Source organism: Roseateles hydrophilus (assembly GCF_026712245.1).
Lineage (GTDB): Bacteria > Pseudomonadota > Gammaproteobacteria > Burkholderiales > Burkholderiaceae_C > Pelomonas > Pelomonas hydrophilus.
In genome coordinates this window covers 169,120-282,390 of the sequence record NZ_JAPPUY010000001.1, presented here as the reverse complement: position 1 = coordinate 282,390, position 113,271 = coordinate 169,120, and the positions used below count along the sequence as shown (strand labels likewise).

Annotated in this window: 103 protein-coding genes (2 of these 103 cut by a window edge); 35 read left to right on the top strand and 68 right to left on the bottom strand. The window is 67.6% G+C overall.

What is annotated here, in order from left to right; genetic code table 11:
• The 7 genes from NYO99_RS01240 to NYO99_RS01210 all read right to left on the bottom strand — a co-directional run.
• Positions 1–725 carry the 5' portion of a cytochrome c oxidase subunit 3 gene (locus NYO99_RS01240; protein ID WP_268165284.1) on the bottom strand. 160 nt of this gene lie to the left of the window's left edge, so only the first 725 of its 885 coding nucleotides appear in the window; it begins with the start codon at positions 723–725; its stop codon lies off the left edge, out of view.
• Between the two features lie 46 nt (positions 726–771).
• Positions 772–1,014 carry a DUF2970 domain-containing protein gene (locus tag NYO99_RS01235; RefSeq protein ID WP_268165283.1) on the bottom strand — a complete coding sequence of 81 codons (243 nt, stop codon included), beginning with the start codon at positions 1,012–1,014 and terminating at the stop codon, positions 772–774.
• Positions 1,011–1,604 carry a cytochrome c oxidase assembly protein gene (locus NYO99_RS01230; RefSeq protein ID WP_268165282.1) on the bottom strand — a complete coding sequence of 198 codons (594 nt, stop codon included), beginning with the start codon at positions 1,602–1,604 and terminating at the stop codon, positions 1,011–1,013. Before NYO99_RS01230 ends, NYO99_RS01235 begins: the two co-directional genes overlap by 4 nt.
• A gap of 6 nt (positions 1,605–1,610) precedes the next feature.
• Positions 1,611–1,715, bottom strand: coding sequence for a cytochrome oxidase small assembly protein (locus tag NYO99_RS01225; RefSeq protein ID WP_268165280.1), 105 nt, complete (start codon positions 1,713–1,715; stop codon positions 1,611–1,613).
• Between the two features lie 5 nt (positions 1,716–1,720).
• Entirely contained in the window at positions 1,721–3,373 is a 1,653-nt protein-coding gene (ctaD, locus tag NYO99_RS01220; RefSeq protein ID WP_268165279.1) for a cytochrome c oxidase subunit I, read from the bottom strand.
• A gap of 30 nt (positions 3,374–3,403) precedes the next feature.
• The gene (coxB, locus tag NYO99_RS01215; protein ID WP_268166438.1) at positions 3,404–4,525 is read right to left on the bottom strand and encodes a cytochrome c oxidase subunit II; all 1,122 of its coding nucleotides are present in this window, start codon (positions 4,523–4,525) and stop codon (positions 3,404–3,406) included.
• Positions 4,526–4,777: 252 nt separating this feature from the next.
• Positions 4,778–5,692, bottom strand: coding sequence for a methyltransferase domain-containing protein (locus NYO99_RS01210; RefSeq protein WP_268165278.1), 915 nt, complete (start codon positions 5,690–5,692; stop codon positions 4,778–4,780).
• Between the two features lie 23 nt (positions 5,693–5,715).
• Between NYO99_RS01210 and NYO99_RS01205 the strand changes: the two genes are divergently transcribed.
• Entirely contained in the window at positions 5,716–6,471 is a 756-nt protein-coding gene (locus NYO99_RS01205; protein WP_268165277.1) for a ComF family protein, read from the top strand.
• A gap of 18 nt (positions 6,472–6,489) precedes the next feature.
• Entirely contained in the window at positions 6,490–6,960 is a 471-nt protein-coding gene (gene trmL, locus NYO99_RS01200) for a tRNA (uridine(34)/cytosine(34)/5-carboxymethylaminomethyluridine(34)-2'-O)-methyltransferase TrmL (protein WP_268165276.1), read from the top strand.
• Between the two features lies 1 nt (position 6,961).
• Here the strand turns inward: trmL and NYO99_RS01195 are convergent, their stop codons facing one another.
• The 7 genes from NYO99_RS01195 to NYO99_RS01165 form a co-directional block, all read right to left on the bottom strand.
• A complete protein-coding gene (locus tag NYO99_RS01195) occupies positions 6,962–7,960 on the bottom strand; it encodes an NAD(P)H-dependent glycerol-3-phosphate dehydrogenase (protein ID WP_268166437.1) in 999 nt (332 codons plus the stop codon).
• An 81-nt stretch (positions 7,961–8,041) separates the two neighbouring features.
• A complete protein-coding gene (gene secB / locus NYO99_RS01190; protein ID WP_268165275.1) occupies positions 8,042–8,515 on the bottom strand; it encodes a protein-export chaperone SecB in 474 nt (157 codons plus the stop codon).
• Positions 8,516–8,632: 117 nt separating this feature from the next.
• Positions 8,633–8,893 carry a glutaredoxin 3 gene (grxC, locus tag NYO99_RS01185; RefSeq protein WP_268165274.1) on the bottom strand — a complete coding sequence of 87 codons (261 nt, stop codon included), beginning with the start codon at positions 8,891–8,893 and terminating at the stop codon, positions 8,633–8,635.
• Positions 8,894–8,904: 11 nt separating this feature from the next.
• On the bottom strand, positions 8,905–9,315 hold the full coding sequence (locus tag NYO99_RS01180) for a rhodanese-like domain-containing protein (protein WP_268165273.1): 411 nt from the start codon (positions 9,313–9,315) through the stop codon (positions 8,905–8,907).
• 82 nt (positions 9,316–9,397) lie between these two features.
• A complete protein-coding gene (locus NYO99_RS21330) occupies positions 9,398–10,912 on the bottom strand; it encodes a methyl-accepting chemotaxis protein (RefSeq protein WP_326494812.1) in 1,515 nt (504 codons plus the stop codon).
• Between the two features lie 76 nt (positions 10,913–10,988).
• Positions 10,989–11,411, bottom strand: coding sequence for a type 2 periplasmic-binding domain-containing protein (locus NYO99_RS01170; RefSeq protein WP_268165272.1), 423 nt, complete (start codon positions 11,409–11,411; stop codon positions 10,989–10,991).
• A 19-nt stretch (positions 11,412–11,430) separates the two neighbouring features.
• Positions 11,431–12,639, bottom strand: coding sequence for a porin (locus NYO99_RS01165; RefSeq protein ID WP_268165271.1), 1,209 nt, complete (start codon positions 12,637–12,639; stop codon positions 11,431–11,433).
• Between the two features lie 188 nt (positions 12,640–12,827).
• On the opposite strand from NYO99_RS01165, the gene gpmA reads away from it, so the two are divergent.
• Positions 12,828–13,571, top strand: a complete 744-nt coding sequence (gene gpmA / locus NYO99_RS01160) for a 2,3-diphosphoglycerate-dependent phosphoglycerate mutase (protein ID WP_268165270.1) — start codon at positions 12,828–12,830, stop codon at positions 13,569–13,571.
• Here gpmA and NYO99_RS01155 read toward each other — a convergent pair.
• Positions 13,556–14,518, bottom strand: a complete 963-nt coding sequence (locus NYO99_RS01155) for a glycosyltransferase family 9 protein (protein ID WP_268165269.1) — start codon at positions 14,516–14,518, stop codon at positions 13,556–13,558. The two genes, gpmA and NYO99_RS01155, sit on opposite strands and share 16 nt — an antisense overlap.
• Positions 14,519–14,563: 45 nt before the next feature.
• On the opposite strand from NYO99_RS01155, the gene NYO99_RS01150 reads away from it, so the two are divergent.
• Positions 14,564–15,187 (top strand): DUF4254 domain-containing protein, encoded by a 624-nt coding sequence (locus tag NYO99_RS01150; protein WP_268165268.1) that lies wholly within the window; start codon positions 14,564–14,566, stop codon positions 15,185–15,187.
• Positions 15,184–15,942: a hydroxypyruvate isomerase family protein gene (locus NYO99_RS01145; RefSeq protein WP_268165267.1), complete on the top strand. Its 759-nt coding sequence runs from the start codon at positions 15,184–15,186 to the stop codon at positions 15,940–15,942. Before NYO99_RS01150 ends, NYO99_RS01145 begins: the two co-directional genes overlap by 4 nt.
• On the opposite strand, the gene NYO99_RS01140 is transcribed toward NYO99_RS01145, so the two are convergent.
• The 6 genes from NYO99_RS01140 to NYO99_RS01115 form a co-directional block, all read right to left on the bottom strand.
• Positions 15,926–16,654 carry a lysophospholipid acyltransferase family protein gene (locus NYO99_RS01140; RefSeq protein ID WP_268165266.1) on the bottom strand — a complete coding sequence of 243 codons (729 nt, stop codon included), beginning with the start codon at positions 16,652–16,654 and terminating at the stop codon, positions 15,926–15,928. The genes NYO99_RS01145 and NYO99_RS01140 overlap by 17 nt on opposite strands.
• Positions 16,651–17,955 carry a dihydroorotase gene (locus tag NYO99_RS01135; protein ID WP_268165265.1) on the bottom strand — a complete coding sequence of 435 codons (1,305 nt, stop codon included), beginning with the start codon at positions 17,953–17,955 and terminating at the stop codon, positions 16,651–16,653. The genes NYO99_RS01140 and NYO99_RS01135 overlap by 4 nt, the downstream gene beginning before the upstream one ends.
• Before the next feature lie 2 nt (positions 17,956–17,957).
• Positions 17,958–18,920 (bottom strand): aspartate carbamoyltransferase catalytic subunit, encoded by a 963-nt coding sequence (locus NYO99_RS01130; RefSeq protein WP_268165264.1) that lies wholly within the window; start codon positions 18,918–18,920, stop codon positions 17,958–17,960.
• Positions 18,921–19,026: 106 nt separating this feature from the next.
• The gene (gene pyrR / locus NYO99_RS01125) at positions 19,027–19,512 is read right to left on the bottom strand and encodes a bifunctional pyr operon transcriptional regulator/uracil phosphoribosyltransferase PyrR (RefSeq protein ID WP_268165263.1); all 486 of its coding nucleotides are present in this window, start codon (positions 19,510–19,512) and stop codon (positions 19,027–19,029) included.
• On the bottom strand, positions 19,509–19,907 hold the full coding sequence (ruvX, locus tag NYO99_RS01120; protein ID WP_268165262.1) for a Holliday junction resolvase RuvX: 399 nt from the start codon (positions 19,905–19,907) through the stop codon (positions 19,509–19,511). Before ruvX ends, pyrR begins: the two co-directional genes overlap by 4 nt.
• On the bottom strand, positions 19,907–20,485 hold the full coding sequence (locus NYO99_RS01115) for a YqgE/AlgH family protein (RefSeq protein WP_268165261.1): 579 nt from the start codon (positions 20,483–20,485) through the stop codon (positions 19,907–19,909). Before NYO99_RS01115 ends, ruvX begins: the two co-directional genes overlap by 1 nt.
• A gap of 23 nt (positions 20,486–20,508) precedes the next feature.
• Between NYO99_RS01115 and NYO99_RS01110 the strand changes: the two genes are divergently transcribed.
• The gene (locus NYO99_RS01110; protein WP_268165260.1) at positions 20,509–21,942 is read left to right on the top strand and encodes a cryptochrome/photolyase family protein; all 1,434 of its coding nucleotides are present in this window, start codon (positions 20,509–20,511) and stop codon (positions 21,940–21,942) included.
• Positions 21,943–21,980: 38 nt separating this feature from the next.
• On the opposite strand, the gene NYO99_RS01105 is transcribed toward NYO99_RS01110, so the two are convergent.
• The 7 genes from NYO99_RS01105 to NYO99_RS01075 form a co-directional block, all read right to left on the bottom strand.
• Complete coding sequence (locus NYO99_RS01105) at positions 21,981–23,021, bottom strand: GGDEF domain-containing protein (RefSeq protein WP_268165259.1); 1,041 nt, start codon at positions 23,019–23,021, stop codon at positions 21,981–21,983.
• Positions 23,022–23,025: 4 nt separating this feature from the next.
• Positions 23,026–28,971, bottom strand: a complete 5,946-nt coding sequence (locus NYO99_RS01100) for a hybrid sensor histidine kinase/response regulator (RefSeq protein ID WP_268165258.1) — start codon at positions 28,969–28,971, stop codon at positions 23,026–23,028.
• Positions 28,972–28,982: 11 nt separating this feature from the next.
• Positions 28,983–31,355: a methyl-accepting chemotaxis protein gene (locus NYO99_RS01095; protein WP_268165257.1), complete on the bottom strand. Its 2,373-nt coding sequence runs from the start codon at positions 31,353–31,355 to the stop codon at positions 28,983–28,985.
• A gap of 68 nt (positions 31,356–31,423) precedes the next feature.
• The gene (locus NYO99_RS01090; protein WP_268165256.1) at positions 31,424–31,954 is read right to left on the bottom strand and encodes a chemotaxis protein CheW; all 531 of its coding nucleotides are present in this window, start codon (positions 31,952–31,954) and stop codon (positions 31,424–31,426) included.
• A 2-nt stretch (positions 31,955–31,956) separates the two neighbouring features.
• Entirely contained in the window at positions 31,957–32,322 is a 366-nt protein-coding gene (locus NYO99_RS01085) for a response regulator transcription factor (RefSeq protein ID WP_268165255.1), read from the bottom strand.
• A gap of 27 nt (positions 32,323–32,349) precedes the next feature.
• Positions 32,350–32,739 carry a response regulator gene (locus NYO99_RS01080; RefSeq protein ID WP_268165254.1) on the bottom strand — a complete coding sequence of 130 codons (390 nt, stop codon included), beginning with the start codon at positions 32,737–32,739 and terminating at the stop codon, positions 32,350–32,352.
• 39 nt (positions 32,740–32,778) lie between these two features.
• On the bottom strand, positions 32,779–32,931 hold the full coding sequence (locus tag NYO99_RS01075) for a rubredoxin (protein ID WP_268166436.1): 153 nt from the start codon (positions 32,929–32,931) through the stop codon (positions 32,779–32,781).
• A 182-nt stretch (positions 32,932–33,113) separates the two neighbouring features.
• On the opposite strand from NYO99_RS01075, the gene thiD reads away from it, so the two are divergent.
• The 3 genes from thiD to mpl are packed head-to-tail and all read left to right on the top strand — an operon-like array spanning position 33,114 to position 36,840.
• On the top strand, positions 33,114–34,052 hold the full coding sequence (gene thiD / locus NYO99_RS01070; protein WP_268165253.1) for a bifunctional hydroxymethylpyrimidine kinase/phosphomethylpyrimidine kinase: 939 nt from the start codon (positions 33,114–33,116) through the stop codon (positions 34,050–34,052).
• A gap of 18 nt (positions 34,053–34,070) precedes the next feature.
• Positions 34,071–35,357: a glutamate-1-semialdehyde 2,1-aminomutase gene (hemL, locus tag NYO99_RS01065; RefSeq protein WP_268165252.1), complete on the top strand. Its 1,287-nt coding sequence runs from the start codon at positions 34,071–34,073 to the stop codon at positions 35,355–35,357.
• Between the two features lie 31 nt (positions 35,358–35,388).
• A complete protein-coding gene (gene mpl, locus NYO99_RS01060) occupies positions 35,389–36,840 on the top strand; it encodes a UDP-N-acetylmuramate:L-alanyl-gamma-D-glutamyl-meso-diaminopimelate ligase (RefSeq protein WP_268165251.1) in 1,452 nt (483 codons plus the stop codon).
• Between the two features lie 215 nt (positions 36,841–37,055).
• Here the strand turns inward: mpl and aspS are convergent, their stop codons facing one another.
• The 6 genes from aspS to NYO99_RS01030 all read right to left on the bottom strand — a co-directional run bounded on the left by aspS (position 37,056) and on the right by NYO99_RS01030 (position 43,655).
• Complete coding sequence (gene aspS / locus NYO99_RS01055; protein WP_268165250.1) at positions 37,056–38,846, bottom strand: aspartate--tRNA ligase; 1,791 nt, start codon at positions 38,844–38,846, stop codon at positions 37,056–37,058.
• A gap of 101 nt (positions 38,847–38,947) precedes the next feature.
• Positions 38,948–39,631 (bottom strand): DUF502 domain-containing protein, encoded by a 684-nt coding sequence (locus tag NYO99_RS01050; protein WP_268165249.1) that lies wholly within the window; start codon positions 39,629–39,631, stop codon positions 38,948–38,950.
• A gap of 10 nt (positions 39,632–39,641) precedes the next feature.
• Complete coding sequence (locus NYO99_RS01045) at positions 39,642–39,971, bottom strand: FmdB family zinc ribbon protein (RefSeq protein WP_268165248.1); 330 nt, start codon at positions 39,969–39,971, stop codon at positions 39,642–39,644.
• Positions 39,972–40,027: 56 nt separating this feature from the next.
• Complete coding sequence (locus NYO99_RS01040; RefSeq protein WP_268165247.1) at positions 40,028–41,491, bottom strand: high affinity choline transporter 1; 1,464 nt, start codon at positions 41,489–41,491, stop codon at positions 40,028–40,030.
• Positions 41,492–41,559: 68 nt separating this feature from the next.
• On the bottom strand, positions 41,560–43,122 hold the full coding sequence (gene ubiB, locus NYO99_RS01035; RefSeq protein WP_268165246.1) for a ubiquinone biosynthesis regulatory protein kinase UbiB: 1,563 nt from the start codon (positions 43,120–43,122) through the stop codon (positions 41,560–41,562).
• Complete coding sequence (locus NYO99_RS01030; protein WP_268165245.1) at positions 43,119–43,655, bottom strand: hypothetical protein; 537 nt, start codon at positions 43,653–43,655, stop codon at positions 43,119–43,121. Before NYO99_RS01030 ends, ubiB begins: the two co-directional genes overlap by 4 nt.
• A gap of 127 nt (positions 43,656–43,782) precedes the next feature.
• Here NYO99_RS01030 and NYO99_RS01025 point away from each other — a divergent pair, with 127 nt between their 5' ends.
• From NYO99_RS01025 to rfbC, 8 genes are all read left to right on the top strand, one after another.
• Positions 43,783–45,171, top strand: a complete 1,389-nt coding sequence (locus tag NYO99_RS01025; RefSeq protein ID WP_268165244.1) for an undecaprenyl-phosphate glucose phosphotransferase — start codon at positions 43,783–43,785, stop codon at positions 45,169–45,171.
• Positions 45,161–46,417, top strand: coding sequence for an outer membrane beta-barrel protein (locus NYO99_RS01020; RefSeq protein WP_268165243.1), 1,257 nt, complete (start codon positions 45,161–45,163; stop codon positions 46,415–46,417). Before NYO99_RS01025 ends, NYO99_RS01020 begins: the two co-directional genes overlap by 11 nt.
• Positions 46,418–46,426: 9 nt before the next feature.
• Complete coding sequence (gene galE, locus NYO99_RS01015; protein WP_268165242.1) at positions 46,427–47,440, top strand: UDP-glucose 4-epimerase GalE; 1,014 nt, start codon at positions 46,427–46,429, stop codon at positions 47,438–47,440.
• Positions 47,441–47,452: 12 nt separating this feature from the next.
• Complete coding sequence (locus NYO99_RS01010; RefSeq protein WP_268165241.1) at positions 47,453–48,898, top strand: mannose-1-phosphate guanylyltransferase/mannose-6-phosphate isomerase; 1,446 nt, start codon at positions 47,453–47,455, stop codon at positions 48,896–48,898.
• A gap of 105 nt (positions 48,899–49,003) precedes the next feature.
• On the top strand, positions 49,004–50,059 hold the full coding sequence (rfbB, locus tag NYO99_RS01005; protein WP_268165240.1) for a dTDP-glucose 4,6-dehydratase: 1,056 nt from the start codon (positions 49,004–49,006) through the stop codon (positions 50,057–50,059).
• A gap of 12 nt (positions 50,060–50,071) precedes the next feature.
• On the top strand, positions 50,072–50,953 hold the full coding sequence (gene rfbD, locus NYO99_RS01000) for a dTDP-4-dehydrorhamnose reductase (protein ID WP_268165239.1): 882 nt from the start codon (positions 50,072–50,074) through the stop codon (positions 50,951–50,953).
• Between the two features lie 24 nt (positions 50,954–50,977).
• Complete coding sequence (gene rfbA, locus NYO99_RS00995) at positions 50,978–51,862, top strand: glucose-1-phosphate thymidylyltransferase RfbA (protein ID WP_268165238.1); 885 nt, start codon at positions 50,978–50,980, stop codon at positions 51,860–51,862.
• 8 nt (positions 51,863–51,870) lie between these two features.
• Complete coding sequence (rfbC, locus tag NYO99_RS00990) at positions 51,871–52,422, top strand: dTDP-4-dehydrorhamnose 3,5-epimerase (protein ID WP_268166435.1); 552 nt, start codon at positions 51,871–51,873, stop codon at positions 52,420–52,422.
• A gap of 33 nt (positions 52,423–52,455) precedes the next feature.
• On the opposite strand, the gene NYO99_RS00985 is transcribed toward rfbC, so the two are convergent.
• The 5 genes from NYO99_RS00985 to NYO99_RS00965 all read right to left on the bottom strand — a co-directional run bounded on the left by NYO99_RS00985 (position 52,456) and on the right by NYO99_RS00965 (position 57,910).
• Positions 52,456–53,787, bottom strand: coding sequence for a type II toxin-antitoxin system HipA family toxin (locus NYO99_RS00985; protein WP_268165237.1), 1,332 nt, complete (start codon positions 53,785–53,787; stop codon positions 52,456–52,458).
• Between the two features lie 2 nt (positions 53,788–53,789).
• The gene (locus tag NYO99_RS00980) at positions 53,790–54,074 is read right to left on the bottom strand and encodes a helix-turn-helix domain-containing protein (RefSeq protein WP_268165236.1); all 285 of its coding nucleotides are present in this window, start codon (positions 54,072–54,074) and stop codon (positions 53,790–53,792) included.
• Between the two features lie 256 nt (positions 54,075–54,330).
• The gene (locus NYO99_RS00975; protein WP_268165235.1) at positions 54,331–55,434 is read right to left on the bottom strand and encodes a nucleotidyltransferase family protein; all 1,104 of its coding nucleotides are present in this window, start codon (positions 55,432–55,434) and stop codon (positions 54,331–54,333) included.
• A 63-nt stretch (positions 55,435–55,497) separates the two neighbouring features.
• Positions 55,498–56,832 carry a UDP-glucose dehydrogenase family protein gene (locus NYO99_RS00970; protein ID WP_268165234.1) on the bottom strand — a complete coding sequence of 445 codons (1,335 nt, stop codon included), beginning with the start codon at positions 56,830–56,832 and terminating at the stop codon, positions 55,498–55,500.
• 70 nt (positions 56,833–56,902) lie between these two features.
• Positions 56,903–57,910 (bottom strand): NAD-dependent epimerase, encoded by a 1,008-nt coding sequence (locus tag NYO99_RS00965; RefSeq protein WP_268165233.1) that lies wholly within the window; start codon positions 57,908–57,910, stop codon positions 56,903–56,905.
• A 497-nt stretch (positions 57,911–58,407) separates the two neighbouring features.
• Between NYO99_RS00965 and NYO99_RS00960 the strand changes: the two genes are divergently transcribed.
• Positions 58,408–63,984 carry a DUF1800 family protein gene (locus NYO99_RS00960; protein WP_268165232.1) on the top strand — a complete coding sequence of 1,859 codons (5,577 nt, stop codon included), beginning with the start codon at positions 58,408–58,410 and terminating at the stop codon, positions 63,982–63,984.
• On the top strand, positions 63,981–65,420 hold the full coding sequence (locus NYO99_RS00955) for a DUF1501 domain-containing protein (protein WP_268165231.1): 1,440 nt from the start codon (positions 63,981–63,983) through the stop codon (positions 65,418–65,420). Before NYO99_RS00960 ends, NYO99_RS00955 begins: the two co-directional genes overlap by 4 nt.
• A 15-nt stretch (positions 65,421–65,435) precedes the next feature.
• Here the strand turns inward: NYO99_RS00955 and NYO99_RS00950 are convergent, their stop codons facing one another.
• From NYO99_RS00950 to pstS, 21 genes are all read right to left on the bottom strand, one after another.
• Positions 65,436–66,188 (bottom strand): WecB/TagA/CpsF family glycosyltransferase, encoded by a 753-nt coding sequence (locus tag NYO99_RS00950; protein ID WP_268165230.1) that lies wholly within the window; start codon positions 66,186–66,188, stop codon positions 65,436–65,438.
• Between the two features lie 296 nt (positions 66,189–66,484).
• Positions 66,485–67,675, bottom strand: coding sequence for a glycosyltransferase family 4 protein (locus NYO99_RS00945; RefSeq protein ID WP_268165229.1), 1,191 nt, complete (start codon positions 67,673–67,675; stop codon positions 66,485–66,487).
• The gene (locus NYO99_RS00940) at positions 67,624–68,259 is read right to left on the bottom strand and encodes a CatB-related O-acetyltransferase (RefSeq protein ID WP_268165227.1); all 636 of its coding nucleotides are present in this window, start codon (positions 68,257–68,259) and stop codon (positions 67,624–67,626) included. Before NYO99_RS00940 ends, NYO99_RS00945 begins: the two co-directional genes overlap by 52 nt.
• Positions 68,249–69,460: a glycosyltransferase family 4 protein gene (locus NYO99_RS00935; RefSeq protein ID WP_268165226.1), complete on the bottom strand. Its 1,212-nt coding sequence runs from the start codon at positions 69,458–69,460 to the stop codon at positions 68,249–68,251. The genes NYO99_RS00940 and NYO99_RS00935 overlap by 11 nt, the downstream gene beginning before the upstream one ends.
• A 79-nt stretch (positions 69,461–69,539) precedes the next feature.
• Entirely contained in the window at positions 69,540–70,652 is a 1,113-nt protein-coding gene (locus NYO99_RS00930) for a glycosyltransferase (RefSeq protein ID WP_268165225.1), read from the bottom strand.
• Entirely contained in the window at positions 70,652–71,401 is a 750-nt protein-coding gene (locus NYO99_RS00925) for a glycosyltransferase family 2 protein (protein WP_268165224.1), read from the bottom strand. The genes NYO99_RS00930 and NYO99_RS00925 overlap by 1 nt, the downstream gene beginning before the upstream one ends.
• Before the next feature lie 72 nt (positions 71,402–71,473).
• Positions 71,474–73,195, bottom strand: a complete 1,722-nt coding sequence (locus tag NYO99_RS00920; protein WP_268165223.1) for a heparinase II/III domain-containing protein — start codon at positions 73,193–73,195, stop codon at positions 71,474–71,476.
• A 298-nt stretch (positions 73,196–73,493) separates the two neighbouring features.
• Positions 73,494–74,867: an O-antigen ligase family protein gene (locus NYO99_RS00915; protein ID WP_268165222.1), complete on the bottom strand. Its 1,374-nt coding sequence runs from the start codon at positions 74,865–74,867 to the stop codon at positions 73,494–73,496.
• A complete protein-coding gene (locus NYO99_RS00910; RefSeq protein WP_268165221.1) occupies positions 74,864–75,121 on the bottom strand; it encodes a hypothetical protein in 258 nt (85 codons plus the stop codon). The genes NYO99_RS00915 and NYO99_RS00910 overlap by 4 nt, the downstream gene beginning before the upstream one ends.
• A 5-nt stretch (positions 75,122–75,126) precedes the next feature.
• Entirely contained in the window at positions 75,127–76,632 is a 1,506-nt protein-coding gene (locus tag NYO99_RS00905; RefSeq protein ID WP_268165220.1) for a lipopolysaccharide biosynthesis protein, read from the bottom strand.
• Positions 76,629–77,618 carry a GDP-L-fucose synthase family protein gene (locus NYO99_RS00900; protein WP_268165219.1) on the bottom strand — a complete coding sequence of 330 codons (990 nt, stop codon included), beginning with the start codon at positions 77,616–77,618 and terminating at the stop codon, positions 76,629–76,631. The genes NYO99_RS00905 and NYO99_RS00900 overlap by 4 nt, the downstream gene beginning before the upstream one ends.
• A gap of 8 nt (positions 77,619–77,626) precedes the next feature.
• Positions 77,627–78,748: a GDP-mannose 4,6-dehydratase gene (gene gmd / locus NYO99_RS00895; RefSeq protein WP_268165218.1), complete on the bottom strand. Its 1,122-nt coding sequence runs from the start codon at positions 78,746–78,748 to the stop codon at positions 77,627–77,629.
• 5 nt (positions 78,749–78,753) lie between these two features.
• On the bottom strand, positions 78,754–79,452 hold the full coding sequence (epsI, locus tag NYO99_RS00890) for an exosortase-associated protein EpsI, B-type (RefSeq protein ID WP_268165217.1): 699 nt from the start codon (positions 79,450–79,452) through the stop codon (positions 78,754–78,756).
• Entirely contained in the window at positions 79,449–80,369 is a 921-nt protein-coding gene (gene xrtB / locus NYO99_RS00885) for an exosortase B (RefSeq protein WP_268165216.1), read from the bottom strand. Before xrtB ends, epsI begins: the two co-directional genes overlap by 4 nt.
• A 23-nt stretch (positions 80,370–80,392) precedes the next feature.
• Positions 80,393–81,247, bottom strand: a complete 855-nt coding sequence (locus NYO99_RS00880; RefSeq protein ID WP_268165215.1) for a polysaccharide biosynthesis tyrosine autokinase — start codon at positions 81,245–81,247, stop codon at positions 80,393–80,395.
• A 32-nt stretch (positions 81,248–81,279) separates the two neighbouring features.
• Entirely contained in the window at positions 81,280–82,710 is a 1,431-nt protein-coding gene (gene epsF / locus NYO99_RS00875; protein ID WP_268165214.1) for a chain length determinant protein EpsF, read from the bottom strand.
• A 20-nt stretch (positions 82,711–82,730) separates the two neighbouring features.
• Positions 82,731–83,555, bottom strand: a complete 825-nt coding sequence (epsE, locus tag NYO99_RS00870; protein WP_268165213.1) for a polysaccharide export protein EpsE — start codon at positions 83,553–83,555, stop codon at positions 82,731–82,733.
• Positions 83,556–83,570: 15 nt separating this feature from the next.
• Positions 83,571–84,533 (bottom strand): EpsD family peptidyl-prolyl cis-trans isomerase, encoded by a 963-nt coding sequence (locus NYO99_RS00865; RefSeq protein ID WP_268165212.1) that lies wholly within the window; start codon positions 84,531–84,533, stop codon positions 83,571–83,573.
• A 223-nt stretch (positions 84,534–84,756) separates the two neighbouring features.
• Entirely contained in the window at positions 84,757–85,488 is a 732-nt protein-coding gene (gene ubiE / locus NYO99_RS00860; RefSeq protein ID WP_268165211.1) for a bifunctional demethylmenaquinone methyltransferase/2-methoxy-6-polyprenyl-1,4-benzoquinol methylase UbiE, read from the bottom strand.
• Between the two features lie 10 nt (positions 85,489–85,498).
• Positions 85,499–85,891 (bottom strand): gamma-butyrobetaine hydroxylase family protein, encoded by a 393-nt coding sequence (locus NYO99_RS00855; protein WP_268165210.1) that lies wholly within the window; start codon positions 85,889–85,891, stop codon positions 85,499–85,501.
• 51 nt (positions 85,892–85,942) lie between these two features.
• The gene (gene pstS / locus NYO99_RS00850) at positions 85,943–86,989 is read right to left on the bottom strand and encodes a phosphate ABC transporter substrate-binding protein PstS (RefSeq protein ID WP_268165209.1); all 1,047 of its coding nucleotides are present in this window, start codon (positions 86,987–86,989) and stop codon (positions 85,943–85,945) included.
• A gap of 110 nt (positions 86,990–87,099) precedes the next feature.
• Between pstS and NYO99_RS00845 the strand changes: the two genes are divergently transcribed.
• Positions 87,100–89,133, top strand: a complete 2,034-nt coding sequence (locus tag NYO99_RS00845; protein WP_268165208.1) for a M13 family metallopeptidase — start codon at positions 87,100–87,102, stop codon at positions 89,131–89,133.
• A gap of 88 nt (positions 89,134–89,221) precedes the next feature.
• Here the strand turns inward: NYO99_RS00845 and NYO99_RS00840 are convergent, their stop codons facing one another.
• The gene (locus tag NYO99_RS00840) at positions 89,222–91,051 is read right to left on the bottom strand and encodes a S8 family peptidase (RefSeq protein WP_268165207.1); all 1,830 of its coding nucleotides are present in this window, start codon (positions 91,049–91,051) and stop codon (positions 89,222–89,224) included.
• Between the two features lie 439 nt (positions 91,052–91,490).
• Between NYO99_RS00840 and NYO99_RS00835 the strand changes: the two genes are divergently transcribed.
• On the top strand, positions 91,491–91,976 hold the full coding sequence (locus NYO99_RS00835; protein ID WP_268165206.1) for a hypothetical protein: 486 nt from the start codon (positions 91,491–91,493) through the stop codon (positions 91,974–91,976).
• Here NYO99_RS00835 and NYO99_RS00830 read toward each other — a convergent pair.
• From NYO99_RS00830 to NYO99_RS00820, 3 genes are read right to left on the bottom strand one after another with little or no spacing between them, the layout of a single operon-like run.
• Complete coding sequence (locus NYO99_RS00830; RefSeq protein ID WP_268165205.1) at positions 91,960–92,400, bottom strand: HIT family protein; 441 nt, start codon at positions 92,398–92,400, stop codon at positions 91,960–91,962. The two genes, NYO99_RS00835 and NYO99_RS00830, sit on opposite strands and share 17 nt — an antisense overlap.
• A 4-nt stretch (positions 92,401–92,404) precedes the next feature.
• On the bottom strand, positions 92,405–92,767 hold the full coding sequence (locus NYO99_RS00825) for a 2OG-Fe(II) oxygenase family protein (RefSeq protein WP_268165204.1): 363 nt from the start codon (positions 92,765–92,767) through the stop codon (positions 92,405–92,407).
• A complete protein-coding gene (locus NYO99_RS00820) occupies positions 92,764–96,621 on the bottom strand; it encodes an FAD/FMN-binding oxidoreductase (protein WP_268165203.1) in 3,858 nt (1,285 codons plus the stop codon). Before NYO99_RS00820 ends, NYO99_RS00825 begins: the two co-directional genes overlap by 4 nt.
• 70 nt (positions 96,622–96,691) lie before the next feature.
• Between NYO99_RS00820 and ugpQ the strand changes: the two genes are divergently transcribed.
• Positions 96,692–97,447, top strand: coding sequence for a glycerophosphodiester phosphodiesterase (ugpQ, locus tag NYO99_RS00815; protein WP_268165202.1), 756 nt, complete (start codon positions 96,692–96,694; stop codon positions 97,445–97,447).
• Here the strand turns inward: ugpQ and NYO99_RS00810 are convergent.
• The gene (locus NYO99_RS00810; RefSeq protein WP_268165201.1) at positions 97,434–97,874 is read right to left on the bottom strand and encodes a group I truncated hemoglobin; all 441 of its coding nucleotides are present in this window, start codon (positions 97,872–97,874) and stop codon (positions 97,434–97,436) included. The two genes, ugpQ and NYO99_RS00810, sit on opposite strands and share 14 nt — an antisense overlap.
• Positions 97,875–97,902: 28 nt before the next feature.
• Positions 97,903–98,802: a DUF3034 family protein gene (locus NYO99_RS00805; protein WP_268165200.1), complete on the bottom strand. Its 900-nt coding sequence runs from the start codon at positions 98,800–98,802 to the stop codon at positions 97,903–97,905.
• A 193-nt stretch (positions 98,803–98,995) separates the two neighbouring features.
• On the opposite strand from NYO99_RS00805, the gene NYO99_RS00800 reads away from it, so the two are divergent.
• From NYO99_RS00800 to NYO99_RS00750, 11 genes are all read left to right on the top strand, one after another.
• Complete coding sequence (locus NYO99_RS00800; protein ID WP_268165199.1) at positions 98,996–99,640, top strand: sigma-70 family RNA polymerase sigma factor; 645 nt, start codon at positions 98,996–98,998, stop codon at positions 99,638–99,640.
• 1 nt (position 99,641) lies between these two features.
• Positions 99,642–100,313, top strand: a complete 672-nt coding sequence (locus NYO99_RS00795) for an anti-sigma factor (RefSeq protein ID WP_268165198.1) — start codon at positions 99,642–99,644, stop codon at positions 100,311–100,313.
• 99 nt (positions 100,314–100,412) lie between these two features.
• The gene (locus tag NYO99_RS00790) at positions 100,413–101,099 is read left to right on the top strand and encodes a cupredoxin domain-containing protein (protein ID WP_268165197.1); all 687 of its coding nucleotides are present in this window, start codon (positions 100,413–100,415) and stop codon (positions 101,097–101,099) included.
• Between the two features lie 31 nt (positions 101,100–101,130).
• The gene (locus NYO99_RS00785; RefSeq protein WP_268165196.1) at positions 101,131–101,886 is read left to right on the top strand and encodes a HesA/MoeB/ThiF family protein; all 756 of its coding nucleotides are present in this window, start codon (positions 101,131–101,133) and stop codon (positions 101,884–101,886) included.
• Positions 101,883–102,845 carry a diguanylate cyclase domain-containing protein gene (locus NYO99_RS00780; protein ID WP_268165194.1) on the top strand — a complete coding sequence of 321 codons (963 nt, stop codon included), beginning with the start codon at positions 101,883–101,885 and terminating at the stop codon, positions 102,843–102,845. Before NYO99_RS00785 ends, NYO99_RS00780 begins: the two co-directional genes overlap by 4 nt.
• A 90-nt stretch (positions 102,846–102,935) precedes the next feature.
• Complete coding sequence (locus NYO99_RS00775; RefSeq protein ID WP_268165192.1) at positions 102,936–103,811, top strand: LOG family protein; 876 nt, start codon at positions 102,936–102,938, stop codon at positions 103,809–103,811.
• A complete protein-coding gene (rocF, locus tag NYO99_RS00770) occupies positions 103,808–104,728 on the top strand; it encodes an arginase (protein ID WP_268165191.1) in 921 nt (306 codons plus the stop codon). Before NYO99_RS00775 ends, rocF begins: the two co-directional genes overlap by 4 nt.
• Before the next feature lie 45 nt (positions 104,729–104,773).
• On the top strand, positions 104,774–105,607 hold the full coding sequence (locus tag NYO99_RS00765; protein ID WP_268165190.1) for a phosphodiesterase: 834 nt from the start codon (positions 104,774–104,776) through the stop codon (positions 105,605–105,607).
• A gap of 77 nt (positions 105,608–105,684) precedes the next feature.
• Positions 105,685–106,728, top strand: coding sequence for an extracellular solute-binding protein (locus NYO99_RS00760; protein ID WP_268165189.1), 1,044 nt, complete (start codon positions 105,685–105,687; stop codon positions 106,726–106,728).
• 77 nt (positions 106,729–106,805) lie between these two features.
• On the top strand, positions 106,806–108,452 hold the full coding sequence (locus NYO99_RS00755; RefSeq protein WP_268165188.1) for an ABC transporter permease: 1,647 nt from the start codon (positions 106,806–106,808) through the stop codon (positions 108,450–108,452).
• The gene (locus NYO99_RS00750; RefSeq protein WP_268165187.1) at positions 108,449–109,189 is read left to right on the top strand and encodes an ABC transporter ATP-binding protein; all 741 of its coding nucleotides are present in this window, start codon (positions 108,449–108,451) and stop codon (positions 109,187–109,189) included. The genes NYO99_RS00755 and NYO99_RS00750 overlap by 4 nt, the downstream gene beginning before the upstream one ends.
• On the opposite strand, the gene NYO99_RS00745 is transcribed toward NYO99_RS00750, so the two are convergent.
• Positions 109,135–109,956, bottom strand: coding sequence for a DUF429 domain-containing protein (locus NYO99_RS00745; RefSeq protein ID WP_422395463.1), 822 nt, complete (start codon positions 109,954–109,956; stop codon positions 109,135–109,137). The genes NYO99_RS00750 and NYO99_RS00745 overlap by 55 nt on opposite strands.
• A gap of 29 nt (positions 109,957–109,985) precedes the next feature.
• On the opposite strand from NYO99_RS00745, the gene NYO99_RS00740 reads away from it, so the two are divergent.
• Positions 109,986–111,692 (top strand): diguanylate cyclase, encoded by a 1,707-nt coding sequence (locus NYO99_RS00740; RefSeq protein WP_268165184.1) that lies wholly within the window; start codon positions 109,986–109,988, stop codon positions 111,690–111,692.
• Positions 111,693–111,732: 40 nt separating this feature from the next.
• On the opposite strand, the gene NYO99_RS00735 is transcribed toward NYO99_RS00740, so the two are convergent.
• A complete protein-coding gene (locus NYO99_RS00735; protein WP_268165183.1) occupies positions 111,733–112,404 on the bottom strand; it encodes a VPLPA-CTERM sorting domain-containing protein in 672 nt (223 codons plus the stop codon).
• A gap of 262 nt (positions 112,405–112,666) precedes the next feature.
• On the opposite strand from NYO99_RS00735, the gene NYO99_RS00730 reads away from it, so the two are divergent.
• On the top strand, positions 112,667–113,271 hold the start of the coding sequence (locus tag NYO99_RS00730; protein ID WP_268165182.1) for a carbohydrate-binding protein. It continues 1,996 nt past the right edge of the window; 605 of the gene's 2,601 nt are visible here — the first part of the coding sequence; the start codon lies at positions 112,667–112,669; its stop codon lies beyond the right edge, outside the window.

Sequence of the window (113,271 nt, the reverse complement as noted above, 5' to 3'; positions counted from 1 at the left end):
TGGAAGCCGTGGAAGCCGGTCAGCATGAAGAAGGTCGAGCCGAAGATGCCGGAGCTGAGCTTGAGGTTCAGATCCTTGTAGGCATGTGCGTACTCAAAGCCCTGCACGAACAGGAACACCACGCCCAGCAACACCGTGGCCCACATGAAGGCGATGGTCTTGGCGCGGTTGCCGGCAATCAGCGCGTGGTGGGCGATGGTCAGCGTGACGCCGGACGTCAGCAGCAGTGCCGTGTTGATGGTGGGCAGCGGCCAGGGACCGATGGTCGTGAATGGTTCCACCGTGCCAGCGGGCGATGCCGTGGCGCCTGCCACGACGCTGGGCCACACCGCCTTGAAGTCAGGCCACAGCAGGCTGTTCTCCAGGCTGCCGAGCGCAGGCACCGAGAACACACGAGCCCAATACAGCGCACCGAAGAAGGCGGCGAAGAACATCACCTCCGAGAAGATGAACCAGCCCATGCTCCAGCGGAAGGACACGTCGATGCGGTCGCTGTAGAGGCCGCCCTCGCTTTCGCGGATGGCATCGCCGAACCACTGCTTCAGCACGAAGGCCCACCACAGCAGACCGAAGGCCAGCGAGTAGGCGCCCCACTGGTGGCCGTTGATCCACTGGCCTGCGCCGAGGATGACGAAGAACAGACCGATCGCGGCCATCACCGGGTGCCGCGATGGGCCCGGAACGAAGTAGTACGGGGCGCTGCCCGAAGTTGTCGCTGCCGACATGTCGTTCTCCTAGTTCTCGCTTGTTCTGAACCTGGCGGGCCCGGCCTCAGGCCGCCGCCACGCCGCTGCTGATGACCCAGCGGACCACCAGCACCAGCACCAACACAAACAGGGCTGCGCCGAGCACGCCCGCAATGATCACGTGCACCGGGTTGAGCTTGGCCATGTCGTTCTCATGGTCACGCCCCCGGCGCACGCCGAAAAAACTCCAGGCCACCGCCGAGATCGTCTGGCCGATGGACGCCTTGCGACCCACCGCGTCCTTCAGATCCTGGCCGGGCGCACTCACAGCGCTGGCCCCTTGGCCGCCTGGCCCACCTTGACGCCCTTGCCCGCCACCTCGAAGAAGGTGTAGGACAGGGTGACGGTCTTCACATCCTTGGGCAGCTTGGGGTCGATGACGAACACGACCGGCCACTGCTTGGTCTCGCCCGGCTGCAACGTGTACTCGTTGAAGCAGAAGCACTCCAGCTTGTTGAAATGCGCGCTGGCCTGCATGGGCGCGTAGCTCGGGATGGCCTGGGCGGCCATGGTGCGGTCTTGCTTGTTGCGGAACTCGTACATGACCTGCTTCAACTCACCCGGGTGCACCGTCATGTGGCGCACCTCGGGCTTGAAGTCCCAGGGGCCGCGCGCGTTGGTGTCGAACTCCACCGTGATGGTGCGGCTGTAATCGATCTGGCCGTTGCCCTTCGCATCGCTCTTGGCCGTCACACCCTGACGCTCGGAGAGCGACAGCACGTTGATGCCCAGCGCCTCGCAGATGTGCTTGTACAGCGGCACCAGCGCGTACCCGAACCCGAGCATCAGCACGACCACCACCACCAGCTTCAGCAGCAGCTGGCGGTTGTCGCGATGCAGGGTGTCGAGCAGGCGCATGTCGGTTTACAGCAGGGCCATCTTGGCCATGAAGCCCACCCCGAAGGCGAGCGCCACACTCAGCAGGATCAAACCCAGCCGGCGGTTGCTCTTGCGCTGTTCGGGCGTCATCACGATCAGCCGATGATCTTGGTGGCCGAGGCGTCCAGCTTGGGCGGCGTCTCGAAGGTGTGGAACGGCGCCGGCGACGGCACTTCCCACTCCAGGCCTTCGGCGGCTTCCCACGGCTTCTGCGGAGCCTTCGCACCCTTGCCACGCATCATGGGCACGACGACAAACAGGAAGAAATAGACCTGCATCAGCCCGAAGCCGAATGCGCCCACCGAAGCAATCATGTTGAAGTCGGTGAACTGCATCGGGTAGTCGGCATAGCGACGCGGCATGCCGGCCAGCCCCAGGAAGTGCATCGGGAAGAAGGTGATGTTGAAGAAGATCAGCGAGCCCCAGAAGTGGACCTTGCCGCGGAACTCCGAATACATCACGCCCGACCACTTCGGGCCCCAGTAGTAGACACCGGCGAACAGCGCGTACAGAGAGCCAGCCACCAGCACGTAGTGGAAGTGGGCGACGACGTAGTAGGTGTCCTGGATCTGGATGTCGATCGGCGCCATCGCGCAGATCAGGCCGGTGAAGCCGCCCATCGTGAACACGAAGATGAAGCCGACAGCCCACAGCATGGGCACTTCGAACGTCATCGAGCCGCGCCACATCGTGGCCAGCCAGTTGAAGATCTTCACGCCGGTAGGCACGGCGATCAGCATGGTCGCGTACATGAAGAACAACTGGCCCGTCACCGGCATGCCGGTGGCGAACATGTGGTGGGCCCACACGATGAAGGACAGGATGGCAATCGACGCCGTGGCGTACACCATGGAGGCGTAGCCAAACAGCTTCTTGCGGGCGAAGGCCGGCACGATCTGGCTGACGATGCCGAAGGCCGGCAAGATCATGATGTAGACCTCGGGGTGACCGAAGAACCAGAAGATGTGCTGGTACATGACCGGGTCGCCGCCGCCTGCCGGGTTGAAGAAGGCGGTGCCGAAATGGCGGTCGGTCAGCGTCATCGTGATCGCACCGGCCAGCACGGGCATGACGGCGATCAGCAGATAGGCCGTGATCAGCCAGGTCCACGCGAACATCGGCATCTTCATCAGCGTCATGCCCGGGGCGCGCATGTTGAGGATGGTCACGATGATGTTGATCGAGCCCATGATGGACGAGGCGCCCAGGATGTGCATCGCAAAGATGCCGGCATCCATGGACGGGCCCATCTGCAGCGTCAGCGGCGCGTAGAGCGTCCAGCCGGCGGCGGGCGCGCCGCCTGGCATGAAGAAGCTCGCGACCAGCATGATGGCGGCCGGGATCATCAGCCAGAAGCTGAAGTTGTTCATGCGCGCGAACGCCATGTCGCTGGCGCCGATCTGCAGCGGCAGCATCCAGTTCGCGAAGCCGACGAAGGCCGGCATGATCGCCCCGAACACCATGATCAGACCGTGCATGGTCGTGAACTGGTTGAACAGCTCAGGGTTGAAGAACTGCAGGCCGGGCTGGAACAACTCGGCGCGGATGCACAGCGCCAGGATGCCGCCGATCATCAGCATCGTGAAGCTGAACAGCAGATACAGCGTGCCGATGTCTTTGTGGTTGGTGGCGAACACCCAGCGGCGCCAGCCGGTGGGTGCGTGGTGATCGTGATGGTCGTCGTGGGCGTGACCGTCATGGCCGGCATGACCACCGACCGCGCCGTGGGGGGGGAGCACTGCACTCATGGGATTACCTCTGATTCGGCGTTCTGACGGTTACTTGCGCGCGGCCACGATCTCGGCCGGCTGCACGATCTGCTCGGTCTTGTTGGACCAGGCATTCTTGGTGTACGAGATGACGGCGGCGATGTCGGTGTCGCTCAGCTGCTTCCAGGCCGGCATGCCCTTGTCCATCACGCCGTTGAGCAGGATGTTGATCTGCTTGCTCTTGTCAGCGTCCAGCACGATGGCCGACTTGTCCAGCGCCTTGATGGGGCCAGCGCCCGTGCCGTCGGCCTTGTGGCAGGCCGCGCAGTTGGCGGCGTAGACCTTCTCGCCGCGGGCCACCAGCGCTGCCAGTTCCCAGACCTTGCTCGGGTCGTCGGCCTTGGCTGCCAGCTTCTTCTTCTCGCCCTCCACCCACTTGGTGTAGTCCTCGGCGGACACCACCTTCACGTGGATGGGCATGTAGGCGTGCTCCTTGCCGCACAGTTCGGCGCACTGACCGTAGTAGTCACCGATCTTCTCGGCCTTGAACCAGGTGTCGCGCACGAAGCCGGGGATGGCGTCCTGCTTGACGCCGAAGGCCGGCACCATCCAGGCGTGGATGACGTCGTTGGCCGTCGTGATGATGCGGACCTTCTTGTCCACCGGCACCACCAGCGGGTTGTCCACCTTCAGCAGGTAGTTGTCGACCGGCTCTGGCTTGCCCGAGTTCGACGCCTCGCGCTGCTCGGTGTCCAGCGTGGCCAGGAAGCCGATGCCCTCGCCCTCGCCCTTCAGGTAGTCGTAGCCCCACTTCCATTGGTAGCCGGTGGCCTTGATGGTCAGGTCGGCGTTGGTCGTGTCCTTCATCGCGACGACCACCTTGGTGGCCGGCAGCGCCATGCCGATGACGATCAGCAGCGGCACCACGGTCCAGGCAATCTCGACCGCCACGCTCTCATGGAAGTTGGCCGACACGGCGCCCTTCGACTTGCGGTGCTTGAAGATGGAATAGAACATCACGCCGAACACCGCCACGAAGATGGCGAGGCAAATGACCAGCATGAAGTTGTGCAACCACATCTGGTCGGCCGCGATGCGGGTGACCGGCTCGTGCAGGTTGATCTGATTGACGCCGGGGCCGCCCTTGAGATCGTTCACCGCGAGGGCGGAACCCGTCGCCAGGGCCGTCATCGCCGCAGCGGCAGCCCGCAGGGCCCATCCGCGTGAGGCGCTCTGCACTCGTGCGTTCATCATCGTCATGGTTGTCACTTGGTTCTTTGAAGTGCGGGACTTGGCCATCCGCCCGGCGAGCCGGACCTGGTGCCGCAAGACCCGCAGACGAACGGGCCGGGTTTTGCCCTAAACCCACTTGGCGGCGCGAAATTTTAGCCCAGGCACCCCCGTCACCCTGGGGGGCTTGACCCCTCGCAACTACCTAGCAAATCAGCTGCCGCCGCGGTGTTGGCGCAGATTGGCACGCAAGGCGTCGACCGTCACGTGGGTCTCGGGCGCCACCGTGAGCCGCGGCGCGGCCTTGAAGGCGTGGCCGAAGACCAGCTCCAGCGTCAGGGCCAAGCGCCCCTGGGCATCGCGCAAGTGCTCCAGCTCGGCTTGCAACTGACGACGCCAAGCGCGCCCGCGCAGACCGGCAAAGCGCATGGGCGCCAGGTTGCCGCCAAGCGCCCGCAGGTCGGCCAACAAGCTGTCCGCGTCGCCCCAGGTCAGGCGCACACGCTCCTGGTCCATGACGGGATCGGCAAATCCCGCCTTCAGCACCAAATCGCCGATGTCATGCATGTCCCACCAGTCGGGCGCCGGCCGCCCCCAGCCGGCGCGGGCAAAGAGCGGACGCAGCTCGACAAAACTGTCCGGCCCCAGGCACGAGAACATCACAAAACCGCCGACGGCAACACTCGCCTGCCAGCGCTGCAAGACCGCGGGCAGATCGGGCACGGCGTGCAGCGCCATGTTGGACCACAGCATGTCCACCTCCGGGCGCGCCGGCAGTGCGTCGAGCCGCCCGCCGCCCGTGCCCAGCAGCCGGCGCCACCAGCTCGCTGGCGGCACGCGCGCAGCCAGCACCGGGTCGTCCTCGTGCCACAGCATCTCGGCGCCGGGGTAGGCCTGCCGCAGCGCGGCCGCCCCCGCCCCGAGCGCCGGCGACACGTCGAGCACACGCGCGGGCTTCAGCTTGATCAGGGGCAGGCGCTCCGCCATGCGCGCCGCCACCTCGACATGCAGCCAGGGCGGCTGCTGCGCGCGCGCCAGGCGCCGGGCCTGATGGCGCAGCGCGGCGGGATCGAGGTCCTGGGGCCGCGGCCCCTTGTTTGAAGTAGGGGGCGCAGCCTGCTCACTCATGGGCTGGTCAGTATATTGACCCGATGCCGCCGCGCCTCCTGGCCACCCAGAAGCCCGCACCCATGGAGCGGGTGCTGCTGCGTTGTGCAGGCCAGTGCTCGGTCTGCCGCGCCTGGAGCCACCAGACCATCTGCGCATCCTGCATAGCGCTGTATGCCCGCCCGCAGCCGCGCTGCTGGACTTGCGCGACACGGCTGCCCCCGGCCATGACCGGCCACCCGCGCCCTCAATGCGGACGCTGCCTGCTGCAGGCGCCACCGCTGGACCGCACGGTGGCCGCACTGGAGTACGGCTTTCCCTGGGACGGCCTGCTGCAGCACTTCAAGTACCACCAGGCCCTGGAATTGCGCGAGAGCCTGCTGGAGCGGCTCAACTGTGCCCTCAACGCCTCGGAGGTCAATGCCCCCGACTGGCTGCTGCCCGTGCCGCTGTCCGCCGAACGACTGCGCGAGCGCGGCTACAACCAATCGCACGAACTGGCCCGCGCGCTGGCCCGGCGGCGCGGCCTGCGCTGCGAGCCGGACCTGCTGCTGCGCGTGCGCCACAACGCAGCCCAGGCCAGCCTGAAGCTGGATGCGCGTGCGGCAAACGTGCGCGGCATCTTCGCCGTCGACCCATTGAAAGCCGACCAGCTGCGCGGCACCACCGTCGCATTGCTGGACGACGTGATGACCACCGGTGCCACGCTGTACGAACTGGCCCGCGTGCTGCTGCAGGCTGGCGTCATGAGCGTGCAGGCCTGGGTCATCGCGCGCACACCCGAGCCCGGAGACGGCTAGGGGCGGGACAATCCGCCCATGTTCCGAATCGTCCTCGTCAACCCTGAGATCCCGCCCAACACGGGCAACGTGATCCGGCTCGCCGCCAACACCGGCTGCGCGCTGCACCTCATCGAGCCGCTGGGTTTCTCGATGGAAGACCGCTTGCTGCAGCGCGCCGGGCTGGACTATCACGAGTACGCCCGCGTGCAGCGCCATGCCGACTGGGCCGCCTTCCTGGCCGCCGAGTCACCTGACCCGACGCGCCTGTTTGCGTTCACGACGCGCGGCAGCCGGCCTTTCGGCGAGGTCGCCTGGCAGCCGGGCGACTGGCTGGTGTTCGGCAGCGAGACGGCGGGCCTGCCGCCCGCACTGCGCGACGGCTTTGCGCCTGAACAGCGCGTCAGGCTGCCCATGCGCCCCGAGCAGCGCAGCCTGAACCTCAGCAACAGCGTGGCGGTCGCCGTGTTCGAAGCCTGGCGGCAGAACGGCTACGCGGGGGGCGCGTGACTCACTCGGCCTTGGCGTCTCGGCTCATCAGCCGTTCGACGGCCTCACCCACCTTGAGCCGCCCGTCCAGCAGCGCCACCATGCCCTCGGTGATGGGCATCTCGACGCCGGCGGCGCGCGCACGCGCCAGCACGGTCGGCGCGCTGTAGACGCCCTCCGCCACGTGGCCCAGCTGCTGCAGGATCTGCGGCAGCGCCAGCCCCTGGGCCAGCAGCAGGCCCACGCGGCGGTTGCGGGACAGGTCGCCGGTCGCCGTCAGCACGAGGTCGCCCAGGCCCGACAGGCCCATGAAGGTCTCGACCTTGGCGCCCAGTGCGACGCCCAGGCGCAGCATCTCGGCCAGGCCGCGCGTGATGAGCGCGGCGCGCGCATTCAGGCCCGGCGCGTCCGGCGCGGCGCCCGACAGGCCGTCGCAAATGCCCACGGCAATCGCCATCACGTTCTTGACCGCACCGCCCACCTCCACACCCACCGGGTCGGCCGACGTGTAGACCCGCAGCCGCTCACCATGGAAGGCGTCGACGGCCGCCTGGGCCAGCGCGGCGTCCTCGCTGGCGGCCACCAGCGCCGTCGGCCGGCCGGCGGCCACCTCCTGCGCAAAGCTGGGGCCGGACAGCACGCCCACGCGCATGGCCGGCTGCAGCTCCCGCGCGATCTCGTGGCCCAGCTTGCCGGTGCCGGCCTCGAAGCCCTTGCACAGCCACAGCACGCGTTGCCTGGCGGGCAGCGCTGCCAGCGTCTCGCGCAAACCGGACATGGGCGTGGCGATGATGGTCAGGCCGGCCGCAGCGTGCGCCACGGCGGCGGCACGGTCGGCCGTCAACCCCAGCGCCGCCGGCAGCTCGCTGTCGGGCAGATAGGCCGCATTGCGGCGCGTCGCGCGCATCTGCGCGACGGCCTCGGCGTCGCGCGCCCACAGTTGCACGTCATGGCCGGCCCGTGCGGCCTGGATGGCCAGCGCCGTGCCCCAGGCACCGGCACCGAGAACGCTGATCTTCATCGTCGTCATGCGCGGAAGTGTCCCTCAAGCAAAACGCCCCGCACGGGGCGGGGCGTCATCAACAGGCCAGGGCCTGGATGATCAGTTGACCGCCTGGCCGCCCTGGGCGGCGCGCTGGGCCTGCTGGGCCTCGAACATGGCCTGGAAGTTCACTTCGGTCAGCAGCACGGGCGGGAAGCCGGCGCGCGTGCAGACGTCGGACACGATGGCGCGCAGGTAGGGGTAGACCATCTGCGGGCACACGATGCCCAGGATGCCTTCGAGCTGCTCTTGCGGCACATGGCGGATCTCGAAGATGCCGGCCTGCTTGGCCTCCACCAGGAACAGCGTCTTGTCGCCGACCTTGGTGTTGACGGTGGCCGTCACGCAGACTTCGAAGATGCCGTCGGTGACGCTCTCGGCCGACAGCGTCAGGTTGATGTCGACCTGGGGCTGCTGCTGCTCCAGCAGGATGTGCGGCGCATTGGGCTGCTCCAGCGACAGATCCTTCAGGTACATGCGCTGGATCTGGAACACGGGGGTGCCTTCGGCGGCAGCTTGGATCTCGTCGGCCATGAAACTCTCTCTAGCGAAGCGTCAAACAAAAGCCCGCAGGCGGCGCGCTGCGGGCGGTGGCTGGATTATGGGCGAGGCCTTGTGACAGGCCTGATCGGGCTTGCCCGGGGCTTGAAATCAGGCCGCCTGGAGCAATGGCAGCAGCCCGCCGCGCTGGTCCAGCGCGATCAGGTCATCACACCCCCCGACATGGGTGTCGCCGATGAAGATCTGCGGCACGGTGCGGCGGCCGGTCTTGTCCATCATGACCTGGCGCTCCTCGGGGTTCAGGTCAATGCGGACTTCGTCGATCTGCTCCACGCCGCGCTGCTTGAGCAGCATCTTGGCGCGCACGCAGAACGGGCAGACCTGGGTGGTGTACATCTTCACGGTGGCCATGGCCGGGCTCCTCAGGCGCTCTTCTCGACAGGCAGGTTGGCGTCGCGCCATGCCTTCAGGCCGCCTCCCAGCACCTGGGCCTTCTCGTAGCCCAGCTTGCGCAGCATGCCTGCCGCGCGGCCGGCGCGTGCGCCGGTCGGGCACAGCAACACCAGCGGCAGGGACTTGTTGGACGGCAACTGCTTGTGCCCCTCGATCTGACCGAAGGGGATGTTGCGCGCGCCAACCGCGTGGCCCTTGGCATATTCCTCGGGCTCGCTGACGTCGATGAGCACGCCCTTCTCGCGGTTGACGAGTTGCACGGCCTGCGCCGGGGTGAGCGCCGCGCCTTGCGAGCCCGACACGATCAGGGGCCACACCAGCATGCCGCCGGACACCAGGGCAGCAACGATCAGAAACCAGTTTTCGATCAGGAAGTTCAAGCGATCACCGTCTAGGGCTTGGAGAAAAGCCCGCGATTATCGGCGAGCCCGCCACGCCCCGTCGGGGTGCGGGCTCGGCGGCTCAGGACAGCTTGAACGTCGCCACGGCCTGCTGCAGCGTGACGGCCTGCTGCTCCAGGCTGCTGGCGGCCGCGGCGGCCTCCTCGACCAGCGCAGCGTTCTGCTGGGTCATCTGGTCCAACTGCACCACCGACGCGTTGACCTGGCCGATGCCCTGGCTCTGCTCGGAAGCCGCCGCCGTGATCTCACCGATGATGTCCGAGACCCGCTGGACGCTGGCGACGATCTCTTCCATCGTGCTGCCAGCATCCTGCACGAGGCGGGCGCCGGACTCGACCTTGTCAACGCTCGCGCCGATCAGGCCCTTGATCTCCCGCGCGGCCTCGGCACTGCGCTGAGCCAGCAAACGCACCTCACCCGCCACCACGGCGAACCCACGGCCTTGCTCGCCAGCGCGGGCCGCCTCCACGGCCGCATTCAAGGCCAGGATGTTGGTCTGGAACGCGATGCCGTCGATCGTGCCGATGATGTCGGCAATTCGCTTTGAGCTGGTGTTGATCTCATCCATCGTTGAGACCACCTGGTTCACCACCTCGCCGCCCCGCTGGGCGACCGCTGCGGCAGATCCAGCCAGCTGGTTGGCCTGGGCAGCCGCTTCAGCGCTCTGGCGCACCGTGTCGGTCAAGGCCTGCATGTTGCCGGCCGTCTGCTCCAGCGAGCCCGCCTGCTTTTCGGTCCGCTCAGACAGGTCCTGGTTGCCAGCCGCAATCTCGCGCGAAGCCACCGTCATCGAATCGGTGCCGGTACGAACGTTGGCGACGATGGCCGCCAGGCCCCGCGACATGTCTCGCACTGCAGCCAGCATGCTTTGCTCGGCGCCCGGCGCGACGACGATGTCTTGCGACAAATCGCCATCGGCCATCTGACGCATCACGTCGCGGGCGTACTCGGGCTCTCCGCCCAGCTGCCGCCAGACACCGCCAATGATCAGGAAGGACCCGCCACCCAGGCACAGTACAACAACGACGCCGCTGATGACCGCCGCCCACAAGCTGGAGGTCACACCCCCCTGCGCCCGTTCCAGACCCGCATCAAAGCCCTCACTTGCCTGCACCCGGGCGCTGGCGAGCTCAGCCTCCAGCTTTTTCAGGGCCGCCTGCATCTTGGGAATGGCTCCCGCCTGATCCCCTTGACGGATGCCCAGGAACAGCTCCGCCGTCTCGACCGACGCCGAGAAATAGGCCTCGAAGCTCTTGGTCAACTGGCCGCCAACTTCAGCCTTGCCCTCGATACGGGCGATGGCTGCCAGCAGCTTGCGCAGGCCCGCGGCGCGCTCATTGGCCTCGTCAAGCCGCTTCTTCTCGCCTTCGGCAACTGCACTCTGAATGGTGGCGCCCAGCGCCTCGAGCTGCGCGGCGAACTGCGTGGTCGCGTCCAGAAAGGGGTAGTCGACATCACCGACCGACTTGATGGCGTCAGATGTGCGCGACGAAAACAGCAGCACCACGGCAATGCCGATGGCAAAGATGGCGGCCGCCAGCGCGGGCAGCAACCAGATCCGGGTCTTCACATTCATTCGCAGTCTCCTCGGGCATCAAGCAACAAGGGCGCGCCCCAAGCGGCCGCGCCCATCTTCCGACGTTCGGCAGCCTTCAATCGACGGTCAACACCGCCTTGACACTGCCATCCAGGGCCGATTTCTCGATGTAGCCGATCGCGTCGGCATTGCCCGCTACGAACTTCTTCACGTCGGCCGAGTTGCCCACTTCCTTGGGCGGCGTGCCCTTGCCCGAGAACACCAGGCGCGACCAGGCAGCCTTCACCTGCGCCGACTGCTTGCCGGTGACCTTGCTGTAGAACTGTTCACGCACGGCGGCAGATTCAGCCTGGTCCACCGGCGCAGCGGTGGCGCCGCTGGGCAGCGTGGTGGTCTTGCCCAGGAAGATGCCCGACACCTGATCGGCGGTCATGGTGGCCAGAGCGCTCTTGGGATTCACGACGACGACCACCTGGGCCTGGGCAGACAAGCCCGTGGCCAGCAGAGCGGCGACGACGACGGTATGGCGAAAATTCATTTGCGACTGCTCCCTGGGCTCAGAACACGGTGTCGACAGCGATGCTGAGGACGTTGACCTTGCGGCTGTTGAAACCCGGCTGGATCTGGACGAAGAACGCATCTCCCTGCGGGCGGACATGGTCCAGCTGGACCTTCATCGCGAAGTTGCTTGCGAAGTCCCAGCGCGCGCCGATCGCCAGCGTCTTCTGGTTGAGCTGCTGGCTGGCCAGCGTCGCGTCGACGATGCCGCGCAGCTGGGCGAGCTGCGGCGTCGCGGCGACCACGGTGTTGTTCACGTTGGTGCTGACCGACTTGATCTGCGAGGCGCTGGCATAGGGCGTCCAGCTGCCGAAGCGGCGGCCCACCGTCACGTACCAGCCAGCGGTGTCGGGCAGGTAGGTGGCCACGCGGCGCTGCGTGTACTCCGCATTGACCAGCCACTGGCCCTCGTCCCAGGTCAGGCCCACGCCGGTGAAGCTGGCCTTCTTGTCATTGGCGTCCAGCTCGTTGCCCACGCTCGCAAACGGCGTCGCACGCAGCGTGCTCACCAGGCCGGCCAGCGAGGTCGACTTCACGGTCAGCTTGCCGCTGGCGTGGCCGAAGCGCAGCGTCAGGCCGGCATCCGTCTCCAGCGTCGCGTTGATGCCGTACAGACGATCCAGCTCGACATCGACGCGCTCGAACTTCTCCGACGACTTGCCGCCAAACCCCTGCAGCGTCAGCGTGCCGACGCCGAGGTTGGCCTGGTAGCTGGCATCGGCGCCATCAAAGTGGCTGACGGGCACCTGGCCGTAGACGTCCTGCGGCGGGCGCAGCGTCGTGTTGGCGAAGCCCACGGCGCGGAAGTCTGAGATCGCGAAGAACGGTGCACCCATGCGACCCAGCCGCACGGCCACCGACGGCGCCAGCTGCGCCTTGACGAAGGCCCATTCCACGCCCGGCTTGACGTTACCGTCGCCGCCGCTCTTGGCCAGCAGCTGCACGGTACCGGAGAACATGTTGTTGAGCTTGGCGCCGAACTGCAGGCCCAGCTTGCTGTCGACCTCGGCGCTGATGTCCTTGTCGGCACCGCGCGTCTGGCCGGCGATGGCGTACTGCGCCAGATCGGTGTCCGTCTTCACCAGGCCCAACGTCGCAAAGCCCGAGACCGTGAAACTGCCGGTCGGATCCGCCGCATGGGCCGCGCCGGTGCACAGCAGGCAGGCGATCAGCGCGGGCAGTACGCGTTGCCGGGGGGTCAGCTTCATGAGATCTCCTTGGTAACTCACCAGAAACCGCAGAAATTGCGGCAATGCAAAAATCTTAGAAGCGCCAGCCCCTGGCTAGGTGATTACCCTAGACGCGAACGCGCACTCATTCACGGTCGAACCCAATTCGGGTGCCCGCCCACCGTGCGTCCCTACAATTTCGAACCGTTTTCGCAACACTCAAGGCCATGTACAAGCTCGTCCTCATCCGCCACGGCGAATCGACCTGGAATCTCGAAAACCGCTTCACCGGCTGGACCGATGTGGACCTGACACCCACGGGCGTGGAACAGGCCAAGAGCGCGGGCCGACTGCTCAAGGAAGCCGGCTACGACTTCGACATTGCCTACACCTCGGTGCTCAAGCGCGCCGTGTGGACGCTGTGGCACGCGCTGGACCAGATGGACCGCACCTGGCTGCCGGTGCAGCACGCCTGGCGCCTGAACGAGCGCCACTACGGCGGCCTGCAGGGCCTGAACAAGGCCGACATGGCCAAACAGTACGGCGATGAGCAGGTGCTTGTCTGGCGTCGCAGCTACGACACGCCGCCGCCGGCCCTGGAAGCCACCGACCCGCGCAGCGAGCGCAGCGATGTGCGCTACGCCAAGCTCAACCCGAGCGACATCCCGCTGACGGAATGCCTGAAGGACACGGTCGCCCGCGTGCTGCCGTTCTGGAACGAGACCGTCGCGCCCGCCATCCAGGGTGGCCAGCGCGTGCTGATCGCCGCGCACGGCAACAGCATCCGCGCACTGGTGAAGTACCTGGACGGCATCGCCGACGACGCCATCGTGGGCGTGAACATCCCCAACGGCATCCCGCTGGTCTACGAGCTGGACGCCAACCTGAAACCCATCAAGAGCTACTACCTGGGCGACGCCGAAGCGGCCGCCAAGGCAGCCGCCGCCGTCGCGAATCAGGGCAAGGCCTGATCCACGGCTGACAGCACCTCATCGACGCTGACCCACTCGGGCCAGCGTCGCATGACGGTGACGCTCGATCCCCACGGCGCCCAGCGCGCCGGATCGGTCGGCCCCAGCACGCTGAGCAGCCGTGCGCCGACGCCGGCGGCCATGTGGGCCGGCCCGGTGTCGTTGGAGACCACCACGCCGGCCAGCTGCAGCAGCGCGTTGTAGACGCCCAGCGCCACACCATCCAGGCGGATGGCGTCCGGATACAAGTCCTTCGCCCCCTGCACCTCGGCCGGCCCCGGCACGATGACGATCCGGCGGCCGTCGGCATGCAGACGACGCACGAACGCCGGGAAGTCCGGCCAGCTGCGGTCCAGGAACTCGACCTTGCCGTTCGCGAACGGGCAGATCAGCACGTAGCGCCCGGCCTCCAGGCCCTGCTCGGCCAGCAAGGCCAGCGCCTGCCCGCGCTGCGCCTCGGTGACCTTCACGTGGATGTCGGCCGGCGGCTCCGCCTGGATGCCCAGGAAGTCGCAGGCCAGCTCCCAGTACTCCACCAGTGTGTGCCGCCCGTCGCGGCGCGGGTGGCCGCGCTGCATCAGCCACGTGCGGCCGTCGCCGGCATGGCCCTCGGCCTTGAGCCCGGCCAGCCGCGCATCCAGCGCGGCCGAAAAGGCATAGGGCAGCAGCAGCGTGTTGGAGCGGCGGTCGAACCCGCCATCCTCGGCTCGAAAACGCTGGCGCAGCTCGCGCAGCTGCGCGATGCGGTCGCCCACCTTCGCGGGCCGCACATGCACCGCCCAACCCTCGGCCTCCAGCAGCCCGCGCGCCCAACCCTTGCCCACCAGCTCCAGCCGGTAGCCGTGCTGCTCCAGCAGCCTCAGCGCCGGCAGGCTCAGCACCGTGTCGCCCACGAAGTTGCGCAGGCGCACGATCAGCGGCTTGGGTGGGGTGCTGGCTTCTATCATCCGGGGCTCTTGCAAAGTGGCGCGGGATTCTGCCAGCGCATCCTCATGAACAGCCTGCCTTCCTCTGCCGATGTGATCGCCGCCCACGACGCGGCGCTGGCCTCGGCCCCTGTGTCCGCCGAGGCGAACGACGTCACCGGCTGGATCGCCGTCAACCATTTCCACAACCGCAGCCTGTGGGCCCAGGAAGACCTGGCCCGCCGCACGCTGGCCGCCGATGCGGAGATCGTCGCCAACAAGCGCGCCATCGACCGCCACAACCAGGCCCGCAACGACGCCATCGAGCGCATCGACGAGTTCCTGCTGTCGGCGCTGGGCCTGGTGGACCCGGCCACCATCGGCAGCGCGCTGCCGGTGTCCACCGTCGCGGCCGGCGCGCGGCTGAACAGCGAGACGGCCGGCTCCATGCTGGACCGCATCTCCATCCTGGGCCTGAAGATCGCCGCGATGCGCGAGCAGACGCAGCGCAGCGACGTCGACGACGCGCACCGCCAGGCCTGCGGCGAGCGTCTGCAGCGCCTCATCCAGCAGCGCGCCGACCTGGGCGCCTGCTACGACGAGCTGCTGGCCGACGCCCGCGCCGGCCGGGCCTACTTCAAGGTCTACCGCCAATTCAAGATGTACAACGACCCGCGGCTGAACCCGGCGCTGGTGGCGGAGCGCAAGTGATATCGCCGCGTTTCGCGGCCAACCTCGACTGGCTGTACGCGGAGCATGCCTACCTGGACCGGCCCGCAGCCGCCCGCGCCGACGGCTTCAGCACCGTCGAGCTGCAGCAGCCGCACCTGCACGACACCACAGCGCTGAAGGCGGCACTCGAAGGCCTGCACGTCGTGCTCATCAACGCGCCGGCCGGCGACTGGGCCGCTGGTGACCGCGGGTTTGCCGCCCTGCCCGGCCGCGAAGCCGCGTTCCGCGACACGACGCTGCGCGGGCTGGACCTCGCCACGCGGCTGGGTGCCGCGCGCCTGCATCTGCTGTCAGGCCTCGCCGACGACGGCGCCGACACGCGCGCCACCTGGCTGGCCAACCTGCGCTGGGCTGCGGAGCAGTCGACGCTGCCGCTGGTCGTAGAGCCCATCAACCGGCGCGACATGCCGGGCTACTTCCTGCACCGCCAGGCGCAGGCGCTGGCGCTGCTGGCCGAATTGGGCTCTCCGCGCGTGCAACTGCAGCTGGACCTCTACCACTGCCGCATCGCTGAGGGCGAGTCGGCAAGCCACCTGGCCCGCGCGCTGGACCTGGGCGTGCTGGGCCATGTGCAGGTGGCCGGCGTGGCCGGCCGTCACGAGCCGGCTGCCGGCGAGTACGCAGCCGATCTGGAGTTGCTGGAGACGCGCGGCTGGCCCGGCGCCGTCGGACTGGAATACCGGCCACGTGCCAGCACATCGGCCGGCCTGGGCTGGCTTAGAGCCGCTCGCTGATCACGCCGCGCAGCGCCTCGGCCAGCGCGCGGCGATCCTGACCGGCGACTTCCACGCTGGGCAGGATCTGCACCTCGATGCCCAGGCCACGCGCCGAGGCGATGGCCCACAGGCTCTGCGCCAGCGTCGTTTCGCCGATGAAGCGCGCCGACACGGCAAAGCGCTCACCCGGCGCATGCCAGCGCAGCACCACCGGCAGCACCGGCGCCTGCGCCGACACCGCCGCCTGCAGCAGGTTGGCATGGAAAGGCAGCAACTCGGGGCCGGGGCCGGTCGTGCCTTCCGGGAAGAAGGCCACGCAATCGCCCGCCTGCAAGGCCGCCGCGGCCTGGTGCACGACCCGCAACGCGTCGCGCTTGCTCTCGCGCTCGATGAACAGCGTGCCCGCGCCCTCCACCAGCGCGCCGACCAGCGGCCAGTGCCGCACGTCGGCCTTGGACACGAAACGCGCCTGTGGCAGCACCGCATGCACGGCGGCGATGTCCAGCCACGACACATGGTTGGCCACGAGCAGATGGCCCGTCGGCAAGGCCTGACCCTCGACCTTCAGCGCGATGCCCAGGATGCGCAGTGTTTTCAGCGACCACCACTGGATGAGCTGATGCCGCTCGACGGCGGACAGCAGCTCGAAGCGGCGCTTGACCAGCCACAGCCCATGCAGCACATGCGGCACCAACCGCGCGAGGCGCGCGGCGGCGACGAGCGAACTCATGCGGCTTCGAAGGCCACGTGCCCGGCCACCAGCGTGCAACGCACGCGCGCCGGCAGCTCGAAACCGGTGCGCTCGAACGCGAACGGCGTGTGCTTGCCCTGGCTGGCGAGCTGCTCCGGCGTGACGGCCCAGCTGGCAGCGGCGTCAAACACGCAGACGTCGGCCACGCCGCCTTCCACCAGACGGCCGGCGCTGGCCGCCAGCGAGCCCAAGGCGCCACCCATCACACGCACCGGCTCGGCGGTCACGACGGCCAGCGCACGCTGCAGTGGCAGGTCGGCGTCGCGAGCCCAGCGCAGCGCCAGGCTCAGCAGCAGCTCCAGACCCGTGGCGCCCGGCGTGGCCTCGGCGAAGGGCACGGCCTTCTCGTCGGTGGTCACGGGCATGTGGTCGGACACGAGCGCATCGATGGTGCCGTCGGCGAGGCCGGCGCGCAGCGCATCGCGGTCGCGGCCCTGGCGCAGCGGCGGCGTCAGGCGCATGGCGGAGTCGAAAAAGCCGATGTCCACGTCGCTGAGGTGCAACGAATTGATGGACACGTCGGCCGTGACGGGCAGGCCTTCCTTCTTGGCGGCACGCACCAGTTCAACACCGGCGGCGCTGCTGAGGCGGCAGATGTGCACGCGGGCACCGGTCGCGCGCACCAGCTCGAACATCGTGTGCAGCGCAATCGTCTCGGCGCTGACCGGCACGCCGGACAGGCCCAGCCGCGTGGCCACCGAGCCGCTGGCAGCCACGCCGCCGCCGAGGTAGGCGTCCTGCGGACGCAGCCAGACGGTGTAGCCGTAGGTGGCCGCGTACTGCAGCGCACGGCTGAGCACGACGGTGTCTTTGATGGGCACCTCGGCCTGCGAGAAGCCGATGCAGCCGGCCTCGGTCAGCTCGGCCATCTCGGTGAGCGCCTTGCCCTCCAGCGCGCGCGTCAGAGCGCCCAGCGGGAACAGCCGGCAGCGGCTCAGCTTGCGGGCACGGAACTTCAGCATCTCCACCAGGCCGGGCTCGTCCAGCACGGGGTCGGTGTCGGGCGGGCAGACCAGGCTGGTCACGCCGCCGGCCGCTGCCGCCGCCAGTTCGCTTTCCAGCAGGCCCTCGTGCTCGTGACCGGGCTCGCGCAGGCGGGCGCACAGATCCACGAGGCCAGGCGCCACGATGAGGCCGGTGGCGTCGATGGTCCGGTCAGCAGCGAACTCGCCCACGTCGCCCAGCTTGACGATGCGGCCGTTGGCGATGGCGACGTCGCCGATGCGGTCGAGGTTGGAGGCCGGATCGACCAGGCGACCGTTCTTGATCAGGATCTTCATGCTCATGCCTCGTTGCCAGCCAGGATGGCCATGACGGCCATGCGCACCGCGATGCCGAAGGTGACCTGCGGCAGGATGACGCTGCTCTTGCCGTCCGCCACCTCGGACGCGATTTCCACGCCGCGGTTGATGGGCCCCGGGTGCATGACGATGGCGTCAGGCTTGGCCAGCGCCAGCTTGTCCGGCGTCAGGCCGAAGTGCTTGAAGAACTCGCCGCTGCTGGGCAGCATGCCGCCGTTCATGCGCTCGTTCTGCAGGCGCAGCATGATGATGACGTCGGCGTCCTTCACGCCCTCGGCCATGTCGTGGCAGACGCGCACGCCCATGTCGCGCAGGTCGCCCGGCACCAGCGTCTTGGGGCCCACCGCGCGGATCTCGGGCACGCCCAGGATGTTCAGCGCATGGATGTCGGAGCGAGCCACGCGCGAGTGCACGATGTCGCCGACGATCGCCACCGTCAGGTTGCGGAAGTCCTTCTTGAAGTGCCGGATCGTGTACATGTCCAGCAGGCCCTGCGTCGGGTGCGCATGGCGGCCGTCGCCGGCATTCACGACGTGCACGTGCGGCGCGCAGTGCTGGGCGATCAGGTGCGGCGCGCCGCTCTCGCTGTGGCGCACGACGAACATGTCGGCGTGCATCGCGCTGAGGTTGGCCACCGTGTCCAGCAGCGTCTCGCCCTTGGCGGTGGAGCTGCGCGCGATGTCCAGGTTGATCACGTCGGCGGACAGGCGCTTGGCCGCGATCTCGAAGGTGGTGCGGGTGCGCGTGCTGTTCTCGAAGAACAGGTTGAACACCGACTTGCCGCGCAGCAGCGGCACCTTCTTGACCTCGCGGTCGTTGACGGACAGGAAGCTGCCGGCGGTGTCCAGGATCTGCTCGACGACCGCGCGCGGCAGGCCTTCGATGGACAGCAGGTGGATGAGCTCGCCGTGCTTGTTGAGTTGAGGGTTGCGTTTGCTGAGCATCACCGGACTCCCGCAGGGCCGCCAAGGGACTCGAAGAGGCTCCCTGGGGAACCTTGGAGGCCGACGCCCCCTTGGGGGGCAATGAACGAAGTGAACATCGGGGCCATCACTTCACCTCGAAGCTGAAGCGGCCATCTTCGCCGCGGGCCAGGCGCAGTTGTTGCGCCCGGTCAAGCGTCACGCGCGCGGCCGAGAACGCTGGCTCGATGGGCAACTCGCGGCCACCACGATCCACCAGCACCGCAAGCTGCACATTCGCCGGGCGGCCGAAGTCGAACAGCTCGTTGATGACGGCGCGCGTCGTGCGACCGGTGTAGAGCACATCGTCGATGAGCACGATGTGCCGGCCGTTGACGTCGAAGGGCAGCTTGGTGTGGTCGGCCTTGGCCAGGCCGCGCGAGCCGAAGTCGTCGCGGTGCATGGCGCTGGAGATGGTGCCGGCCGCCACGTCGAGCTCGGCCGCCAGCCGTTCGGCCAGCCAGGCGCCGCCGCTCCAGATGCCCACCAGGGCGGTGTCGGCGGTCAGCAGTCGCTGCACACCCTTCTTGAGCTCGAGGTACAGGGCCTCGGCATCCAGCTTGAGGTCGCTCATGGATGTTCTCTGAAAAATTGTTCGAGGATCAGGGCGGCGGCGGCGGCGTCCACGTCGTGTGCGCCTTCGGCTTCAGCCTCGACGCTGGTGTAGCGCTCGTCCACCTCGAAGACCGGCAGGTGGTAGCGCCCCGACAGGCGGCGGCCGAAGTTCTGCGCCTTGGTCGTCATCTCGTGCGGTGCTCCGTCGGGGTGGCGCGGCACGCCGATGACGAGGGCGTCGGGCTGCCAGCTCTTGATGAGGGCGGCAATGGCGTCGAAGTCGCCGCTCTTGAGCGTGCCACGCGGCTCCGCCGCGCCAAGCAGGCGCGTGCCACTGGCCACGCCGATGCGGCGGGTGCCGAAATCAAAAGCCAGGAAGGACTGAAGCGTCGCCGCGGCAGCGTCGCGCTTCATCAGGCGTGGCCCGCGTCCGCGCTGAGCATGCGCGGATCCACGCCCAGCAGTGCCAGCGCGCGCTCGTAGCGCTGCTCCACCGGCGTGTCGAAGATGACCTCCGGCGCGGCGTCCACCGTGAGCCAGCCGTTGCGGCCGATCTCCTCCTCCAGCTGGCCGGCGGCCCAGCCGCTGTAGCCCAGCGTGACGAGCAGCTTCTTGGGGCCGGCGCCGTTGGACAGCGCCTCCAGCACATCGCGGCTGGTGGTCATCTCCAGGCCGCCGGGCACGGCCAGCGTGGCGTTGTAGTGGCCGCCCTGCTCGTCCAGCGGCTCGTGCAGCACGAAGCCACGGTCCGTCTGCACCGGGCCGCCGTAGTAGACCGGCGTCTCGGCCAGCGGCTCGGCGGGCGGGCTGAGCTCCACCTTCTCGAACAGCGAGCCCAGCGTCAGCTCGGTGGGCTTGTTGACCACCAGGCCGAGCGCGCCGTTGTCGTTGTGCTCGCACAGGTAGATCACCGTGCCGGCAAAAGCCTCGTCGGCCATGCCAGGCATGGCGATGAGGAACTGGTTGGTCAGGACGATCCGTTCGGCAGGCATGGGAGTCATTTTATTCTGCGGGTATGCATGCCCCTCTTGAAAGCGCCCTGGTCTGGTTCCGGCGCGACCTGCGCGTCGACGACAACGCCGCGCTCTACCGAGCCCTGACGCAGGCCCGCCGCGTGTACGGCGTCTTCGTGCTGGACCGGGACATCCTCGACGCCCTGCCCCGCGCGGACCGGCGCGTGGAGTTCATCCTAGGCGCGCTGCGCGTGCTGGACGAGGACCTGCGCCGGCTGGGCGGCGCGCTCATCGTGCGTCACGGCTGGGCCGCGCAGGAGATTCCGCAGCTGGCGGCAGCACTGGGCGTGCAGGCTGTCTTCACCAACCACGACGACGAGCCCCAGGCCCTGCTGCGCGATGCTCAGGTCGCCGAGCTGCTGCAGGCCGGCGGCACGGCGTTGCACACCTTCAAGGACCACGTCATCTTCGAGCGCCGCGAGGTGCTGACGGCCACGGGCGGCGCCTACGGCGTGTTCACGCCCTACAAGAATGCCTGGCTGAAGAAGGTCAACGAGTTCTACCTGCGCAGCTACCCGGTCGAGCGGCATGCGCACGCGCTGGCGCCAACACCGCTGGCCACCGGCGTGCCGGCGCTCGCGGACATCGGCTTCCAGCCGGCCGGGCTGATCGCCCATGTCGGCGAAGGCAGCCGTGGCGCCGAGGCGCTGCTGGACGACTTCCTGGACCGCATCACCGATTACGGCGACCGGCGCGACTTCCCCGCCGTCAAGGGCCCCAGCTACCTCAGCGTGCACCTGCGCTTCGGCACGGTGTCCATCCGGCGGCTCGCACGCACCGCCCACCAGCGCATGCAGGGCGGTGACCGGGGCGCCGAGGTCTGGCTGTCCGAGCTGATCTGGCGCGACTTCTATCACCAGGTCATGCACCACCACCCGCACGCCATGCGCGCGGCCTTCCGCCCCGAATACGACGCGATCGCGTGGGACGCCGGCCCCGAGGCTGACTCGCTCTTCCAGGCCTGGTGCGAGGGCCGCACCGGCTACCCCATCGTGGACGCCGCGATGCGCCAGCTGCGCCAGACCGGCTACATGCACAACCGGCTGCGCATGGTGACGGCCAGCTTCCTGACCAAGGACCTGGGGCTGGACTGGCGACGCGGCGAGGCCTGGTTTGCGCAGCAGCTGCTGGACTTCGACCTCGCCGCCAACAACGGCGGCTGGCAGTGGGCCAGCAGCAGCGGCTGCGACGCACAGCCCTACTTCCGCATCTTCAACCCGACCTCGCAGAGCGAGAGGTTCGATGCCGAGGGCCGCTTCATCCGCCGCTACTGCCCGGAGCTGGCCGGGCTGGACAACAAGGCCATCCACGCGCCCTGGGAGCGCGCGCCGCTGGCCATGCAGGACGTGGACTACCCGCGTCCGGTGGTGGACCACGCCGCAGCGCGCGAACGCACGCTGGCCCGCTACAGCGTGGTGAAGAGCCGCAAGATCTGACGCCCGTCGCCGCGGGCTCCCGCGTGCGACCGGGCCGCTCAGAACAGCTCGACGTCGCTGCTCTGCTGCGCGGCTTCGACGATGACGCCGCTGGCCACCAGTGCCGCGTAGTTGTGCACCTGGTTACGGCCGTGGCCCTTGGCGTGGTAGACCGCCTTGTCGGCCCGCTCGAAGGCCGCGGCCGGGGCATCCCCCGCGCGCACCTCCGTGAAGCCGATGCTGACCGTAATGCGCCCGACCTGCGGGAACACATAGCGCTCGGTGTTGACACGCAGGCGCTCGAACGCCTCGCCCGCGTGGATTTCCTCGTCACAGCGCATCAGCACGACGAACTCCTCGCCGCCGAAGCGGTAGAGCAGGTCGTGGAAGCGGAACGAGCCGCGCATCAGCCGCGACAGCAGCAGCAGCACCTCATCACCGATGAGGTGGCCGAAGCGGTCGTTGACAGACTTGAAGTGGTCGATGTCGATGACACCCAGCACATAGTGCGGCGTCGCCGGATCGTGGCGACGGTCCTCCGCTTCATGCTCGGCCGACGGCCGGGCCGGAATCTCGGACAGGACCTTCAGGAAGCTCTCGTCAAAGGTCTTGCGGTTGAGCAGGCCCGTGAGCGTGTCACGCTCGGAGTAGTCCAGCAGCCCCTGGAAGTTGTGATAGATCCGCAGCACGCTGCTGACCATGCGCTGCGAACCTGTGCCCAGGCGGCGCGTGGACAGGATCTCGATGACCCCGACCACATCACGGTCGGTGGCGATGGGGAAGAGGTATAGCCACTGCCCGCCCTGCACCACCTGCGTGACGCTGCGCGTGCGCATCGCCTCCAGCCGCAGCGGATGGGTGGCCACCAGCGGCAGCGCCTCCGGCTTGGCCCACAGCGGGTCGGCCGAGGCCACGGCATCACCCGCCCGGAGGTGGGCGCGGGTCAGCCAGCGCTCCTGGCCGGGTTCGCCCACCGTGCGGTAGATGGCAACCGACTCGGGCTCCAGCAGATCACGCAAGGCCATGACCAGCGTGACGTCCATGACGTCGCGGTCACGGAAGCCCGTCAGTTCGGCAAGATGGTCAACAACCTGGGACATGGCGTCAGGCTACCACTGCCGCATGGGTGTACTGGCGAATCAGCCCCAGCAGCTGTTCCTCGTCATAGGGCTTGCCGAGGTAATGGTCCACGCCCAGCTGCGCCGCGTAGTCGCGGTGCTTCTGCGCGATGCGCGACGTGATCATGATGACCGGCAGGCCGGACAGCCGCGAATCGGCGCGCATGTTGCGCACCAGGTCGAAACCGTCCATGCGCGGCATCTCGATGTCCGACAGCACCACCGACGGCAGTTCGTCGCCGGCCAGCTTCTCCATCGCATCCAGGCCATCCTTGGCCAGCAGCACACGCAGGCCCACGCGCTCCAGCAGGCGCTGGGTCACGCGACGCACGGTCAGCGAGTCGTCCACCACCATCACCAACGGTGCTTGGCTGCCCTCCTCCGCAGCCGGCGCGGCCGGCATGGACGTGCCGACCTCGGCCTGCGCCTCGGCCAGCCGTGCCTGGGCCGCAGCGCCGTACCAATCGGCCAGCGCGACGACGTTGTAGATCAGCGCCACATCGCCGGACGCCAGCAGGCTGATGCCGGCCAGACCCGGAACACGGTTCAGCTGCGCGCCGAGGTTCTTGACCACCACTTCCTGGTTGCCCACCACCTCGTCCACGTGCAGGGCCAGCGAGGCCTGCGCGGTGCGCACCAGCACCACCGGCGCATGCCGGCCGTGCGTGAGCCCGCGGCCGGTTTGGCCCAGCAGGCCGCCCAGCCAGTAGAACGGCATCTCGACGCCGGCCAGTTGCAGCTTGCCGCTGGCATAAGCCGACTCGACGGCCTCCACCGGCACACGCTGCACCGAGGCCATCAGGGCCGCAGGCACGGCCACGGTCTGGTCGCCGCTCTTGAGCAGCACGATCTGGGTGAGCGCCGTCGTCAGCGGCAGGCGCAGCAGGAAGCTGGTGCCCTTGCCGGTGGTCGACTGCGTCTCGATGCTGCCACCCAGCGTGCCCACCTCGGCCCGCACCACGTCCATGCCGATCCCGCGCCCGCTGAGCTCGGTGATCTGGCTGGCCGTGGAGAAGCCGGGCGCGAAGATCAGCCGGCGCAGCTGGGCCTCGTCGGGCTCGGCGCCCGGCGCGATCAGGCCCAGCTGCTGGCCGCGCTCGCGGATGCGGGCCAGGTCCAGACCGGCACCGTCATCGCTGAAGTTCAGCAGCACTTCATTGCCCTGCTGGCCAACCTCGATGCGCAGCGTGCCCGTGGCGTCCTTGCCCTGGGCCGTGCGCACCTCTGGCGTTTCCACACCGTGAGCCACGCTGTTGCGCAGCAGGTGTTCGAAGGCGCCCGCCGTGCGTTCCAGCACCGAGCGGTCCAGCTCGGTCTGGCCGCCGGCAATCTCCAGCTTCACTTGCTTGCCGGCATCGCGTGCGGCTTGGCGCACCACGCGGTGCATGCGCTCGCCGATGCTGTCGAAATCCACCAGGCGGGTACGCAGCAGGTCGTCCTGCAGTTCGCGGGTCAGTCGCGACTGCGCGGCCAGCTCGTCTTCGCCGGTCTGCACGTTGCGACTGAGCGTGCGCTGCAGTGTGGCCACGTCGCCGACCGATTCGGCCAGCATCCGGGTCAGTTCCTGGAAGCGGGTGTAGCGGTCGAACTCCAGCGGGTCGAACTCACGGCCGCCCTGCTGCGCCAGCTCCTGCTGGGTGTGCATCTGGGCCTCGGCCTGCAGTTCCAGCTCGCGCAACTGGGTGCGCAGGCGCTCCAGGTTGTCGTCCAGGTCCAGCAGCGCGCCCTTCATCTGGGCGAGTTCGGACTCCAGGCGTGCGCGGCGGATGCTGACCTCGCCGGCCTGCGTGGCCATGCGCTCCAGCAGGCTGCCGCGCACGCGCACCAGCGCCTGGCCGATGGCAAGGTTGTCGGCGGACTGCGTCACCTCCGCCTCGTCGGCGAAGCGGCTCCAGTCGATCTCGCGCGCCGGCTCGGCCGACACTTCCTCCGCCACCGGCGCTGGCTGTGCGAAACGCGCCAGCGGCTCGGGGCGCGGCTCGGGCCGAACCTCGACAACCGGTTCGGGCTCGGGCGGCGCCTCTGCGGCGGCCAGGCTCAGGCCCAGCGCCTCGAAGGCCTGTTCCAGCGCATCGGCGTCCAACTGCAGGGCCTGCACCTGGCCCGCATCGGCCGCGCCGGCATGCAGCAAGGCCTCGATGCCGGACTCCAGGCGGTGCGCCTGTTCGCCCAGCCGCATCGCACCAGCCAGGCGGGCGCCACCCTTGAAGGTGTGCAGCGCCCGCATGCTGGCGTCGGACCGCGCCAGGTCGGCCGGTTCGGCCAGCCAGTCGCGCAGTGCCGCATGCAGATCGCGCAGCAGGTCGCGGCCTTCCTCGGCAAAGATGGGGAACAGCTCCGGCTCGATGGCGTCAGGCAAGCCCGGCTCGGGCTCGGGTTCGACAGCGACCGCTGGCGCCGCAGCGGCAACGACCTCCACCACGGCAGGCGCTGCGGGCTCAGGCTCAGGCTCGGGCTCAGCTGCAGGTTCGGGGGCCACGGCCGGTTCGGCATCGAGCAGCGGGGCCACCACGGTCAATTCGGCATCGTCCGCCAGCTCGGCCTCATCCAGCGACGCGGCCACCGTCAGGGGCTCCTCCTGCGGCTGGTAGGCATGCAGACGCGCAACAACATCGGGGTCGTTGGGCTTCAGGAAGCCGGCAGCGAACTGGTGCAACAGCACGCGCACGTCGTCCGCAGCGCGCAGGAACAGCTCGACGTCCTCGGCCCCGTAGGCCACGGCGCGCTGCGCCCGGCCGAGCGCGTGCTCGAGCTCGCGGGCCAGGCTGGACAGCGCGTCATAGCCCACCGTGCCGGCGTTACCCGCCAGCGCATGGGCCTGGATCTCGCAGCTCTGGGGCACGACGCTGCCGGGGTCGGCCGCCCATTCGGCCAGGCCAACGGCCAGCTTGCGGGACAGCTCGTCCGCCTCGTTCAGGAAGATGTTGAAGAGCGCAATGCTGATGCGCAGCGGGCCGATGAGCTTGTAGCCCTCATCCGGGTCGGGCGCCTGCAGCTCCTCGGCCACGGGTTCCACGAGCGTGAGGTGCGGCGCAGCGCGCGGCGCCGGGGCCTCGACCGGCAGGTCGATGGGCAGATCGATAGGCAGGTCTTCCTCGGCACTCAAGGCCGGCAGGGCGATCGTCTGCTCCTCGGGCTGCACCGGCAGCTCGCCCACGACCGCCTCGGCGGCGTCGGCCACCGGCTCATCCAGCGCAAGCTCAAGATGGAAGTTGGCGAGCGTCACCTCCTCGGCCGTGGCCACTGGCAGCGGCATGGGCTCGGTGGGGGCATGCGCCGCCTCGCCGAGGTCCAGCGTGGGCTCATCGCTGACGAAGCCCGCAGCGGGCGCGGGCTCGGGCGCAGGCTCGGCGAAATCGAGCAGGAAGTCCGGGGCCACCTGCGTCGGCAGGTCGGTGGGCGCCGTGACGACCTCGGCCTCGTCGGCATGCGCCGCGGCCGGGATGGGCATGGGCGCGGCTTCGGGCCGGGCGGGCATGGCCGCGTCCAGCGCCATGACCTCGGGCTCGAGCGCCACATCGACCGCCGCGGGCTCGGACAAGGGCAGGTGCTCGCCGCTCAGGCGCAGCGCGTCCGCACTGCGACGCAGCGGCGCCGGATCGCTGTGGCCCGGCACCTGGCCGGCAATCTGCTCGCGCCAGTGGGCGAAGTAGTCCAGTGCCTCGCCGGTGAACCCCAGCAGCGCCGCATCGGCCTGCGGCGACGGCTCAGCCAGGCGCGTGTTGTAAAGCTGCTCGCAGGCCCACGCACCCTCACCGAAGTCAGCCAGGCCCACCATGCGGGCGCTGCCCTTGAGCGTGTGGAAGGCGCGACGAACGATGGTCAACTGGCCCTGGTCGGCCGGCGCAGCGCGCAACACGGCGAGCGCAGCCCGGGCGTTGCCGATGACCTCGTCGGCCTCTTCCAGGAAGATCTCGCGCATCTCCGGGTCGTCAGCAACGCTGGGCTCCGACGCAGCGGGCACAGGCGGCGCCACGGGCGCGGGCGCCGGGGCGGGCGCGGGTGCCAGTTGGGAAATATCGAGATCAGGCAGGCTGAGGTCGGGCAGATCCAGCGTCGCCAGGTCGATGCGCAGCGGCTGGGTCGCCTCCATCGAGGGCACGGTATCGGGCCCGGTGTCGGGGTCGGCGTCGAGGTCGACATGGAAGCCGCTGGCCTCGAAGTCGGGCAGCTCGACGGCGCCTTCGCGGCGGCCCATCACGGCGTCCAGGCGGCCGCTCGTCTCGTCGAACTGGAACATGCGCTTGGCCAGGGCCGGTTGCACGCTCAGCATGTCGATGAGGAAGCCCAGGGCGCCAAGGTTGTTGGCCAGGCGTTCGAAGACATCGCGCGCGCCGGGCCGGTCGAAATCGATCTCGGTGCTGGCGAGGCTGTCGATCTCGTCACGCATGCGCACGGTGGCGTGCGCGGCCTGATCCAGGCCCAGCACGCTGAGCACACCCCGCATGGCCTGCAGCTGGCCGGGCACGGGGATCAGCAGCTCGCGCTGCGTGGGGCTGCGGAAGTACTCGTCGCACTGCCGCTCGATCTCGGACAGGCTCGCGCGCAACTCGTGCACCACGCTGCCGAGCGTCTGGCGGTCGGACACTCGGCGGTACAGGTCCTCCATCCAGTCTTCCAGCGGCTCGGCCGGCTGACCGTGGGCGACGGCCTCGACGCGGCGCGCCAGGCGGCGCACGCGGTCGGCCTGCTCCGGCTGGTCGAAGGCGGCGTCTTCCAGCGCGGCCTCGACATACAGCAGGCTGGTGGCCACTTCCATGGCCAGCGCGGGGGCCGGCGTGGCACGCGAGCGCAAGGTCGCAACCACCGCGCGCTGCAGCGTTTGCGCCAGCACCTCGCCACTGGGGAACAGCCGGGTCAGCGATTCGGCCAGGCCGGCGAACTGCTCGTCCAGGCTGGCCAGGCGGTGCTGGTCGCCCTCGGCGGCGCTGGACCAGCTTTCCTTGGCGGCCAACACGCGACGGCGCGCCTGGACCACCCAAGCCGGATCGATGCGGCCGAGGCTGTCGTCCTCGTAGTCGCCAGCATCGGCCTCGCCCAGCCGGTAAGCCTCGTGCACCGCGGCCAGGCGCGGGCCGGCGCCCTGGGTGACACGGCATTGGGCGCAGAAGAACAGCAGGTCCTGCGCGAGGCGCTCCGAGGCCTCGGCACGGCCCAGCACGCGCAGCTCATGCAGCAGCTTGGAGCCCAGTCGCTTGGTGTAGGCATCGCTGCCCAGCAGGCGCAACGCCTGGCCTTCAAAAACGGCTGCAGCCAGTTGCCACAGCGTGCGGGCATGGCCCGCCGGCAAGGCGGCTGCCAAGCCGGCGCACAGGCCGGACAAGTTGGCCGCGTGCGCGGAGCTGGGCTCGCGCATGTGACGCAGCAGCGCCGCCTCGAAGGGTGCCCGCACGCTGTCGGCCGGACGCGGCGTCAGGCCCTCCTCCAGCGGGATGGCACGCCAGGCCCAGTCATGGGCCCACAGGTCGGCCGGGTGGATGCGCTCCGCCCCGTTGAGCTGCTGCAGCGCCCGGTAGCCGGGATACAGCGACAGCGGCGACGTCTTGTTGCCGGCCAGTTGCCGCGCCACAAAGGACAGCAGCGCGAAGTTGGCGCGCTCGATGATCTCGACGCTGGCCGTCTCCAGCGCCAGCGGCCGCTCGGCGAATCGGGCGACGGCGGCCTCGGCCGCGCGCAGTAGCGCTGCACCGGCGTGCAGCCCCACCACGCCCAGCACACCGCTGACCTGGTGCAGCTGCGCCGCCGCCTGCTGCAGCGGCAGGCTGGGTTGGGCGTCGCCGCCCAGCGCTGCGGCGCGGTTGTCGCCACCATCGCGCACGAGGCGACGCAAGGTCTTGTGCACCGACTCCAGCGAGCGGCGCAGTTCCTCCTGCACCCAGGCCAGCGGGCTCAGGTCGGCCGGGAGTTCGGAGTCTCGCGGGGAGCTGTGCATGCGGGAGTGGGTCAAGCGACCTTGAATCGGGCCACGGAGGCGCGCAGCGCTTCGGCAGAACGCGACAGCTCATGCACCATCTGAGCGGTAGAGCGCGTGCCCTCGGACGTCTGCTCGGTCACGGCAAAGATGTGCTGGATGTTGGACGCCACCTCGTTGGCGTGCATGGCTTCCTGCTGCGCCTGCGAGGAGATGCGCACGATCAGCTCATCCAGCTGGCGGGACACCTTGTCGATGTCTTCCAGCGCGCGACCGGCCGCGTCGGACAGTTGCGTACCTTCGACCACCCCACGCGTCGAGCGCTCCATGGCGGCCACGGCATCGTGGGTGTCGGTCTGAATGGTCTTGACCAGCGCGGCAATGCGGCGCGTCGCGTCGCCGGAGCGTTCGGCCAGGCGCTGCACTTCTTCCGCCACCACCGAGAAGCCGCGACCGGCCTCGCCAGCGGACGCCGCCTGGATGGCCGCGTTCAGCGCCAGCACGTTGGTCTGCTCGGTAATGTCCGAGATCAGCTCGGTGATCTCGCCGATCTCCTGCGACGACTCGCCCAGGCGCTTGATGCGCTTGGAGGTCTCCTGGATGGAGTCGCGGATGGTGTTCATACCGGCGATGTTGTTCTGCATCGCCGACAGGCCCTGCTCGGCCACTTCCCGGCTCTTGCGGGCCACCTCGGCAGTGGTCTGCGCCTGCGCGGACACCTCGGTAATGCGGCTCGCCATGCCCAGCACAGCCTCGCCGGTCGCACGGATCTCGTGCAGTTGCTCCTTGGACGCGGCCAGCAGGTCGGTGGAGGTCTGGTCCACCGCGCCGGTGGTGTCCGTCACGCGGGCTGCCGTGGCCTGCACCTGGCCCACCAGGTTGCGCAGCTCTTCCACCGTGTAGTTCACGGAGTCGGCGATGGCGCCGGTGATGTCTTCCGTCACGGTCGCCTGTTGCGTCAGGTCACCTTCAGCGACGGAGGACAGCTCGTTCATCAACCGCAGAATGGCGGCCTGGTTGGCGTCGTTGACGCGCTTGGCTTCCTGCTCCTGCGCTTCCGCTTCGCGGCGCTGCGCTTCGGCAAGCTCAGCGCGGCCGGCCTGGTCGGCCAGGTACAGACGCAGGAAACCGACCGCACCGGCGACCAGCGCGATCAGCGAGGCGATCAGCGTCAGGCCCAGCCCCCACCCGGCGCCGCCGGACTTCTCCAGCTCGGCTGCGGCCTGCTCCAGGCCTTTGCGCAGCGGTTCGGAGTCAGCCAGGATGGCCGTCTGCGCCTCACGCGCTGCCACCAGGCCTTGCAGGTTGCTCAGAATCGCCGAAGCCTGCGTGCGGGTCTGTTCGTACTGCTTGAGCAGGGTTTGCAGGCGCTCCTTCAGCTGCGCGTCGCGCGCGGCGTTCAGGCGCAACTCCGGGCTGCCGTTGATCAGCGCCTCGGTGACCAGCTTGAAGGAGTTCAAGTCCTTGCCCAGCAGGAACACGGCCTCGGGGCTCACACCCTCCTGCGTCAGGAACTCGTTGGCGCTCTTGCCGATACGCTGCGTCAGCATCACCAGCTGACCCACCGCCGACACCTCACCGGCCGACGCGCCGATCTGCAGCGCCTGGGACGACACAGCCTCCGCGCTTTCCAGCAAGTCGCTGGACTGTCGGTTGATGGCGCGCAGCGCCGAGCCCACCTGGGTCAGGATCTTTTCCTGGCCCTGCACGACCTTGCCGTTCTTCTCGGCGCGCTCGACCAGCGGCTTGAGCTGCTCCAGCGTGGGCTGCACCGCCGCCGGGGCGACCGCCAGATCACCTTCGCCGGTGCGCAGGCTGCCCACCACGCTGCTCAACGTGCTGACCGACTCGCGCAGTTCAGCAAACGCGGCCTGGTTGCCCACCAGCGCGGCCGACACGGACTTGGCCATGCGCTGCGAATGCATCAGCGCCTGACCGGTTGCACGCACCTGCGCCGCGCTGCGGTTGGAGCTGACAAGCACCAGGCTCACCGAGGCCGCCGTGCCCAGCAGGCCCAGGGCCACCAGGCCCGTCAGCACACGCTGACGGTGGCGACCGAACAGGTCGGCCAACTTGGCCGATGCCGACAGGGCCGCTGGCGGCGCGGCCAGCAACGTCGGGTCGGCCGCCTGCGTGGTGGGTGCGAAGTTGATGGTGCTGGCGGCAAACTCGCTGTTGGGGCCCGGCTCGGTCGGGACGGCCTGCGAGATGATGGACGCTGGCTCCGCACGCACCAGGGACTCGGGACGCGGCAGTTCAACACCGGCCAGCGTGGAATCCGCAGGGCGGGTGCCGTCAAAGCCGGCCCCGCGCGAATCGAACGTCGTATCGGCAGCCTCAGCCGGCGCAGCCTGCGACGACTCGTCGGCCTCGGACTTTCCCCTGATTTTGTCCAACAGACTCATCTCACCCTCGTCCTTCGATATGTGTAGACCCGCGTTCCTGCGCGGGCCATGGACCTAGGAAGCGCGCATCACGCCACGATGTGCAGGAAGTTCTCCTGCCTTGACAACGCTTCCAGATTAATTTCCTGCCATTGACGGCCGGCCTCGTCGCGGCGCAACGCACCGGCAAAGCGAGGTAGCGGGCCGGTCGGCTGCTCGGCCGCGAGCGGCAGTTGCTCGTCACTGCGCAAGCCGGCCAGGCGGTCGACCAGCAGCGCGCAATTGAGATTCAGCTCGGCATTCAGCGACACCAGCCGCGTCTGCGCCGAGACCTGGCGCCCGGCTGACGCCTCGCGCAGCCCGAGGTAGACGGCCAGGTCCACCACCGTGAACAGGCCGCCCCGCAGGTTGGCGACGCCCGCCAGCCAGGGCTTGGCATAGGGCACCGCCTTGATCGGCACCGGTGCAAAGATCTCGCTGGCCTGCTTCAGCGAGAACAACAGCCCCACGCCTGCGCACTCCACGGCCAGCCAGTTCGCAATGAGCGTGGTGTCACGTGCGGCCTGCATGCGCTCGGCCAGGCGCTGCTGCAGTTCACGGAGCGCCGTTTTGTTCGTCATGGTCAGCCCAGGGCCTTGATCTTGGCGAGCAGCTCTTCCGCCTTGACGGGCTTGACGACGTAGTCGCTTGCACCTTGGCGCATGCCCCAGACCTTGTCGGTCTCCTGGCCCTTGCTGGTGCACATGATGACCGGCACGCCAGCGTAGCGCTCGTCGCGCGTGATGGCGCGGGTGAGCTGGAAGCCGTTTTGGCCCGGCATGACGACATCCATCAGGATCAGGTCAGGCTTGGCCTCGGCCAGGCGCTTCATGGCCTCTTCGCCGTTCTCGGCGGTGCGCACGCTGTACCCGCGCTTGACCAGCATCTCCGACAGCGCGTGCAGCTCGGTCTTGGAATCGTCAACCAGCAGGATGTTTTGGATGCTCATGGCTTGGTCTCTTTTTTTAAGCGCTGGTCAGGGCCGGTGCTGCAGCACCGCCTGAAGCAGCTGGTCCTTGGTGAACGGCTTGGTGAGGTAGTCCTGCGACCCCACCATGCGCCCGCGCGCCTTGTCGAACAGGCCGTCCTTGGACGACAGCATGATGACCGGCACGCTGGAGAAATGCGGGTTGCGCTTGATGATGGCGCAGGTCTGGTAACCGTCCAGCCGCGGCATCAGGATGTCGCAAAACACCAGGTCGGGGTGGAAGTCGCCGAGCTTGGACAGCGCGTCGAATCCATCCTCCGCCAGCACCACCTCATGGCCGCCCTGCTTCAGGAAGATCTCGGCGCTGCGACGGATGGTGTTGCTGTCGTCAATCACCAGGACCCGGGTCGGCCCTGCAGCAGAAGCTCGCTCATTCAAACCGGGTCTCCTCGGAACGTCGACTCGGGCTGGCCCGGGTCAGATGCGCACCATCTCGAAGTCTTCCTTGCGCGCGCCGCAGTCCGGGCAGACCCAGTTCATGTCCACATCGGCCCACTTCGTCCCCGGCGCAATGCCGTGGTCCGGATCACCGGCTTCCTCGTCGTAGATCCATCCACAGATCAGGCACATCCAGGTACTGGGTTCGCTCACGTTGCTCAGACTTTGATCACTACAATCGAATCATTCTAGCCAGGGGCTGAGAGCGCAATGCTGAGGGCAAACGCCTGTGCCCAGAGCCTCCCGACGGCCCATTTAGCGGCAGACTCCACGCTTGCGGCGGCTCTTGCGCCCGCATTCGCCAAGAACTCCACATGAGCCCAACTCCCCTCCCCCCCGCCCCCGAGGCCAACGCCCAGGACGAGCAGGAAAGCCCGCCGCCGGCCTGCGTGATGAGCTTCAACGCCAGCGACGCCAGCGGCGCAGGCGGCCTGGCCGGTGATGTGGCCACCATCGCCGCCATGGGTGCGCACTGTCTGCCCGTCGTCACGGCCGTCGTGCTGCGCGACACGGCCGAAACGTTCGAGCACGCCAACCTCGACCCCGACACCATCGCCGAGCAGGCGCGCCACATCCTTGAGGACGTGCCCATCACGGCCTGGAAGGTGGGCTTCCTCGGCAACGCCGAGGCGGTGAGCGCCGTGGCCGAGGTGCTGAGCGACTACCCCGATGTGCCGCTGGTGACCTACCTGCCGTCCGTCGCCTGGATCGACGAGGACGAGCAGCAGCAGTACCTCGACGCCCTGCGCGAACTGGTGCTGCCGCAGACTGTCGTGCTGGTGGGCAACCACAAGACGATGACCGACTTTCTGCTGCCCGACTGGGACAGCGAGCGTGCGCCGTCCGCGCGCGAGCTGGCCGTGGCTGCCGCGCAATCCGGCGCCCAGCATGTGCTGGTGACTGGCATGCAGTTGCCCAACCAGTATGTGGACAACGTGCTGGCCAACGCCTCCGGCCCCATCACGGGCGAGAAGTTCGAGCGCTTCGAAACAGCCTTCGTTGGTGCCGGCGACACGCTGGCGGCCGCACTGGCCGCCCTGCTGTCGGTGGGTGCCGAGCTGCACTCGGCCGTCAGCGAGGCGCTGTCCTTCCTGGACCAGTCCCTGGACGCGGGCTTCCGGCCCGGCATGGGCAATGTCGTGCCCGACCGCTTTTTCTGGGCGCTGCCGCCTGCCGATGAGGAAGGTGCGGAGCCGGCGTTCGAGGACATCGAGCCCGAGCCGTCGCCGAAGTCGCCCCGGCGCATGCACTGAACCCAACACCGCTTTCCGATGGTTACCAATTCCCTGTTGTTCGAACGCGCCGCGCGCGTCATTCCCGGCGGCGTGAACTCGCCCGTGCGCGCCTTTCGCGCCGTCGGCGGCACGCCGCGCTTCATCGCCCGTGGCGAGGGTGCCTACATCTTCGACGCCGAAGGCAAGCGCTATGTGGACTACATCGGCTCCTGGGGCCCGATGATCCTGGGCCACGGCCACCCGGCCGTGCTGGACGCCGTCATGAAGGCTGCCACAGAAGGCTTCTCCTTCGGCGCGCCCACGGAGCGCGAGATCGAGCTGGCCGAGGAAATCCTCAAGCTCGTCCCCAGCATGGACCAGGTGCGCCTGGTCAGCTCGGGCACCGAGGCGACGATGAGCGCCATCCGCCTGGCACGCGGCGCCACCGGCCGGCCCAAGTTCATCAAGTTCGAGGGCTGCTATCACGGTCACACCGACGCGCTGCTGGTGAAGGCCGGCTCAGGCCTGGCCACCTTCGGCCATCCGACCAGTGCCGGTGTGACACCCGGCGCCGCCGCCGACACCGTCGTCCTGGAATACAACAACGTCGAGCAGCTGAAAGCCGCCTTCGCCGAGCATGGGCCGCAACTGGCCTGCGTCATCGTCGAACCCATCGCCGGCAACATGAACTTCGTGCGCGCGTCCGTGCCGTTCATGACGGCGATGCGCGAGCTGTGCACACAGCACGGCGCGCTGCTGGTGCTGGACGAGGTCATGACGGGCTTCCGCGTCGCGCTGGGCTCGGCCCAGTCGCATTACGCCAAGCTCATCCCCGGCTTCGCGCCGGACATCTCGGTGTTCGGCAAGGTCATCGGCGGCGGCATGCCGCTGGCGGCCTTCGGCGCCAAGCGCGAGGTCATGCAACACCTGGCCCCGCTGGGCGGCGTCTACCAGGCAGGCACACTGTCGGGCAACCCGGTGGCCACGGCCTGCGGCCTGGCGACGCTGCGCGAGATCCAGAAGCCCGGCTTCTTCGACGCGCTGTCGGCCCGCACGCGGCAACTGGTCGACGGCCTGAAGGCGGTGGCCGCCGAGAACGGCGTGCCCTTCAGCGCCGACAGCGAGGGCGGCATGTTCGGCTTCTTCCTGCTGCCGGAGCTGCCGCAGAACTACACCACCGTGATGACGACCGACAAGGAGCGCTTCAACCGCTTCTTCCACGCGATGCTGGACGCCGGCATCTATCTTGCTCCGGCCTTGTATGAAGCGGGCTTCGTGTCGGCGGCCCACAGCCAGGCCGACATCGACGCGACGCTGACGGCCGCGCGCACCGCCCTGCGCTGAACCCAGGCGCTCCTGCGGGAGCGATCCCGACATGCATCTCCACATCCTCGGCATCTGCGGCACCTTCATGGGTGGTCTCGCGGCGCTGGCCCGCGAGGCCGGCCATCGCGTGACCGGCTGTGACGCCAACGTCTACCCGCCCATGAGCACCCAGCTGGAGGCGCTGGGCATCGAGCTCATCGAAGGCTTCGGCGCCGAACAGCTGGCGCTCAAGCCCGATGTCTTCGTCATCGGCAACGTCGTCACGCGCGGCGAGCGCTTCCCGCTGATGGAAGCCATCCTGGATGCCGGCCTGCCGTATGTGTCGGGCCCACAGTGGCTGGCGGAGCACGTGCTGCAGGGCCGCCACGTGCTGGCCGTGGCCGGCACGCATGGCAAGACGACGACGACGTCCATGCTGGCGTGGATCCTCGAACACGCTGGCCAGAAGCCGGGCTTCCTGGTCGGCGGCGTGCCGCAGAACTTCGGCGTGTCGGCGCGGCTGGGCGAGGGCCCGAGCGCCGCCGGGCCGTCCCAAGGCGCGGGAGCCCCCTCGGGGGGCAGCGCCGTGCCCGCAGGGCCAAGCGTGGGGGCCTCAAGTCCCTTCGTCATCGAAGCCGACGAGTACGACACCGCCTTCTTCGACAAGCGCAGCAAGTTCGTCCACTACCGGCCGCGCACGGCCATCCTGAACAACCTCGAGCACGACCACGCCGACATCTTCCCGGACCTGGCCGCCATCGAGACGCAGTTCCACCATCTCGTGCGCACCGTGCCGGCCAGCGGCCGGCTGGTCGTGAACGCCCGCGAGGAGGCGCTGCAGCGCGTCATCGCGCGCGGCTGCTGGAGCGAGGTGCAGCGCTTCGGCGCCAAGAAGGAAGAAGCCGGCATGCTGCGTGCACGCGGCGAGCCTCAAGCCTTCGACGTGCTGCGCGGTAGCCTGAAGGTGGCGCGCGTCGAGTGGAACCTGATCGGCGAACACAACCAGCTCAACGCGCTGGCGGCCATCGCCGCGGCCGAGCATGTGGGCGTGTCACCGGAGCAGTCGGCGGCAGCGCTGGCCGAGTTCCAGAACGTGCGCCGCCGCATGGAGCTGCGCGGCGAGGCCGGCGGCATCAAAGTCTATGACGACTTCGCCCACCATCCGACGGCCATGCGCACCACCATCAACGGCCTGCGCCGCCGCATCGCACCAGCCGACCGCATCCTGGCCATCTTCGAGCCGCGCTCCAACACGATGAAGCTGGGCACGATGAAGGCGCAGCTGCCCTGGGCGCTGGAGGAGGCGGATTTGGCCTTCTGCAACCAGCAGGGCCTGGGCTGGGACGCCAAGGAGGCGCTGGCGCCCATGGGTGCGCAGGCCGTCGTGGGCGCCGATGTGGAGGCGCTGGTGGCCGCTGTCGTCAAGGTCGCCAAGCCGGGCGACCACCTGCTGTGCATGAGCAATGGCGGTTTTGGCGGCATTCACGACAAGCTATTGCAAAGCTTGGCCGCCCGGACCTGAAGGTCCGAGGAGCGGCATTCACGACAAGCTATTGCAAAGTTTGGCCGCCCGGACCTGACGGTCCGAGGAGCAGCATTCACGACAAGCTATTGCAAAGTTTGGCCGCCCGGACCTGACGGTCGGAGGAGCGGCATTCACGACAAGCTACCGGCAGCACACGCCGGACAACAAAAAGCCCCGCATCGCGGGGCTTTTGCTTGAACGAACAATGCCGATCAGGCCGCCGCTTGCGCGTTGCGCAGGCGGATGTGCAGTTCGCGCAGTTGCTTCTCGTCAACCAGCGACGGCGCGCCGGTCAGCAGGCACTGGGCGCGCTGGGTCTTGGGGAAGGCGATCACGTCGCGGATGGACTCGGCCTTGGTCATCATCGTGACGATGCGGTCCAGACCGAAGGCCAGGCCGCCGTGCGGGGGCGCGCCATATTGCAGCGCATCCAGCAGGAAGCCGAACTTGATGCGCTGGTCTTCCTCGCTGATGTTCAGCGCGGCAAACACCTTGGCCTGCACGTCGGCGCGGTGGATACGCACCGAGCCACCGCCCAGCTCCCAGCCGTTGAGCACCATGTCGTAGGCCTTGGCGATGCAAGCACCCGGATCGCTGGCCATGAGGTCCTCGTGGCCATCCTTCGGGGCCGTGAACGGGTGGTGCACGGCCGCCCAGCGGTTGTTCTCTTCGTCGTGCTCGAACATCGGGAAGTCGACCACCCACAGCGGCGCCCACTTGTCCTCGAACAGGCCGTTGGCCTTGCCGAACTCGCTGTGGCCCACCTTCAGGCGCAGCGCGCCGATGGCGTCGTTGACGATCTTGGCCTTGTCGGCGCCGAAGAACAGCAGGTCGCCGTCCTGCGCGCCGGTGCGCTTCAGCACCTCGGCCACGGCCTCGTCGTGCAGGTTCTTGACGATGGGCGACTGCAGGCCCTCGCGGCCCTTGGCCACTTCGTTGACCTTGATCCAGGCCAGACCCTTGGCGCCGTAGATCTTGACGAACTCGGTGTAGGCATCGATCTCGCCACGGCTCATGGCCGCGCCGCCCGGCACGCGCAGCGCGACGACACGGCCACCCGGCGTCGTGGCCGGGCCGCTGAACACCTTGAAGTCGACGGTGGTCATCGCGTCGGTCAGCTCGGTGAACTCGAGCTTCACGCGCAGGTCGGGCTTGTCCGAGCCGAAGCGGTGCATGGCCTCGGCGTACTTCATCACCGGGTAGTCACCCAGCTCCACGTTCAGCGCCTTGCGGAAGACGTGGCGGATCATGCCCTCGAACATCGAGCGGATCTCTTCTTCGGTCAGGAAGGAGGTCTCGATATCGATCTGCGTGAACTCGGGCTGGCGGTCAGCGCGCAGGTCTTCATCGCGGAAGCACTTGGTGATCTGGTAGTAGCGGTCGAAGCCCGCCACCATCAGCAGCTGCTTGAACAGCTGGGGCGACTGCGGCAGCGCGAAGAAGTGGCCGTCGTGCACGCGGCTGGGCACGAGGTAGTCGCGCGCGCCTTCCGGCGTGCTCTTGGTGAGCATGGGCGTCTCGATGTCGACGAAGCCGTGCTCGTCCAGGAACTTGCGCACCTCCATCGCCACCTTGTAGCGCAGCATGAGGTTGTTCTGCATGTAGGGGCGGCGCAGGTCCAGCACGCGGTGCGTGAGGCGGGTCGTCTCGGACAGGTTGTCCTCGTCGATCTGGAAGGGGATGGGCACCGACGCGTTCAGCACCTCGATCTCGTGGCACAGCACCTCGACCTTGCCCGACACGAGGTTGGCGTTTTCGGTGCCGGCCGGGCGCGCGCGCACCTTGCCGACGATCTTCAGGCAGAACTCGCTGCGCACGTCTTCGGCGATCTTGAACATGTCGGCGCGATCGGGGTCGCAGACGACTTGGACGAGGCCTTCGCGGTCGCGCAGGTCGATGAAGATGACGCCGCCGTGGTCACGGCGACGGTGGGCCCAGCCCATCAGGGTCACGGTCTGGTCGAGCAGCTTCTCGCTGACTTGGCCGGCATAGCAGGTACGCATGGGATTACTCCGGATTCTTTGCAGGGTGTGTGTGTCTTGCAGGCGGCGCGAATGAGCTCATGGCCCTCAGGATTGGGCGCCTGCCGAGGCGCCCAACCCAGTTAATTTCGACCCGGCTGGTGGGGCGCGTCGGCCGACGGCTCGCAGGGCTGGCCCGCCTGCGTCAACGGCGCCACGGTGCCCATCGAGATGATGTATTTCAGCGCCTCGTCCACCGTCATCTGCAGTGGCTTGACGTCGGCGCGCGGCACGATGAGGAAGAAACCCGAGGTCGGGTTGGGCGTGGTCGGCACGTAGAGGCTGACATGCTCATCCGGCAGGTGGCAGGCCACCTCGCCGCTGGGCGCGCCGGTGACGAAGGCAATCGTCCAGCTGCCGGCGCGCGGGTACTGCACCAGCACCGCCTCGCGGAACGCGTTGCCGCTGCTGGAGAACAGCGTGTCCGACACCTGCTTGACCGAGCTGTAGATGCTCTTGACGATGGGGATGTTGGACATCAGCCGGTCCCACTGCGTCAGCAGCCACTGGCCGAAGATGTTGGCCACGAACACGCCGGTCGCCAGCAGGCCGCCGGCCAGGATGGCCAGGCCCAGGCCGGGCACGTGCTGCAGCGACAGGATGCTGTCGCGCCAGGCGCCGGGCATGACGAGCGCGAGCGCGGACAGCAGCGCACCGAAGACGCCGTTGACGACGTCCAGCGCCCCCGTCAGCACCCAGACGGTGATGGCGAGCGGCAGCCAGACCAGCAGGCCGGCAACCAGGTACTTGCGAAGAGAAGCGCCCACGGAGTTCCGATCAGTGGCAGGCGCAGGAGCCGCCGCAGGGGGTGGACGACGCGCTGGCGGCCTCGGCCTTGGGCGCGTCGGCGGCCGGTGCCGCAGGCTCGGCACTCGTCGTCGATGCAGCCGCTGCGCCAGCGCCGGTCGCCGCGGCGCCGCCACTGCCGCCACGGAAGTCGGTCACGTACCAGCCGGAGCCCTTGAGCTGGAAGCCGGCGGCGGTGACCTGCTTGCTGAAGGCTTCCGCCGAGCACGCCGGGCAGGTGGTCAGCGGCGCGTCGGACATCTTTTGCAGCACGTCCTTGGCGTGGCCACAGGCGCTGCAGCGGTAGGCGTAGATGGGCATGGTGTCAGGCTCGCGGGAGCAGGGTAAGACGCAAAGCCCGCGATTTTAGGCGAGGCTCAGCCGTGCGGCTTCAGATGGTGGCTGACATGCTCGTGGCGGTTGGTCAGGAGTTGCGGCATCAGCGAGCCCAGCACCATGCCGGCGATCGCAGCCAGCAGGCCAGCGAGCTGACCGGGGAAGTACTCGCTCCAGGTCGTGACCTGCGGGAAGAACGCCACCCACACACCAACACCGGCAAAGATGGAGAAGATCGCGCCCTGCGTCGTCGCGCGCTGCCAGTACAGGCCGAACACCAGCGGCGTGAAGGCCGCCACCAGCGTGACCTGGTAGGCCGCGCTGACGAGGTCGTAGATGGGCGTGCCCTGCAGCGCGATGGCATAGGCCAGCACCGCGAACGCGAAGATCACCAGCGTCACGCGCATCGCCACCAGCGCCTGCTTGTCGCTCATGCCGGGGCGGATCTGCTTCAGGATGTTCTCGACGAAGCTGGTCGTGGGCGCCAGCAGCGTGGCCGAAGAGGTGCTCTTGATGGCCGACAGCAGCGCGCCGAAGAACAGGATCTGCATCAGCAGCGGCATGTGGCCCATGATGAAGCTGGGCAGCACGCGCTGATAGTCGTTCTGCGCCAGCTCCAGCGCCTGGTCGCCCATGACGACGACCGCCGCCAGCACGATGAACATGGGCACGAAGGCGAAGGCGATGTAGCTGAAGCCGCCGATGATGGCGCCGCGCTCGGCGGTCTTGGCGTCCTTGGCCGACATGACGCGCTGGAACACGTCCTGCTGCGGGATGGAGCCCAGCATCATGGTCAGCGCCGCGCCGAGGAACATCGCGATCTCGGTGAAGCCGGGCTCGGGCAGGAACTTGCCCAGGTCCTTCTGCGCAGCCAGGTTCAACACCTTGTCGGCGCCACCGGCCAGGTCGGCCGAGAACACGGCAATGGCGGTCAGCCCCAGCACCAGCACGATCATCTGGATGAAGTCCGTCCACGCCACGGCCAGGAAGCCGCCGATGACGACGTACACCAGCACCGCCAGCAGGCCCACGATCATGCCCATCTCCGGGCTCATCGCGCCGTTGGTCAGGATGCTGAACACCAGGCCCAGCGCCGTGACCTGCGCCGCCACCCAGCCCAGGTAGCTCAGGATGATGGCCAGCGAGCAGAAGATCTCGACGCCGCGCCCGTAGCGCTGGCGGTAGAAGTCGCCGATGGTCAGCAGGTTCCTGCGGTAGAGCTTGGCTGCGAAGAAGGTGCCCACCAGCACCAGGCACAGGCCGGCGCCAAACGGGTCTTCCACGATGGCGCCCAGGCCGCCCTGCACGAACTTGGCCGGGATGCCCATCACCGTCTCGGCACCAAACCAGGTGGCGAAGGTCGTCGTGATCACCATCACCAGCGGCAGGCTGCGGCCGGCCACGGCGAAGTCCGAGGTGTTCTTGACCCGTGTGCCGGCCCAGACGCCGATGGCCAGCGTGCCGAGCAGGTAGAGCACGACGAAAACGATCAACGTGGTGTTCATGGGAGCGTCAGAAAGGGCGGGCCGGAAAAAAGTGGCGCGGATTATGAAGGCGGCGCGCCTTCGCAGGCCTAGAGGCCGAGGTCCAGAAAGCGCAGCGCCAGCCACGCAAGGCCGATGCCAAGCGAGAAGCCCACCGCGCCCCACAGCAGCCCCGACAACAGCCGGTTGGTGCTGCGCAGCTCGCGCACCAGCGCCTTCAGCTCGGCATCGCCCTGCCCTCGGGCCTGCTGCTTCAGTGCGTCGTGCAGCAGGCGCGGCATCTGCGGCACCAGCTGCGCAAAGCGCGGCGCCTCCTTCATCAGCTGCGCCTGGAACGCCGGCCAGCCGACCTGCTCATTCATCCAGCGCTCCAGAAAGGGCTTGGCCGTGGCCCACAGGTCCAGCTCGGGGTCCAGCTCGCGGCCCAGGCCTTCGACGTTCAGCAGCGTTTTCTGCAGCAGCACCAGTTGCGGCTGGATCTCGACATTGAAGCGGCGCGAGGTCTGGAACAGCCGCATCAGCACCTGGCCCAGCGAGATGTCCTTCAGCGGACGGTCGAAGTGCGGCTCACAGACGGCACGCACGGCGCTTTCCAGTGCATCCACGCGCGTCTCGGACGGCACCCAGCCCGACGCGATGTGCAACTCGGCCACGCGCTTGTAGTCGCGCTGGAAGAAGGCGATGAAGTTCTGCGCCAGGTAGTCTTTGTCCACCTCGGTCAGCGTGCCGATGATGCCGAAGTCCAGTGCGATGTAGCGGCCGAAGGTCTCGGGCGCCAGGCTCACCTGGATGTTGCCGGGGTGCATGTCGGCGTGGAAGAAGCCGTCGCGGAAGACCTGCGTGAAGAAGATGGTCACGCCATCGCGGGCCAGCTTCTTGATGTCGATGCCGGCGGCATCCAGCGCGGGGCGGTGCGAAATAGGCACGCCCTTCATGCGCTCCATGACGATGACCTCGGGGCTGCACAGATCCCAGTGCATCTCCGGCACCATGACGAGCCCCAGGCCGTCCATGTTGCGGCGCAGCTGCGCCGCATTGGCCGCCTCGCGCACCAGGTCGAGTTCGTCATGCAGGTACATGTCGAACTCGGCGACCACCTCGCGCGGCTTGAGGCGGCGACCGTCGGCCGAGAAGCGCTCGATCCACACCGCCAGCCGGCGCATCAGCGCCAGGTCGTCGTCGATGATGTCCAGCATGCCCGGCCGCAACACCTTGACGGCCACCTCGCGGCCGTCCTTGAGCGTGGCGAAATGCACCTGCGCGATGCTGGCGCTGGCCACCGGCTCGGCGTCGAAGCTGGCGAACAGCTCGGCCAGCGGCCGGCCGAAGGCCCGCTCCACCAACGCCCGCGACTGCGCGGCTGGGAACGGCGGCACGCGATCCTGCAGCTTGGCCAGTTCCAGCGACACATCCGGCGGCAGCAGGTCGCGCCGCGTGGACAGCACCTGACCGAACTTCACAAAAATGGGGCCCAGGCGCTCCAAGGCGAGGCGCAGCCGCACACCGCGCGGCTCCTGCCAGCGCCGGCCCAGGCGGGTTGCGCGTCTCAGCAGCTGGAAGCGGCGGCGCTGCAGGCCCGACAGCGCCAGGTCATCGAGGCCGAAGCGCCAGATCGTCCACAGGATGACCAGCAGCCGGGAGAAAAACCTCATGCGCCGCTACCGGCCGTCTTGGCAGCAAAGCGCCCGGCCACGCCGGACAGCGTGCGCCGCAGCGCCCGGCCGAACTGGCCCAGTTGCCGGGCCGGCAGCGGGCCGACGATGCCTGCCAGGTCGTCCTCGATGTCCCAGCGCAGGTTGTCCATCAGCCAGTGCATCTCGCCGGCAAAGGCCGCGTCGCCCTGCACGCTGACGCGCGGCGCCTCGCCGCTGAGCGCGCCCAAGGCGAGCTTCGCCGGATTGGAAGCGTCAATCTCGATGCGCAGGCCGCCCTGCCCTGCGGGCGGCGCGTCGAGCCGCTCGAACAGGCCGGCGGGTGTGACACCCAGCACCAGGTCAGGTGCTGCCGGCAGCACCGACGGCCAGCCCGACAGCGTCACCACCAGGCCCCGCCCGGCCAGCGGCCGCAGCCGCTGCGCCGCAATGGGCTCGCGCGACACCACATGGTTGATCAACAGCACGAGGCGGTCTTGGAGAGCCGGCATCAGCAGCGGCGACAGGGAGGGCATGGGCCAGGAGACGGGCATGCTCAAGATTGTAGGCAGTGGGCCCTGAACAGGGGACGAGCCCCGCACGGTTGTCAAAATTGTTAGGGGAGAATCCCGGATCGCTTTTTGCAAGCCCCTGGTCACGTCAAACCCGCACCGGAACACGATGTTCGAGGATCGAAGCTACAAGAGAACCTTCTACAGCGCCCCGCAATCGGTCGAGTCGCTCGTCGCTGCGTTCTTGGAGCCGGGCCTCATCGTGCTGACCTTCCTGCTCGTGAACGGTCACTTCGACGAACCCGTGCTGCGCCCCACGCTGACGCTGTGCCTGCTGGTGTTCGCGCTGACGTTCCCGGGCCGCAACCGGTTCAACGACCACCCGGCCAGCGCCATCGTGGATGTGTTGTCTTCCTGGGTGGTGTTGCTGGGCATCCTGCTGCTCTGCGGCTATGCCACCAGCAGCCTGCACTACTTTGAGACCGAGGTGCTGGTGTGGTGGGCGGCCCTCACGCCGGTGCTGCAGATCACCGCCATCGAGATCGGCAGGCGCGTACAACGCTGGCGCGGCAGCGACCCAGCCGCACGCCGTACCGCCGTCATCGTGGGCGCGGGCGCTCTGGGCCACAAGGTGGCGCGGGCGCTGCGCGATTCACAGGGTGTCATCTGCCTGGGCTATTTCGATGACCGCAACCGCGAGCGCTTGCACCCGGATGCGGGCGTCGAGTTGCTGGGGCCGCTGAACCGACTCAGCGAGTTCGTGCGCGAGAAAGGTGTGCGCGAGGTCTACATCACGCTGCCGCTCGGCTCGCAGCCGCGCATCGTGGAGTTGCTGGAGCAGGTGCAAGGCACGACGGCATCGTTGTTCTTCGTGCCGGACGTGTTCGGCATCAGCATCATCCAGGGCCGCCTGCAGGACATGAACGGCGTGCCGGTTGTCGGCATTTGCGAAACCCCGTTCACTGGCACCAACCGACTGGTCAAGCGAATCAGCGACATCGTGCTGGCGTCTGTCATCCTGGTGCTGATCTCACCCATCCTGCTCGCACTGGCCATCGGCGTGAAGCTCAGCTCCCCGGGCCCCATCATCTTCAAGCAGCGTCGCAACGGCCTGGATGGCGAGGAAATCATCGTCTACAAGTTCCGTTCGATGCGCACGCAGGACAACGGCGCCGTCGTCAAGCAGGCGACCAAGGGCGATGCGCGCATCACGCCCTTTGGCGCCTTCATCCGCAAGACCTCGCTGGACGAACTGCCGCAGTTCATCAACGTGCTGCAGGGCCGCATGAGCATCGTGGGGCCGCGCCCGCATGCCGTGGCCCACAATGAGGAATACCGCAAGCTCATCAAGGCCTACATGGTGCGCCACAAGGTCAAGCCCGGCATCACCGGCTGGGCCCAGGTGAACGGCCTGCGGGGCGAGACCGACACCATCGACAAGATGGTGGCCCGCGTCGAATACGACCTGGAATACCTGCGCAACTGGTCGCTGGCACTGGATCTGCAGATCATCCTGCGCACCGTGCGGCTGGTGGTGTTTGATCGACATGCCTACTGAACTTCTTCGCGCCACGCGCCGGGCTGGCCCGGCACGCCTCGCACTCGCGGCGGCCCTGGCGGCCGCGCTGCCTGGCGCTCACGCCCAGACCGACGACACCGTGCCGTTCTACGCGGGCGCCTCGCTGGGCGTGTCGCACCTGTCCAATGTCTACCGCCAGGCCAACACGCCCAACAGCGACACGGTGACGAGCGCCGGCCTGCTGGGCGGCATCGACACGCGCCTGGGCCGCCAGCACCTGACGCTGGACGGTGCGCTGCAGAACAACCGCTACAGCAACAACCGCGAGCTGAACTACCGCTCGCACAGCCTGCGTGGCGCGCTGAACTGGGAAACGATCGCCAACCTGTCGGGCACCCTGAGCGCCAAGAACGACCGTTCGATGGCCGACTTCAACCGCGGCGACGGCACGACGCAGATCTTCAAGAAGAACATCGAGAGCAACGACGAGTACCAGGCGCTGGCCCGGCTTGGTGTCGGCACGCGCTACTCGCTGGAAGCCGGCGTCACGCAGCGCCAGCGCGACTTCAGCGCCGAGGAATACAGCCGCTACGTCTACCGCCAGAACGCCGGCTCGCTGGGGGCGTACGCCACACCGGCCGGCAACGTGAGGCTGGGCCTGGTCGGGCGGCGCACCAAGGGCCACAACCCGCGTTACCCCACCGGCCAGTTCGCACTGGACCCCACGACACTGCTGCCTGTCGCTGTCACCGCTCGCAACGACTACACGCGCGACGACATCGACTTCACCACCCGCTGGACGCTGGGCGGCCGCAGCAGCCTGAACACCCGCATCAGCCGCAGCAAGACCAGCAACAGCCTGGACCAGCTGCGTGACTTCAGCGGCACCACCGGCTCCGTGGGCCTGGCCTGGCAGCCCACGGCCAAACTGCAGCTCAACCTGCAGTACGCGCGCGACACGGGCCAGGAAAGCACCGTCCGCACCGGCGACCTGAACCGTGTCTACACCAGCTGGCAGCTGGGCGGCAGCTACGCGCTGACCGCCAAGCTCAGCCTCAGCGCCCGGGCCAGCAGCAACAACGCGCGGCGCAGCAGCGATTCGGGCGCCGCCATCGCCGACACGCTGGACGACACCAAGTCCTACAACCTGGGCCTGCGCTGGGCCTTCTCGCGAAGCTTCAACCTGAGTTGCCAGGCGGACCATGTCGAGCGCGACAGCAGCGTGCCGCAGTACATCTTCAGCGCCAACAGCGTCGGCTGCACCGGCCAGGCCATCTTTTACTGAGCTCACGCAATGACGACCGTCCTGCTCACCGGCGCCGCCGGCTACATCGCCTCGCACACCTGGCTGGCCCTGCAGGCGGCGGGCTACCGTGTCGTTGGCGTGGACAACTTCGCCAACAGCTCGCCGCGCGTGCTGGAGCGCCTGGCCGAGCTGGCGCCGGCCGCCATCGAGTTCGAGCAGGCCGACGTCTGCGACACCGCGCAGATGGACGCGGTCTTCGCCCGCCACCGCCCAGCCGCCGTCGTGCACTTCGCGGCCTTCAAGGCCGTGGGTGAGTCGGTCAGCCAGCCGCTGGCTTACTACCGCAACAACATCGGCGGCCTGGTCAACACCTGTGAGGTCATGAAGCGCCACGGCTGCATGCGCATCGTGTTCAGCTCCAGCGCCACCGTCTACGGCTCCCCGGATCAACTGCCGCTGCGCGAGGACGCCCCGACCTCCGCGACCAACCCTTACGGCGCCACCAAGCTGATGGGCGAGCAGATCCTGCGGGACCTGGGCGCAGCCGAACCGGCCTGGCAGACCGCCAGCCTGCGCTACTTCAACCCCGTCGGCGCGCATGAAAGCGGCCGCATCGGCGAAGACCCGCGCGGCACGCCCAACAACCTGATGCCCTACGTGGCCCAGGTGGCCGTGGGCCGGCGCGCGGCGCTGTCGGTGTTCGGCAACGACTACCCGACGCCAGACGGCACCGGCGTGCGCGACTACATCCACGTGATGGACCTGGCCGAAGGCCATGTCGCCGCACTGCGCCGGCTGCTGGACCAGCCCGGCTCGCTGACCGTCAACGTCGGCACCGGCCAGGGCTACAGCGTGCTGGACCTGGTGCGCGCGTACGAGGCTGCCAGCGGCCGCCCCGTGCCGTACGAGATCGTCGCGCGTCGCCCCGGCGACGTGGCGGCCTGCTGGGCCGACCCGGCACTGGCTCGCGAGTTGCTTGGCTGGGAGGCCAAGCTGGACCTGGCTCGTATGTGTGCCGACAGCTGGCGCTGGCAGCACGACAACCCCCAAGGCTTCAACTGAACTGAGAACTACATGTCGACCTCCAAGACCCCCGTCCTGCCCGTCATCATGGCTGGTGGCTCCGGCACCCGGCTGTGGCCGTTGTCGCGCGCCGGCTACCCCAAGCAATTCCTCGTGCTGTCGGGCAACGAGAGCCTGTTCCAGCTCGCCGCGCGCCGCTTGGCGGCACTCGCCGCGCCGGACCTCGAACTGGCCCCGCCCTGCATCGTCGGCAATGACGAGCACCGTTTCCTCGTGCTGGATCAGTTGCGCGAAACCCGGCAGGAGCCCAGCAGCGTGGTGCTGGAGCCGCTGGGCCGCAACACCGCGCCGGCCCTGACGCTCGCGGCACTTGCGGCGCTCGAGGGCGGCGAGGACCCGGTGCTCGTCGTCACGCCGGCTGACCAGACCGTCACCGACGGCGCCGCCTTCACCGCCGCGCTGCAGCAGGCCGTGCGCATCGCCGCCGAAGGTGGCATCACCATCCTCGGCATCACGCCCGACCGGCCCGAGACCGGCTACGGCTACATCCGCACCACCGCCGATGCCGGCGGCCTGGCCGTGGCGCAGTTCGTCGAGAAGCCCGACCTCGCCACCGCAGGGAAATACCTCGCGGAAGGCGGCTACTACTGGAACAGCGGCATGTTCGTGCTGCGCGCCAGCGTCTGGATGAAGGCCCTGGAGCGTTTCCGCCCCGACATCGCCGAGGCCACCCGCGCGGCCTGGGCGGCGCGCAAGACCGACGGCAAGTTCGTGCGCCCGGGCAAGGCTGAGTTCGCCGCCGTGCCAAGCGAGTCCGTCGACTACGCCGTCATGGAGCGCTGCCCGGGCACCGACATCCCGCTGCGCATGGTGGCGTTGGACGCCGGCTGGAACGACCTCGGCGCCTGGGAGGCCGTCTGGCAGGTCGCGGAGAAGGACGAGGCCGGCAACGCCTTCGTCGGCGATGCACTGATCGCCGACAGCCAGAACACGCTGGTGCACGCCACCAGCCGACTGGTGGGCGTGGTGGGCCTGAAGGACGTCGTCGTCGTCGAGACGGCCGACGCCGTGCTGGTCAGCGACCGCGCGCGCAGCCAGGAGGTCAAGCAGATCGTCAACCGCCTGGGCGCCGAGCAACGCGGCGAGCAGTCGCTGCACCGCAAGGTGCATCGCCCCTGGGGCTGGTACGACAGCATCGACAACGGCCCCCGCCACCAGGTCAAGCGCATCATGGTCAAGCCCGGCGCCTCGTTGAGCCTGCAAATGCACCACCACCGCGCCGAGCACTGGATCGTCGTCAGCGGCACCGCCGAGATCGTCAACGGCGACAAGACCATCCTGCTCACCGAGAACCAGTCCACCTACATCCCGCTGGGCCAGACCCACCGCCTGGCCAACCCCGGCAAGGTGCCGCTGGAGATCATCGAAGTCCAGTCCGGCTCCTACCTGGGCGAGGACGATATCGTCCGTTTTGAGGACACCTACGGTCGCGCCTGACCAGCAAAAACGCCCCTAACAGGCCCGGTGACACGGGCCTGTTTTTTTTCCTCGGTGCACTAAGTTGGGCCAAACTGGGGATCAGGCCAGAACTGACAAGACACCATGACCATCCTCGTCACCGGCGGTGCCGGCTTCATCGGCAGCAACTTCGTGCTGGACTGGCTGCGCCAGTCCGACGAGCCTGTCGTCAACCTCGATGTGCTGACCTACGCCGGCAACCTCGAGAACCTCAGCAGCCTGGACGGCGACGCGCGCCACACCTTCGTCAAGGGCGACATCTGCGATCGCGCGCTCATCGACAGCCTGCTGGCGACACATCAGCCCCGCGCCATCGTTCACTTCGCGGCCGAGAGTCACGTGGATCGCTCCATCAGCGGCCCCGGCGCCTTCATGCGCACCAACGTCGACGGCACCTTCACGCTGCTGGAAGCGGCACGCGCCTACTGGGGTGCGCTGGAGGGCGAGGCCAAGGCCGCCTTCCGCTTCCACCACGTATCCACGGACGAGGTCTACGGCTCGCTCAAGCCCAGCGACCCGCCCTTCGCCGAGACCAACCCCTACGAGCCCAACAGCCCCTACAGCGCCAGCAAGGCGGCCAGCGACCATCTCGTGCGCGCCTGGCATCACACCTACGGCCTGCCGGTGGTCACGACCAACTGCTCCAACAACTACGGCCCCTATCACTTCCCTGAGAAGCTAATCCCGCTGATGATCGTCAACGCCCTCGCCGGCAAGCCGCTGCCGGTCTACGGCGACGGCCAGCAGATCCGCGACTGGCTCTACGTGACTGACCACTGCAGCGGCATCCGCGCCGTGCTGGCCGGCGGCACGCTGGGCGAGACCTACAACATCGGCGGCTGGAACGAGAAGGCCAACATCGACATCGTCAAGACGGTGTGCGCGCTGCTGGACGAACTGCGCCCCTCGGCCGAAGGCCCTTACGCCCGCCTCATCACCTACGTGAAAGACCGCCCGGGCCATGACCGCCGCTACGCGATCGACGCGCGCAAGATCGAGCGCGAGCTGGGCTGGCGCCCGGCCGAGACCTTCGAGACCGGCATCCGCAAGACGGTGCAGTGGTACCTCGACCACCCCGAGTGGGTTGCCCGCGTGCAGAGCGGCGCCTACAAGGACTGGGTCTCCAAGCAATACGCCTGAGTACGCCTGACCATGAAGATTCTGTTGTTGGGCAAAGGCGGCCAGGTCGGCTGGGAGCTGCAACGTTCGCTGGCCGTTGCCGGCGAGGTGGTGGCGCTGGATCACGATGACGGCGGCGACTTCACGCAACCCGAGGCGCTGCTGGCCCGCGTGCAGGCCATCGCACCGCAGGTCATCGTCAATGCAGCGGCCCACACCGCGGTCGACAAGGCTGAAAGCGAGCCCGAACTGGCCCGACAGATCAACGCCACCACGCCGGCCCTGCTGGCCATCGAGGCCAAGCGCCTGGGCGCGCTGCTGCTGCACTACTCCACCGACTACGTGTTCGACGGCAGTGGCCAGCACGCCCGCGACGAAGAGGCGCCCATCGCGCCGCTGAGCGTCTACGGCCGCACCAAGGCCGAGGGCGAGGACGCCATCCGCGCCAGCGGCTGCCAGCACCTCATCCTGCGCACCAGCTGGGTCTACGCCGCGCGTGGCGGTAACTTTGCCAAGACCATGCTGCGCCTGGCCGCCGAGCGCGATCAGCTCAAGGTCATCGCCGACCAGATCGGCGCCCCCACCGGCGCCGACCTGCTGGCCGACCTCAGCGTGCACATGCTGCGCGCCGCGCGCGTGAATCCGGCGCTCACCGGCACCTACCACGCGGTCGCTGGCGGCGAGACCAGCTGGCATGAGTACGCCCGCTTCGTCATCGAGTTCGCCCGCACGCAGGGCAAGCCGGTCAAGGTGGCCCCTGACCAGGTGCTGCCCATCCCCACCAGCGACTACCCCACGCCGGCTGCGCGCCCACTGAATTCGCGCCTGTCCACCGCCAAGCTGCAGCAGCGCTTCGGCCTGCAGCTGCCGCGCTGGCAGCAGGGCGTGCAGCGCATGCTGACCGAAATCCTCTGATCTGGATCTGCAGGGAGTGCATCCATGAAGAACCGCAAAGGCATCATCCTCGCCGGGGGCTCCGGCACCCGGCTGCATCCGGCCACGCTGGCCATCAGCAAGCAGCTGCTGCCGGTCTACGACAAGCCCATGATCTATTACCCGCTCAGCACGCTGATGCTGGCGGGCATGCGCGACATCCTCATCATCAGCACGCCGCAGGACACGCCGCGCTTCGAGGCGCTGCTGGGCGACGGCGCCCGCTGGGGCCTGAACATCAGCTACTGCGTGCAACCCAGCCCGGACGGTCTGGCCCAGGCCTTCATCCTAGGCCGGGACTTTGTCGACGGCGCGCCCAGCGCGCTGGTGTTGGGCGACAACATCTTCTACGGCCACGATTTCGCCGGCCTGCTGAACGACGCCACCAGCCAGGCTACTGGCGCCAGTGTCTTCGCTTACCACGTGAACGACCCTGAACGCTATGGCGTCGTCGAGTTCGATGCTGAGAAGCGCGCGCTGTCCATCGAAGAGAAGCCCAAGGCCCCCAAGAGCAACTACGCCGTCACCGGCCTGTATTTCTACGACGAGCAGGTCTGCGACATCGCCGCCGCCATCAAGCCGAGCGCGCGCGGTGAGCTGGAGATCACCGACGTCAACGCCGAGTACCTCAAGCGTGGCCAGCTCAACGTCGAGATCATGGGCCGCGGCTACGCCTGGCTAGACACGGGCACACATGACAGCCTGATGGAAGCCGGCCAGTTCATCGCCACGTTGGAAAAGCGCCAGGGCCTGAAGGTCGCCTGCCCCGAAGAGATCGCGTTCCGCTCAGGCTGGATCGACGCTGCCCAGCTTGAAGCCTTGGCCAAGCCGCTGGCCAAGAACGGCTACGGCCAGTACCTGCAGAAGCTGCTGGTGGAGAAGGCGTTCTGATGAGCCTGTTGCAGATCACGCCCACCGCACTTCCCGAGGTCTGCATCGTCGAGCCCAAGGTCTTCGGCGATGCCCGCGGCTTCTTCACCGAAAGCTGGAATGAGGCGCGCTTCAACGCAGCCCTCGGCCACGACGTGCACTTCGTGCAGGACAACCACTCCCGCTCCTCGCGCGGTGTGCTCCGTGGCCTGCACTACCAGCTGGACCCGCACCCCCAGGGCAAGCTGGTGCGCTGCACCTCGGGCGCCGTGTTCGATGTCGCCGTCGACGTGCGCCGCTCCAGCCCCAACTTCGGCCGCTGGGTGGGCGTCGAGCTGACGGCCGACAACCACCGCCAGCTGTGGATTCCCCCGGGCTTCGCGCACGGCTTCGTCGTCACCAGTGAGACCGCCGACTTCCTCTACAAGACCAGCGGCCGCTACGCACCCGAATGCGAAGGCACGGTGCGCTGGGACGACCCCGCCATCGGCATCCAATGGCCGCTGAACGGCATCGCGCCGCAGCTGTCAGCCAAGGACGTGGCGGCGCCACTGCTGGCAGACGCCAAGACCTTCGAGTGAGGTCCAGCGGGTCGCACGACCCGCCCGCCGCGCTCAGGGCGCCGCGTCAGCCAGCAACTTGGCGGTGCGTCGCAGGCCCGCAAAGATCGACATCGCCACTGCCTCCGGATACCCGGCAGGCAGTCTGGCCGTCACGACGGTGATTGCTCGCTCAAGGTCATTCAGCACCGACTCGATCACATCCTCCGCACTGTCGCGCTGAAAGAACTTGGCAGCCGTCGCGTTGAAGTGACGACGCTGGATGTCCTTGAAGTGGTAGTGCCGATGCTTGCTCTGCAACGCCATCGCGAGCTTGGCCTTGTGCCAGGAGAACTGGCTCGCGCCGTTTCCTTCAACGGGCCAGATGGACATCACGTCGTAGAGCGGCGTGAGCGCATAACGCCCGCGCGCCAGGATGCGCAAGCTGAAATTCTTGGCGTGGCCATCTGGGGCTGCCAGCATCCAGAAAACCAGCTGCGCCTTGAGAAAGTTCGTGAGGTCGGCCTGTGCGTTCACGGAGCCTGCGAGAACGCGGGCAATGTTCGCGATGCCGGGCCCACCATCGGCCTCGTACTTGCGGTGGGGCGCCGTGCCATTGACTTGGCAGAAGTCCTCCTGGGGCAGGCGCAGGAGCCACGCGCCTGAGGAGTGCATCTGTCGGTCAAAGCGCTCGACGCAGAGCACCTTCTGCCCTCCAAACTGAAGCATCTCCGTCTTGGCCGTCGGCAGCCCAAGCTCTCGCATCAGTTCCAAGCAGAGCCACTCGTTCTCCACCGACGTGCCGAAGTCCGCCTTGCGCGCGCCCACCAGGCCGATGGGCAGCTTCAGGATGTGCGTGGTCGGGGTCGCCCCCTGGGGGCGCTTCCACTGGCCGTCATGCCGCAGGAGCGCCGTCTTCTCCTGGGCGCCTGCCAGCGAGATTCGAAAGTCGTCGTCATCGGCCCCCACGCGTTCGCCGGCCCCTACCGCCGCCAGCAGCAGCGCTTCCACATCACCCTCGCTGAGCGGCGTGCCCTCGATGCTTGTGACGTTGACCGGAGACTCGTCAGCGCCAAGCAGTTGGACGGCGCCGACGCAATCACGGCCGATGGCCTCAAGCAGGTCAAACGCCTCCAGCGTGTCGGTCTTGAACCGCGCGGCCAAGCGTTTTCGGATGGGCTCGCTGTCGGGCAGCAAGTTCTCGAAGTAGTTGTTGACCACGCTGCCGCGCAAGGCCTGCGCGCCGGTGAAAGGCATGGACAGCGACAACGGTCGACCGGCGTCTGAGGCGATCCAGCCCGGGTCGTAGTCAAACGCCATCTCGCCCCGGGCGGGAATGGTCCACCTGCCGACCCGTTCGCCGTTGGCCCAGACCGACAGCGCCCTGGCGTGTGTTGGGCGCCCCACAGCTACCACTCCACCGTGCCGATGGGTGGCGCTGCGCCCACAGTGCCCGCGCTGTCAGCAACTGGCTCGCCGCCCCGCGCCTGCACCTGCAGTTCCAACCCCAACACGGCCATGACGGCAAAGAGCTGCTCAACCCGCATGGCGCCCGGGTCGGTCTCCAACTCGGACACACGGTTCTGGCTCAGGCCCAGTTTCGCAGCCAGCTGTTTCTGGCTGAGCTGGGCGCCTTTGCGCGCAGCTCGGAGGACAAGACCAAGCTGGCTAGGGATGGAGAGGATTTGGTTCATGGCTTGGGGTTGACGGTACATCGCCGATACCGATATCCCAAATATATCGCCATAGGCGATAAATCCAAGATATCGCCGATAGCGATTTACCCACCCCCCGTGTTCAGCCCGCCAAAGCGCTCAGGCGCCTGAAGACCTGGAGGCCAACCGCCTACCGACAAAAAGGCCCTCGTGACGGTCTGTCTACGAGGGCAGTCCAGTCAGGCTGCGGCGCCTCAAGCGCACATCGGCCAGTGCGGCGACGGCGCGCGCTGGGTCAGGCGCGCGCGTCGCCCCAGCGCAGCGGCGTCAGCTCGTCACCCACATACGTGGTGTGGCCCGAACGATCCACGCAGTACTGCGGCGAGATGATCATCTCGCGCACCGCCTGGCCCTCACCGATGCGCGTGTGCTCGATCAGCACCGAACGCTCCACCACCGCACCGCTGCGCAGGTGCGAGCCGTGGCCAATCCAGGTCGGGCCCACCACGCGGGCGCCGGGTTCGATGCGCACGTTGGAGCCGATGTAGACCGGCCCTTCGATCTGCACCTTGTCCCAGTCCACCGAGGTGTTCAGCCCCACCCACACCTGCGGTCGCACCTCGCGACCCGGGATGTCCATCTGCGCCACGCCGCCGGCCATCACCTGCTGCGTGACCGACCAGTAGTCCGTCACCCGGCCGATATCGATCCAGTTGAACGGGCGGCTCTGCGCGAAGAACGGCAGGCCCTTCTCCACCAGCAGCGGGAACAGCTGGCTGCCGATGTCGAACTCCACACCTGCCGGGATCAGGTCCAGCACGGCGGGCTCGAAGATGTAGATGCCCGTGGACGCCAGCGTGCTCTTGGCCTCTTCCGGCTTGGGCTTCTCCTGGAAGGACGTCACGCGCCCGTCCGCATCGGCGACGACGATGCCGTAGTTCTTGGTCTGCTCGCGCGGCACATCCAGCGTCACCACGCTGGCAATCGCACCCTTGGCCTTGTGCTCGGCCACGGCGGCGGTGATGTCCAGGTCGATGACGGCGTCACCGCAGATCACGATGAAGGTCTCGTCGAAAAAGCCGCCGAAGTCCTGGATCTTGCGCATGCCGCCGGCCGAGCCCACCGGCTTGCACACCACCTCGCCCTGCTCGCGCACGCCTTCGTACGAGTAGCCCAACTCGACACCCCAGCGCGCCCCCGCACCGAAGTAGTTCTCGATCTTCCAGTGCATGAAGGCCACGTTCACCATGATCTGCTTCACGCCATGGCGGGCCAGGTGCTCCACCAGGTACTCCATCACCGGCTTGCCCAGGATGGGCACCATGGGCTTGGGTGTGTGCTTGGTCAACGGCCGCACGCGCGTGCCTTGGCCGGCTGCCAGGATCATGGCCTTGGTCATCGGTATCTCCCTCTCAAGCGTCTTTTCAGCTGCGGCAAGCAAGCCGCAGGCCAGCGCATTGACTCAAGCCAGCAACCCGCGACCGATGCCGCGGTACTCAAAGCCCAGCGTCTTCATCAGCGCCGGGTCGTACAGGTTGCGGCCGTCCAAAACCACCGGCTGCTTCAGTGCCGCCTTGATGGCGTCGAAGTCCGGCGTGCGGAACTCCTTCCACTCCGTCACCACCAACAGCGCATCCGCGCCCTGCAGCGCCGCGTCGGCGCGCTCCACCAGCGCCACGTCATCGCGCGGGCCCAGCACCCGCGCCGTCTCGGGCATGGACACCGGGTCGTAGGCCGCAATGGTTGCGCCACGCCGGGTCAGCTCGTCGATGATCACCAGCGACGGCGCCTCACGCATGTCGTCGGTGTTGGGCTTGAAGGCCAGACCCCAGATCGCAAACCGCCGGCCCGTCAGGTCGGCACCGAAGCGCTCCACCACCTTGTCCACCAGCACGCGCTTCTGGCGCTCGTTGGCCTCTTCCACGGCCGTCAGCACCTTCAGCGGAATGCCGGTGTCAGCGGCCGCCTTCACCAGCGCCTTCACGTCCTTGGGGAAGCAGGAGCCGCCATACCCGGCACCCGCATACAGGAACTGGTAACCGATGCGCGGGTCAGAGCCGATGCCGCGGCGCACCAGCTCGATGTCCGCGCCCACGCGCTCGGCCAGCAGGGCCAGCTCGTTCATGAAGCTGATGCGCGTGGCCAGCATGGCATTGGCCGCGTACTTGGTGAACTCGGCGCTGCGTACATCCATCACCAGCATGCGGTCCTGCGTGCGGTTGAAGGGGGCATACAGCGCGCGCATCATCAGCGTGGCCTGCTCGTCGTCCGAGCCGACGATGATGCGGTCAGGCTTCATGAAGTCCTCCACCGCCGCGCCTTCTTTCAGGAACTCGGGGTTGGACACCACCGAATAGTCCATGCCGCCCAGGCCGCGCTTTTCCAGCTCTTCCTTGACGGCGGCACGCACCTTGTCAGCCGTGCCCACGGGCACCGTGCTCTTGTCGACGATGACCTTGTAGTCCGTCATGCGCTGGCCGATGGAGCGGGCCGCGGCCACCACGTACTGCAGGTCGGCCGAACCGTCCTCATCGGGAGGCGTGCCCACGCCAATGAACAAAATGGTGCCGTGCTGCACCGCCTTGTCCACGTCGGTCGTGAACTGCAGGCGCCCGGCGGCCACGTTGCGCCGCACCACGGCGTCCAGCCCCGGTTCGTGGATGGGAATGCCGCCCTCGTTCAGGATGCGGATCTTCTCGGGGTTCACGTCCAGGCACACCACATGGTTGCCCATCTCGGCCAGGCAAGCTCCAGTGACGAGGCCCACGTAGCCCGTGCCGATGGCGGTGACTTTCATCTCTCTATCCCTTGTTCACGAAAACCAATTCCGGCGTTTGTAACCCACGCACATGACATGCCAGCTGGCTTCAGACCTTGTAGTAGTCCCGATACCAGGCGACAAAACGCTGAATGCCTTCTGGTACCGGCATCGCCGGGCGGAAGTCCGTCCAGGCCGCCAGCTCTTCCACGTCCGCATGCGTGGCAGGCACATCGCCGTCCTGCATGGGCATGAAGTTCTTCACCGCCTCGCGGCCCACCGCCTGCTCGATGGCCTCGATGAAGCTCATCAGCTGAATGGGCGCGTGGTTGCCGATGTTGAACACGCGGTAGGGCGCGCTGGAACGCGCCGGGTCGGCCTGGGCCGGGTCGTAAGCCGGGTCGGCCGTGGCCGTGCGGTCCAGCACGCGCACCACGCCTTCGGCGATGTCGTCGATGTAGGTGAAGTCGCGCACCATCTTGCCGTGGTTGAACACGTTGATGGGCTTGCCCTCCAGCGTGGCCTTGGTGAACAGGAACAGCGCCATGTCCGGCCGGCCCCAGGGGCCGTACACCGTGAAGAAGCGCAGCCCCGTCGTCGGCAGCCCGAACAGGTGCGAGTACGTGTGCGCCATCAGCTCGTTGGCCTTCTTGGTGGCCGCGTACAGGCTGATGGGGTGGTCCACGCTGTGATGCTCGGAGAACGGCATCAGCGTGTTGCCGCCGTACACGCTGGAGCTGGACGCGTAGGCCAGGTGCTGCACGCCGTTGTGGCGGCAGCCCTCCAGGATGTTGGTGAAGCCGACGATGTTGCTGTCGATGTACGCGTGCGGGTTCTCGATGGAGTAACGCACCCCGGCCTGCGCAGCCAGGTGCACGACACGGTCAAACCGCTCCTCGGCAAACAGCTTGGCCATGCCTTCGCGATCCGCCACATCCATCTTCACGAAACTGAAGCCCGGCTTGCCGGTCAACCGCGCCAGCCGGTCGTGCTTGAGCTGCGGCGAGTAGTAGTCGTTCAGGTTGTCCAGGCCAACCACCTGATCCCCACGCGCCAGCAGGATCTGGCTGACATGCATGCCGATGAAGCCGGCGGCGCCGGTGACGAGTACCTTCACTGATTTCCCCAAGTGGCTCAAAACAATCGCGGCGAAGCGGCCGATTCACAGCGGCCGCATGCATTCTCGCCCGTGTTGATGGCTGCAACTCGCGTTCGAACGAGCCTACCCCGCGCATACAGGGATCACTCAGCGAGCCCGCCGCGCCTCGCGATAAGCCAACCACACAAGCACCACCGCACACCTAGCAAGCTGTTTACGCGCACTGCTTCTCGATGGTTTCAAAGCATTACGGACCTCCTCAGCAGCAAGCGACATCTGCACATACCAAGCGTCCGTCGATGCCGACAGAATCCCGGCCCATCTGCTGTACCCGCTGAACGACGCCACCTCGTTCGACCGCCATGTTGACCCAGCTCTTCCACGTCACGCAACGCACCAAGCGAGTGCTGATTGTTTGCACAAGCGCCCTGCTGACGGCGTGTGGTGGCGGCGGCGGAGGCCCAGCAACTGAGCCCACGCGCGCCGCATCGGCAGAAGTGCCGGCGCGCCGGGTCATGCAGGCAGTCACGACCACCGGGGAAAGTGCCACACCATCGCTCACCATCCGCGCCTACGCCAACCTGGCCGGCGATGTGGGCGCGCTGATGTCCGTGCGCGTGGACGGTGTGCTCACCGACACCGTCGAGGTGCGCGCCACTCACCCCACCGACTACCGCCTGGCCGTCCCCGCCCTCAAGCCCGGCAGCCTGGTCGATGTGGTCTTCACCAACGACGCCGTCATCAACGGTGTGGATCGCAATCTGCACGTGCAGCAGATCAGCACGGCCGACACCGCTGTGCTGCCCACCCAGGCCATCGTCCGCTACGACATCGGCAATGGCGCGGCCGCCTTCGACGGCCAGAACGTCGAGGCGGCCCGCACCTTGGTCCATTCCTCCGGCGCCCTGCGCCTGGCCTGGCCGGCCGCCAATCTCACCGACCGCCTCACCGTGCGCGCCAGCGCCACTGCGGCCGGCGGCGTTGGTGCCCAAATGATCGTGCGCGTCGACGGCATCGCCGTCGGCTCCGCTGAGGTCACGTCCACTGAGCCTGCCGACTTTGTGTTTGCCGCCCCGCCCCTGGCCGCGGACAGCCGCGTTGATGTCGCCTTTGCCAATGCAGGCACCGTGGACGGCACGGCGCGCAGTTTGCGCGTGCACTACCTCAAGGCCGGCAACACCGTGCTGCAGCCCAGCGCCGGCATGACGCTGGATGCCGGCCTTGGCCTGGCGGCGTATGACGGTGTCAACGCGGCCCCCACCACGCAGCCCCTGCTCACCGCCAACGGTGCACTGCGCGGCAAGTGGCCCGCCACCAACATGACCGACTCGCTGACGCTGCGCGCCAGTGCACGCCTGGTGGGCAACGTCGGCCCCATCGTGCAGGTGCTGGTGGACGGTGTCGTCATCGGCACCGTGGAGCTGCGCTCCACCACCCTGGCTGACATCACCCTCCCCTCGCTGCCCTTGAGGCCCGGCCAACGCGTGCAGCTCATCCACACCAACCCCACGGTGGGCCGTGAGCTGCAACTGGCCTACGCCATGGCCGGCAAGACCGTGCTGCTGGCAACCAACAACACGCTGGACGCCGCCTGGCCTGAGCCCAATCTCACCGACAGCCTGCTCATCCGGGCTCGCGCCTCGCTGGCCGGTGGTGTCGGACCTGTGATGCAGGTGCTGGTCGACGGCATCGTCGTGGGCACTGTCGAGGTCAAGTCCACCGAGCACGCCGACTTCCGCTTCGCCGTGCCACCCATGACGCCTGGCCGCAAGCTCGATATCGCCTTCACCAACGACGCACTCATTGACGGCGCCGACCGCAACCTCTACGTCGCCTACGCCACCACGGCCAACACCGTCTGGCGGCCCACAACACCCGGCACCACGTATGACCGCGGTTCGGCGGCTGCCGCCTTCGACGGTGTCGATGTGGTCGCCCCCAGAGGCGACATGGGCTGGGGCGGTGCGCTGCGCTCCACCTGGCCTGCACCCAACATCACCAGCACCGTCACCGTGCGCGCCAGCGCCGTGCCTGCAGGTGGCGTGGGTGCACTGATGACGCTGTGGGTGGATGGCGTCGCCATCAGCGCTGCCCAGGTCAACAGCACCACCCCGGCCGACTACCTCATGCCCACCCCGCCCTTGCAGCCGGGTAGCCAGGTGGCTGTCACCTTCGCCAACCCCGGCACCGTGGACGGCGTCACCCGCCAACTCAACATCGCCTACCTCATCGCCGGCTCCACCTTCCTCACGCCAACCTCCCCCGGCGCCAGCTACACCGCCGGTGTCCTCACGGGCACCTGGCCTTCGGTCAATGTGAACGGGGCGCTCACCGTCCGCGCCCACGCCAACCTGGCCGGCGATGTGGGCGCGCTGATGTCCGTGCGCGTGGACGGTGTGCTCACCGACACCGTCGAGGTGCGCGCCACTCACCCCACGGACTACCGCCTGGCCGTCCCCGCCCTCAAGCCCGGCAGCCTGGTCGATGTGGTCTTCACCAACGACGCCGTCATCAACGGTGTGGATCGCAATCTGCACGTGCAGCAGATCAGCACGGCCGACACCGCTGTGCTGCCCACCCAGGCCATCGTCCGCTACGACATCGGCAATGGCGCGGCCGCCTTCGACGGCCAGAACGTCGAGGCGGCCCGCACCTTGGTCCATTCCTCCGGCGCCCTGCGCCTGGCCTGGCCGGCCGCCAATCTCACCGACCGCCTCACCGTGCGCGCCAGCGCCACTGCGGCCGGCGGCGTTGGTGCCCAAATGATCGTGCGCGTCGACGGCATCGCCGTCGGCTCCGCTGAGGTCACGTCCACTGAGCCTGCCGACTTTGTGTTTGCCGCCCCGCCCCTGGCCGCGGACAGCCGCGTTGATGTCGCCTTTGCCAATGCAGGCACCGTGGACGGCACGGCGCGCAGTTTGCGCGTGCACTACCTCAAGGCCGGCAACACCGTGCTGCAGCCCAGCGCCGGCATGACGCTGGATGCCGGCCTTGGCCTGGCGGCGTATGACGGTGTCAACGCGGCCCCCACCACGCAGCCCCTGCTCACCGCCAACGGTGCACTGCGCGGCAAGTGGCCCGCCACCAACATGACCGACTCGCTGACGCTGCGCGCCAGTGCACGCCTGGTGGGCAACGTCGGCCCCATCGTGCAGGTGCTGGTGGACGGTGTCGTCATCGGCACCGTGGAGCTGCGCTCCACCACCCTGGCTGACATCACCCTCCCCTCGCTGCCCTTGAGGCCCGGCCAACGCGTGCAGCTCATCCACACCAACCCCACGGTGGGCCGTGAGCTGCAACTGGCCTACGCCATGGCCGGCAAGACCGTGCTGCTGGCAACCAACAACACGCTGGACGCCGCCTGGCCTGAGCCCAATCTCACCGACAGCCTGCTCATCCGGGCTCGCGCCTCGCTGGCCGGTGGTGTCGGACCTGTGATGCAGGTGCTGGTCGACGGCATCGTCGTGGGCACTGTCGAGGTCAAGTCCACCGAGCACGCCGACTTCCGCTTCGCCGTGCCACCCATGACGCCTGGCCGCAAGCTCGATATCGCCTTCACCAACGACGCACTCATTGACGGCGCCGACCGCAACCTCTACGTCGCCTACGCCACCACGGCCAACACCGTCTGGCGGCCCACAACACCCGGCACCACGTATGACCGCGGTTCGGCGGCTGCCGCCTTCGACGGTGTCGATGTGGTCGCCCCCAGAGGCGACATGGGCTGGGGCGGCGCGCTGCGCTCCACCTGGCCTGCACCCAACATCACCAGCACCGTCACCGTGCGCGCCAGCGCCGTGCCTGCAGGTGGCGTGGGTGCGCTGATGACGCTGTGGGTGGATGGCGTCGCCATCAGCGCTGCCCAGGTCAACAGCACCACCCCGGCCGACTACCTCATGCCCACCCCGCCCTTGCAGCCGGGTAGCCAGGTGGCCGTCACCTTCGCCAACCCCGGCACCGTGGACGGCGTCACCCGCCAGCTCAACGTCGCCTACCTCATCGCCGGCTCCACCTTCCTCACGCCAACCTCCCCCGGCGCCAGCTACACCGCCGGTGTCCTCACGGGCACCTGGCCTTCGGTCAACCTTATCGATACCCTGACCGTTCGCGCCTCCGCCAGCGTTGCGGGCGGTGTAGGCGCCATCATGCAGCTGCGCGTGGACGGGGTGATCGTCGGCAGCGTGGAGGTCACCAGCAGCACACTTGCCGACTACCGCTTCGCTGTGCCCAAGATCACGACAGGCAGCCGCATCGACGTCCTGTTCACCAATGACGCCGTCATCAACGGGGCAGACCGCAACCTGTACGTGCACTACGTCCAAGTGAACAGTGGTGTGCTGGCACCATTCGCGAACGGTGTCGTCTTCGACGCTGGCGTGGGCGACGCTGCCGTGGACGGCGCTGGCACCACCGCAGGTGACAGCGTCGTACATTCGAACGGCGCATTGCGCTTCACTGTCCCAGGCACCACGCCCTCACCCACTGCGGCACAGCATGCGGCCGCGCGCCTGCTGCAGCGAGCCAGCTTTGGCCCGACGCTGGCCGATGTAGAGAAAGTTGTGCAACTCGGTCACGCGGCGTGGATTGATCAACAACTCGCCATGCCGTTCGTACCTGAGATGGTGGCTGCCGTGCAGTTGCGCTATGACCTGGGCGACGCTTACCGCCCAGGGGGCACGAGCTACAGCCCCAATTGGGTGGGGCAGCGCTTCTGGGAATCTGCCGCCACCAGCCCCGATCAATTGCGCCGCCGCATGGGCTTTGCGCTGCACCAGATCTTCATCGTGTCGCAGGCTGACTCCAACCTCTACCACCACGCCCGTGCCTACGCGCAATACGTTGACACGCTGAACCGTCATGCGCTGGGCAACTACCGCGACTTGTTGGAGCAGATCGCCCTCAGCCCGGCCATGGGCCTCTACCTCTCGCACATGCGCAATCGTCCGGAAGACGTGGCTACAGGCCGCACGCCCGACGAGAACTTCGCACGCGAAGTGATGCAGTTGTTCACCATCGGGCTGCATGAGCTGAACACCGACGGCAGCGCACGGCTTGACGGCAATGGCCAGCCTATTGAGACCTACAACAACAACGATGTGTTGGCCTTGGCGAAAGTGTTCACCGGTTGGAGCTGGGCTTTCCCCGATAACCAACTCACAGAGCAAACCTTCCGCTATCGCAGCCCCGACCTCAGCGCAGCAGCAGACCAGCGCATCGACATCCTGCCGATGAAGGCCTACCCCGGCCTGCACTCCACCAGCGAAAAGCGCCTGTTCAGCGGCAAGGCACAGAGCATTACGCTGCCGGCGGGTAACAGCGCACAGGCCGACCTGAAGCTCGCGCTGGATGCGCTGTTCAACCATCCCAACGTCGGCCCTTTCATCAGCCGGCAGCTGATTCAGCACCTCGTCAGTAGCCACCCCAGCCCGGCCTACGTAGCACGGGTGGCCGCGATCTTCAACAACAATGGCAAGGGTGTGAGAGGTGACCTGGGAGCGGTGGCCCGTGCCATCTTGCTGGACAGCGAAGCCACAAACCCGCCAGCCAGCAGCATCGGCAAGCTGCGCGAACCGGTGGCCCGCGTGGCGCACTGGATGCGCAGCCTGCAGGCCGTGTCTGCCACCGGGCAATACGCCATTGGCAGTGAGCTGGAGCCGCTGGGGCAACGCCCGCTCTACGCCAACTCGGTGTTCGGCTACTTCCGGCCAGGCTATGTGCCGCCCAACACGGTGTTCTCGGCCGAGCGCATCACCGTGCCCATGATGCAAATCGTCAGCGAAAGCACCACGGCCCAATGGATCAACCTGGCCGAGCGCATGGCCGGCGGCGGGTTGGGGTGGACGGCTGCCGGCACCGATGTCACTGCCCAACTTCAGCAACTGGCAGACCTGATTGCTGCCGGGCAACTGGCTGCAGTGGTGAGCCGCCTGGACCTGCTGCTGTACGCCGGCAGCATGAGCAGCACGCTGCGGCAGGACTTGATGGACGCCATGCTCAACGTCAGCGGCATCAGCGCCGACGCTCACATCAACCGCGCCCGTGTCGCCGTCTTCCTGGCGCTGGCCTCACCCGAATACATGGTGCAACGATGACAAGCCCCTCCCCCACCGGCGCGTCACGCCGCAGTTTCCTGCGGGCTGTGAGCGGCCTGGCCGCCAGCGCGGCCATTCCGCACCACGGCCTGCCGCTGGCCACCAGCCTGGCCGGCCTGGCGGCAATGGCCAGCCAGAACAGCCAGGCCGCCACCACCACCGGCTACAAGGCCCTGGTGTGCCTGTTCATGAACGGCGGCAGCGACAGCCACAACTGGGTGGTACCCATCGACACCACGGGCTACGCCGAGTACGCCGCCGCCCGGCGCGAGCTGGCCTGGCGCGCAGACCGCCTGCAAGCCATCACCACCACCGGCCAGGCCGCAGGCCGTGCCTTCGGCATGCCCGCCGAGCTGGCGCCGCTACGCGAGCTGTACGAAGCCGGCCAGGCGGCCATCGTGGCCAACGTCGGCCCACTGGTACGCCCCATCACCAAAGCCGACTACCTGGCCGGCCTCGGCGTGCCAGCCAAGCTTTACTCGCACAACGACCAAGCCTCCACCTGGCAAAGCCTGGCCCCAGAGGGGGCAACGTCTGGTTGGGGCGGCCGCATGGGCGACATCCTCATGGCCGCCAACGCCCAGCCCGTGTTCACGGCGGTATCAGCCAGTGGCAACGCCGTGTTTCTGTCGGGAAGCAGCGTCAGCCAATACCAGGTGGGCACTGAAGGGCCTGTCGTCGCCAACGCGATGGGGTCAGCTCGCTTGTTCGGCTCCACGAGCGCCAGCACCGCCCTGCAGCGCAGTTACGCCGCCACCGCCAACGACCGCCTGCAATCGGAGTACGCCCGCGTGATGCAACGCGGCCTCAGCGCCAACACCACGCTGCAAGCTGCATTGGCAGGCGTGAACGTGCCCGCCATCCCCAGTACGGCCATCGCCCAGGTGAATGCGGCCAACACAACCCTGGACAAGCTCGGCCTCGCCCGCCAACTGCGCATGGTGCTGCAGATCATGGCAGCCAACCAGGCACTGGGCATGCGCCGCCAAGTGTTCATGGTGCAGATGGGTGGCTTCGACACGCACAACAACCAGATGCGCGACCAACCCGCGCAGATGGCCCAAGTGGCGCAGTCCATCAGCTACTTCATGGCAGCACTCAACGCCTTGGGGCTTCAGAACAACGTCACGCTGTTCACCGCATCAGACTTCGGCCGCACGCTGCTGAGCAACGGCGACGGCAGCGACCATGGCTGGGGCAGCCATCACTTCGTTGCGGGCGGTGCGGTGCGCGGCAGGGCCATGTATGGGCAGTTCCCAAGCACAGCGCTCGGTGGTGCGAACGACGTGGGCTCTGGCCGGCTGCTGCCCACCACCTCGGTGAGCCAGATGGCAGGCTCACTTGCCGCCTGGATGGGCCTCACCGCTTCTGAGCAGTTGCAGGTCTTGCCAACGCTCACCAACTTTTCGGGTGGCCCGGCATTCCTGAACGCCTGAGCCCGCCCGCCGCTTTCAGCGCCGCAGCAACTGGCGCGCGGCGCCCCAGATGAAAAGGCTGTTGGTGACCAGATAGCGCCGCCACAGCCGGCGCGGCTCACTCACGAGGCGGTGCAGCCACTCCAGGCCCGAGCGCTGCATCCACAGCGGGGCGCGTTGAATGGTGCCGGCGTGATAGTCAAACGCAGCGCCCACACCAATCATCACGGCCTGCACCTGCCCGCGGTGCTCGGCCATCCAGCGCTCCTGCTTGGGGCACCCCAGGCTCACCCAGACGGTGCCCGCGCCCGACGCATTGATGGCCGCCACGTGCGCCGCACGCTCCTCGGCAGTCAATGCACGAAACGGCGGCGACACCGCCCCAGCAATCTTCAGCGCAGGCCAGGTCGCCCGCAGCCGCTGCTGCAGCAACTCCAGCGTTCGGTCCGTACCACCGTACAGATAAATGGACTGCCCCGTCGAGGCGGCACGCTCACAGTAGCGCCACATCAGGTCAGGCCCATTGATCCGCTGCTGATTGGGCACCCCCAGGCGCCGCATCATCCAGGCCACGGGTGCTCCGTCCGGCGTCACCATGTCCGCCCCCTGCAGCACGGCGGCGAAGTCAGCATCCTGACTGCCCGTCACCGCCGAGTGAGCATTGCTGATACAGACGTAGCGGCTTTCCCTCGCTCCCGCCCAGGCCTCGATGCGATTCAGCGCCTCAGGCCATGTCAATGGATCAAAAGGTTGGCCCAGAACAGGGATTCGACGACGCATTTCAATCATGTGTACAGCCAGTTCCAGAAGCTTGGCGCAAGCGAGGCAGAAGCGGGTCGCCAAACAGTGAGCCGCCATCGTAATCGGCACCGATGACGGCGCTGGCAACGCCCCCTGCCGCCGTCAGTGGCGCCGGAAGACCAGCCAACAGAAGGCCTCGGCGCCGCCATACGCGCTTGCGCTCCAGCAGTGGCATGCGGTGGCGCCTGTCGCACCTCATGTGGCGCCGGCCGCTGAAACGCACATCGCCGAGGGCGATCTGGCTTCTACACCAATGAACACTCGCGCGGGAGAGCGCCCCGCTTTCAAGCTTTCTTGGGCAAATCCACGCAACGCGCGATACCGTCCGCAAACTGTTCAACCATATGCTCCAGCGTGTAGTGGCGGGCATCGGTCAACGCCGCCTGCTTGATGGCTTCCAGCCGCGCCCGATCCTTGAACAGTGCGACCACGGCGTCGGCGTAGCGGTCAGCACCTCCCCGCACCACAAGCCCATTGACACCATCCTTGAGGTAGGCAATTTCCGGGCTGTGCCGCGATTCTGCGGTGGTGACCATGGGCGTGCCTGAGCAAAACGAGTCCAGGATGTGAAGCCCCACCAGTCCAGGGTTGATCACCACATCTGCGAGCTTGAACCAAGCAGCTTTCTCCACGCCCTTGCGCACACCCTGCCACTTCAGCCATGGCCGGGATTCCATGGCCTGACGAATGGTGGCCGCACTGGGGCCGTCCCCAACAACCACCAACCGGAACGCGGGCAACTCGGCATGGATGCGGTCCGCCGCCTCAATCATGTAGTCCAGCCGCTTGTCCGGGTACAGCGAGCCGCAGAACAAACCGATAGGCGCGCCGCCCGGGGCATCAATCTCAATACGCAATGCGGCCAACTGCTCGTCGGAGACGCTCGCCAGATCGCGTTCAAACGCGTGGTTGTCAATCGCGTTGTCCAATTGCGTGATGCGATCCGCCGGGTAACCGGACTGCTTGAGGATGTCCACCGTCATGGCGGTGTACGCAAACCACCAGTCCACACGATTGAGCAGGAAGCGCTTCCATCTTTCGCGCCAGCCAGCGGGTGCATCACTCTGAAAATTGACACCGTGCCCCCAATAGCCGATGCGGCGCCCCGACCACAACCGGGCCAGCAACAAAGGGTAGTTGGACAGGATGCGGTTCTCCTGCATCACCACCACCAAATCCGCGTCCTTGAGTGCGGCTGGAAACGGTTGCCAAATCCAATCGCGCGCACCAACCTCCCAAACCTTGTTGACGACACTGTGCGCCCAAGAAAGCGTACCTTCATCCCGTTTAACCTGCTCTCGCCGCGTGGCCTGGCCGTGCACCAGTTGCAGTTCGATCTGGCGTTCGCTGCAGGCGTGCCTTAGCTGGTTAAACAAGCCAGTTCGATAGTGCATCAACCGATGCTGGCAAATCACAACCTTTTTCACTTGTTTTCCTTGGATCTTGTGCCTTCTAGAGCGGGACTGATGACGCATTTGTCATAGCCTTCTTCCGACAAGGAGAAACGCCCCCTACGAACGGCAGACTCGTGTTCTTCTATGACTTGGGCAGAAGCAAAACGCTGGCCAATCACTTTTGCCGGCACGCCGCCGACGATGGAGTAAGGCGGAACCGACTTCGTCACCACGCTGCCCGCCGCCACGATGGAGCCCCGACTGATCGTGACACCCGTCAAGACGATAGAACCGTAGCCCAGCCACACGTCGTCTTCGATGCAGGCCTCCTCTTCCTTGTGCGGGCTCGGAAAACGTTCACTCGCCACCCATGGGGCATAACGCACCGGGAAGCCCACGGCGGAGAAGTCATGGTCGTGCCGCCCAACGATGGCGACCCGGTTGGCTATCAGGCAGAAGTTGCCAATCCGGCAGTTCGCCTCAATGTGGACGTCTTTGCCGATGTAGACGTGGTCGCCAATCACTAGGTGTGAAGGGGCCCAAAGACGTGTGCGGGCGCCCACGTGGGGGTCGATCCCACAGCTCAGGTTTCGACCGGCTCGACGCAGGATGAGCCGGGTTTGCATGCGCCGCCCCCAGGCTAACAGGGATGCCTTAACGGACATATGCCGACTCCTTCAGAAAGCCGAGCGCCCCTGCCACTCTGCTTTCCCAACTCATGTTTTGCTTGATGTGCAGTACTGCGGACATGCCCATAGCTCTGCGACGAGGTTCGTCATTGCAAAGCGTGACAAGTGCGTCGCGGAGAGCCTCCACGACCTCCGTTTCGGTAAGCTCATCGGTCTTGATAACCAGGGCAGAGGCAGATGTGACGAGCGCGGCTGGACCACCCAAGTCCAGACAAACGACTGGTAGTCCGTTGGCTTGCGCTTCGAGCACGACGGTCCCTCCCGAGTCGTGCAAGCTCGGGAACAAAAAGCAGTGGTGCTGTTGCATCAAGGTGGACATGTCCTTGTGTGGAACGTCTTCAATCCAATGGACTTGTTTTTCGACACCGAGTTGGTTAGCAAGTAGATGAAGCGTGGCGCCGAACGGGCCACGGCCTACCAGGGTGAACTCAACGTCCAGCCCCTCTTCGCGCGCGCGGGCGAAAGCCCTGATGGCCAGGTGCGCGCCTTTCCAGCCCAGCAGACGGCCAACGAAAAGCACCCGCAAAGGCTCATTCGTCTCGCGGCGCCTGACCTCGTTTGACAGCGGCGCGTCCATGCCGAGGTTGGGATAGACGATTGCTCGCTGCCGAAACGGAAATGGCAGAGCTGTCTTGGTGTCCTGTGTTGACACGAGGATGAGCGTGGCCTTGGCGTAGGCGACCCAGAGCATGGGGTCGATGCTTGCGACCGCGTTGATCATGGTGCGCAGCATCTCCTTCAGCTTTTCTCGCCCCTTGATTGACCGCTTCAATCTCCAGGGGGCGTCCTCGCCTCCACCCACTGGGCCGAAGATGAACGGAATGCCCAGGTAACCCAGAAACGACGGGTGCCGAAACACGCTGTACGTGACATGCATGGCCAGATCGAAGTGATGGTGGGCGTGAAGGCGTTTCGCAAAACCGAGCAGTCCAAACTGCCACAGCGTGTAGAGCAGCTGCGCAGTGCGCGAATTCAGCGGGACATTCGCAAGCCACTTTGGCCGGAAGTAGACCACTTGCAGATTGGGGGGCAACTCCACACCGGCTGCCTCGACCAGGTGCTGCCTCGTCACATCGGTGACCACCACCACCTGGTGCTGCTTTGCCAACTCCACAGCCCAGCGCCACCCCACGCCGGGCTCACTGCCCTGGTTGGGTGCAAAGGCGAAGGCAGACACGAGAATTTTCATAACCGGTGATGAGATGGGCGTGCGCGATCAGGCCAATGTTGAAAGGCTGGCAACGTTGCATCCGGCTTCATGCGCCGGTGCCTGCGTAGACGGCCAGCAAGGGGGTAACGGTGTTCGGCCAGCAGAGCGACTGCGCGTGGGCACGTATGCGGCGCCGGTCAAAGGCCGGCTGGCGTCCGATGAAGTCGTTCACGCCGTCGGCCAGGTCGGCAGGGTCGGCCGAACGAGCCACCACGCCGGCAAAACTCGGCAGGCTCTCCCTGAATGAGCCAACGTCCGTCACGATCAGCGGTGCGCCAAACCGGAAGGCGGTGAACAGAACGCCACTCTGGTCAATGTGCCGATAAGGGAGCACCACCACGTCGTTCGCCTCGAAGAGTTGTTGAACCTTGTCTTCTGCAATGAACCCGCGCCGCCAGTCCACGCGATGGCGCTCTGGCACGGTGCTGATGAGCGTCGACACCAGTTCGGCGTGGCTGGCGTCACGTGCCTCCCCAGCGATGGTGATCACCATCGGCCGCGCCACCAGCGACGCGGCCCGGAGAAACTGATCAACCCCCTTGTAGTGATTGAGACCGCCAAAAATCAAAACCCGCAGGTGGTCTGCGGGCAAAGGCGCAGCCCAATCAGTAGGCACCTCATCCACACCGTGCGCCATCACCACGATGCGCCCAGGTGCGATGCCGAACTGGTGCTCCAAGTCAGACCGCATCTTGTGCGTATGCACCACGAGGACTTGGGGCAACCGATACACCAACCGGTACAGCAGCCGCAACCCTTTGCCATGCCGGCCATGGGGCAGTATGTTGTGAACGGTCATCACAAAGCGACGCGCCAGCGCCCAGTAGAGACACCACTCCAGCAGCCCGGCCAACACGCTGCTCGTCAGGAACGTACCGGTGAGGTGGACGACATCGTGGCGACGGCTTGCCACCAATGCCAGCAGCCGCGCACCGTAGCGGAGCAGGTTGGTGGCCTTTTGCAGGCGCGAACGCCTTGGGTCCTGGCTGCCCCGAATGTTCAGCACCTCCACCGCTGGCGAGAGCTCTTTCACCAGCGTCCGATCCGACGCAATCAACGTCGGTCGCACATCGTGCGCGGCCAGCCCATTGGCGAAGGCTTTCTCGTAGTTGGGCTGAAAACCGTGAGAGATCACCAAGACAGATGCGGTCACGGCCATCAACCCCGCAACTGTTTCATCAACCGGTTCTTGCGCACCAGGTAGCGCAGCTGGTGGGCTGCACGATCCACGAGACCGGTATCTGCGTACTTCATCCGCACCCGGTGGTCTTCCTCGAAAGAGGCCAACCGGTTCTTCTGGGTGGCGCTGCCCTCGTGGCGCCTGAAAACGGAGAGCGCTTCCCGCAACTGGTGAGGCGTGGCCAGGCGACCGATGCGCAACCACATCTCGTAGTCCATCGCCAACTTCAATTCCGGGCTGAAACCGCCTGCCTTCTCGTAGAGGCTGCGTTTCACGAAAGTGGCTGCGTGGGGGACGATGTTGGATCGCAACAGGGCCCGGTAGCTGTAGGCGGGAGGAATGTAGGTCTCCGGAAACAGACCACCGTCTCGGTCATTCAGGATGCGCCCGAACAGCCATTCACACTGATGCTGTTCGAAGTAGGCCGCCACACGCGCCAGCACTTGGTCGTGCAGCAGGTAGTCGTCGGAATGCAGATGCATGACCACGTCGCCGGTGGCTGCCTTCGTGCCTGCATTCATGGCGGCCGCGATGCCACCCTTCACGTTCTCCAGCAAGACCTTCTCGCCGGGGAAGTCCGCAATCATTTGCAAGGTCTTGTCGGTCGACCCGCCATCGACAAACACCATTTCGTAATGGGTGTAGGTCTGCGCCTTGACCGACTTCAAGGTCTGCCAGAGAAGGTCTGCGCTGTTCCAGGTGCAGGTGACGATGGAAAATTTGAGCATGGCTGAAGCGGGTGAACGGACGGAAGAGCCTGAAGCGAGATGTGGGCCAACCCTGCGGCAATCAGGCCTGTATCAGGGAGCGGCCTCCACAAGGGGCGCAAACACACTCTCAAATCCGCTGGTGGCAAAAGGAGCACGCAGGTAGACGGCATCCCGAAACGTACCGGCCGGCAAGCTTGGCGCTCGGGCCTTGAACACTTCAAGGGGACCGGGCGCAGCAACCCGCAGGCGCAGCGCTCCGCCAGGGCAATGCAGCGTCATGGTCAAAGACGCGTTGGCCGCAAAGGCACGAACGTCCGTCCAGTGCTGGAACCCCTCGCCTGGCGGAAGCGTGCCGGTCGGTCGCGGTGCCAAGCCGTCGTCGATCGTCATTCGGCAATCGAAATGCCAGGCCAGGCCCATCGAACTGGGTGGTCGGACACCCGTACGAACTCGGAACTTCACACTGTCGCGCAAGCGGCCATCGCTCAGTGACGTGACCCGGTCCACGCCCGCATCGGCGTTGTAGCGGGGCTGCAGTACGGACAGGCTCGAAGTCGCGGCATCGAAGTCCAGCAGTTCTCCGGGCGCCCAGCCTTGCTGGCCCTTGTCATTCACGAAGGGCACGTTGTGGGCTGCCGGCTGCGTGAAGTAGCCGTTGTGCAAGGGTGATCCGTAGTACACAGTGCCTGGGTCGCGCGACACCGGCTGACCACGCCAATACATCTCCAGGTTCAAGGCCTCACGCTGCGCGTGGTGCTGTGTGCGCTGGCCCCAGTGGGCGAACACCTGCCAGCCGGGCGGGCTGCCCTTGAGCACGGCCATGCTCATATCGGGCAATGCCATGCTTTGCACGGCTGGCAGCGGAGGCAGTGTGCCGTCGTTTGCCGAGGGGGGCGACCACACATCTGCCCACCCGGGGTGGCGCAGGGCAGCAGCCTCGCTCCACGGCGTGGGTAGCACCGTGCGCGCCTCAGCCAGCAACGGCAGGTCAGGCACCCTGATGCGGCTGGTGCTGTCTCCCGGGTTGGGCAGGCTGTTGTCGTCAAAGCGCAGCGCCAGCGGCACCGTCAGCGCCAGGCGCAGCCGCTGGGCCGCTGCGGCCAACTCTGCACCGCGACCAGCCTCAGCCGCCGCCTGCAGCACGGGCAGTGCGGCACGAACCAAATAGGCGTTATAACCAAACGAGCCCTCGTACCAGATGCCGTCGCGCGTCAAACCCTGCTCAATCAGTGCCTTGAACCCCGTCGGGCCGTCAACGGCATCTCGCCACATGCCGGTGTCATCCAGCAGCAGCGCCACCACACCCAACGCTGACCGTTGCCACACGGAAATGTTGCTCAGCCCAGTCACGCTGCTGCGCAACGTATCGGCCACCGGGACGAACAGGCTGTCGCGCCAAAGCGCCCACTCCTGAGCCGACACCAACGGACGAACTGCACGCGCCGCCTGGGCGAGTTGGATGATCACCGTGGCTTCATCCAGGTTCTGCCCCATCAGCCGAGACAGCCCCAGCCGCCGCTGCAGCGGCCACTGCGCATAGTGCGTCGCGTAGAAGGTGAGCTGGCTGATGGCCCAGCGGGCGTAGTGCTCTTCACCCATCGCGCGGTAAAGCCAGGCCGCGTCACGCACTGCCTCGATGTGCCGCGACCGGAAGGCGAAGGTCCAGCCCTCGCGAACCTTTCGCCCTGCTTCGGAGGTATCGGCATCACTGGGCCTGTTGTCGGGCCGCCAGACGCGCGGCGAACCATCGGCGTTGACATAGTCATGCAACCAGCCGACCACCCAGCTGGGACGGTCCACCTGGCGGGCCATCCAGTCGCTGGTGATTTGAGCGCGACGGCGAAGCCAGTCCTTCGTTGGGCTGGACAAGCGTTGCGCCCGCTCCGAACTCGCCCTACCGACGTCTGCGAGGGTCTTAGGAACCTCACCTGTTGCCTGAGCACGGTTGCACGCAACGAGGGCAGCGAGGACAACCACTGCACTGGCCGTCGCTGCAAATGAAGTGTGCGTAGAGCGCATGCACGCACCTCGGTCAATCGACGGTTCGCCGATCCAAGGATTCAGGTACGCGTGAAAGAAGGGGCCATGCGGCACTTTGGGCACTTCCCGTCTACTCACGAGCAGGCTTGTAGCGAGCCACGGCCGCCACAACGCACAGCAATGCGAAATGAACCATTGCATCTCCCGTCAAGGCGGAAGTGACACGAAAGGTGGGCTCTGAAAACGACCGGATCAGCACAAAACAAAGCGCTGCCAAAGCTAATGGGCGCAGCGGAGTGCTGCGGCAAACCGTCAGGAGAATCGTCAACAAGTACGTCGCAAGCAAGGCAACACCAACGACACCTGCTTCAGAGAGTGTTTGGTAAAACTGATTGTGCGCATGAAATGCGAAGTTCATGCCAATTCGCGCCCGATACTCAGGCGACCAAATCGATGGGCCATAACCAAAAAGTGGATTCCTTTTCCACTCGCCAATGGCAACATCCCAGATATTTGATCGCCCTGAGAATTCTCCGCCACCGAATGCTCGCCCCTGCGCATTGCTTGCCAACATCTCAAGCCCTCCACCAGCGACCACAATTGCGGCCAAACAAAATGCAGCACTCGCAAGCGCCACCTTCGCCCACCTCAACAAGCCATCCTGTGGAGTCTCTAAATTTCGGGCGGAAAAATATACAACCAGTGCAACAAACGCGGCAACCCAGGTGGTTTTTGATTGCGCCAAAATTAGCGCCGCGAAGCAGATGGCCAATGCAGCCGCCTGCTTCCAGCGAGCAGATAGGGGTATGCTGATGAATAACAGCAGAGCAAACGCAGCCAGCGGCCCCATTGTGTTTGCGTGGGGAGTCAGGCCCCAGAACCGCAAGGGAAAGCCGGGAATCAAGCCGACGGCATAGGTCTCAAGCACGAGAGTAGGTAGCACAACTGCTGTCGCCAAACTTGCGGCAACCAGTACCAGCAGAACGTTGCGCAAGCACTTGAGCGCGTCAACAGTCGGGTCCAGCGCGAGCAACAGTGCAGCAGAGAACAGGATTGGAGCCCCAACATACGATGGCGTGAAGGTGGGACGCGTGCCAAACGTGCCGGACAGCAGTGTGGCCCCAGCCACATAGGCAAACATAGTCACCATCAACCACTGGGCATGACGAGGGACTGCCGCCCAGCGTTTTCCATCAAGGATCCGGCTCAATATCAGCACCACGCATAGCACCAGCAGACCGTAGTATCCCGCCTTGGCGACCAGGCCTGAAACAACCCCCGCTGATACAGCCAGATCCTCCAGCAAAACGGCAGCGCGCAAGTTTCTACCAGACACCAAAATACTCAGAGCCGGGACCAGATATACCAACACCAGCAAGGCAACCCAGACACGTTGACTTTTTTCTCGCCCGATTCGGTGAATTTGAAGACCACCAAAGATAAGCGCCACGGCGCCCATCATCAGCGCAAGGTAGACCACACCAATCAAGATGATTGTGATCATTTTTGGCGACCCTCGGGGAAAGGTTCCCGCTGGATTTTTCGCGCATTACCACGGCGCATATTTTCACCAGAGAAAACCTTTTTCATCACAATTACAAACAGTGATGCAATCAAGGGAATCAAGAACTGCAACTGCGGATGAGAAATTGAACCCCATGCGCTCCGTATAACCATGGCGGCAGGGGCATCCCCCAGCCGATACTCGACGCCAAGCCACGTCAAGCTGGCCCAGATCCTGTGGAGTTGCTCAAACATGGTGTTCACGCCGAGTTGTCAGGAGCGGCAGTCTTGCGCCGTTTGGCAATGAAGCCCTTGACCAGTGCCCGGAAGGCGTCAGACGCGGCGAAACGCACCGCGCACGCAACGGACAAGGCCAATACCAGGCCGCAAGTCAGGATGGTGGCCAACAACGTGAGCACGGGAGCGGCCAGCAGCACCGGTTCCAGCAGGGTGCTGATGCCCCAAGCACCCACACAACAAAGCGCGGTGGTCAGCAGACCGGCCATCAGGTGTCGGCCCAGTTGCTTCAGCGGCACGCCGTAGGACCGGGCTGCAAAACGCAGGAGGTAGGCGTAGCGCATTGAGGCCACGCCAAACAAGGCCCAGGCCACGGTGACGATGCTGCCTTGGAGCGCAGCGGCGTAACACGCAACACCGATCAGCACGCTGCTGATGATCTGCACACGGCTTTCGTGGCGGATGTGATTGGAGGCCCACAGCAGTGGCGTGATGGTGCCGGACAGGCCGTACATGGCTGCGGTCAGCGCTACAGGCTGGAGCAGTTCAACGCCTTCTTGCCACTTCGTACCGTAGAGGCCGATCAGCACGATCTTGGCGGTCACAGCCAGAGTGGCAAAGATAGGCAGCACAACGACAGGGGCAGCCTCGGCGGCCGTCAAGAAGCTGGCCCTGATGCGCTGCGCATCAGCACTGACCTGCGAGGTACTGGAAAAGGTGACCGCTTGCAACGTCGACAGGATCTGGGTGATCGCCGTCGAAACCAGGTTGTTAACAACGTGGTACACGCCCAGCTCGTGCGCCGGAAAGGCGCGGCTGACGATGATGCGGTCCAGGTTGCTGCCCGACCACGTGGCGAGATTGCTGAGCAAGGCGTGGCCGCCGAACTTGAGGGTGTCCACGCCGTCATCAGCACGGAAGCGAAGCCCGATGGGGGGCCGTGCCGCCTTCCACACCAACACCAGGGTGCAACTGGCCTGCACCAACCAGGCTGCTACCAGGCTCCACACGCCGGCACCTGCCAGCGCCATGGGAATGCCAACCAGCAGATAGCCCACCGCAAAACCAGCCAGCTGCCCCAATTGCAGGGCCTTGAAGTTGAGTTCGCGCCGCAGCAGGTTGGCCGGCGCAGAGGTGAGCGCCGAGATGAGGCAGACGAACGACAAGGCACGTAGCAACGGCGTGGCCTCCGGGTGCGTCAGGAAGCCCGCAATGTGCGGCGCAAACAGCAGCAGTACGGCAGTGACCACCAGGCCCGCGGCGAGTTGCCAGGTGGCGATGAAGCGGACGATGTCGTCACTGATCTGCTTGCGCTGGACCAGGGCGGAGCCAATGGACGCGTCAGCAAAGTAGTTGGCAACCCCCACAACGATCGCGCCGACGGCGAACATGCCGTACTCGGCCGGCCCGAGGATCCGGGCCAGCAGGATCTGCGACCCGAGCTGGATCAGCAGCTTGCCTGCGGCGCCCAGGTAACCCCATTTGGCGGCATGGAGCGTTCGTTGCGTGAGGTTGCCTTTGCTGCTCACGGCTTTTGGATGACGTTGGCCTGGAAGTCGGCGTAAGCGGACTTCAGCCCATCTTCAAAAGACGTGCTTGCCTGCCAACCGATGGCGGTCATGCGGCTGACGTCCATCAGTTTGCGCATGGTGCCGTCGGGCTTGGTGGTGTCGAAGGTCAGGCTGCCCGTGAAGCCCACGGTCTTGGCCACGGCCTCGGCCAGTTCCCGAATGCTCAGGTCATGCCCCACGCCGATGTTGACCAGCGGCGCCAGGCCGTCGTTTCGGTCCTGGCCAAGCAGGGCCGTGTAGGGCGCTTCGGCCAGCGACATGAGGTACACGCAGGCGTCGGCCATGTCGTCGCTGTACAGGAACTCGCGGCGCGGGGTGCCCGTGCCCCAGACCGTCACCGTCGGCGCACCGCTGGCTTTGGCTTCGTGGAACTTGCGGATCAGCGCCGGGATGACGTGGCTGTTGTCCGGGTGGTAGTTGTCACCGGGACCGTACAGGTTGGTGGGCATGGCCGCCAGGAACTGCGTACCGTACTGCCGGTTGTACGCCCAGCACATTTCAATGCCGGCGATCTTGGCCAGGGCGTAGGGCCGGTTCGTGGCTTCCAGCGCGCCGGTCAACAGATGCTCTTCCTTCATGGGCTGGGGAGCCAGCTTGGGGTAGATGCAACTGGAGCCCAGAAACAGCAGGCGCTGCACCTTGTGGATGTGTGCAGCGTGAATGATGTTGGTCTGGATGGCCAGGTTGTCGCGGATGAATTCGGCCGGGTACGCGTTGTTGGCGTGGATGCCCCCCACCTTGGCAGCCGCCAAGAACACGTAGTCCGGCTTTTCGGCGGCAAAGAACGCGTCCACTGCCTTTTGGTCCGTCAGGTCCAGTTCGGCATGGGTGCGCTCAATGATGGTGGTGCAGCCCTTGGCGCGCAGATTGCGCACGATGGCCGACCCCACCAGGCCACGGTGGCCAGCCACGTAGATGCGTGCATCTTTGGGCAGTGTGCTCATGGCCGGGCTCACTCGTTGTAGTCGTAGGCCTGGAAGCCCGCAGCCTTGACGAGGCTGTCGCGGCGGGCGGAGGTGTAGTCGGCCTCGACCATCTCGGCCACGAGTTCCTTCAGCGTGGTCTTGGGCACCCAACCGAGCTTTTCCTTGGCCTTGGTGGGGTCGCCCAGCAGGGTTTCCACTTCGGTGGGGCGGTAGTAGCGTGGGTCCACGCGCACGATGACGTCGCCGACCTTGCACTTGGCCTTGTCGCCTTCAACCTTGACGACGCGGCCCACTTCGTTTTCGCCCTCGCCTTCAAAGGCGAGCGTGACGCCCAGTTCGGCCGCTGCGAACTCCACGAACTGGCGCACGCTGTATTGCACGCCGGTGGCGATGACGAAGTCTTCGGCTTGCTGTTGCTGCAGCATCAGCCATTGCATCTCGACGTAATCCTTGGCGTGGCCCCAGTCGCGCAGCGCGCTCATGTTGCCCAGGTACAGGCAGTCCTGCAGGCCCAGCGCGATGCGGGCAATGGCGCGCGTGATCTTGCGGGTAACGAAGGTTTCGCCGCGCAGCGGGCTCTCGTGGTTGAAAAGGATGCCGTTGCAGGCGTAGATGCCGTAGGCCTCACGGTAGTTGACCGTGATCCAGTAGGCGTACATCTTGGCCACGGCGTAGGGGCTGCGCGGGTAGAAGGGGGTGGTTTCCTTCTGGGGGATTTCCTGCACCAGGCCGTACAGCTCGGAGGTGGAGGCCTGGTAGAAGCGCGTCTTCTTTTCCAGGCCCAGGATGCGGATGGCTTCCAGCAGGCGCAGGGTGCCGATGCCGTCGGCGTCAGCGGCGTACTCGGGCTGGTCGAAGCTCACGGCCACATGGCTCATGGCGCCCAGGTTGTAGATTTCGTCAGGCTGGGTTTCCTGGACGATGCGGATCAGGTTGGTGGAGTCGGTCAGGTCGCCGTAGTGCAGCTTGAAGCGCTGGTTGTCCACGTGCGGGTCTTGGTACAGGTGGTCCACACGGTCGGTGTTGAACAGCGATGAGCGGCGCTTGATGCCGTGAACTTCATAGCCCTTGGACAGGAGCAGTTCGGCCAGGTAGGCGCCGTCTTGGCCAGTGATACCGGTGATGAGTGCAACTTTTCTTTGGCTCATGATGTTCAGGACTTGCTGTGGAAATTGACTTTGCCGACGACACGCTCGCGCTCGGCAGGCGGCACTTGCGCCACCAGGTCGAGGATGAAGCTGCGATGCAGGTCGAGGGCTTGGGGCATGTCGGGGTTGATGGAGGAAACCCGGATCAACATGCCCTCAGGAATGAGGCGACGCAGGCCGTAGCGAATGGAAACGAGCCGACGTTGCGTGTTGGAGATGGTGGCTTCGTCCCCCATCAGCACCCAGTAGGTGATGGGCTCGATGCGCGGGCCAAAGGTGGCCAGGACGTGACGAACCGGGATGTGAAAGCCCGGCTGCACTTCCATGCGGTCATCACGCCCCTGCTCCACCTTGAAGCCTTGGCTGACGTAGCAAACGTCCGGAATGTGCACAGTGAGGCCGTCAGACTGATCTCCCCCGTACGCCACGGACAGCATGACTCGGCGGCCCTTGCTGTCGACATAGGTGCGCGCGAGGGTCTGGTTGTAGATCTTGTCGAGCATCGCCTGCTGATCAGGCGGGGGAACGACGACGGGCATGTTCTCGTCGACGCGCCAGTCAGCGAATCGCTTGGGGAAGAGTTGGTCGAGCTTGAACTCTGGGTGCAGGTCTGAAACACGGATCGTGGGCCGCGCCCATTCCGCCAAAGCGGCTGAGGCGAGCATTGCCGTTGCACCAAAAATGGCTGTGCGACGCGTGCTCATGCCTTGCCCAGCTTCCTGGTGAGGCGCGCCAGCCCAGTCATTCCATGGTCGAAGGCGAGGATCAAGATCAGGGCCACCATAAAGAGCACCATGCCCGCGAAGCCATGCACGAAGCCTTGGCCGGCTTCATCGCCAAAGTGGTAGGTGACCAGCACGAGAATGCAGACGCGCACGATGTTCGCGACGAACGAAATAGGCACGATGGCGATGGCCATGGCGATGTTTCTGGCCTTGGATGTGTAGGCCATGATGTTCATGTAGAGCAGACCTAGCGCCTCCAGCGTGAACATGGAGTTCAAGCCAGCGCAGGCATCTGCGACGAGCAGCTGATACGGGCCGACGGTGAGTACCACACCGCTGCGGCCCACCGGGTAGCCCAGGTTGTAGAGCAGGCTGCTGGCCACGGCAGAGACGGCCGACTTGAGCGGCGTGGTCACGGCAATCACCAGAGTCGCCGGCAACGGCACCATGAAGAGCAGGAAGAACAGCGGGAACCACAGTAGCCGTACCGCCGCCGGGCCAATGATCAGCAACAGCAAGCCCACGAGCAGCGGGATGAGCGCCCCGACACTCAGCAGCAGAACAGCTTGTGAGCGGCCAAGCACGAACATAAGCAAGGCAAGCGCCAGCCACGCGCTGCCAGCCAGCAAGCTGGGGCGAGCCTCCAGAGCGAGCAGCTCGTGGCGCTTGCGATAGACCAGCCAGGCTGTGACGGCGAGGATGATGGGGCCATGCCCCTGTTCATCGCGCGTCCAAATGGTGCGCGCTACGTCGACCATGGTCGGCCCGAACAGCACGCACAACGCGAACAGAAGCAGGGCCAGCGCGATGTAGTCAGGTTGGCCGCTGCGGCTTGTTGCCCACTGGGGCAATCGGCGGGCTTCAGGGGTGGATCTGCTTGCTTGCATGGCGCCCATGGCCGGGAAAGATGACACGTCCGTCAGAACTCGTTGACGATGGCACCAAGCAGCTGGGCAGAGCTACCGGCGAGGCCTGCAACCAAGTCTTGCAGCGCATCGACACGGTTTTGGCCTTTGCGGGCGAGCACGATGGCCGCACCGCATTTGCCGGCTACGACGCTCGCATCTGCACCGTGCGCAGCGGCGGCGGTATCCAGCACGACGTGGTCGAACTTGGACACCAACTCGCGCACAAGGAGACCGAACGCTGGACGCTCGATAAGCTCCAGCGGGTTGGGCGGCAGCGGGCCTGACGGCAGAACAAACAGGCCAGGAACGCCTTCGATCGCCTGGATGACCTGGCTCTCTGTGCGCCCCGACAGCAGCGATGAAAGCCCTGCCGAGTTGCTTACCTTGAAGACTTCGTGCTGGCGCGGGCTGCGCAGGTCGGCATCCACCAACAGCGTGCGCCCGCCCAACTGAGCCAGCGACACCGCCAGATTGGCCGCAAAGTAGGTTTTGCCATCGCCGGAGCCGGGGCTGATCACAGCCAATGCTTGGCGAGGTTGGTCCGGCCGGTTCCAGCGCATGGTGAGCTGGCTGCGAGTGGCACGCACGGCTTCAGCCTGCACCGAGAATGGTTGCAGCAGCGTGACCAGCTCAGGGCTGGCCAGCCGGCGTTCGGCCGTAGCAAGCGGGTAATGAAACTGCTGCGCCAGCGCGTTGAGCACATCGTCAGGGCTGGCCAAGCCCAGCGCAATCGCGGCTTCACCGAAGCGCACGCCATGTTGGCGCTGGAAGCTCAGCACCTTCTCAACTTCAGCCGCACTGAGGTTGCGGGCATCGCGGATCAGGTCGCCGATGGGTCGATCGTGGATTTCTGCTGGGGCGTTCACGGAAGCTCCGGGGGTAGCGGCTTGCATCGGGGTCAGGCGCTCTTGCCTGCAGCCTGCCCCAGCAATCGCTGGTGCATCAGGTTGGCCTTGGTGGTCTTGCCAAAAAAGCGGCGCGCGTCAGCGGCTGGCAGCACACCGATGATGGGCAGGCCCACAGCCTGCGCAACGTCTTCTGCCGTGCGAACGCGACGATCCAGCATCTCCAGCGCCAGTGCGAGTGCGACAGCAAGCAACGTGCCGGCAAACACCGCAGCAGCCATGTTCAGGACGATTCGTGGCGATGCAGCCTCCGTTGGCACGACGGCCTGCGAAAGCACCGTGACGTTGCTCTGGGTGGCCATGCTCTCGAGCGTCGTCTGGTTGAGGCGCTGCATGATTTGGTCATACGTGCGCTGAGCGTTCTCCACATCACGCAGCAGCACAGCGCCCTCGTCTCGTGCCGCTTTCATCGCCAACACCTTGGCGCGCTGGGCCTCCAACTGCGCCTTGATGTCACCAGCGCGCTGCTGGTTGATGTTGTTGGTGATGCCCAGCGAGCTGGTGACCTTGACAGTCTCGGTATCGATACGCGCCTTCAGTTCGGCGAGGTTGGCACGCGCTTCGATCACCTGCGGGTTCTTATCGCCAAGTCTGGACGTCAGTTCCTGCAGCCGCGCCTCCGCCCGCGCCTGATCGGCCTTGAGACCTGCAATCAGCGGGTTGGCCAGCACTTCCTGCATGCGGTCAGCACTGCTGCCGCGCGCGGCTGCCTGGCGGCTGCCCGAATCTGACACCAACGACTGAATACCCACGTACTGACTGGACAGTTCATTCAGGCGTGCCGTCTCAACGTCAAGCCGCTCGTCGGTCGCAACGATGCCCTTTTCTTTCTGGAAGTCAGACAACCGCGCTTGCGCCTTCTCCAGCAAGTCACGCGACTCTTTGGCGCGCTGATCAAAGAACGACGAATACTGCCGCGCCGGGTCAACACGCATTTCGATGTTGGTTTCGAGATAGGCCTGAACGAACGCGTTCGCCATCGCGGCAGCGAACTTCGGATCAGCGCCTTTGTACGTGACTGTGATGACGTTGGACTCGCGCGAGGGTTTTACGTCCAACGACTTCTGGAGCACGCCGCCAAGCCATTGCTCCATGCTGCCCTCGCCCTTGGTGGCCTCCTGCCACTGCTCGCGAACCTGCGGGTTCTCGGTGAGTTTGAGACTGCGAACGACCTTGAATGCCACTCGGTCGCTCTGGATCACGTCCACTTGTGTCGCGATGATGCTGGGGTTGATGCCACCCGGGTACAGCACGGCCGAAAGCGGATCGGGCTTGGTCGAATCCACGACGACAGAGGCGCTTGCGGTGTAGCTCTTGGGCATGAGCAGACTGACCGCCAATGCGATCAGCACCGTACCGAAGAAAACACCCAGCACCAACTTGTAGCGCGCCCGCAGGATGGCCAGGAATTGAACGAAGTTCATCTAGTTATTTCCAGTGGGGGTCAGAACAGGCTTTCCTTGACGTAGACGACATCGCCGTCCTTCACGCCGTCATCCATGGCCTGCTGGATGACCTGGACCTTGCCGTCAGCACCCTTGCGGTGCACGCGAATGCCCCGTTCGGTGCCGCGCTGATTCAGGCCACCACCGGCGGCGAGCACTTGCATCAGCGTCATGCCGCGTTCCAGGCGCATGGGGCCGGGGCGCTGCACTTCGCCGTAGATGTAGACCAGCGGCGCACGCTCGACCCACAGCACGTCGCCGTTCTGGATCAGCACATCGTTGGCGCGGTTCTGCTCGGCGCTGAAGACGCCGGGCAGGTCGATCTCCTGGCGGAAGGGCTTGCCGTTGCGGGTGCCGGTGAGCACCAGCAGGTCGCCGCCCGTGCCAGCCACGCCGCCTGCGGTGGCGAGCAGGTCGGTCAGGCGCATGTCGGCCGTCTCGATGGGGTAACGGCCGGGGCGGTTGACCTGGCCCAGCACGCTGGCCTGGTTGCCCTTGACCTGCAGCAGCGTCAGCGTGACCTGGGGCTGCTTGACGTAGTTGCCGCTCATCAGGCCGTCAGCAATGAGCCGCTCGGCCGAGCTGATGCTGCGGCCGCCCACGCGCACATGGCCCAGCAGCGGGAAGCTGATGACGCCGGACTCGGAGACGCGGGTCTCGAGCGTGAGGTCGGGGTTTTGATAGACGACGACGCGGATCACGTCGCCCGCACCCAGCCGGTACTCGGCCGACACAGTGGGAGCAGCCGCGGCGGCCGCCTGGGCTTGCGCGCCCAGGGCACCCAGCCCGAGCGCCGCAGCAATCAGCAGTTGGTGAACGCGCATCGTCGTCTTCATCATTTACTTGAGGCCCATGCCCTTGGAGATGGAAGCAGGATCCAGGCCACTGGCGGCCGGGGCGGGCGCCTCGCTCGCGGTGGGCGCCGGTGCCGGCGTGGCGGCGGCCGGCGCGCTGGCGGCGGCTTCGGCGAACTTGCCGACGTACTCCACCTTGGAGCTGTCGCGCAGCGCCTTGATGTCCTTTTGCACCACTTCGGCCTTGCGCTGGTTCAGCAGGAAGGCTTCGATGGCGGGGCGGGCACGGGCTTCGTCCACCGGCTGGCTGCGCGAGCCGGACAGGAACAGCACGGTGATGCCGTTGGGCGCCGGGCTGATCATGGAGTCGCCGTCCTTCAGGCGGGAGATGCTGTCCAGGCTGGCCAGGGGCAGCTGCTCGGCAGCGCGCACGGCCTGGTTGCCGTTGAAGCGGAAGTCGTTGGCCTTGAGGTACTCGACGAACTCGCCCAGGCTCTTGGCGGCGCTGAGCTTGGCGCGCAGCGCGTCGAACTGCTCGGGCTTGGCCTCGATCTGCAGTTCCTGCAGGCTGTAGATGCGGCGGTCCTTGAAGAGGGCCGGCTTGTCGTTGTAGTACTTGGCGATCTCTTCGTTGGTGGGCTTGGCGACGCTCTCACCCACGCGCTCCACGTAGGCGCGGGCGATGATTTCGCGCTTGGCGGCCTCGATCTGCTGCACGACGCGGGGGTCGCGGTCGAGCTTTTGCTCCTGGGCCTTCTGGACGGCGAGTTCCTGGTCGATCAGGCGCTCCAGCACCTGGCGGCTGGCGGCCTCGGCCTGCTCGGGCTTCAGGCCCTGCTGGCGCTGCAGCACGAAGTTGATCTGGTGGACGGTGATCTCTTCCTTGTTGACCTTGGCGGCCGTCTGGGAAGCTTTCTCGCCCTTGTCCCCGCCGCAGGCCGCCAGCAGCACGGCAGCCGCCACGGCGGCGAGCAGGGAAACACGGGGCTTGATCAGTCGCGTTGCCATCTTGTCGATGTCCTTGTTGTGCAGGGGAAGGGGTCTCACCCAGGGTTAGCAAATCAGTGTAGCGGCCGGATATGTCGCTTCTGTGGGGGCTTTGTCCCGTTAAAAAGGCGGCCGAACCGGGGGTTAGAGCGTTTTCCAGGCGCGAGTTCCCCCATCCCCCGTATTCCCGGGGGTGAGGTGAAGATTCAGCGGGAAGGCCGGCGCCCGCGCCCGGCCTACAGGCTCAGCACTTGATGCCAGCGTGCAGCGCGACGATGCCGGCGCTGAGGTTGTGCACGTCCACGTGGCCGAAGCCGGCCGCCTTCATCATGGCCTTGAGCGTGGCCTGGTCGGGGTGCATGCGGATGGATTCCGCGAGGTACTTGTAGCTTTCGGCGTCGCCCGCGAACAGCGAGCCCAGCTTGGGCAGGATGTTGAAGGAGTACCAGTCGTAGGGCTTCTTCAGCGGCTCGGCGATCTTGGAGAACTCCAGCACCAGCAGCCGGCCGCCGGGCTTGAGCACGCGGCACATCTCGGCGAGCGCCACGTCCTTGTGCGTCATGTTGCGCAGGCCGAAGGCGACGCTGACGAGGTCGAAGCTCTCGCTCTTGAAGGGCAGCTTCTCGGCGTCGGCCAGGCTGGTGGGCAGGATGAGGCCTTCGTTGAGCAGGCGGTCGCGCCCCTGGCGCAGCATGGCCTCGTTGATGTCGGTGTGCACCACCATGCCGGTGTCGCCCACCTTGCGGGCGAAGGCGCGCGACAGGTCACCCGTGCCACCGGCGATGTCCAGCGCGCGCTCGCCGGGCTTGAGGTTGGCAACCTGCAGCGTGTAGGCCTTCCAGGCCCGGTGCAGGCCGGCCGACATCAGGTCGTTCATCAGGTCGTACTTGGACGCGACGGAGTCGAAGACGCCGCGCACCTTGCTGGCCTTCTCCTTCTCGTCGACCTGCTGGAAACCGAAGTGGGTTTGACTCATGGGATGGAATTCAATGCGAGTGGCAGGAACCGCCAGCCTTGGCCGGCATGGCATCGTCGCGCCCCTTGCCGGCGGCGGCCAGGCGGGCTTCGTAGTCGGCCCACAGGGCGGCCTCTTGGCTGCCGAGCTTGTAGAGGTAGTCCCAGGTGAACAGGCCGCTGGCATGGCCGTCAGAGAACTCCGGGCGCACGGCGTAGTGGCCCACGGGCTCCAGCCCGGTGATGAGGACGTCGCGCTTGCCGGTCTGCAGCACTTCCTGGCCCGGGCCGTGGCCCATGACCTCGGCAGACGGGCTGTAGACGCGCATCAGTTCGAACGGGATGCGAAAGCGCGCGCCGTCGTCGAAGGCGACTTCCAGCACGCGGGACTGCTGATGGACGGTGATGTCGGTGGGCTGCGGCATGCCGCAAGTGTCCCTCAGTTATCTGGCCGCCCAGGTGCCGGGCCAGCCGGGTCAGAAGCTCTGGTAGGCCGGCAACTGCCCGTCCTTGGGGCGAACCTGAATAAAGCGCGCCGCCAGGCGGGACTGCACGCTGATGGGCAGCGGCGCAAAGCCGGTGCCGCGCGTCAGGTCGTCGCCATGCATGAAGCACCAGTACAGGAACTTCATGGCGCCCAGCGCCTTGGCGGCGGTGGCGGGCTCGGCGTCCAGCAGCACGAAGCTGGTCAGCGTGATGGGCCAGGCGTCGTTGCCGGGGCGGTCCAGCAGCGTGGCGAGGTCGTCGCCCTGGCGGTGCATGTCGCTCTCGGCAATGGCCATGCGGAAGCCGCTTTCGCTGGGCAAGACGAAGCGCCCGGCCGCGTTGCGCAGCTTGACGGCGGCGAGCCTGTCGCGCAGCACACGGTCATAGGACACGTAGGCAATCGCGCCGGGCGTGCTGCGCAGCGCTTGCACCATGCCGTCGTTGCCGTCGGCCTTGAGCGGCTCGCCCGGCCACGGCGGCGCCTGGCTGGCGCCCACCTCGGCCTTGAAGCTGGCCGATGCCCCGGCGAGGTAGCGGCTGAAGCCGTCGCTGGTGCCGGACTTGTCCGCCCGCACGACGCGCCGGATCGGCAGCACCGGCAACGCAAGGTTGGGATTGAGCGCGGCAATGCGGACATCGTTCCAGACCTTGATGCGCCCCAGGAAGATGTCGGCCAGCAGCTCACCGTTCAGTTGCACCGGCCCGCCCACCCCGGGGAGGTTGACCACCGGCACCACGCCGCCCACCAGCATGGGGATCTGCACCAGCTTGTGCTTGGCGAGCTCGGCAGTCGACAGCGGCGTGTCGGTGCCGCCGAAGTCCACCCTGCGCGCGGTGATCTGCTTGACGCCATCGCCCGAGCCCGTGGGCTTGTAAGCGACCGGCGCGCCGCCGGCCTTCTCGAAGGCCCGCGCCCAGGCTTCGTAGATCTTGGACGGGAAAGACGCCCCCTGCCCCTGCACAGCCTGCGCGAGCGCGATGGGGGTGCTGAGCACGGCGGCCGCGAACGTCAAGGCCAGACGCTGGTACAGCTTCATGAACGGTGAGATTGACTGGTGAAAACCCGTAATCATGCCCTGTGGCTTCCGGCCGGCCGCTCGGTCAGCCGCTCTAATCGGGCGTTTTCACGGCTTTGCGCATCCACCTCATGCCCCGCCTTCAACGCACCCGCCTAGCCCTGGCAGCGACCCTGCTGGGCTTGGCCGCCCACGCCCCGGCCTTGGACCTCCGTGACCTGTCCAAGGAGGTGTCGCCCTGCGACGACTTCTACGGCTTCGTCAACGCCAACTGGGAGGCCGCCACCGAGCTGCCCGCCAGCCGCGCCCGCATCGGCAGCTTCGACCAGCTGCGCCAGGCCAACGACGAGCTGCTGAACCGCGCGCTCAAGGAGCTGGCCGACCAGCCGTCGCTGCAGACCACGCCAGGCCTGAAGCTCATTGCCGCCTACTACGCCAGCGGCATGGACGAGGCCGCCATCGAGGCGCGCGGGCTGAGCTCGGTCACGCCGCTGCTGAACCGCATCAACGCGCTGCAGCGCCGCGAGGACCTGCCCACGCTGCTGGCGCTGCTGAACCGCAGCGGCATCAGCGCACCCATCGGCTACGGCGTTCAGCCTGACCGCAAGGACACCCGCAAGAACGTGCTGGGGCTGGGCCAGTCGGGCCTGGGCCTGCCGGACCGCGACGACTACTTCCGCGACGACGCCCGCACCCGCACGCTCAAGGCTGCCTACCGCGCCTACACCCGCGCGCTGCTGACCGGCGCCGGCCTGGCCGCGGGCGACGCCGAGCTGGACGCGCTGGCCGCCTTCGAGACCCGGCTGGCCGAGGCCTCGCGCGAGCGCGCCGAGCTGCGCGACCCGAACGCGGCCTACAACCCGATGTCGCCCGCCGAGCTGAGCGCCGCCGCGCCGGGGCTGGACTGGACGGCCTACCTGGCCGTGCTGACGGCCGGCGCCAAGCTGCCGCAGCGCCTGCTGGTGGCCCAGCCCGAGTTCGCCGCCCGCGTGGGCCAACTGGCGGCCGAGACGCCGCTGGACGTCTGGCGCAGCTACCTGTCGCTGCGCGTGCTGGACACGCTGGCACCGCGCCTGCCCAAGGCGCTGGCCCATGCCTCGTTCGAGTACCGCGGCAAGGCCATCACCGGCCTGCAGGCCCCGGCCCCGCGCAACGAGGACGTCATCCTGCAGATCGGCGGCCGCACCGGCACCGAGCCGGTGGCCATGGCGCTGGGCGAGCTGTTCGTGGCCCGCGCGTTCTCGCCCGAGGCGCAGAAGCGATCGCTGCAGTTGGTGGAGGACGTGCGCGCCGCCATGAAGGAGCGCATCGAGAAGCTGGACTGGATGACCGCCCCCACCAAGGCCCGCGCGCTGGACAAGCTGGCCAAGATGCAGCCCGTCATCGGCGCGCCGGCCAAGTGGCCGCAGTTCGAGGGCCTGCAGCTCAGCAGCACCGACTACGCCGGCAACTGGCTGAAGGCCGCGCTGTGGCACAGCGACCGCCAGATCAAGGACCTGGACGCGCCGGTGGAGCGCGACCGCTGGCGCATCAGCCCGCACATCGTCAACGCCTTCGCGGGCGGGCTGAACCAGATCATCTTCCCCGCCGGCATCCTGCAGCCGCCCTTCTTCTCCGCCACGGCGGACGACGCGGCCAACTACGGCGGCATCGGCATGGTGATCGGCCACGAGATCACGCACCATTTCGACGACAGCGGCCGCAACTTCGACGCCGGCGGCTCGCTGACCGACTGGTGGACGGCCGAGGACGCCGCCGGCTACAAGGCGCGCGCCGACAAGGTGGCCGAGCGCTACGGCGCCATCTCGCCGCTGCCGGGCTACACCATCAACGGCCGGCTGACGCTGGGCGAGAACATCTCCGACGTGTCGGGCCTGCCCATCGCCTACGAGGGCCTGCTGCGCGCGCTCAAGCGCAGCGGCACGCCGCTGGACAAGAAGACGGCGGGCTACACACCGGCCCAACGCTTCTTCATCAGCAACGCGCTGGTGTGGCGCAGCAAGGTGCGCACGGAGTTCCTGATCAACCAGCTGCGCACCGATTCGCACTCACCGGCCAAGTACCGCGTGCTGACGCCGATGGCCAACACGCCCTACTTCTCGCAGGCCTTCTCCTGCAAGCCCGGCAGCGCCATGGTGGCCAAGGACCCGCTGACGGTCTGGTGAGGGCTCGCGCCGGGCTGCACAAATGACAAACGGGGCCGCGGCCCCGTTCTTTTTGCGTGCTCGGCCTGTCAGCCGATCAAGGCAGCGCTCACCACTGCAGCTTCAGCGTGTACGCGCCGGTGCCGCTGTAGCGCTGCACGTGCACGTACAGCGTCACGGCCGACGAGCCGCCGTTGGCGTAGGTCACGCTGTCCACCTGGCCGGCGCCCTTCTCGCTGCGGGCCAGGATGGTGCCCGAGCTGTTGCGCACGTACAGGTCGAAGTCGGCACTGGTGCTGCCCATGGTCAGCGCGGCCGACAGCGACTTGCCGGCCGGCAGCGTCACCTTGAAGTAGTCGGTGTCGCTGGTGGAGCCGATGCTGCCGTTCACGGTGGCCGGCGCAGACACGGTGTTGGCCGTCGCGCGCGTGTTGTTGGACTCGGTCTCGTTGACCGTGCCCGTCGGCGGCGTGGTGGTGCCGGTGATGGCCTGCACCGCCGCCTGCGCGTTCAGGATGCCCGACCCGCAGCCCGAGCAGGTGCCCGGGAAGGCACGCGCACTGCTCTGCAGCGCGGCCTTGATCTGGTCAGGCGTCGCCGTGGGCTTGACGCTCAACATCAGCGCCGCCACGCCGGCCACGTGCGGTGCGGCCATGGAGGTGCCCTGGTAGTAGGCGTAGTTGTCGGCGCCCGGCGCCTGCGTGCCGGCGTTCAGCGTGCTCAGGATGCCGTTGCTGCTGGACGAGCGCACGTCGCCACCCGGGGCCGCCAGCGTCACAACCGTGCCGTAGTTGGAGTAGTAGGCCCGCGCGCCGTTGCGGTCGGTGGCCGCCACGGTGATGACGCCGCTGCAGTTGGCCGGGCTGGAGTTGCTGGCGTTCTGGTTCTCGTTGCCAGCCGCCACCACCACCACCGCACCGCGCGAGCGGGCGCTGTTGATCGCGTTCTGCGACGTGGTGTCGCAAGCGCCGCCACCGCCCAGCGACAGGTTCAGCACCTTGGCCGGCGTCGCGTTGGCCGGCAGGCCAGCCACGGTGCCGCCGGAGGCCCAGATCATGCCGTCGGCGATATCCGAGGTGTAGCCGCCGCACTTGCCGAGCACGCGGATGGGCTGGATCTTGGCGTTGAAGGCAATGCCGGCGATGCCCGAGGCGTTGTTGGTCTTGGCGGCAATCGTGCCGGCCACGTGCGTGCCGTGCCAGCTGGAGCCGGAGGCCGGGTCACCGGCGGCACACTCGTTGGTGGCGGTCCAGTCGCCCGGGTCGCTGGCATCGGCATCGCGGCCATTGCCGTCGTTGGCGACCGCCGTGTCGTTGATCATGTCGTAGCCGGCGACGATCTGGCCCGACAGGTCGGCGTGCGGGCGGATGCCGGTGTCGATGACGGCCACCACGACGCCCGTGCCGGTGGCCAGGTCCCAGGCCGCCGGGGCGCGGATGCCACCGGTGGTCTCGAACAGGTCCCACTGCGAGGTGTAGCTGGTGTCGTTGGGCGTCAGCAGCGGGTACATCTTGCGGTCGGGTTCCGCGTAGGCGATGTTGGGGTCGGCTGCCTTCAGCTCGGCGGCCAGACGCTCCAGGTCGGCAGTGGCCAGCGCACGATCCAGCTTGAACACATGAGCGCCGGTGCCGGTCTGGCGCAGCAGACGGGCCTGGGCGCCGCGCTGGGACAGACGGGCGTTGACCGAGCCCAGGCGGCTGGACAGCGCGGTCGCGTCCACGCTGCGGGCGCGCAGCACGCGGGCGTCGGCGGTGTCGGCCTCGGCAGCGTCGCGGTAGCCGACGATCAGGCGGTCCGTGGTCGGGGCGGCGCGCTGCACGGCGCTGGCCAGACCCACATCGACCTGCACATTGGACACACCAGCTTGCACGGCGCCCATCGACAGCAGCCCGCAGGCCAGCGCGATCAGGGACTTCTTGTTTGCAACAACGAATCTCATTGAGGGGGTTCCACAAAAGTCACCGTGACGGACGGCAGGCCGGCTCGGGCCCGTGGGATCTCCACTTGGGGCGACGCCGCCTTGTTGGCGGTTCACCGGCTGGGTCTCCCACTCTCCCCTGCCCTGCCGGCCGGCGCATTCCGAAGCGGCGCGAAGTCTGTCAGCGGGCGCATGCCGACCTTGTCACCCCACGCAGGGACGGAACCCACCCGATAGTGCTAGTCCGGATGGCGCTGGAACGTGACGAATGACATGGGCACGCCCCGAGCAGGCGTCCTGGCACGAACTCAGTTCGACCTCGGTTTTCGACAGGTCGTCGCACGGCAGACGCAGCTCATCCCAAGCGCCTTGGGTGCGCTCGACCGAGCACCTAGCCTGAGCACAGGTCGACGCAATTCAGCGTCGTCTCCCGCAACGTCAACCGATCAAGGAGTCCGCCATGTCCCACACCCTGCGCAACACCCGCCGCCTGCTCGCCGCCCTCGCCACGCTGACGCTGGCTACTGGCCCGGCGATGGCGCAAACGCAGACCACCGCGATGGAGCGCGTCGAGGTCCACGGTGGCCGTGTGATCGAAACCGTGCCGCGCCACGACGTGCACAAGGCGTGCCCGACGATCGACCACGATCTCACGCAGGCCCTGGCACGCGCCTGGACGGACACCACGCGCTTCGGCGACGTGCACGTGCAGTTCGTGCTGGAGAACGGCGAGATCGGCGCGGTGTCTGCCAAGGGCGTCTCGCACGCGCTGGCACATAGCGTTCGCCGGGCCATGTACAGGATGGATTGCAGCGCCCAGAAGACGGCCGACGCGCAGGTCTACCGGTTCACGGTCGGCATCGTCGACCCGAACGCGACTCAAGAAATTAGCGCGGACGGCACGCGCACAGCGGCACGCAGCGTGCGGATCAGCCGCGGCAGTTGAGCGCCTGCGCGATCGCCGCGTCCACCGCCGCCAGCGGCTGCGCCAGCCGTGCGGCGGCACCACCCGCCACCTCGTCGCGCTGCGGTGCCGCCCACACCGGCGCCGGGAAATGGCTGTCCCACTCGAAGCGGGCGATGACGTGCCAGTGCAGATGCGGCACGACATTGCCCAGCGCGGCGAGGTTGATCTTGGTTGGCGCCAGCTGCGCCCGCAGAACCCGCTCGATCTCGGTGACGGCGTCCATGCAAGCGTGCCGCTCCGCATCCGCCAGATCGCCGAACTCGGCGACATGCGCGTTCCAGATCAGCCGATAGAAGGCCGGGAAGCGCCGCGCCTCGTCGCCATCGACGACGCGGATGACGCGGAACTGGTTGGTGCGCGCGACAACGAGGCCACCGTCGGTGGCGCAAAGCGGGCAGGTCATGGTGTCAGCCTTTCAGAACCCAGCCCACGGACAGCACATAGCGGCTGCCGCCCTCGACGCGCGTGACGCTGTGCTCACACGCATCGGGCCGGAAAAACTTGATGCGCCGGCTCTGCCAGATCGGCGTCGCGCAGACGAACTCACCGCCACGCGGCGAGGCCTTCAGCACGAGATTGAGCCGGTAGTGACGCCCCGTCTGCACGGGGTCGGTGTGCGGCGGGATGGCGCTGCCCTCGGGGTAGCGGATCAGGTAGCTGTCAAACGGGAGCGGCCAGCGCCCGGTGAGCAGCAGCATCTTGTCGTAGCCGCTGCCCTGGCGCCCGCGCTGCCACCGAAAGGCGGCGCGCAGGTAGCCAGACAAGGTCACACCAGCACCCGCTCGATGCCGCCGGCGTTGGCCTTGGCCACGTAGTCCGGCATCCAGTTCTCGCCCAGGATCTGGCGCGCCATCTCGACGACGATGTAGTCGGCCTCGAGCAGGCCGTTCTGCAGGTCGTTGCCGTAGCGGGACAGGCCCTGCAGGCAGCTCGGGCAGGACGTGAGGATCTTGAGGTTCTCGTCCGCACTGACCTTGCCGCTGGCGCGCAGCGTGGCTTCCGTCTTGCGCAGCTCTTCTTCCTTGCGGAAGCGGATCTGCGTGGAGATGTCCGGCCGCGTCACGCCCAGCGTGCCACTTTCGCCGCAGCAACGCTCGTTCTTGACGACGTTCTCGCCCACCAGTGCCTTGACCGTCTTCATCGGCTCCTGCTGCTTCATCGGCGAGTGGCAGGGGTCGTGGTACAGGTAGCTGCTCTTGGAGCCGAGGGTGATGCCCTTCTCCAGCAGGTACTCGTGGATGTCGATGATGCGGCAGCCGGGGAAGATGTCCTCGAACTTGTAGCCCTGCAGCTGGTCGAAGCAGGTGCCGCAGCTGACCACCACCGTCTTGATGTCGAGGTAGTTCAGCGTGTTGGCGACGCGGTGGAAGAGCACCCGGTTGTCGGTGATCATCTTCTCGGCCTTGTCGAACTGGCCCGAGCCGCGCTGCGGGTAGCCGCAGCACAGATAGCCGGGCGGCAGCACCGTCTGCACGCCGGCATGCCAGAGCATGGCCTGCGTGGCCAGGCCGACCTGGCTGAACAGGCGCTCGGAGCCGCAACCGGGGAAATAGAACACGGCCTCCGTCTCGCTCGGCGTGGCCGGCGGGCGGATGATGGGCACGTAGTCCTTGTCCTCGATATCCAGCAGCGCGCGCGCCGTCTTCTTGGGAAGACCGCCGGGCAGCTTCTTGTTGATGAAGTGGATGACCTGTTCCTTGACGGGCGCCGAGCCGACGGTCGCGCGCGGCGCGCTCGTCTGCTTACGGCCCGCGGGCTTGAACAGGTCCACCGCCAGGCGCTGGGCCTTGAAGCCGATGCCCACCATCGCGCTGCGGGCCAGCTTGATGGTCTCGGGGTTGGTGGCGTTCAGCATGAACATGGCCGCCGCATTGCCAGGGCGCCAGGTTTTCTGGCCCATCTTGCGCAGCAGGTTGCGCATGTTCATCGTCACGTCGCCGAAGTCGATCTTCACCGGGCAGGGCGAGGCGCACTTGTGGCAGACCGTGCAATGGTCCGCCACGTCCTCGAACTCCTGCCAGTGCTTGATGGACACGCCGCGGCGCGTCTGCTCCTCGTACAGGAAGGCCTCCACCAGCAGCGAGGTCGCCAGGATCTTGTTGCGCGGGCTGTAGAGCAGGTTGGCGCGCGGCACATGCGTGGCGCAGACCGGCTTGCACTTGCCGCAGCGCAGGCAGTCCTTCACCGAGTTGGCGATGGCGCCGATGTCGCTCTGCTGCATGATCAGCGACTCATGCCCCATCAGGCCGAAGCTCGGCGTGTAGGCATTTCTCAAATCGGAGTGCAGGCCGGCCGGCAGCGCGTCACTCTTGAGCAGCTTGCCCTTGTTGAAGCGGCCCTCGGGGTCCACGCGCTGCTTGTAGGCCGTGAAGTTGGCCAGCTCGTCGTCGCTGAGGAACTCGATCTTGGTGATGCCGATGCCGTGCTCGCCGGAGATCACGCCGTCCAGGCTGCGCGCCAGCACCATGATGCGGGCCACGGCCTCGTGGGCCGTCTGCAGCATCTGGTAGTTGTCGCTGTTGACGGGGATGTTGGTGTGCACATTGCCGTCGCCGGCATGCATGTGCAGCGCCACCCACACGCGGCCGCGCAGCACGTCCTTGTGGATGCGGCGGCACTCGGCCAGCAGCGGCTCGAAGGCGGCGCCGGCAAACAGCGTCTGCAGCGGCTTGAGGATCTGCGTCTTCCACGACGCGCGCAGCTCATGCGTCTGCAGTTGCTCGAAGAAACCGGTATCCAGGCCATTGAGCCAGCCCTGCCAGAGCTCGCCCACCTCGCGCAGCAGCGCCAGCGCCTGCTGCACGCGGTCTTCCAGCAGCTCGGCGCTGGGGATCTCGCCCGCGTCGTCGCTCTTGCCCAGCGGCAGCTTGCCCGTCGTGAACAGCGCCTGCAGCGCCGTGACGAGCTCCAGCTTGTTGCGCAGGGACAGCTCGATGTTGATGCGCTCGATGCCCAGCGTGTACTCGCCCATGCGGTGCAGCGGGATCACGACGTCCTCGTTCACCTTGAACGCGTTCGTGTGCTTGCTGATCGCGGCGGTGCGCTTGCGGTCCAGCCAGAACTTCTTGCGCGCATCGGCGCTGACGGCGATGAAGCCCTCGCCCGAGCGGCCGTTGGCCAGGCGCACGACCTCGCTGGTGGCGCGAGCCACGGCATCGGCGTCGTCGCCGACGATGTCGCCGATCAGCACCATCTTCGGGAAGCCGCCGCGCTTGCTCTTGGTCGCGTAGCCCACCGCCTTCAGGTAGCGGTCGTCCAAATGCTCCAGGCCCGCCAGCAGCACGCCGGTGGACGCAATCGAGAACATGTAGTCCTTGATGTCCACGATGCTGGGCACGCAGTCCTTGGGGTTGCCGAAGAACTCCAGGCAGACGGTGCGCGTGTGCGCCGGCATGCGGTGCACGATCCAGCGCGCGCTGGTGATGAGGCCGTCGCAGCCTTCCTTCTGGATGCCGGGCAGGCCGGCGAGGAACTTGTCGGTGACGTCCTTGCCCAAGCCTTCCTTGCGGAACACTCGGCCGGGGATGTCCAGGCGTTCGGTCTTCTCCAGCGTCTTGCCCGACGCGTCGAAGTAGCGCAGCTCGAAGCTGGCCGTCTCCACATCGTGGATCTTGCCGAGGTTGTGGTTGAGGCGGATCACCTCCAGCCACTTGGCCTCGGGCGTCACCATGCGCCAGCTGGCGAGGTTGTCCAGCGCCGTGCCCCACAGCACGGCCTTCTTGCCACCGGCATTCATGGCCACGTTGCCGCCGATGCAGCTGGCCTCGGCGGACGTCGGGTCCACCGCGAAGACGAAGCCGTGCTGCTCGGCCAGGTCGGCCACGCGCTGCGTGACGACGCCGGCCTCGCTGAAGATGGTGGCCACCTCCCGGTCCAGCCCCGGCAGGCGCAGCATCTCGACGCCGCGCAGCGCCTCCAGCTTCTCGGTGTTGATGACGGCGCTGTTCCACACCAGCGGCACTGCGCCGCCCGTGTAGCCCGTGCCGCCGCCGCGCGGGATGACGGTCAGGCCCAGCTCGAAGCAGGCGCCCACCAGGCCCGCCATCTCGGCCTCGGTGTCGGGCGTCAGCACGACGAAGGGGTACTCGACGCGCCAGTCGGTCGCGTCCGTCACGTGGGACACGCGCGCCAGACCGTCGAACTTGATGTTGTCCTTGGCCGTGTGGCGGGCCAGCGTCTTGGCGGCACGCTTTCGCAGCGCGGCCGTGCTGTCAAAGAACTTGTCGAACTCGGCCACCGCGCCGCGCGCGGCCTGCAGCAGCTCGCCCACCGCGGCGTCGCGCTGCGGGTCGCTCAGCGGGTCGCGGCGCTTTTGCACCTCACCCAGGCGGTGATGCAGGGCCTCGATCAGCTGCGCCCGGCGCTTGGGGTTGTCCAGCAGGTCGTCCTGCAGGTAGGGGTTGCGCTGCACCACCCAGATGTCGCCCAGCACCTCGTACAGCATGCGCGCGGACCGGCCCGTGCGGCGCTCGCCGCGCAGCTGGTCCAGCAGCGTCCAGGCCCGCGAGCCCAGCAGCCGGATGACGATCTCGCGGTCGGAGAACGACGTGTAGTTGTACGGAATCTCGCGCAGGCGCGGGGCGTCGTGGGCGACGGTGTCGGCCACATCAGCGGCGGCCGGCATCAGGGGATGCGGTGCGTTCATAGAGGAGCGGAATTATCGCAGCGGGGTATTTCCCTTCAGAATCCGGCGAATGACGCCCTGGCCCTATCCCTTGTGGCTCGCGCACCGCGGCGCGGGCAAGCTGGCCCCGGAGAACACGCTCGCGGCGTTCCGCCTCGGCGCGGGATTCGGCTGGCGAGCCTTCGAATGTGACGTCAAGCTCAGCGGCGACGGCGAAGCCTTTTTGCTGCACGACGACACGCTGGACCGCACCACCGGCGGCCAGGGCTCACCGGCCACGCAGCACTGGACCGATCTGGCCCGCCTGGATGCCGGCGCCTGGCACAGCCCGGCCTACGCCGCCGAGCCTCTGCCCCGGCTGGCCCAGATCGCCGCCTTCTGCCACGCCAACGGCTGTGCGCTGAACATCGAGATCAAGCCCTGCCCGGGCACCGAGGCCGCCACCGGCGCCGCCGTGGCCCGTGAGGCCGCGCGGCTGTGGGCCGGCGCTGAGCTGCCGCCGCTACTGAGCAGCTTTCAACCCGACGCACTGGCCGCCGCCCGTGATGCCGAGCCTACCCTGCCCCGCGCGTTGCTGCTGGACGAGCTGTGGGACGGCTGGCCCGCGGCCGCCGAGGCGCTGGGCGTGGTGGCCGTCATCACCAACTGGCGGCTGATGGACCGTGCCCTCATCGAGCGGCTGCATGCCCGCGGCTGGCGGGCGCTGGTCTACACCGTCAACGACGCCACCGAGGCCGCACGGTTGATCGCGCAAGGCGTGGACGGCGTCATCAGCGACGCCGTGGACCGGCTGGGGCCGGGCGCCGCGCCGATCACGGCTTGTTGATGATGTCGCGGTGCATGGGCGCCAGGCGCGCCAGCATTGCGTTCTGTGCCGCAAACGGGATGCCCTTGGCCGCCATGCTCTGCTGCAGCACCTCGACCAGCGCGTTGAAGTCGCGCCGACCGATCGCCATGCCCTCGTGCGCCTCCTTCATGGGCACGCCCTTGTAGACGCAGGGGCCGCCGGCCTGCTGGCACAGCTGCTCGGTGAGTTGAGTGGCCAGGTGGTCGCGGTTGGTGTCCTTGAAGAACGGGGCCATGCGGGCATCGGCCTGCAGCCGGACCACGAAGTCCTGCATGACGGCCTGGATGCCGGCCTTCTCGCCCCAGGCGCGGTAGAGGCTGTCATCGGCCGCGGGCGTCTGGGCCTGCGCGGTAGATAGCAGCACGGCGGCGGCCATCGCGGCCAGAGTTCGGAGGGGGTGGGTCATGGAAGTCTCCAAAAGAGGAAGCGCGGCCTCAGAAGGCCAGCTGGGCGGACAGGTAGGCGCCGGTCTGGCGGCGCGGCTGGACGGCCGGGGCGATGCGCCCCAGGTCCACATAGGCGGCCGTGAGCGACACCTGCTTGCTGGGCGCCCAGGCCACGAAGACGTCGAACCAGGCGTTCTCGCGCAGCGCGCCGTCGCCCAGCACCGAGCGGTTCAGGTTGTCGGGCTTGGCGCGGAACTCCGCCCCCACCGCCACCTGGGGAGACAGCAGCTTGGCCACCGAGATCTCGGGCTTGAGCTGGTAGCCGCGCCCCTGGGCGCCGCCAAAGCCGAGCAGGCCGTTCTGGTTGGCCCGCGTGGCGCGCAGCGTGCCGTTGACGACGATGCCGGGCGCCAGGAACAGCTTGGTGGCGCTGACATACACATCCGTGCCGGAGCGGCGCGCGCCCAGCGGGCCGAACAGCGTGGGCGCCAGCGCGCCGGCATCGGTGCGCTTGTGCTGCAGGCCCACGGCGATCTGGGGCATCCAGCGGTCGCTGTCCAGCACCGCGTCGCCCGCCACACGCAGCTTCAGGCCAAGGATGTCCTGCTTCAGGTGCAGGCCGGCCAAGCCCAGCGGGGCGAGGTTGTCGCGGGTGTCCAGGTCCTGGCGGGCCAGCGACAGCTCGACGCGGTCGCCCCAGCTGACGGCTGCGCCGATCACCTTGAAGCCGTAGTCGCCCGTCTTCACGGCCGTCGCGAAGGCCGTGGCACCGAACTCGCCAGTGGTGGCGTAGCTGCCGGTCACGGCCCAGGGCGTCAGGCCGCCGCCGGCTGCGCCGTCGATGCTGCTGACGCCGCCGGTCAGCAGCAGCTTGCCGTCGCCGGCCTGGGCGGCGCCCGCCACGGCCAGGGCCGCGGCGACAGCGGCGCGGGAGATGCGCAGAGTCATGGGAACACTCCTTGGAGTTGCAATGGACCCAGGCACCTACGCACGCGGTGCGCCAACGGATGCACGGCCTGTGCATCCAATTGCCGCGGCGTGACGTAGATCCCACAGTGCCGACCGGCTCTCCCCTGGCCGGCGCCTGCGCGTCAACAATCGCCCACGTCCCTGCCCCTGCCCGGCCTCGACCTGCCAAGCCATGACCCACACCCCTTCCCCTGCCGCTGCGCCCGACGCCCTGGACACCTGGATGGCCCGCACGGCGCTGGGCGACCGTGCCGCGTTTGAAGCGCTGTACAAGGCCAGCAGTGGCACGCTGCTGGCTGTCATCGTGCGGCTGGTGGGTGACCGCGGCCATGCCGAGGAGATCCTGCAGGAGGTCTATGTGACGGTCTGGCGGTCCGCCGGCAGCTACAGCCCGGCCCTCGGGCGGCCCATGACCTGGCTGATGAGCATCGCCCGCAACCGTGCCATCGACGGCCTGCGCCGGCGCAGCCGCGAGCCGGACACCATCAGCCGCTACAGCGCCCGGTCCGACGGCGACGGTGATGGCGACGACGACCTGCTGGCCCAGCTGCCCGACACGGCCGCCGGGCCGCTGGCCCTGCTGGAGCAGGCGTCGGAACAGCACACGCTGGAGCACTGCCTGGAAGGCCTGGTGGAGCGCCAGCGAGCCAGCCTGGCAATGGCCTACTACGACGGCCTCTCGCACGCCGAGGTGGCGGGCCGCATGGCCCAGCCGCTGGGCACGGTGAAGAGCTGGATACGGCGCGGGCTGCAAAGCCTGCGCGACTGCCTGGACCGTGCCGCCCGCGCGGCCCTACCCTCGGCCGGAGCGCGTTGAGATGGACTACAGCAATCGCGAATTGGCCGATCGTCTGGCCGCCGAGTACGCCCTGGGCACGCTGCGCGGCGGTGCGCGGCGGCGCCTGCAGCAGCTGCTGCCCGCCCACCCCACGCTGGCTGCGGCCGTGTGGGCCTGGGAGGCTCGGGTGCACACGCTCGCCACGCCGCTCGTCGAGCTGCAACCCCGCCCGCAGGTGTGGCAGCAGCTGCAAGCGCGGCTGTTCGGTGCGCCGCCACGCTGGTGGCAACGGTTGGGGCTGTGGCGCGGCCTCTCGGGGCTGGCCGTGACGGCCGCGCTGGCACTGGTCGTGCTGCAGCTGCAGCCACCGGTGGCACAGCCGCCGCTGGTGGTGGTGCTGGAGCGAACGCCGGACGGCAACTCGCTGCTGCCGGCCGGCTTCGTCGCCAGCGTCAGCGCCGACGGCCGCGCGCTGGTGCTCAAGCCGCTGGGCCTGGCCCAGGTGGCCGAGGGCCGGGCGCTGGAGCTGTGGGTGGTGCCCGATCAGGCGGCGCCTCGCTCGCTGGGCCTGGTGTCGGGGCGTGATGCCACGACGGTGCTGCGTGGCGAAATACTGCGCGGCGCCAAGGCGCTGGCGGTCAGCCTGGAGCCGGCCGGCGGCTCGCCGACCGGAGCGCCCACCGGGCCCATCGTCTCCGTCGGCGCCATTTGACACACCCTGGCCGACGCGCCGGCAGGCGCAGGTCGGCGCCGTGCATCCAGTCGCGGCCTGCTGGCGTAAGTGCGGGTTCTGCCTTGCACGGAGCCCCACATGCCTGTCCGCTTTTCGCGCGCCGCCGCGCACCTTGCCCACCTGGCCCTGATGGGCGCCCTCGCCGCGCTGGCCCTGCCTGCCCACGCCGCCGACCTTGCCGTGCGCGTGCTCGACAAGCACGGCCAGCCGCTGGCCGATGCGGTGGTGATGGTGCAGTCCACTCTTCCGGCCGGCGCCGTCACGCCGATGCTAGAGGCCACCATCCAGCAGCAGAAGATGCGCTTCAAGCCCTATGTAACCGTGGTGCACGCGGGCGCCCGCGTCAGCTTCACCAACCTGGACGCCTGGGATCACCACGTCATCCTCGGCCCGGTCGGGCCAGGTGGCTTCTACCTGGACCCGGGCCAGAACCAGCAGCTGCGCCTAGCCGGCAAGGTGGGCGACACGCTGGCGCGGGAGACCCGCAGCGTCACGCAGACCGGCGCCTACCTGCTGGGCTGCCACCTGCATGGTTCCATGCGCGGCCACCTCTACGTGGCGGACACACCCTGGGCGCGGGTCAGCGAGGCCGACGGCCAGGCCCGCTTCACGGCGCTGCCGGCCGGGCCGGCGCGCGTGCGCATCTGGCACCCCGACCAGGTGCTGGACACGGCACCCATCACGCTGGACGTGGCGGCCGGCGGCGCAGCGGTGACCGTGAACACCCAGGTCGCCCCGGTGCGGCGCCGCCAGGCCGGCGCTTGAAGCAAGCCGGCGCCGCTTTAAGCTTGGCGGCATGACCGACGATGACCTGCTGCGCTATTCCCGCCACCTGCTGCTCGACGAGATTGGCATCGAGGGCCAGCAGCGGCTGCTGGACGCGCACGCGCTGGTGATCGGCGCGGGCGGCCTGGGCTCGCCGGTGGCGCTGTACCTGGCCTCGGCCGGCGTGGGCCGGCTCACGCTGGTGGATCACGACACCGTGTCGCTGACCAACCTGCAGCGCCAGATCGCGCACGACATGGCCAGCCTGGGCCAGCTCAAGGTCGAGTCTGCCGCGGCCCGCATGGCGGCGCTGAACCCGGGCGTGCAGGTGCGCGCGCTGGCGCAGAAGGCCGATGAGGCGCTGCTGGACGAACTCGCGCCGCTGGCCGACGTCGTCATCGACTGCACCGACAACTTCGCCACGCGCCACCGCGTCAACGCGGCCTGCGTGCGGCACGGCAAGCCGCTGGTCTCCGGCGCGGCGATCGGCTTCGATGGGCAGATCAGCGTCTACGACAGCCGCTCGGGCACCCACCCCTGCTACGCCTGCCTGTTCCCGCCCGAATCCGGCTTTGAGGACGCCGCCTGCTCGACGATGGGCGTGTTTGCGCCGCTGGTGGGCATCGTCGGCAGCCTGCAGGCGGCCGAGGCGCTAAAGCTGCTGGCCGGCATCGGCGAGCCGCTGGCCGGGCGCCTGCTGATGCTGGACGGCCGGCGCATGCAGTGGAGCGAGATCGCCCTGCAGCGCGACCCGGACTGCGCTTTGTGTTCCCATCGCGCCCCATGAGCTTCACAACTTCGACCGGCCTGCGCATCCTGGTCGTCGACGACGACGAGAGCGTGCGCGGCAGCGTGGCCTATGTGCTCGACAAGCTGGGCCATCAGGTGATCGAGGCCTCCGGCGCCGCCTGGGCGCTGGAACTCTTTGAGCGACACCAGCCGCACCTCGTGCTGTCCGATGTCGCGATGCCCGGCGAAGACGGCTACTGGCTGGCGCAACAACTCCGTGAGCGCGAACGCGTGCACGACCGCTGGACGCCCGTCATCTTCATGTCCAGCATTTCCGAGGCCACGCGGGTGGCCGAAGGGATCGCCGCGGGCGGCGACGACTACCTCATCAAGCCCGTGCACCCGGTGGTGCTCGAAGCCAAGCTGCACGCCATGGAGCGCCTGCGCGCCATGCGCGCGCAGCTGCAGGCGGTGACCGAGGAGCTGCACCGCGTCAACCGTGAGCTGCAACGCCAGGCCTCGCACGACGCGCTGACCGGCCTGCTGAACCGCCGCGGCCTGGATGACCACCTCGACGAGGCGCTGCGCATGTGCGCCCGCACCCGCAGCCCGATCACGCTGATGCTGTGCGACGTGGACTTCTTCAAGCGCTACAACGACGCCTTGGGCCACAGCGCCGGCGATGAGTGCCTGCGCCAGGTCGGCACGCTGCTGCGCCAGGTGGCGCGCCGCCCGCTGGACTCCGTCGCCCGTTTCGGCGGCGAGGAGTTCGCCATCATCCTGCCCGACACGCCGCGCTCCGGCGCCCGCATGCTGGCGCAGGCCATCACCCGCGTGTTCAAAGGCGCGGCCCTGCCGCACCCGGCGTCGGACGTGGCCAGCCACATCACCTTGTCCGGCGGGCTGATCACCTGCGACCCGGGCCACGGCCTGGTCGCCGCTGAACTGCTGGCCCGTGCGGACGAGATGCTCTACCGGGCCAAGGCGCTGGGGCGCAACCAGTTCGTCGGACCGTGAAACCCCGGACAGACGCTGGATGAAATCCGGCGCCGGGGCGGTTTTGAGGCACAAAATCCTGCGGTACCCCGCCCAGAATCTGCCCCGCCCATGAAGCCCACCGACGTCCCCACGCGCAACTTCCCGACCGCCCGGGAGGAATGCCGCACGCTGCAGCCCCACCCTGACTACGACGGCCCGGGCAGCGCCTATGAGCTGGCCTTCAAGGACGAGAGCTTCCTGCTGCGCCAGGACATGCGCGCCGTGCGCATGCAGCTGGAGCTGATGAAGCCCGAGCTGCTGCAGGACGAGCAGGGCGTGAAATCCACCATCGTCATCTTCGGCAGCGCCCGCATCCCGAGCGCCGAGGCCGCCCAGGCGCTGCTGACTGCGGCCGAGGCGAGCGGCGACGAGACGCAGCTGCGCATTGCCCGCAGCAAGCTGGCCATGAGCCGCTACTACGAGGAGGCGCGCCGCTTCGCGCAGCTCGTGACGACCGCCTGCGCCGAGCGCGGCTGCCCCGTCGTCGTCGCCACCGGCGGCGGCCCCGGCATCATGGAAGCCGGCAACCGCGGCGCCTACGAGGCCGGCGGCAAGAGCGTGGGGCTGAACATCGTGCTGCCGCACGAGCAGTACCCCAATCCGTACATCACGCCGGAGCTGTGTTTTCGCTTCCACTACTTCGGCCTGCGCAAGATGCACTTCCTGATGCGCTCGGTCGCGCTGGTGTGCTTCCCCGGCGGCTACGGCACGCTGGACGAGCTGTTCGAGTCGCTCACGCTCATCCAGACCGGCAAGAGCCGCCGCCGCCCCATCCTGCTGTTCGGGCGCGACTTCTGGACGCGCCTGCTCAACATCGACCTGCTGCTGGAGACCGGGATGATCAGCCCCGGCGACGAGCAGCTCTTCCACTACGTCGAGACCGCCGAGGAAGCCTGGGCGTTGCTCGAGAACCAACCCGAGCTGTCCTGCCCACCCACGCCATGACCAAACTCCGCAACGTCTCCCTGATCGGCGCCCCCACCGACATCGGCGCTGGCGCCCGTGGCGCCAGCATGGGCCCCGAAGCCATGCGCGTGGCCGGTCTGGCCGAGGCGCTGCGCGCGCGCGGCGTGGACGTGCTGGACCGCGGCAACCTGAGCGGCCCGGCCAATCCCTGGCTGCCGCCCACCGACGGCTACCGCCACCTGCCCGAGGTGGTGGCCTGGAACCGCACGGTGCACGACGCCGTCTACAACGAGCTCAAGACCGGACGCATGCCCATCCTGCTGGGCGGCGACCACTGCCTGGGCCTGGGCTCCATCGCCGCCGTAGCCCACCACTGCCGCGACGTCGGCAAGAAGCTGCGCGTGCTGTGGCTGGACGCCCACGCCGACTTCAACACCAGCGCGCTGACGCCCAGCGGCAACATCCACGGCATGCCGGTGGCCTGCCTGTGCGGCTTCGGCCCGCAGGAGCTCATCGAGATCGGCGGCCACACGCCCGCGATCAGCCCGAAGTGGGTGCGCCAGATCGGCATCCGCAGCGTCGACGAGGGCGAGCGCCGCTTCGTGCACGAGCAGGACCTGGAGGTCTTCGACATGCGCTTCATCGACGAGGTGGGCATGCGCCACACGATGGAGCTCGCGCTGGCCACGCTGGACGACAACACCCACCTGCACGTGAGCTTCGACGTCGACTTCCTCGACCCGGTGATGGCCCCGGGCGTGGGCACCACCGTCAGCGGCGGCCCGACCTACCGCGAGGCGCACCTGTGCATGGAGATGATCCACGACACCGGCCGCATGGCCTCGCTGGACGTCATGGAGCTCAACCCCGCGCTGGATGAGCGCAACAAGACCGCGCTGGTGGCGGTGGACCTGATCGAATCGCTGTTCGGGAAAAGTACCCTCATGCGCAAGTGAGCAGCCGGGGCTGGCGGCAACAACTCGCCGTTAGAGTCGCCGCCCATGGACGCCACGCCCTACCTGCTGGTCCAGCTCAGCGACCTGCACATCACCCGCCCCGGCACGCTGATTTCCGGGCGCATCGACACCGCCGCCGCGCTGCGCCATGCGGTCGAGCGCGTGCTGGCCATCCGCCCTCGCCCCGTCGCCGTGCTGGCCACCGGCGACCTGGTGGACGCCGGCCACCCCGCCGAGTACGCCCGGCTGCGCGAACTGCTCCAGCCGCTGCTGGACGCGGGCCTGCCGCTGGCGCTGCTGCCCGGCAACCATGACGAACGCCGCGCGCTGCAGGCCGCGTTCGCCGGCACGACCGGCGTGCACCTGGGCGACGCCGACGCACCGGCCATCCAGTACGCGCTGGACCTGCCTGGCCCGCTGCGCCTGGTGGTGCTGGACAGCCTGCAGAGCGGCCGCCCCGAAGGCGGGCTGGATGAAGCCCGGCTGGCCCAAGCCGACGCGCTGCTGTCCGCACGCCCGGACCTGCCCACGCTGGTCGCCCTGCACCACCCGCCGCATGCCAGCGGCCTGGCGGTGATGGACACGATGGCGCTGCAGCAGGGCCTGGCCGCCTTCGAGGCGCTGATCGCGGCCCACCCGCAGGTGCAGCTGGTCGCCTGCGGCCACCTGCACCGCATGACGCTGGGCCGCATCGCCCACGCGCCGGCGGTGACGGCGCCGTCCACCGCGCACCAGTTGGCGCTGGACCTGGCACCCGGTGCCCCGCTGGCACTGGCGCTGGAGCCCGCCGGCTGGCTGATCCACGCCTGGGGCCCCGGGCTGCCGCTGGTCACGCACCTGGCAATGGCCGGACACGCCGAGGTGATTACGGATCTGTGAGCGTCGGCTTGATTGATAATGGTTCTCATCCAATTTCACCGCCTCGCGCGGTGGATGACGTCACCAGGAATTCATTCATGTCCATCGCTCCCCGCGCCCCCGTTCGCCGCGCGATCTTTGCTGCTCTCACGCTGTGCCTGGCCGCCGCGCTGCCCGCGCAAGCCGCCGAGGAAGTGACGATCTACACCACCCGCGAGCCCGGCCTCATCAAGCCGCTGCTGACCGCGTTCAGCATGCGCAGCGGCATCCAGGTCAACACGGTATTCGTGAAGGACGGCCTGCTGGAGCGCGTGAAAGCCGAAGGCACCCGCTCGCCGGCCGACGTGCTGATGACCGTGGACGTGGGCAACCTGCTGGACCTGGTGGAAGGCGGCGTCACGCAGCCGGTCAAATCGGCCGAGCTGGAGAGCGCCATCCCCGCGCACCTGCGGGCCGCCGACGGCCAGTGGTTCGCGCTGTCGCTGCGCGCCCGCGTGCTGTACGCCGAGAAGAACCTGCCGCTGAGCGCGCTGCGCTACGAGGACCTGGCCGACCCGAAGTGGAAGGGCAAGATCTGCACCCGCGCCGGCCAGCACCCGTACAACACCGCACTGATCGCCGCCCACATCGCCCACAACGGCGAGGCCGCCACGGAGAAGTGGCTGCAGGGCGTCAAGGCCAACCTCGCGCGCAAGGCGGCAGGCGGCGACCGTGACGTGGCCCGCGACATCCTCGGAGGCATCTGCGACATCGGCCTGGCCAACTCCTACTACGTGGGCCAGCTCAAGACTGCCAAGGAAGGCAGCGACGCCCGCAAGTGGGGCGACGCCATCAAGGTCATCAAGCCCACCTTCGCCAAGACCGGCGGCACGCACGTCAACATCAGCGGCGCCTCGGTGGCCCGCCACGCGCCACAACGCGCCAACGCGGTGAAGCTGCTGGAGTTCCTGACCTCCGCCTCGGCCCAGGAGCTCTACGCCCAGGCCAACTACGAGTACCCGGTGCGCGCTGGCGTGACGCTGGACCCGGTGATCGCCGCCGCCGTCGGCACGCTCAAGGCCGACAGCCTGTCGCTGACCGAGATGGCCAAGCACCGCAAACAGGCCAGCGTGCTGGTGGACAAGCTGGGCTTCGACCGCTGACGCGTGAACCCCGCCCCCACGGCCGGGCGCGCCAGCCGCCCGCCCCCGCCTGAGCGCGCCACGCGCCGGTGCTTCCCATGACAGCGCAGCGGTCCGTCGGGCCGCTGTGGCGAGCCACGTCCATCGTCATCGCGCTGGGCGTCGTCGCGCCCGTGCTGCAGTTGGCCTGGCTGGCGCTGGGCGGCGAGTTCGAGCACTGGCGCCATCTGCTGGCCCATGTGCTGCCCACGGCCGCGTGGAACACGCTGCAGCTGATGGCCGGCGTGGGCCTGCTGGTGCTCATCATCGGCACCGGCTGCGCCTGGGTCGTCACGGCCTACGACTTCCCCGGCCGCGGCCTGCTGCACTGGGCCCTGCTGCTGCCGCTGGCCATGCCCACCTACATCGTGGCCTTCGCCTACCTGGACCTGCTGCACCCCATCGGGCCGGTGCAGGGGGCCATCCGCTGGCTGCTGGGCTTTGACAGCCCGCGCGAGTTCCGCCTGCCCGACCTGCGCTCCATGGGCGGCGCCATCGTGCTGCTGGGCCTGGTGCTGTACCCCTACGTCTACCTGACCGCCCGCGCGCTGTTCGCCACGCTGCCGGCCCACCTGCTGGAGGCCGCGCAGTCGCTGGGCGAGACGCGCTGGGGCGCGTTCCGCCGCGTCGCACTGCCGCTGACGCGCCCGGCGCTGGCCGTGGGCGTGAGCCTGGCGCTGCTGGAGACGCTGAACGACATCGGCGCGTCGGAGTTCCTCGGCGTGCAGACGCTGACCGTGGCCATCTACAGCACCTGGATCACCCGCTCCGACCTGGCGGGCGCGGCGCAGCTGGCCTGCGCGGCGCTGGTGGTGGTGTTCGGGCTGATCTGGCTGGAACGCCAGGGCCGGCGCCACCAGCGCTACGGCTCCACCCGCCGCATGGCCGGCATCCGCCCGCGCCGGCTGCGCGGCGCGCGGGCCTGGGGTGCCACGCTGGCGCTGAGCCTGCCGGTGCTGCTGGGCTTTGCGGCGCCGGCCGCCTACCTGGCGTGGGAGTCGGCCGAGCGGCTGCTGCAGGGCGGCGGCATCTCGGCGGGCTTGCTGCAGGGCCTGGGCAACACGCTGGGCCTGGCGCTTGGCGTGACGGCAGCCACGCTGGCGGCCGGCCTGGTGGTGGCCTGGACGGCGCGCAACCAGGGCAGCGTCGCCAACCGCGACCACTGGCAGGCGCGCCTAGCCTCGGTGGGCTATGCGCTGCCCGGCACCGTGCTGGCCATCGGCCTGCTGACGCCCGCACTCGCCGCCGACCACGCGCTGGCCGACCTGCTGGGCCTGCGCAGCCTGCCGCTGATGAGCCTGGGCGTCGTGCTGGCCGTGGCCTGCGCCATCCGCTTCCTGGCCATGCCGGTGGGCGGCATCGACGCCGGCCTCGCGCGCATCCCGCCGTCGCTGGAGCACAGCGCACGCGCACTGGGCGAGACGGTCACGGGCACGCTGCGCCGCGTGCACCTACCGCTGCTGCGCCCGGCGCTGGTGAGCGCCGCGCTGCTGGTGTTCGTGGACGCGATGAAGGAGCTGCCCGCCACGCTGCTGCTGCGCCCGGCCAACTTCGAGACCCTGGCCACGCTGCTGTACGCTGAGGCCGCACGCGGCACTTACGAGGAAGGCGCGCTGGCGGCCTTCGCCATCGTGCTGGCCGGCCTGGCGCCGGTGGCCCTGCTGTCGCGCAGCTCCCTGACTTCGACCAAGAACACTGCTCCATGAGTGCCGCGCTGCACATTGCCGACCTGACCCTGGGCTACGACGGCCGCGAGGGCTTCAAGCCCGTCGTGGACGGGTTGTCGCTGTCGCTGGAGGCTGGCCGCATCGGTTGCCTGCTGGGCCCCTCGGGCTGCGGCAAGTCCACGCTGCTGCGCGCCATCGCCGGCTTCGAGCATGCGCGGCGCGGCGAGATCCGCATCGGCGGCGAACTGATGTCGTCACCCAAGGCGCATGTGCCGCCCGAGCGCCGCCACGTCGGGCTGATGTTCCAGGACTACGCCCTCTTCCCGCACCTCACCGCCGCGCAGAACGTGGGCTTCGGCCTGCGCCGCTGGCCGGCCGCCGAACGCGACACGCGCGTGGCGGAGATGCTGGCGCTGGTGGGCCTGGCCGACCTGGGCCGGCGCCACCCGCACGAACTCTCCGGCGGCCAGCAGCAGCGCATCGCACTGGCCCGCGCGCTGGCCACCAAACCGGCGCTGCTGTTACTGGACGAACCCTTCTCCAGCCTGGACGGCGACGCCCGCGAGCGGCTGACGGTGGAGGTCAGCGACATGCTGCGCGCCGCCGCGCAGACCGCGCTGCTGGTGACGCACAACGCGGCCGAGGGCGCGCGCTTTGCGGACTTCATGGGCACCATGCAGGCCGGCCGCCTGGCCTCGTGGCTGCCCAGCGCCGAGGCCGCTCAGGCGCTGGCGATCCAGCCCTCCAGCGGGTCCACGCCCTCAGGCCAGCCATAACGCGGCTGCCCGGCCGCCCAGGCGGCCTGCAGCAGCGCGAGCACGGCGTCCAGGCGGTCGCCGCTGGCATCGGCCACCAACTCATCGCGCTGCGCGTGGCTGAGCTTCAGGCGCAGACCCAGCCGCGAGCGGCCCTGCTCCAGCGCGTCGACCATGTCCTTGCGGGCGATCAGCCGCTCGGGCGTCTGTGCGGCCTTGGTGTCGCTCTTGTAGGAGCGCCGGCCGATGAGTTCGCGCGCCAGCAGGCCGGGGTAGGCCTCCAGCGCGATGCGCGCCTCGTCGCCGGCCAGCAGGCCCGGCAGGTGCACACCGGCCTCGATCAGGCGCGGCAGGCCGGCATGCAGCATCCAGGCCACCGGCGGGTTGACCCACTTCATGCTAGGGCTGGCGCCGGCCGGGCCGTCACAGGCCCGATGCGCGAACTTGGCGCCCGCCGGCCGCGCATCGCAGAAGGCGGCGAAGCGCGCGCGGATGTCGGCGCGGTCCAGCGCGGCGTAGTGGGCCATCAGCGCCGCGTAGTCGGTGGGCCAGCCGAGCTGCACCACCAGCTCGCGCGGCAGGCCGAACGGCAGGTCGAAGCCACCCAGCCAGGGCCCGGGCTGCGCGAGCCACGCCGAGAAGGCCTCCAGGCTGTCCAACGCTGTCAGCCCGTCCAGCCGCACAACGGCACCGTGCAGCCGGCCCGCGGCCACCGTGATGGGCTTGGCGCGGCGTGGCGCGCTGGTGAAGTCGATTCCAAAAAACATGCGCTCTTGCATGGTGAGCATTCTCAGGGTGGGCAGAATGCGCGCTGCCAATGTCAGATCTGATCGACTTTCCCGCCCAGCCCGTCATCCCGCGTGCGTTCGACGCCGACGCGTTCGATGCCGCCGTGGCCATGCAGCGCCAGTTGGCCGCGGCCGGCGCCTGCGAATCTGCCAGCGATGCCCTGGCCCGCCTGCTGCTCAGCTGCCCGGCCGGCGAAACACGCCGCCGCTGCGAGGTGCTGGTGCTGCTGGCACAGCAATACCCGCGACTGGGGCGCCTGACGGCCAGCGCACGCTGCGCGTCCGAGGCGCTGGCATTGGCGCAGCGCCTGATGGACGACGCACTGCTGGCTGACGCGCTGACGGCGCAAGCCTATGTCTATGCCCAGCTGCTGATGGGACGCGACGCACTGGAGGCCGGCATGAAGGCCCTGGCGGCGGCGCGGCGCGCGGGCGACACCGTGCGCGAAGCCTGGGCGCTGTGCCGCGTGGGCATTGCCTACGCGAGCCTGGACAACCCGGTACAGGCCTGCGCCTCCGCCGAGCAGGCGCTGGAGATTGCCGAAGCCGCCCAGGCCAACGAGGTGCGCATCGCCTGCCTGAACAACCTGGCCTACTTCTGGCTGCGCCGCGTCGAGGAGGCCCAGGTGCTGGGCGATCGCGCAGCCCTGGACGAAGCGGCCAGCGAGGCACGCCGAACGGCGGAACAGGCGGCACAGCTCGCACGCAGCGTCTCGGGCAGCCCGTACGCGGTGGCGGTGTCGGTGTCCAACGTCATCAACGCGCTGCTCGCCGGCGGGCTGCTGGACGAGGCGCTGCCGCTGCTCAACGAGTTCGGCCACCTGGCCCATGACCACGGCTACCGCATGCTGGCCATCGAGGCCGATGCCCAGCGTGCGGCCTTCCTGAGCCTCAAGGGCGAGCCCGAGCAGGCGGCCCGCATGCTGGAGGCGCTGCTCAACGCGGCCAGCACGCCGCCGCCCAAGCTGCGCCGGCTGCTGGTGCGCTCGCTGTACGAAACGCACAAGGCCAGTGGCCAGCACCGCGAGGCGCTGGCCTGGCTGGAACAGCTGGTGAGCCTGGACCGCCAGATCAGCCGTGACAACCTGGTGTTGCAAACCGAGGTCATCCTGATCCGCGACCAGGTCGAGCAGGCCCAGGCCCGCGCCGACAGCGCCGCGGCGGACGCCCGCCGCGAGCGCGCCCGCGCGGCGCATCTGGAGAACGAGCAGCAGCGCCTGCGCGAGCACGCCATGGCGCTGGACCGCGCCGCCCACGAGGACGTGCTGACCGGCCTGCACAACCGCCGCCATGCCGAGTTCGCCCTGCCGCTGCTGGTGGCGGGCGCGCGCGTCGCCAACCAGGTCATCAGCGTGGCCATGCTGGATGTGGACCACTTCAAGAAGATCAACGACACCCATGGTCACGCCGTGGGTGACGCCGTGCTGCAGCAACTGGCCCAGTTGCTGCGCCACCGCCTGCGCAGCGCCGACCTGATGGCGCGCGTGGGCGGCGAAGAGTTCCTCGCCGTGCTCGTGGGCATCGCGCCGCAACAGGCGGCCGAGATCTGCGAGCGGCTGCGCCTGGCCGTCGTGGAGCACGACTGGCCCGCCATCACGCCGGGCCTGGCGGTGCGGATCAGTGTCGGGCTGGCAGGCGGCGTGCCGCCGCAGTCGGCCGACACGCTGCTGGAGCGCGCCGACCAGGCGCTCTACGCGGCCAAGCGCGCCGGCCGCAACCGCGTGCACGTGGACTGAGCGGCCTCGCTCTTGCGTCCACCCAGGCGCGTGCGGCCCGTCAGGCCCGGCGCCGTCGCCACGCCACCAGCCCACCCAAACCCGCCGCCAGCATCAGCGCGGACGCTGGCTCGGGCACCGCGCTGACCGTGATTTGCGTCTGCGTGTTGCCGCCATTGGCAAAGCCCGGGTTCAGCACGTAGGTCAGCACCTTGCTGCCTGCAGCGAGGCTGACGGTGAAGTCCCACTGCTTGACGTTGTTGATGAACGAGATCTCGCCCTGCTTGCTCCCGTCGACCGCGACGCCGCCATACTGGGCGAAGTTGTTGCCATAGCCGCCCGGCCCACCCACGAGGGTGCCGCCCAGGGCGACGACGACGCGGTAGTCGCCCGCCTTGGGCGCCGTCCACAGCACGGCGGCATGGCCCCAGTCGCTTTCCAGCGAGACCTGGCCGGGCGCGATGCCGAAGTCGGTCACCGCACCGTTGTTGCGGTAGATGAAGACCTGGCCTGACGCGGCCACGCCATAGCTGGCCGTGGCGGCATGCCAGGCCAGCGCACTGAACTGGTCCTGACGGCCGTCGATGAGCTGGCCATAGGTCCAGGGGCCATTAGGGTTGGTGGCCGGCGCGTAGTCGCTGACCAGGCTCCAGGTGTCGGCTGCGTAGGCAGCGCCAGCGCAGCACAACGCAGCGGTGGCCGCTGCGGTGGCGGCCAGGCGAGATGGGTTCATCGGGGTCTCCTCGGTCGTGGTGGATCACGCCCGCTGCGCCGCCGGGCAACGCAGCAGACGGCGCGCCGTAGTGTTGCCGCGCCAACGCGACAGTCCATCCCTCGCCCGACACCGACTGGCCGCGCGAACAGGGGGAGAGCCATGACCAGCACTGCCCAGCCAGGCGCCAGCCGGCCTGCGGGTTCCGCAGTGTTGACACGCCAAAGCAAGGTCTTGGATACTAAATTGGAACCGGTTCCATATTCAACAACGGAGACAACCAGTGCAACCAGGAACTTCCAAGGACAGCGGCTGCCCGCAGCCATCGCGCCGCCTCACGCGGCGAGCCCACCTGACCGGACTGAGCAGCCTGCTCAGCGCCGCCCTGCTGGCCGGCTGTGGCGGCTCGGGCGGCAGCGACGCAGCGACGCCCGCCCTGCCCACCCCTACGCCGACACCGCCCCCCGCCGGGCTGACCCTGCTCAAAACCCAGGGCACCCAGTGGGTGGACGCCGACGGCAAGCAGGTGCTGCTCAAGGGCACCAACCTCGGCAACTGGCTGGTGCAGGAGTTCTGGATGATGGGCCAGGGCGGCAACGGCGTGACCGACCAGTGCACGCTGGAGGCCAAGCTGACCGAGCGCTTCGGCTTTGACGAGAAGGAGCGGCTGATCAAGCTGTTCCGCGACAGCTGGCTCACCGAGCGGGACTGGGACCAGATGAAGGCCTTCGGCTTCAACGTCGTGCGCCTGCCCATTCTGTGGAGCGTCATCGAGGACGAGAAGAAGCCCAAGACGCTGCGCGCCGACGCGTGGAAGTACCTGGACTGGAGCATTGCCGAGGCCAAGAAGCGCGGCATGTACGTGATCCTGGACCTGCACGGTGCGCA

Bases quoted from the DNA above. Each gene is read 5' to 3' on its own strand.
- NYO99_RS00830 (WP_268165205.1), bottom strand. From the start codon at position 92,400: ATGACCTGCCCGCTTTGCGCCACCGACGGTGGCCTCGTTGTCGCGCGC.
- hemL (WP_268165252.1), top strand. From the start codon at position 34,071: ATGGTTACCAATTCCCTGTTGTTCGAACGCGCCGCGCGCGTCATTCCC.
- NYO99_RS00805 (WP_268165200.1), bottom strand. From the start codon at position 98,802: ATGACTCTGCGCATCTCCCGCGCCGCTGTCGCCGCGGCCCTGGCCGTG.
- pstS (WP_268165209.1), bottom strand. From the start codon at position 86,989: ATGAAGCTGTACCAGCGTCTGGCCTTGACGTTCGCGGCCGCCGTGCTC.
- rocF (WP_268165191.1), top strand. From the start codon at position 103,808: ATGACCAAACTCCGCAACGTCTCCCTGATCGGCGCCCCCACCGACATC.
- NYO99_RS00765 (WP_268165190.1), top strand. From the start codon at position 104,774: ATGGACGCCACGCCCTACCTGCTGGTCCAGCTCAGCGACCTGCACATC.
- NYO99_RS01230 (WP_268165282.1), bottom strand. From the start codon at position 1,604: ATGCGCCTGCTCGACACCCTGCATCGCGACAACCGCCAGCTGCTGCTG.
- rfbD (WP_268165239.1), top strand. From the start codon at position 50,072: ATGAAGATTCTGTTGTTGGGCAAAGGCGGCCAGGTCGGCTGGGAGCTG.
- ctaD (WP_268165279.1), bottom strand. From the start codon at position 3,373: ATGAGTGCAGTGCTCCCCCCCCACGGCGCGGTCGGTGGTCATGCCGGC.
- NYO99_RS00735 (WP_268165183.1), bottom strand. From the start codon at position 112,404: ATGAACCCATCTCGCCTGGCCGCCACCGCAGCGGCCACCGCTGCGTTG.
- mpl (WP_268165251.1), top strand. From the start codon at position 35,389: ATGCATCTCCACATCCTCGGCATCTGCGGCACCTTCATGGGTGGTCTC.
- NYO99_RS00865 (WP_268165212.1), bottom strand. From the start codon at position 84,533: ATGGCAACGCGACTGATCAAGCCCCGTGTTTCCCTGCTCGCCGCCGTG.
- NYO99_RS01075 (WP_268166436.1), bottom strand. From the start codon at position 32,931: ATGTGCCTGATCTGTGGATGGATCTACGACGAGGAAGCCGGTGATCCG.
- NYO99_RS00920 (WP_268165223.1), bottom strand. From the start codon at position 73,195: ATGGCCCGCCAGGTGGACCGTCCCAGCTGGGTGGTCGGCTGGTTGCAT.
- grxC (WP_268165274.1), bottom strand. From the start codon at position 8,893: ATGGCCACCGTGAAGATGTACACCACCCAGGTCTGCCCGTTCTGCGTG.
- NYO99_RS00800 (WP_268165199.1), top strand. From the start codon at position 98,996: ATGACCCACACCCCTTCCCCTGCCGCTGCGCCCGACGCCCTGGACACC.
- NYO99_RS00855 (WP_268165210.1), bottom strand. From the start codon at position 85,891: ATGCCGCAGCCCACCGACATCACCGTCCATCAGCAGTCCCGCGTGCTG.
- NYO99_RS00930 (WP_268165225.1), bottom strand. From the start codon at position 70,652: ATGGCCGTGACCGCATCTGTCTTGGTGATCTCTCACGGTTTTCAGCCC.
- NYO99_RS01225 (WP_268165280.1), bottom strand. From the start codon at position 1,715: ATGACGCCCGAACAGCGCAAGAGCAACCGCCGGCTGGGTTTGATCCTG.
- NYO99_RS00795 (WP_268165198.1), top strand. From the start codon at position 99,642: ATGGACTACAGCAATCGCGAATTGGCCGATCGTCTGGCCGCCGAGTAC.
- NYO99_RS00810 (WP_268165201.1), bottom strand. From the start codon at position 97,874: ATGACCCACCCCCTCCGAACTCTGGCCGCGATGGCCGCCGCCGTGCTG.
- NYO99_RS00900 (WP_268165219.1), bottom strand. From the start codon at position 77,618: ATGAGCACACTGCCCAAAGATGCACGCATCTACGTGGCTGGCCACCGT.
- NYO99_RS01150 (WP_268165268.1), top strand. From the start codon at position 14,564: ATGAACAGCCTGCCTTCCTCTGCCGATGTGATCGCCGCCCACGACGCG.
- NYO99_RS01095 (WP_268165257.1), bottom strand. From the start codon at position 31,355: ATGAGTCTGTTGGACAAAATCAGGGGAAAGTCCGAGGCCGACGAGTCG.
- NYO99_RS00940 (WP_268165227.1), bottom strand. From the start codon at position 68,259: ATGTCCGTTAAGGCATCCCTGTTAGCCTGGGGGCGGCGCATGCAAACC.
- NYO99_RS01030 (WP_268165245.1), bottom strand. From the start codon at position 43,655: ATGCCCGTCTCCTGGCCCATGCCCTCCCTGTCGCCGCTGCTGATGCCG.
- NYO99_RS00910 (WP_268165221.1), bottom strand. From the start codon at position 75,121: ATGTTTGAGCAACTCCACAGGATCTGGGCCAGCTTGACGTGGCTTGGC.
- NYO99_RS01140 (WP_268165266.1), bottom strand. From the start codon at position 16,654: ATGAGTTCGCTCGTCGCCGCCGCGCGCCTCGCGCGGTTGGTGCCGCAT.
- NYO99_RS01210 (WP_268165278.1), bottom strand. From the start codon at position 5,692: ATGAGTGAGCAGGCTGCGCCCCCTACTTCAAACAAGGGGCCGCGGCCC.
- NYO99_RS00980 (WP_268165236.1), bottom strand. From the start codon at position 54,074: ATGAACCAAATCCTCTCCATCCCTAGCCAGCTTGGTCTTGTCCTCCGA.
- galE (WP_268165242.1), top strand. From the start codon at position 46,427: ATGACGACCGTCCTGCTCACCGGCGCCGCCGGCTACATCGCCTCGCAC.
- NYO99_RS21330 (WP_326494812.1), bottom strand. From the start codon at position 10,912: ATGAATGTGAAGACCCGGATCTGGTTGCTGCCCGCGCTGGCGGCCGCC.
- NYO99_RS00925 (WP_268165224.1), bottom strand. From the start codon at position 71,401: ATGCTCAAATTTTCCATCGTCACCTGCACCTGGAACAGCGCAGACCTT.
- NYO99_RS01040 (WP_268165247.1), bottom strand. From the start codon at position 41,491: ATGAACACCACGTTGATCGTTTTCGTCGTGCTCTACCTGCTCGGCACG.
- NYO99_RS00950 (WP_268165230.1), bottom strand. From the start codon at position 66,188: ATGATTGAAATGCGTCGTCGAATCCCTGTTCTGGGCCAACCTTTTGAT.
- NYO99_RS01135 (WP_268165265.1), bottom strand. From the start codon at position 17,955: ATGAAGATCCTGATCAAGAACGGTCGCCTGGTCGATCCGGCCTCCAAC.
- NYO99_RS01105 (WP_268165259.1), bottom strand. From the start codon at position 23,021: ATGTCCCAGGTTGTTGACCATCTTGCCGAACTGACGGGCTTCCGTGAC.
- secB (WP_268165275.1), bottom strand. From the start codon at position 8,515: ATGGCCGACGAGATCCAAGCTGCCGCCGAAGGCACCCCCGTGTTCCAG.
- rfbA (WP_268165238.1), top strand. From the start codon at position 50,978: ATGAAGAACCGCAAAGGCATCATCCTCGCCGGGGGCTCCGGCACCCGG.
- NYO99_RS01205 (WP_268165277.1), top strand. From the start codon at position 5,716: ATGCCGCCGCGCCTCCTGGCCACCCAGAAGCCCGCACCCATGGAGCGG.
- NYO99_RS00960 (WP_268165232.1), top strand. From the start codon at position 58,408: ATGCAGGCAGTCACGACCACCGGGGAAAGTGCCACACCATCGCTCACC.
- coxB (WP_268166438.1), bottom strand. From the start codon at position 4,525: ATGACGGCCCTGGCGACGGGTTCCGCCCTCGCGGTGAACGATCTCAAG.
- ruvX (WP_268165262.1), bottom strand. From the start codon at position 19,907: ATGAAGCGCGACGCTGCCGCGGCGACGCTTCAGTCCTTCCTGGCTTTT.
- NYO99_RS00760 (WP_268165189.1), top strand. From the start codon at position 105,685: ATGTCCATCGCTCCCCGCGCCCCCGTTCGCCGCGCGATCTTTGCTGCT.
- ubiB (WP_268165246.1), bottom strand. From the start codon at position 43,122: ATGAGGTTTTTCTCCCGGCTGCTGGTCATCCTGTGGACGATCTGGCGC.
- NYO99_RS00785 (WP_268165196.1), top strand. From the start codon at position 101,131: ATGACCGACGATGACCTGCTGCGCTATTCCCGCCACCTGCTGCTCGAC.
- NYO99_RS00840 (WP_268165207.1), bottom strand. From the start codon at position 91,051: ATGAGATTCGTTGTTGCAAACAAGAAGTCCCTGATCGCGCTGGCCTGC.
- NYO99_RS00835 (WP_268165206.1), top strand. From the start codon at position 91,491: ATGTCCCACACCCTGCGCAACACCCGCCGCCTGCTCGCCGCCCTCGCC.
- NYO99_RS00955 (WP_268165231.1), top strand. From the start codon at position 63,981: ATGACAAGCCCCTCCCCCACCGGCGCGTCACGCCGCAGTTTCCTGCGG.
- NYO99_RS01100 (WP_268165258.1), bottom strand. From the start codon at position 28,971: ATGCACAGCTCCCCGCGAGACTCCGAACTCCCGGCCGACCTGAGCCCG.
- NYO99_RS01195 (WP_268166437.1), bottom strand. From the start codon at position 7,960: ATGAAGATCAGCGTTCTCGGTGCCGGTGCCTGGGGCACGGCGCTGGCC.
- NYO99_RS00775 (WP_268165192.1), top strand. From the start codon at position 102,936: ATGAAGCCCACCGACGTCCCCACGCGCAACTTCCCGACCGCCCGGGAG.
- pyrR (WP_268165263.1), bottom strand. From the start codon at position 19,512: ATGAGCGACCTCAAGCTGGATGCCGAGGCCCTGTACCTCGAGCTCAAG.
- ubiE (WP_268165211.1), bottom strand. From the start codon at position 85,488: ATGAGTCAAACCCACTTCGGTTTCCAGCAGGTCGACGAGAAGGAGAAG.
- NYO99_RS01130 (WP_268165264.1), bottom strand. From the start codon at position 18,920: ATGCTCAGCAAACGCAACCCTCAACTCAACAAGCACGGCGAGCTCATC.
- NYO99_RS01115 (WP_268165261.1), bottom strand. From the start codon at position 20,485: ATGCCTGCCGAACGGATCGTCCTGACCAACCAGTTCCTCATCGCCATG.
- NYO99_RS01045 (WP_268165248.1), bottom strand. From the start codon at position 39,971: ATGCCCATCTACGCCTACCGCTGCAGCGCCTGTGGCCACGCCAAGGAC.
- thiD (WP_268165253.1), top strand. From the start codon at position 33,114: ATGAGCCCAACTCCCCTCCCCCCCGCCCCCGAGGCCAACGCCCAGGAC.
- rfbB (WP_268165240.1), top strand. From the start codon at position 49,004: ATGACCATCCTCGTCACCGGCGGTGCCGGCTTCATCGGCAGCAACTTC.
- trmL (WP_268165276.1), top strand. From the start codon at position 6,490: ATGTTCCGAATCGTCCTCGTCAACCCTGAGATCCCGCCCAACACGGGC.
- NYO99_RS00970 (WP_268165234.1), bottom strand. From the start codon at position 56,832: ATGAAAGTCACCGCCATCGGCACGGGCTACGTGGGCCTCGTCACTGGA.
- NYO99_RS00790 (WP_268165197.1), top strand. From the start codon at position 100,413: ATGCCTGTCCGCTTTTCGCGCGCCGCCGCGCACCTTGCCCACCTGGCC.
- ugpQ (WP_268165202.1), top strand. From the start codon at position 96,692: ATGACGCCCTGGCCCTATCCCTTGTGGCTCGCGCACCGCGGCGCGGGC.
- NYO99_RS00750 (WP_268165187.1), top strand. From the start codon at position 108,449: ATGAGTGCCGCGCTGCACATTGCCGACCTGACCCTGGGCTACGACGGC.
- NYO99_RS00915 (WP_268165222.1), bottom strand. From the start codon at position 74,867: ATGATCACAATCATCTTGATTGGTGTGGTCTACCTTGCGCTGATGATG.
- NYO99_RS00820 (WP_268165203.1), bottom strand. From the start codon at position 96,621: ATGCCGGCCGCCGCTGATGTGGCCGACACCGTCGCCCACGACGCCCCG.
- NYO99_RS01020 (WP_268165243.1), top strand. From the start codon at position 45,161: ATGCCTACTGAACTTCTTCGCGCCACGCGCCGGGCTGGCCCGGCACGC.
- NYO99_RS01170 (WP_268165272.1), bottom strand. From the start codon at position 11,411: ATGAATTTTCGCCATACCGTCGTCGTCGCCGCTCTGCTGGCCACGGGC.
- NYO99_RS01165 (WP_268165271.1), bottom strand. From the start codon at position 12,639: ATGAAGCTGACCCCCCGGCAACGCGTACTGCCCGCGCTGATCGCCTGC.
- NYO99_RS01025 (WP_268165244.1), top strand. From the start codon at position 43,783: ATGTTCGAGGATCGAAGCTACAAGAGAACCTTCTACAGCGCCCCGCAA.
- gmd (WP_268165218.1), bottom strand. From the start codon at position 78,748: ATGAGCCAAAGAAAAGTTGCACTCATCACCGGTATCACTGGCCAAGAC.
- epsE (WP_268165213.1), bottom strand. From the start codon at position 83,555: ATGCGCGTTCACCAACTGCTGATTGCTGCGGCGCTCGGGCTGGGTGCC.
- NYO99_RS01155 (WP_268165269.1), bottom strand. From the start codon at position 14,518: ATGATAGAAGCCAGCACCCCACCCAAGCCGCTGATCGTGCGCCTGCGC.
- NYO99_RS00975 (WP_268165235.1), bottom strand. From the start codon at position 55,434: ATGACCAAGGCCATGATCCTGGCAGCCGGCCAAGGCACGCGCGTGCGG.
- NYO99_RS01090 (WP_268165256.1), bottom strand. From the start codon at position 31,954: ATGACGAACAAAACGGCGCTCCGTGAACTGCAGCAGCGCCTGGCCGAG.
- NYO99_RS00945 (WP_268165229.1), bottom strand. From the start codon at position 67,675: ATGCGTCATCAGTCCCGCTCTAGAAGGCACAAGATCCAAGGAAAACAA.
- epsF (WP_268165214.1), bottom strand. From the start codon at position 82,710: ATGAACTTCGTTCAATTCCTGGCCATCCTGCGGGCGCGCTACAAGTTG.
- NYO99_RS00755 (WP_268165188.1), top strand. From the start codon at position 106,806: ATGACAGCGCAGCGGTCCGTCGGGCCGCTGTGGCGAGCCACGTCCATC.
- NYO99_RS00745 (WP_422395463.1), bottom strand. From the start codon at position 109,956: ATGCTCACCATGCAAGAGCGCATGTTTTTTGGAATCGACTTCACCAGC.
- xrtB (WP_268165216.1), bottom strand. From the start codon at position 80,369: ATGGGCGCCATGCAAGCAAGCAGATCCACCCCTGAAGCCCGCCGATTG.
- NYO99_RS00740 (WP_268165184.1), top strand. From the start codon at position 109,986: ATGTCAGATCTGATCGACTTTCCCGCCCAGCCCGTCATCCCGCGTGCG.
- NYO99_RS00845 (WP_268165208.1), top strand. From the start codon at position 87,100: ATGCCCCGCCTTCAACGCACCCGCCTAGCCCTGGCAGCGACCCTGCTG.
- gpmA (WP_268165270.1), top strand. From the start codon at position 12,828: ATGTACAAGCTCGTCCTCATCCGCCACGGCGAATCGACCTGGAATCTC.
- NYO99_RS01010 (WP_268165241.1), top strand. From the start codon at position 47,453: ATGTCGACCTCCAAGACCCCCGTCCTGCCCGTCATCATGGCTGGTGGC.
- NYO99_RS01085 (WP_268165255.1), bottom strand. From the start codon at position 32,322: ATGAGCATCCAAAACATCCTGCTGGTTGACGATTCCAAGACCGAGCTG.
- aspS (WP_268165250.1), bottom strand. From the start codon at position 38,846: ATGCGTACCTGCTATGCCGGCCAAGTCAGCGAGAAGCTGCTCGACCAG.
- NYO99_RS00780 (WP_268165194.1), top strand. From the start codon at position 101,883: ATGAGCTTCACAACTTCGACCGGCCTGCGCATCCTGGTCGTCGACGAC.
- epsI (WP_268165217.1), bottom strand. From the start codon at position 79,452: ATGAGCACGCGTCGCACAGCCATTTTTGGTGCAACGGCAATGCTCGCC.
- NYO99_RS01110 (WP_268165260.1), top strand. From the start codon at position 20,509: ATGCATGCCCCTCTTGAAAGCGCCCTGGTCTGGTTCCGGCGCGACCTG.